At 66.3% G+C, this 113,209-nt stretch carries 98 protein-coding genes, 1 tRNA gene and 1 pseudogene (2 of these 100 cut by a window edge); 54 read left to right on the top strand and 46 right to left on the bottom strand.

Features of this window, described 5'->3' with window-relative positions; translation table 11 throughout:
- From DFP85_RS06255 to DFP85_RS06225, 7 genes are all read right to left on the bottom strand, one after another.
- On the bottom strand, positions 1 to 139 hold the 5' end (the start) of the coding sequence (locus tag DFP85_RS06255; protein WP_133635441.1) for an AEC family transporter. The gene continues 737 nt to the left of window position 1, outside the view; only the first 139 of its 876 coding nucleotides appear in the window; the start codon lies at positions 137 to 139; its stop codon lies beyond the left edge, outside the window.
- A 142-nt stretch (positions 140 to 281) separates the two neighbouring features.
- Positions 282 to 2,414 carry a TonB-dependent receptor domain-containing protein gene (locus DFP85_RS06250; RefSeq protein ID WP_133635440.1) on the bottom strand — a complete coding sequence of 711 codons (2,133 nt, stop codon included), beginning with the start codon at positions 2,412 to 2,414 and terminating at the stop codon, positions 282 to 284.
- Between the two features lie 132 nt (positions 2,415 to 2,546).
- Positions 2,547 to 3,440, bottom strand: a complete 894-nt coding sequence (locus DFP85_RS06245) for a LysR family transcriptional regulator (RefSeq protein ID WP_133635439.1) — start codon at positions 3,438 to 3,440, stop codon at positions 2,547 to 2,549.
- 164 nt (positions 3,441 to 3,604) lie between these two features.
- Complete coding sequence (locus tag DFP85_RS06240) at positions 3,605 to 4,177, bottom strand: PRC-barrel domain-containing protein (RefSeq protein WP_133635438.1); 573 nt, start codon at positions 4,175 to 4,177, stop codon at positions 3,605 to 3,607.
- A gap of 117 nt (positions 4,178 to 4,294) precedes the next feature.
- The gene (gene fhuB / locus DFP85_RS06235; protein WP_133635437.1) at positions 4,295 to 6,271 is read right to left on the bottom strand and encodes a Fe(3+)-hydroxamate ABC transporter permease FhuB; all 1,977 of its coding nucleotides are present in this window, start codon (positions 6,269 to 6,271) and stop codon (positions 4,295 to 4,297) included.
- On the bottom strand, positions 6,261 to 7,145 hold the full coding sequence (locus DFP85_RS06230; protein ID WP_133635436.1) for an ABC transporter substrate-binding protein: 885 nt from the start codon (positions 7,143 to 7,145) through the stop codon (positions 6,261 to 6,263). The genes fhuB and DFP85_RS06230 overlap by 11 nt, the downstream gene beginning before the upstream one ends.
- Positions 7,138 to 7,908, bottom strand: a complete 771-nt coding sequence (locus DFP85_RS06225) for an ABC transporter ATP-binding protein (RefSeq protein ID WP_133635435.1) — start codon at positions 7,906 to 7,908, stop codon at positions 7,138 to 7,140. Before DFP85_RS06225 ends, DFP85_RS06230 begins: the two co-directional genes overlap by 8 nt.
- Positions 7,909 to 8,056: 148 nt before the next feature.
- Between DFP85_RS06225 and DFP85_RS06220 the strand changes: the two genes are divergently transcribed.
- Complete coding sequence (locus DFP85_RS06220; protein ID WP_133635434.1) at positions 8,057 to 9,862, top strand: ABC transporter ATP-binding protein; 1,806 nt, start codon at positions 8,057 to 8,059, stop codon at positions 9,860 to 9,862.
- A gap of 113 nt (positions 9,863 to 9,975) precedes the next feature.
- The gene (locus tag DFP85_RS06215; protein WP_166644608.1) at positions 9,976 to 12,180 is read left to right on the top strand and encodes a TonB-dependent siderophore receptor; all 2,205 of its coding nucleotides are present in this window, start codon (positions 9,976 to 9,978) and stop codon (positions 12,178 to 12,180) included.
- 75 nt (positions 12,181 to 12,255) lie between these two features.
- Here DFP85_RS06215 and fhuF read toward each other — a convergent pair whose 3' ends face one another.
- The 6 genes from fhuF to DFP85_RS06185 form a co-directional block, all read right to left on the bottom strand.
- A complete protein-coding gene (gene fhuF, locus DFP85_RS06210; protein WP_133635432.1) occupies positions 12,256 to 12,999 on the bottom strand; it encodes a siderophore-iron reductase FhuF in 744 nt (247 codons plus the stop codon).
- A 54-nt stretch (positions 13,000 to 13,053) separates the two neighbouring features.
- On the bottom strand, positions 13,054 to 13,578 hold the full coding sequence (locus DFP85_RS06205; RefSeq protein WP_133635431.1) for an RNA polymerase sigma factor: 525 nt from the start codon (positions 13,576 to 13,578) through the stop codon (positions 13,054 to 13,056).
- A gap of 107 nt (positions 13,579 to 13,685) precedes the next feature.
- Positions 13,686 to 16,148, bottom strand: a complete 2,463-nt coding sequence (locus tag DFP85_RS06200) for a GNAT family N-acetyltransferase (protein WP_133635430.1) — start codon at positions 16,146 to 16,148, stop codon at positions 13,686 to 13,688.
- 2 nt (positions 16,149 to 16,150) lie between these two features.
- A complete protein-coding gene (locus DFP85_RS06195; protein ID WP_133635429.1) occupies positions 16,151 to 17,323 on the bottom strand; it encodes an MFS transporter in 1,173 nt (390 codons plus the stop codon).
- Positions 17,320 to 18,648 carry a lysine N(6)-hydroxylase/L-ornithine N(5)-oxygenase family protein gene (locus tag DFP85_RS06190; protein ID WP_133635428.1) on the bottom strand — a complete coding sequence of 443 codons (1,329 nt, stop codon included), beginning with the start codon at positions 18,646 to 18,648 and terminating at the stop codon, positions 17,320 to 17,322. Before DFP85_RS06190 ends, DFP85_RS06195 begins: the two co-directional genes overlap by 4 nt.
- Before the next feature lie 18 nt (positions 18,649 to 18,666).
- Positions 18,667 to 20,214, bottom strand: coding sequence for a pyridoxal phosphate-dependent decarboxylase family protein (locus DFP85_RS06185; protein WP_133635427.1), 1,548 nt, complete (start codon positions 20,212 to 20,214; stop codon positions 18,667 to 18,669).
- Between the two features lie 295 nt (positions 20,215 to 20,509).
- On the opposite strand from DFP85_RS06185, the gene DFP85_RS06180 reads away from it, so the two are divergent.
- On the top strand, positions 20,510 to 21,553 hold the full coding sequence (locus tag DFP85_RS06180) for a hypothetical protein (protein ID WP_133635426.1): 1,044 nt from the start codon (positions 20,510 to 20,512) through the stop codon (positions 21,551 to 21,553).
- Between the two features lie 12 nt (positions 21,554 to 21,565).
- Here DFP85_RS06180 and DFP85_RS06175 read toward each other — a convergent pair whose 3' ends face one another.
- Positions 21,566 to 22,168 (bottom strand): hypothetical protein, encoded by a 603-nt coding sequence (locus DFP85_RS06175; RefSeq protein ID WP_243737218.1) that lies wholly within the window; start codon positions 22,166 to 22,168, stop codon positions 21,566 to 21,568.
- 155 nt (positions 22,169 to 22,323) lie between these two features.
- Here DFP85_RS06175 and DFP85_RS06170 point away from each other — a divergent pair.
- Positions 22,324 to 22,400: transfer RNA gene (locus DFP85_RS06170), tRNA-Ile, on the top strand.
- A gap of 28 nt (positions 22,401 to 22,428) precedes the next feature.
- Here the strand turns inward: DFP85_RS06170 and DFP85_RS06165 are convergent.
- Positions 22,429 to 23,220 (bottom strand): tyrosine-type recombinase/integrase, encoded by a 792-nt coding sequence (locus DFP85_RS06165; protein ID WP_166644607.1) that lies wholly within the window; start codon positions 23,218 to 23,220, stop codon positions 22,429 to 22,431.
- 614 nt (positions 23,221 to 23,834) lie between these two features.
- On the opposite strand from DFP85_RS06165, the gene aptA reads away from it, so the two are divergent.
- The 5 genes from aptA (at position 23,835) to DFP85_RS06145 (ending at position 29,060) form a co-directional block, all read left to right on the top strand.
- Entirely contained in the window at positions 23,835 to 25,190 is a 1,356-nt protein-coding gene (aptA, locus tag DFP85_RS06160; protein ID WP_133635424.1) for an omega-aminotransferase AptA, read from the top strand.
- Between the two features lie 34 nt (positions 25,191 to 25,224).
- Positions 25,225 to 26,712: a CoA-acylating methylmalonate-semialdehyde dehydrogenase gene (locus DFP85_RS06155; protein WP_133635423.1), complete on the top strand. Its 1,488-nt coding sequence runs from the start codon at positions 25,225 to 25,227 to the stop codon at positions 26,710 to 26,712.
- Positions 26,713 to 26,789: 77 nt separating this feature from the next.
- The gene (locus DFP85_RS18885; RefSeq protein ID WP_166644606.1) at positions 26,790 to 26,927 is read left to right on the top strand and encodes a hypothetical protein; all 138 of its coding nucleotides are present in this window, start codon (positions 26,790 to 26,792) and stop codon (positions 26,925 to 26,927) included.
- 46 nt (positions 26,928 to 26,973) lie between these two features.
- Positions 26,974 to 28,539, top strand: coding sequence for a sodium/proline symporter (locus DFP85_RS06150; RefSeq protein WP_133635422.1), 1,566 nt, complete (start codon positions 26,974 to 26,976; stop codon positions 28,537 to 28,539).
- Positions 28,539 to 29,060, top strand: coding sequence for a hypothetical protein (locus DFP85_RS06145; RefSeq protein WP_133635421.1), 522 nt, complete (start codon positions 28,539 to 28,541; stop codon positions 29,058 to 29,060). Before DFP85_RS06150 ends, DFP85_RS06145 begins: the two co-directional genes overlap by 1 nt.
- A gap of 24 nt (positions 29,061 to 29,084) precedes the next feature.
- Here DFP85_RS06145 and DFP85_RS19280 read toward each other — a convergent pair.
- Positions 29,085 to 29,201 (bottom strand): annotated as a pseudogene (locus tag DFP85_RS19280) (integrase core domain-containing protein); the annotation flags it as partial.
- Between the two features lie 196 nt (positions 29,202 to 29,397).
- Positions 29,398 to 30,318, bottom strand: coding sequence for a LysR family transcriptional regulator (locus DFP85_RS06135; protein ID WP_133635419.1), 921 nt, complete (start codon positions 30,316 to 30,318; stop codon positions 29,398 to 29,400).
- A gap of 94 nt (positions 30,319 to 30,412) precedes the next feature.
- On the opposite strand from DFP85_RS06135, the gene DFP85_RS06130 reads away from it, so the two are divergent.
- The 11 genes from DFP85_RS06130 to DFP85_RS06080 all read left to right on the top strand — a co-directional run bounded on the left by DFP85_RS06130 (position 30,413) and on the right by DFP85_RS06080 (position 45,091).
- Positions 30,413 to 31,324, top strand: coding sequence for a 3-hydroxyacyl-CoA dehydrogenase NAD-binding domain-containing protein (locus DFP85_RS06130; RefSeq protein ID WP_133635418.1), 912 nt, complete (start codon positions 30,413 to 30,415; stop codon positions 31,322 to 31,324).
- Positions 31,325 to 31,442: 118 nt separating this feature from the next.
- On the top strand, positions 31,443 to 32,426 hold the full coding sequence (locus tag DFP85_RS06125) for a TAXI family TRAP transporter solute-binding subunit (protein ID WP_133635417.1): 984 nt from the start codon (positions 31,443 to 31,445) through the stop codon (positions 32,424 to 32,426).
- A gap of 44 nt (positions 32,427 to 32,470) precedes the next feature.
- Positions 32,471 to 34,387: a TRAP transporter permease gene (locus tag DFP85_RS06120; RefSeq protein ID WP_133635416.1), complete on the top strand. Its 1,917-nt coding sequence runs from the start codon at positions 32,471 to 32,473 to the stop codon at positions 34,385 to 34,387.
- A gap of 18 nt (positions 34,388 to 34,405) precedes the next feature.
- On the top strand, positions 34,406 to 34,954 hold the full coding sequence (locus DFP85_RS06115) for a carboxymuconolactone decarboxylase family protein (RefSeq protein WP_133635415.1): 549 nt from the start codon (positions 34,406 to 34,408) through the stop codon (positions 34,952 to 34,954).
- Positions 34,955 to 35,556: 602 nt separating this feature from the next.
- Entirely contained in the window at positions 35,557 to 37,059 is a 1,503-nt protein-coding gene (locus DFP85_RS06110; protein WP_133635414.1) for an SLC13 family permease, read from the top strand.
- A 263-nt stretch (positions 37,060 to 37,322) separates the two neighbouring features.
- Positions 37,323 to 37,967, top strand: a complete 645-nt coding sequence (locus tag DFP85_RS06105; protein ID WP_208108458.1) for a HEPN domain-containing protein — start codon at positions 37,323 to 37,325, stop codon at positions 37,965 to 37,967.
- Between the two features lie 417 nt (positions 37,968 to 38,384).
- Positions 38,385 to 39,899 (top strand): Na+/H+ antiporter NhaC, encoded by a 1,515-nt coding sequence (gene nhaC / locus DFP85_RS06100; protein ID WP_133635413.1) that lies wholly within the window; start codon positions 38,385 to 38,387, stop codon positions 39,897 to 39,899.
- A gap of 1,144 nt (positions 39,900 to 41,043) precedes the next feature.
- Positions 41,044 to 43,434 (top strand): DNA/RNA helicase domain-containing protein, encoded by a 2,391-nt coding sequence (locus DFP85_RS06095; RefSeq protein ID WP_133635412.1) that lies wholly within the window; start codon positions 41,044 to 41,046, stop codon positions 43,432 to 43,434.
- 107 nt (positions 43,435 to 43,541) lie between these two features.
- Positions 43,542 to 43,898, top strand: a complete 357-nt coding sequence (locus DFP85_RS06090; RefSeq protein ID WP_133635411.1) for a nucleotide pyrophosphohydrolase — start codon at positions 43,542 to 43,544, stop codon at positions 43,896 to 43,898.
- 4 nt (positions 43,899 to 43,902) lie between these two features.
- On the top strand, positions 43,903 to 44,559 hold the full coding sequence (locus DFP85_RS06085) for an SOS response-associated peptidase (RefSeq protein WP_133635410.1): 657 nt from the start codon (positions 43,903 to 43,905) through the stop codon (positions 44,557 to 44,559).
- A gap of 79 nt (positions 44,560 to 44,638) precedes the next feature.
- A complete protein-coding gene (locus DFP85_RS06080; protein ID WP_133635409.1) occupies positions 44,639 to 45,091 on the top strand; it encodes an META domain-containing protein in 453 nt (150 codons plus the stop codon).
- 200 nt (positions 45,092 to 45,291) lie between these two features.
- Here the strand turns inward: DFP85_RS06080 and DFP85_RS06075 are convergent, their stop codons facing one another.
- Complete coding sequence (locus DFP85_RS06075) at positions 45,292 to 46,251, bottom strand: GlxA family transcriptional regulator (protein ID WP_133635408.1); 960 nt, start codon at positions 46,249 to 46,251, stop codon at positions 45,292 to 45,294.
- A 77-nt stretch (positions 46,252 to 46,328) separates the two neighbouring features.
- On the opposite strand from DFP85_RS06075, the gene DFP85_RS06070 reads away from it, so the two are divergent.
- Positions 46,329 to 46,889, top strand: a complete 561-nt coding sequence (locus tag DFP85_RS06070; RefSeq protein WP_133635407.1) for a cysteine hydrolase family protein — start codon at positions 46,329 to 46,331, stop codon at positions 46,887 to 46,889.
- A 66-nt stretch (positions 46,890 to 46,955) separates the two neighbouring features.
- On the opposite strand, the gene DFP85_RS06065 is transcribed toward DFP85_RS06070, so the two are convergent.
- Positions 46,956 to 47,645 (bottom strand): pirin family protein, encoded by a 690-nt coding sequence (locus DFP85_RS06065; protein WP_133635406.1) that lies wholly within the window; start codon positions 47,643 to 47,645, stop codon positions 46,956 to 46,958.
- A 442-nt stretch (positions 47,646 to 48,087) separates the two neighbouring features.
- Here DFP85_RS06065 and DFP85_RS06060 point away from each other — a divergent pair, with 442 nt between their 5' ends.
- Both DFP85_RS06060 and DFP85_RS06055 read left to right on the top strand, forming a co-directional pair.
- On the top strand, positions 48,088 to 48,546 hold the full coding sequence (locus DFP85_RS06060; protein ID WP_133635405.1) for an SRPBCC family protein: 459 nt from the start codon (positions 48,088 to 48,090) through the stop codon (positions 48,544 to 48,546).
- A gap of 34 nt (positions 48,547 to 48,580) precedes the next feature.
- Complete coding sequence (locus DFP85_RS06055; protein WP_133635404.1) at positions 48,581 to 49,036, top strand: PAS domain-containing protein; 456 nt, start codon at positions 48,581 to 48,583, stop codon at positions 49,034 to 49,036.
- A gap of 193 nt (positions 49,037 to 49,229) precedes the next feature.
- Here the strand turns inward: DFP85_RS06055 and DFP85_RS18880 are convergent, their stop codons facing one another.
- Positions 49,230 to 49,397 (bottom strand): hypothetical protein, encoded by a 168-nt coding sequence (locus tag DFP85_RS18880; protein WP_166644605.1) that lies wholly within the window; start codon positions 49,395 to 49,397, stop codon positions 49,230 to 49,232.
- A gap of 155 nt (positions 49,398 to 49,552) precedes the next feature.
- Here DFP85_RS18880 and DFP85_RS06050 point away from each other — a divergent pair, with 155 nt between their 5' ends.
- On the top strand, positions 49,553 to 50,455 hold the full coding sequence (locus DFP85_RS06050; protein WP_133635403.1) for a LysR family transcriptional regulator: 903 nt from the start codon (positions 49,553 to 49,555) through the stop codon (positions 50,453 to 50,455).
- A 41-nt stretch (positions 50,456 to 50,496) separates the two neighbouring features.
- On the opposite strand, the gene DFP85_RS06045 is transcribed toward DFP85_RS06050, so the two are convergent.
- Entirely contained in the window at positions 50,497 to 50,814 is a 318-nt protein-coding gene (locus tag DFP85_RS06045) for a monooxygenase (protein WP_133635402.1), read from the bottom strand.
- Positions 50,815 to 51,099: 285 nt separating this feature from the next.
- Here DFP85_RS06045 and DFP85_RS06040 point away from each other — a divergent pair, with 285 nt between their 5' ends.
- Positions 51,100 to 52,269 (top strand): alpha-hydroxy acid oxidase, encoded by a 1,170-nt coding sequence (locus DFP85_RS06040; protein WP_133635401.1) that lies wholly within the window; start codon positions 51,100 to 51,102, stop codon positions 52,267 to 52,269.
- Positions 52,270 to 52,334: 65 nt separating this feature from the next.
- On the opposite strand, the gene DFP85_RS06035 is transcribed toward DFP85_RS06040, so the two are convergent.
- Together DFP85_RS06035 and DFP85_RS06030 are read right to left on the bottom strand one after the other, a co-directional pair.
- Entirely contained in the window at positions 52,335 to 52,808 is a 474-nt protein-coding gene (locus DFP85_RS06035) for a DUF427 domain-containing protein (RefSeq protein ID WP_133635400.1), read from the bottom strand.
- A 203-nt stretch (positions 52,809 to 53,011) separates the two neighbouring features.
- A complete protein-coding gene (locus tag DFP85_RS06030) occupies positions 53,012 to 55,630 on the bottom strand; it encodes an EAL domain-containing protein (RefSeq protein WP_243737217.1) in 2,619 nt (872 codons plus the stop codon).
- A 280-nt stretch (positions 55,631 to 55,910) separates the two neighbouring features.
- Between DFP85_RS06030 and DFP85_RS06025 the strand changes: the two genes are divergently transcribed.
- Positions 55,911 to 56,399: a molybdopterin-dependent oxidoreductase gene (locus DFP85_RS06025; RefSeq protein WP_133635399.1), complete on the top strand. Its 489-nt coding sequence runs from the start codon at positions 55,911 to 55,913 to the stop codon at positions 56,397 to 56,399.
- Positions 56,369 to 57,616 (top strand): GGDEF domain-containing protein, encoded by a 1,248-nt coding sequence (locus DFP85_RS06020; protein ID WP_133635398.1) that lies wholly within the window; start codon positions 56,369 to 56,371, stop codon positions 57,614 to 57,616. Before DFP85_RS06025 ends, DFP85_RS06020 begins: the two co-directional genes overlap by 31 nt.
- A gap of 60 nt (positions 57,617 to 57,676) precedes the next feature.
- On the opposite strand, the gene sstT is transcribed toward DFP85_RS06020, so the two are convergent.
- From sstT to DFP85_RS05990, 6 genes are all read right to left on the bottom strand, one after another.
- Positions 57,677 to 58,900 (bottom strand): serine/threonine transporter SstT, encoded by a 1,224-nt coding sequence (gene sstT, locus DFP85_RS06015; RefSeq protein WP_133635397.1) that lies wholly within the window; start codon positions 58,898 to 58,900, stop codon positions 57,677 to 57,679.
- A 580-nt stretch (positions 58,901 to 59,480) separates the two neighbouring features.
- On the bottom strand, positions 59,481 to 60,200 hold the full coding sequence (locus DFP85_RS06010) for a phosphatase PAP2 family protein (RefSeq protein ID WP_133635396.1): 720 nt from the start codon (positions 60,198 to 60,200) through the stop codon (positions 59,481 to 59,483).
- Between the two features lie 105 nt (positions 60,201 to 60,305).
- Positions 60,306 to 60,500 (bottom strand): hypothetical protein, encoded by a 195-nt coding sequence (locus DFP85_RS06005; RefSeq protein ID WP_133635395.1) that lies wholly within the window; start codon positions 60,498 to 60,500, stop codon positions 60,306 to 60,308.
- A 172-nt stretch (positions 60,501 to 60,672) separates the two neighbouring features.
- Entirely contained in the window at positions 60,673 to 62,409 is a 1,737-nt protein-coding gene (locus tag DFP85_RS06000; RefSeq protein ID WP_133635394.1) for an isocitrate/isopropylmalate family dehydrogenase, read from the bottom strand.
- Between the two features lie 106 nt (positions 62,410 to 62,515).
- Positions 62,516 to 63,769 carry a threonine ammonia-lyase gene (locus DFP85_RS05995; protein ID WP_133635393.1) on the bottom strand — a complete coding sequence of 418 codons (1,254 nt, stop codon included), beginning with the start codon at positions 63,767 to 63,769 and terminating at the stop codon, positions 62,516 to 62,518.
- A gap of 37 nt (positions 63,770 to 63,806) precedes the next feature.
- Complete coding sequence (locus tag DFP85_RS05990) at positions 63,807 to 64,385, bottom strand: gamma-glutamylcyclotransferase (protein ID WP_133635392.1); 579 nt, start codon at positions 64,383 to 64,385, stop codon at positions 63,807 to 63,809.
- A gap of 6 nt (positions 64,386 to 64,391) precedes the next feature.
- On the opposite strand from DFP85_RS05990, the gene DFP85_RS05985 reads away from it, so the two are divergent.
- Both DFP85_RS05985 and DFP85_RS05980 read left to right on the top strand, forming a co-directional pair.
- Positions 64,392 to 65,033: a phosphatidylglycerophosphatase A family protein gene (locus DFP85_RS05985; RefSeq protein WP_341776968.1), complete on the top strand. Its 642-nt coding sequence runs from the start codon at positions 64,392 to 64,394 to the stop codon at positions 65,031 to 65,033.
- A gap of 127 nt (positions 65,034 to 65,160) precedes the next feature.
- Positions 65,161 to 65,724 (top strand): type 1 glutamine amidotransferase domain-containing protein, encoded by a 564-nt coding sequence (locus DFP85_RS05980; protein ID WP_133635391.1) that lies wholly within the window; start codon positions 65,161 to 65,163, stop codon positions 65,722 to 65,724.
- A 71-nt stretch (positions 65,725 to 65,795) separates the two neighbouring features.
- Here DFP85_RS05980 and DFP85_RS05975 read toward each other — a convergent pair whose 3' ends face one another.
- On the bottom strand, positions 65,796 to 67,778 hold the full coding sequence (locus tag DFP85_RS05975; protein WP_133635390.1) for an alkaline phosphatase D family protein: 1,983 nt from the start codon (positions 67,776 to 67,778) through the stop codon (positions 65,796 to 65,798).
- Positions 67,779 to 67,898: 120 nt separating this feature from the next.
- On the opposite strand from DFP85_RS05975, the gene DFP85_RS05970 reads away from it, so the two are divergent.
- From DFP85_RS05970 to DFP85_RS05945, 6 genes are all read left to right on the top strand, one after another.
- A complete protein-coding gene (locus tag DFP85_RS05970; protein ID WP_133635389.1) occupies positions 67,899 to 68,465 on the top strand; it encodes an NnrU family protein in 567 nt (188 codons plus the stop codon).
- A 156-nt stretch (positions 68,466 to 68,621) separates the two neighbouring features.
- Positions 68,622 to 69,737, top strand: a complete 1,116-nt coding sequence (locus tag DFP85_RS05965; protein ID WP_133635388.1) for a substrate-binding domain-containing protein — start codon at positions 68,622 to 68,624, stop codon at positions 69,735 to 69,737.
- A 26-nt stretch (positions 69,738 to 69,763) separates the two neighbouring features.
- Positions 69,764 to 70,912 (top strand): ABC transporter ATP-binding protein, encoded by a 1,149-nt coding sequence (locus DFP85_RS05960; protein WP_133635387.1) that lies wholly within the window; start codon positions 69,764 to 69,766, stop codon positions 70,910 to 70,912.
- Positions 70,905 to 71,792, top strand: a complete 888-nt coding sequence (locus DFP85_RS05955) for an ABC transporter permease (RefSeq protein ID WP_133635386.1) — start codon at positions 70,905 to 70,907, stop codon at positions 71,790 to 71,792. The genes DFP85_RS05960 and DFP85_RS05955 overlap by 8 nt, the downstream gene beginning before the upstream one ends.
- 65 nt (positions 71,793 to 71,857) lie before the next feature.
- Positions 71,858 to 72,646: an ABC transporter permease gene (locus DFP85_RS05950; protein WP_424955081.1), complete on the top strand. Its 789-nt coding sequence runs from the start codon at positions 71,858 to 71,860 to the stop codon at positions 72,644 to 72,646.
- Between the two features lie 38 nt (positions 72,647 to 72,684).
- Positions 72,685 to 73,602 carry a cation diffusion facilitator family transporter gene (locus DFP85_RS05945; protein WP_133635384.1) on the top strand — a complete coding sequence of 306 codons (918 nt, stop codon included), beginning with the start codon at positions 72,685 to 72,687 and terminating at the stop codon, positions 73,600 to 73,602.
- Positions 73,603 to 73,608: 6 nt separating this feature from the next.
- Here DFP85_RS05945 and DFP85_RS05940 read toward each other — a convergent pair whose 3' ends face one another.
- Genes DFP85_RS05940 through DFP85_RS05930 form a run of 3 tightly spaced genes read right to left on the bottom strand, consistent with a single transcriptional unit; the run spans position 73,609 to position 75,982 of the window.
- Positions 73,609 to 74,961 (bottom strand): sensor histidine kinase, encoded by a 1,353-nt coding sequence (locus tag DFP85_RS05940; RefSeq protein WP_133635383.1) that lies wholly within the window; start codon positions 74,959 to 74,961, stop codon positions 73,609 to 73,611.
- Positions 74,958 to 75,629, bottom strand: coding sequence for a response regulator transcription factor (locus DFP85_RS05935; RefSeq protein ID WP_133635382.1), 672 nt, complete (start codon positions 75,627 to 75,629; stop codon positions 74,958 to 74,960). The genes DFP85_RS05940 and DFP85_RS05935 overlap by 4 nt, the downstream gene beginning before the upstream one ends.
- Positions 75,626 to 75,982, bottom strand: coding sequence for a PepSY domain-containing protein (locus DFP85_RS05930; protein WP_133635381.1), 357 nt, complete (start codon positions 75,980 to 75,982; stop codon positions 75,626 to 75,628). The genes DFP85_RS05935 and DFP85_RS05930 overlap by 4 nt, the downstream gene beginning before the upstream one ends.
- A 110-nt stretch (positions 75,983 to 76,092) precedes the next feature.
- Here DFP85_RS05930 and DFP85_RS05925 point away from each other — a divergent pair, with 110 nt between their 5' ends.
- Positions 76,093 to 76,560, top strand: a complete 468-nt coding sequence (locus DFP85_RS05925; protein WP_133635380.1) for a PepSY domain-containing protein — start codon at positions 76,093 to 76,095, stop codon at positions 76,558 to 76,560.
- Positions 76,561 to 76,656: 96 nt separating this feature from the next.
- Here the strand turns inward: DFP85_RS05925 and DFP85_RS05920 are convergent, their stop codons facing one another.
- The 3 genes from DFP85_RS05920 to DFP85_RS05910 all read right to left on the bottom strand — a co-directional run bounded on the left by DFP85_RS05920 (position 76,657) and on the right by DFP85_RS05910 (position 80,122).
- Positions 76,657 to 78,312: an FMN-binding glutamate synthase family protein gene (locus DFP85_RS05920; RefSeq protein WP_133635379.1), complete on the bottom strand. Its 1,656-nt coding sequence runs from the start codon at positions 78,310 to 78,312 to the stop codon at positions 76,657 to 76,659.
- 87 nt (positions 78,313 to 78,399) lie between these two features.
- The gene (locus DFP85_RS05915) at positions 78,400 to 79,191 is read right to left on the bottom strand and encodes a TSUP family transporter (protein WP_133635378.1); all 792 of its coding nucleotides are present in this window, start codon (positions 79,189 to 79,191) and stop codon (positions 78,400 to 78,402) included.
- Positions 79,192 to 79,219: 28 nt separating this feature from the next.
- A complete protein-coding gene (locus tag DFP85_RS05910) occupies positions 79,220 to 80,122 on the bottom strand; it encodes a LysR family transcriptional regulator (RefSeq protein ID WP_133635377.1) in 903 nt (300 codons plus the stop codon).
- A gap of 178 nt (positions 80,123 to 80,300) precedes the next feature.
- Between DFP85_RS05910 and DFP85_RS05905 the strand changes: the two genes are divergently transcribed.
- The 9 genes from DFP85_RS05905 (at position 80,301) to DFP85_RS05865 (ending at position 90,886) form a co-directional block, all read left to right on the top strand.
- A complete protein-coding gene (locus DFP85_RS05905) occupies positions 80,301 to 81,812 on the top strand; it encodes a CoA-acylating methylmalonate-semialdehyde dehydrogenase (protein ID WP_133635376.1) in 1,512 nt (503 codons plus the stop codon).
- Between the two features lie 101 nt (positions 81,813 to 81,913).
- Entirely contained in the window at positions 81,914 to 83,572 is a 1,659-nt protein-coding gene (locus tag DFP85_RS05900) for a GMC family oxidoreductase (RefSeq protein ID WP_133635375.1), read from the top strand.
- A gap of 393 nt (positions 83,573 to 83,965) precedes the next feature.
- Positions 83,966 to 84,172: a cold-shock protein gene (locus DFP85_RS05895; protein ID WP_040185674.1), complete on the top strand. Its 207-nt coding sequence runs from the start codon at positions 83,966 to 83,968 to the stop codon at positions 84,170 to 84,172.
- 188 nt (positions 84,173 to 84,360) lie between these two features.
- Positions 84,361 to 86,130 carry an SLC13 family permease gene (locus DFP85_RS05890; protein WP_133635374.1) on the top strand — a complete coding sequence of 590 codons (1,770 nt, stop codon included), beginning with the start codon at positions 84,361 to 84,363 and terminating at the stop codon, positions 86,128 to 86,130.
- 79 nt (positions 86,131 to 86,209) lie between these two features.
- Positions 86,210 to 86,878 (top strand): alpha/beta hydrolase, encoded by a 669-nt coding sequence (locus DFP85_RS05885; protein ID WP_133635373.1) that lies wholly within the window; start codon positions 86,210 to 86,212, stop codon positions 86,876 to 86,878.
- Between the two features lie 34 nt (positions 86,879 to 86,912).
- A complete protein-coding gene (locus DFP85_RS05880; RefSeq protein WP_133635372.1) occupies positions 86,913 to 87,845 on the top strand; it encodes a prenyltransferase in 933 nt (310 codons plus the stop codon).
- 86 nt (positions 87,846 to 87,931) lie between these two features.
- On the top strand, positions 87,932 to 89,134 hold the full coding sequence (gene trpB, locus DFP85_RS05875) for a tryptophan synthase subunit beta (RefSeq protein ID WP_133635371.1): 1,203 nt from the start codon (positions 87,932 to 87,934) through the stop codon (positions 89,132 to 89,134).
- A 148-nt stretch (positions 89,135 to 89,282) separates the two neighbouring features.
- Positions 89,283 to 90,590 (top strand): sensor domain-containing diguanylate cyclase, encoded by a 1,308-nt coding sequence (locus tag DFP85_RS05870; RefSeq protein WP_166644604.1) that lies wholly within the window; start codon positions 89,283 to 89,285, stop codon positions 90,588 to 90,590.
- A 77-nt stretch (positions 90,591 to 90,667) separates the two neighbouring features.
- Positions 90,668 to 90,886, top strand: a complete 219-nt coding sequence (locus DFP85_RS05865; protein ID WP_133635369.1) for a hypothetical protein — start codon at positions 90,668 to 90,670, stop codon at positions 90,884 to 90,886.
- Positions 90,887 to 90,951: 65 nt separating this feature from the next.
- On the opposite strand, the gene DFP85_RS05860 is transcribed toward DFP85_RS05865, so the two are convergent.
- Complete coding sequence (locus DFP85_RS05860; RefSeq protein WP_133635368.1) at positions 90,952 to 92,364, bottom strand: PhoH family protein; 1,413 nt, start codon at positions 92,362 to 92,364, stop codon at positions 90,952 to 90,954.
- Positions 92,365 to 92,590: 226 nt separating this feature from the next.
- The gene (locus DFP85_RS05855; RefSeq protein ID WP_133635367.1) at positions 92,591 to 93,625 is read right to left on the bottom strand and encodes a patatin-like phospholipase family protein; all 1,035 of its coding nucleotides are present in this window, start codon (positions 93,623 to 93,625) and stop codon (positions 92,591 to 92,593) included.
- Between the two features lie 285 nt (positions 93,626 to 93,910).
- Between DFP85_RS05855 and DFP85_RS05850 the strand changes: the two genes are divergently transcribed.
- The 6 genes from DFP85_RS05850 to DFP85_RS05830 all read left to right on the top strand — a co-directional run bounded on the left by DFP85_RS05850 (position 93,911) and on the right by DFP85_RS05830 (position 99,967).
- A complete protein-coding gene (locus tag DFP85_RS05850; protein WP_133635366.1) occupies positions 93,911 to 95,326 on the top strand; it encodes an amidase in 1,416 nt (471 codons plus the stop codon).
- 45 nt (positions 95,327 to 95,371) lie between these two features.
- A complete protein-coding gene (locus DFP85_RS05845) occupies positions 95,372 to 95,773 on the top strand; it encodes an ectoine synthase (protein ID WP_133635365.1) in 402 nt (133 codons plus the stop codon).
- A gap of 1,019 nt (positions 95,774 to 96,792) precedes the next feature.
- Entirely contained in the window at positions 96,793 to 97,959 is a 1,167-nt protein-coding gene (locus tag DFP85_RS18875; RefSeq protein WP_166644603.1) for a hypothetical protein, read from the top strand.
- A gap of 108 nt (positions 97,960 to 98,067) precedes the next feature.
- Positions 98,068 to 98,496 (top strand): hypothetical protein, encoded by a 429-nt coding sequence (locus DFP85_RS05840; protein WP_133635364.1) that lies wholly within the window; start codon positions 98,068 to 98,070, stop codon positions 98,494 to 98,496.
- Between the two features lie 49 nt (positions 98,497 to 98,545).
- Positions 98,546 to 99,250, top strand: a complete 705-nt coding sequence (locus DFP85_RS05835) for a C39 family peptidase (RefSeq protein ID WP_133635363.1) — start codon at positions 98,546 to 98,548, stop codon at positions 99,248 to 99,250.
- Between the two features lie 15 nt (positions 99,251 to 99,265).
- Complete coding sequence (locus DFP85_RS05830; RefSeq protein WP_166644602.1) at positions 99,266 to 99,967, top strand: hypothetical protein; 702 nt, start codon at positions 99,266 to 99,268, stop codon at positions 99,965 to 99,967.
- Positions 99,968 to 100,114: 147 nt separating this feature from the next.
- On the opposite strand, the gene DFP85_RS05825 is transcribed toward DFP85_RS05830, so the two are convergent.
- From DFP85_RS05825 to DFP85_RS05805, 5 genes are all read right to left on the bottom strand, one after another.
- Positions 100,115 to 101,206, bottom strand: coding sequence for a transporter (locus DFP85_RS05825; RefSeq protein ID WP_243737216.1), 1,092 nt, complete (start codon positions 101,204 to 101,206; stop codon positions 100,115 to 100,117).
- 118 nt (positions 101,207 to 101,324) lie between these two features.
- Entirely contained in the window at positions 101,325 to 102,740 is a 1,416-nt protein-coding gene (locus DFP85_RS05820) for a sigma-54 dependent transcriptional regulator (RefSeq protein WP_243737215.1), read from the bottom strand.
- A 455-nt stretch (positions 102,741 to 103,195) separates the two neighbouring features.
- Positions 103,196 to 103,681 (bottom strand): peroxiredoxin, encoded by a 486-nt coding sequence (locus DFP85_RS05815; RefSeq protein WP_133635361.1) that lies wholly within the window; start codon positions 103,679 to 103,681, stop codon positions 103,196 to 103,198.
- A gap of 49 nt (positions 103,682 to 103,730) precedes the next feature.
- Positions 103,731 to 104,417: an SDR family oxidoreductase gene (locus tag DFP85_RS05810; protein WP_133635360.1), complete on the bottom strand. Its 687-nt coding sequence runs from the start codon at positions 104,415 to 104,417 to the stop codon at positions 103,731 to 103,733.
- A gap of 322 nt (positions 104,418 to 104,739) precedes the next feature.
- Entirely contained in the window at positions 104,740 to 105,474 is a 735-nt protein-coding gene (locus tag DFP85_RS05805) for a murein L,D-transpeptidase catalytic domain family protein (RefSeq protein WP_133635359.1), read from the bottom strand.
- A 168-nt stretch (positions 105,475 to 105,642) separates the two neighbouring features.
- On the opposite strand from DFP85_RS05805, the gene DFP85_RS05800 reads away from it, so the two are divergent.
- A complete protein-coding gene (locus DFP85_RS05800) occupies positions 105,643 to 107,262 on the top strand; it encodes a L,D-transpeptidase family protein (protein WP_133635358.1) in 1,620 nt (539 codons plus the stop codon).
- A gap of 46 nt (positions 107,263 to 107,308) precedes the next feature.
- Here DFP85_RS05800 and DFP85_RS05795 read toward each other — a convergent pair whose 3' ends face one another.
- The 3 genes from DFP85_RS05795 to DFP85_RS05785 form a co-directional block, all read right to left on the bottom strand.
- Positions 107,309 to 109,162, bottom strand: a complete 1,854-nt coding sequence (locus DFP85_RS05795) for an ABC transporter ATP-binding protein (protein ID WP_133635357.1) — start codon at positions 109,160 to 109,162, stop codon at positions 107,309 to 107,311.
- A 110-nt stretch (positions 109,163 to 109,272) separates the two neighbouring features.
- Entirely contained in the window at positions 109,273 to 111,006 is a 1,734-nt protein-coding gene (locus DFP85_RS05790; RefSeq protein WP_133635356.1) for a peptidoglycan DD-metalloendopeptidase family protein, read from the bottom strand.
- Between the two features lie 239 nt (positions 111,007 to 111,245).
- Complete coding sequence (locus DFP85_RS05785; RefSeq protein WP_133635355.1) at positions 111,246 to 112,094, bottom strand: pirin family protein; 849 nt, start codon at positions 112,092 to 112,094, stop codon at positions 111,246 to 111,248.
- A gap of 98 nt (positions 112,095 to 112,192) precedes the next feature.
- Here DFP85_RS05785 and DFP85_RS05780 point away from each other — a divergent pair, with 98 nt between their 5' ends.
- Together DFP85_RS05780 and DFP85_RS05775 are read left to right on the top strand one after the other, a co-directional pair.
- A complete protein-coding gene (locus DFP85_RS05780; protein ID WP_133635354.1) occupies positions 112,193 to 113,107 on the top strand; it encodes a LysR family transcriptional regulator in 915 nt (304 codons plus the stop codon).
- Positions 113,108 to 113,207: 100 nt separating this feature from the next.
- On the top strand, positions 113,208 to 113,209 hold a 2-nt sliver of the coding sequence (locus tag DFP85_RS05775) for a glutathione S-transferase family protein (protein WP_133635353.1). 1,003 nt of this gene lie beyond the right edge of the window; a 2-nt sliver of its 1,005-nt coding sequence is all that appears in the window; the start codon is cut by the window's right edge — 2 of its three bases fall inside, at positions 113,208 to 113,209; the stop codon falls past the right edge of the window.

The following is a 113,209-nucleotide window of genomic DNA, read 5'->3' as shown; positions in this document are numbered from 1 at the left end:
CCAGGGCCGGGGTACCGATGTTGAACACCAGCCGGGTGACGAAGGCCACCGGGAAGTCGTGGCCGAGGCGCACCCAGAGGAAGCCGAGCCCCGCGCCGGTGAGCACGGGCGCCATCACGGCGAAGAGTTCGGCGAGCATGGGTGGCATCCTTGCGTGGCGGTGGGAGGAGGCCGCGTATTGTCGTGAATGCAGGCCCCTCCAGGCAACTCCGGCGTGCCGCCGGCACGAAAAGGCCCCGGCACGGGCCGGGGCCAAGGATCGAAACGCCAGCCTCTTCAGATTAGAACGCGTAACGGGCGGAGAGCCAGAGCCGTCGACCCGCTTCGCTGTTGGCGTAGACGTTGCCGTAGCTCGCCCCGTCGTCGTAGGCGCGATAGTCGACGAAGTCCTTGTCGAAGAGGTTGTAGAGCGTCACGCTGACCCTGAAGCGCTCCGAGACGTCATAGCGGCCGCCCAGGTGGACGAGCGTATAGGCCTTGAAGTCGCCCAGGTCATCGAAGGCGGGGGCCCCGCGTACCCGCTCGCGATTGCGGTAGCGCTCGCTGCGATACTCCGCGGAGAGCCAGGTGGCGAGCCTGTCGCTTGCCTGCCAGCGCAGGGTGGCGTTGACGGCGTGCTCCGGGGTGTCGGTCAGCGGCTCCCCTTGCTGCTCGCCGCTCTTCTGCTCGCTGTCGGTAAAGGTGTAGTTGGCACTCAGGTTCCAGGCCGGCGCCAGCGGGAGGCGGGTGGCCAGCTCGATGCCCCGGGTCTCGGCCTCGTCGATATTGATGTCCTGGGCGTAGGTGCCGTCCGGGATTCGCGGGTCGCCGCTGACGACGATGTCCGGTCCGGCGGCGATCTTGTCGTCGAAGCGGTTATGGAACAGCGTGGCGCTGGCCATGAAGCCCTGGCCGCTGTCGTAGTGGGCGGCGAGCTCGCTGCTGGTGTTGGTCTCCGGCTCGAGGTCGGGGTTGCCGATGGTCAGGATGGTGCCCTGACCGGTCACGCCGTTGATACCAGCGTGCAGGTCGTTGAGGGTGGGGGTCCGGTAGCCGCGGCTGACCCCGCCCTTGAACGTCCAGGCGTCGCTGGCGCTCCACACCAGGTAGCCGCGTGGGCTGAACTGGCTGCCGAAGGCGTCGTGGTGGTCGTAGCGCCCGCCCAGGGTCAGCGCCCACTCCTCGGCCAGCCACCACTCGTCCTCGGCGAACAGCGCCCAGGTGGTCTGCGAGAACGCCTCGGTGGCCAGACCGTCGGTCAGCTCGGAATCCATCCACTGGCCTCCGATCGTCGCCATATGGTCGCCCAGCGGCATCACGACCTTGCTGTCCAGCACGGTGTTGGTGGTCTCGAGCTCGCGCGCCTCGCCGCCGACGATGCCCGGGAAGTCGGCATAGGGCTGCCCAATGGTGCCGGGGATGGTGCGTCCCACCGTTTCGGTGGTGTTGCGCATCAGGCTCGACTCCAGGGTGCCGGCGGCGAACTGGCCGGTATGGCCGATGGCCAGCTGGTCGCGTTCGAAGCGGAGCTCGTCGGCATAACCGTTGGCCACGCCCGGATCGGGCTCGCAGCTGCGGGTAAGCCCGTCCAGGGTGCCCAGCTGACAGTCGCCGTTGGCGTAGCGCTGGCGGCTGGTCTCGCCGTCCAGCCACAGCTCGTGCGTATCGTCGGGTGTCAGGGTGAGCCTGGCGCCCAGGCTGTAGATGTCCCCCTCGACGGGGCTCGGCCCGCGCTGGCTGACCGGGACCTCGGTACCGTCTGCCTCGGTGTAGGTCAGGGTCGATTCGTCGCGCTCATGGAAGCGGCCGCGCACCTGCAGCCCCAGGGCCTCCTCGACCAGCGGGCCACTGGCATAGAGGCTGGTCTCGCGGCTGTCGCCGTATTCGTCATGCTGGTTGAGGGTGGTCTCGGCCTGCAACGAGCCGCTCCACTCGCGTCCCACCTTGCGGGTGATGATATTGATCACCCCGCCCATGGCGTCGGAGCCGTAGAGGGTCGACATCGGGCCGCGGATCACCTCGATGCACTCGATGCTCGACACCGGCGGGAAGAAGCTGGTGGCGGTCTCGCCGAAGCCGTTGGGCGTCACGCTGCCGGCGGTGTTCTGGCGCCGGCCGTCGATCAGCACCAGGGTGTAGTCGCTGGGCATGCCGCGGATGCTGATGTTGCGCCCGCCGGTCTTGCCCACCTGGCCGCCCACGTCGACCCCCTCGACGCCGCGCAGGGCATCGGCGAGGCTGGAGACGCGCTTCTCCTCCAGTTCCTGGCGTGAAATCACCGAGATGCTGGCCGGGGCCTCGGCCATGGCCTGCTCGAAGCCGGCGGCGGAGACCACGATATCGTCCAGCTGTTGCTGGGCCAGGGCGGAGAGGCTGGTGCCGCCGGTGGCCAGGGCGATGGCGCCGGCCAGGGCGGTGCGAGGTCTAGGGAACATGGGGTCACCCGTGATGATCGATGCTTTGAATAAAAGTGATTATCAATTGCGGGTGAGATTCTATGAGGATGGTGCCCCGCCCTCCAGTGCTGCGCGACGAACATGGCGTTGCATGGGCTGCAACGCCCGCGGCTACCAGCCCGCGGGCAGGGCGTCGCGCAGGAAGGCGAGCAGGGCGGTGACCTTGCGGGGCTGGTGGCCATGGGGATGGAGCAGGGTGACCGGCCGCGGAGGCGCCGCCCACTCCGGCAGGCAGCGCCGCAGCTGGCCGGGATGGGCGGCCTCGCGCCGGGCAGCGAACCAGTCGGGCATCACGCCGAAGCCATGCCCTCGGGCGATGGCATCCGCCTGCAGCACCGGCTGGTCGACCCGCAGGCGCGAGGGCGGTGGCTGGACGACATGGGGCCCATGGCGCGGGTGGCGAAGAGACAGCCCCTGGGCGGTCTCGCCCAGCAGGTCGATCCAGGCGTGGCCCGCCAGTTCCTCGGGGTGGTGTGGGGTGCCGCGCCGTGCCAGGTAGTCCGGATGGGCGTAGAGGCCGCACTCCAGCAGGGCCAGGGTCTGCTGGCGCAGGCCGGTCTCCGGCACCTCGCCCAGCCAGACGCGGATCGCCTGGCTTCCCGGCGAGACGCTCAGGCGGCGTGGCGTCTCCAGGCTGACGGTGATCCCGGGGTGGCGGCGCATGAAGGCGTCGATGACGCCGGCGATCCAGAGGCGCGCCAGGGCGTCATGGACCTCCAGCACCAGCTCGCCGCTGATCTCCTCGCGCAGCGCGTCCAGGGCATGGCGTCCCTGGTCCGCCAGCGCGAGGATTCGCCGGCCGTAGTCGTGGAAGAGCAGGCCCGCCTCGGTCGGGATCAGGCGGTTGGACTGGCGGCGCAGCAGCGGCTGACCCAGCTGCTGCTCCAGCTGGCTGATGCGCCGGCTCAGGGTCGACTTGGAGATCCCCAGCTGGCGGGCGCTATGGGTCAGGTGGCCGGAGTGCATCACCGCGCAGAAGGCGGCCAGTTCATCGAGGTCATGCATGGGCGGGAAGGGCGGTTCATGGCGAGGCGGTCTGCCATTATCGCATGAAACATGGCTAATATGAAAATGGTTATCGTTAGTGATGAGTGGCGCTACCCGTGTGCCGTCCAGCAAGAAGCCCGGCCAGATGGCCGGGCTTCGCGGGCAAAGGGGCGAGTGAGCCGTCACTCGGCGGAGCGGTCGGCGGCCTCCTGGGTCCGTTCGCCGACGTTCTCCAGGGCCTCGCCGATGCGGTCCAGGGCCCGTGATGCCCCTTCCTGGGTGGATTCCCAGGCGCTGGCGGCGCCCTCCTTGGTGTCCTCCCAGGCCTGCTGGGCCCCTTCCCGGGCGTTCTGCCACCAGTCGTTGGTGTACTGCGGCTGCTGGCTGATCTGCTCCTCGCTCATGTCGACATTCACCCGGTACTCGATCTCCTCCAGGCTGTTGCCGTTCTGGGTCTCGACGGTGAACTTACCGGTCTCGATGACGAAATGCTGTTCGCCCTTGAAGTCGAAGAGGTTGCCGGTGTCGATGACCAGGGCGCGGACCTGCATGTCGTTGTCGAGCAGGATGTCCTCGACCTCGCCGATCTGTTCGCTGCCGGAAGTGGCATACACACTGGCATCGACCAGTTCGTCGGCCGAGTAGAGGCCCTGGGGCTGGGCCAGGGCACTGCCGGTGACGGCCAGGCCGCCGGCGAGCAGCGCCCCGAGGGTGGCCTGCCTGATGGTGTGATTCAGCGGTTTGCGTTGGGCCATGCGTTCACTCCTTGTGGTCCGTGAGGGTCCATGTGATCGATGGCGCCTGTCGACGCCTCACCCGGTTAGTGTGGCCAGTGGCCGCCGAGTTCAATGGTGCCTCCCGAGTCCGCCCGGTCAGCGGCGCCGGAGGCCCCACATGAAGTAGGCGCCGCCCAGCAGCGAGGCCACCAGGCCGGCGGGGATCTCGGCGGGGAACAGCAGCTGGCGGCCCAGCCAGTCCGCCAGCACCATCAGCAGGGCGCCGATCAGCGCGGCCCCCAGCAGGTGGGCGCGGCCCCGGGAGAAACCCGCCAGCCGGGCCATATGGGGAGCCAGCAGGCCGACGAAGGAGAGCGGGCCCACCACCAGGGTGGCGCAGGCGGTCAGCAGCGCGACCAGCAGCAGCAACGCCAGCCGGGCCCGCTCGACCCTGACTCCCAGGGCCGCGGCCGTGGCCGCCCCCAGCGGCAGGATATCCAGCCAGCGGGCGAAGGGGCGTGCCGCCAAGGCCAGCACCACGGCGAGGCCCGCCACCACTGTCGCGCCGACGGGGTCGACGTAGTAGGTGGAGCCCGAGAGCCAGGCGATCACCTGCTGGCCGCGTGGGTCGCCGCCGGCCAGCACGATGGCGCGCACGGCGTCGAACAGCGCGGTGATCGCCACGCCGCTGAGCAGCAGCCGTTCGGGCACGAAGCCGCTGCGCCGGTTGAGCACGACCAGCACCGCCAGGCTGGCCAGCGCCCCCAGGGTGCCGGCGGCGACCAGGATCAGGTTGCCGGGGGCGGGCAGCAGGAAGAGCGCCGCGATCAGGGCGATGGCGCTGCCGCCGCTGATGCCCAGCACCTCGGGGCTGGCCATGGGGTTGGCGGTGAGGCGCTGGATCAGGGTGCCGGCGATGGCCAGCATCACCCCGCTGCCCGCGGCGGCCAGCAGCCGTGGCCAGCGCCACGCCAGCACCGCCTCCTCAACAGTGGCGAACCAGCCGCCGGCCGCCTGGCCCAGCAGCAGCGCGAGCAGGAGGGCGGCAAGAAGGCCCAGGGCCAGCCCCGCGGCCAGGCGCCCGGGGGCGGGGTGGCGCGGGGCCAGGGCCGTGGCGTTGGCGGGCGGGCGGCCGGCCTCCAGGCGCAGCCGGGGGATCAGCCACAGCAGCAGCGGTGCCCCCAGGGCGGCCGTGGTGGCCCCGGTGGGAAGCAGGGTGGGCAGGGTGCCGGCGAAGCGCTGCAGCAGCAGGTCGGTGGTGGCCAGCAGCAGGGCGCCGAGCAGCGTCGACCAGACGAGCCGCGCCCCCAGGCGGCGCGCCCCGGCCAGGCGCACGATATTGGGCGCGGCCAGGCCGATGAAGCCGACCACCCCGACCACGCTGACCACGCAGCCGGTGAGGAAGACCGCCAGCCCCAGCCCTGCCAGGCGCAGGTGCCTCAGCGAGACGCCGAGGCTCCTGGCGCTGGCGTCGTCGAGTTCGAGCACCGTCAACGGTCGCAGCAGCAGCCAGGCTGCCAGGGCGCCCAGCAGCAGCCGCGGGGCCAAAAAGGCGGCGTCATGCCAGCCGTGCTGGGAAAGCGACCCCGCGCCCCAGATCAGCAGCCCCTTGAGGGTCTCCTGGTGGAAGAGCAGCAGCACCATGCCCAGCGCCCCGGCGTAGAGGTTGACCACCAGGCCGGCGAGGACCACCACCGCGGGGGAGAGGCCGCGGCGCCAGGTCAGGGCGACGACCAGCGCCATGGCACCGGCGCCGCCGGCCAGGGCCACCCATTCACGCCCGGCCAGCAGTAGGCCGGGGGCGAGCAGGGTGGCGGCCATCAGCGCCAGGTTGGCGCCACTGGCCACCCCCAGGGTGGTGGGGGCGGCCAGGGGGTTGCGCAGCACCTGCTGCATCAGCACCCCGGCGAGAGCCAGGCCGCCGCCGGCCAGAAGCGCCATGGCGAGGCGCGGCCACCAGCTGTAGTGGCGCACCAGCGCCTCGGCGCTTGCCGGCGTCACGGTCATCAGCGCGCGCAGGCCATCGAACAGCCCCTCCTCGGCGAGCGACCCCAGCACCAGGGCCAGCAGCGCCAGGCCCGGCAGCAGGCAGACCAGGGCAGGGGCGTGGCGGCGAGCGGCCTCAGTCGTCATGGGGTGCCTCCTCCAGGGCGGCGACCAGGTGCTCGGCGAAGCGTTGCGCCGAGGGCAGGGCGCCGAAGCTCCATACCGGGGGCAGGGTGATCAGGCTGTCATCGCGCACGCTGGGCTGCTGCTGCCAGAGGCCGCTGTCGGCCAGCGCGGCCTCGACGCCCACCGGGTAGGGTTCGACCACCACCAGGCGGGCCTCCAGCCCCACCAGCTGCTCCAGGCCCACCAGCGAGAAGCCCCAGGCGTTGGTCTCGCCGCGCCAGGCGTTCTCCAGCCCCAGGCGGGCCATCACGGCCTGGTAGAGGCCGCCCTCGCCGAACACCCGGACATGGCGCTCGTCCATGAACTGCACCACCAGCAGCGGCGCCACCCGCGCGGGTAGCCGCTGCCGCAGGGCCGCGAGGCGCGTCTCCGTCTCGGCGATCAGCCGCTCGGCGGCCGCCTCCCTCGACGCCAGGCGACCGACCTTGCGGGTCAGCTCAAGCAGTTGGGGCCAGGTCTCGCGGCCCGGGGAGTAGAACGGCAGGGTCGTGACCGGGGCGATGCGCGACAGCCGCGGCGCCAGGTTGGCGAACATCGGCGAGATCAGGATGCGCTCGGGTGCCAGGCTCGCCAGCAGCTCCAGGTTGGGCTGGCTGCGCAGGCCGAGATCGACGGTGGCCTCGGGCAGGCGCGGGGCGCCGACCCAGGCCTGGTAGGCATCGACCTGAGCGACGCCGGCCGGCGTGACGCCCAGCGCCACCAGGGTCTCGGCCTGGGTCCAGTCGAGGGTGGCGACGGCCGGCTGGGCCTGGGCGCGAGGCATCGGCGCCAGTGCCAGGACCAGCAGCAGCGCAGGGACGAGGCCGCGGAGCAGCCGGGCGGGCACGTCAGGCATGGACCAGGGCGACGGGATGGTGGCCGGTGGGATGCGCCATCACCCGCATGGGGATGCCGTAGATCGCCTCCAGGGTCGCCTCGTCCATCAGCTCGGCCGGGGTGCCCCGGGTTAGCACGCGCCCGCGGTGCAGGGCGACCAGGTGGTCGCAGTAGCGCGCCGCCATGTTGACGTCGTGGAGCACGATGACCACGCCGAGCCCCAGGGTCTGGCTGAGCGTGCGGATCAGCGCCAGCACCTCCACCTGGTGGGCAATGTCCAGCGCGGCCAGCGGCTCGTCGAGCAGCAGGAAGTCGCTGCCCTGGGCCAGCAGCATGGCCAGCCAGACCCGCTGGCGTTCGCCGCCAGAGAGGGTGTCGACCAGGCGGTCGGCGAAGGCCTCGGTGTGGGTCGCGGCGATGGCTCGGTCGATGGCCGCCTCGTCCTCGCGGGTATGCCGGCCCAGCAGGCCGCGCCAGGGGTAGCGGCCCATGCCCACCAGCTCGCGACCAAGCAGGTTCTCGGTGGCGGGCAGCTGCTGGGGCAGGTAGGCCACCCGACGGGCGAACTCGCGATGGCCCCAGCGGGCCAGGGGGCGCCCGGCGAAGTGCAGCTCGCCGTGGCTTGGCGGCTGCTGGCGGGCCAGCAGCTTGAGCAGGGTCGACTTGCCCGAGCCATTGTGGCCGATCAGGCCATGCACCCGGCCGCCCTCCAGGGTCAGGTCGGTGGCGGCGAGCAGCGGCCGGTCGGCGATGGCGAAACCGGCTCCGCGCAGTTCGAACATGCAGGACGCTCCTTGGGCGGGCCCCGGGCGGGGCGGGCGATGGGCGCTACCATACCTTCGGTGATAATGGTTATCAATAAGATCTGTTTCGGGCCGGCCGCCTTCCCGGTATGCTGTGGCGTTTCACCCTCCAGGACCCCCGATCCACATGCCTGACGCCACCACCTCCAGCTTCCTGGCCCTGGCGCGCCTGCTGCGCTATGCCCGCGGCTATCGCCGCCGGATCATCGCCGCCAGCGCCTGCTCGGTCATCAACAAGCTGTTCGACATCGCCCCGGAGATCCTCATCGGCGTGGCCATCGACGTGGTGGTCAACCAGGAGCAGAGCTTCGTGGCCGGGCTCGGCTTCGAGTCCGCCCGTGAGCAGATCCTGGTCCTCGGCGCGCTGACCTTCTTCATCTGGGCCGGCGAGTCGCTGTTCGAGTACCTCTTCCAGGTGCTGTGGCGCAACCTCGCCCAGCGGCTGCAGGCCGACCTGCGCCAGGACGCCTACGAGCATGCCCAGCGGCTCGACATGGGCTTCTTCGAGTCGCGCAGTTCCGGCCAGCTGGTGGCCACCATGAACGACGACGTCAACCAGCTCGAGCGCTTCCTGGACGGCGGCGCCAATGCCATGATCCAGGTCGGCGTCACCGTGGTGGCGGTGGGGGCGGTGTTCTTCGTGCTCTCGCCGTTGATCGCGCTGCTCGCCTTCACGCCGATCCCGCTGATCGTGTGGGGCGCCTTCTACTTCCAGCGCAAGGCCGGGCCACTCTACGCCGAGGTGCGCGAGCGGGTCGGCGACCTCTCGAGCCGGCTCTCCAACAACCTGGCCGGTATCGCCACCATCAAGAGCTTCACCGCCGAGGCCCGCGAGGCCGAGCGGCTGCGCCAGGCCAGCGAGGCCTACGTGGAGGCCAATAGGCGGGCCATCCGCATCAGCTCGGCCTTCATCCCGGTGATCCGCATGGCGATCCTGGCTGGCTTCCTGGCGACCTTCACCGTGGGCGGGATGATGGCCCTGCGGGGCGATCTCAACGTCGGTGCCTATGGCGTGCTGGTGTTCCTCACCCAGCGGCTGCTGTGGCCGCTGACCGGCCTGGCCCAGGTGATCGACCTCTTCGAGCGCGCCATGGCCAGCACGCGGCGCATCCTCGACCTGCTGGCCACGCCGATCCATGTGCGCGACGATGGCGGGCGGGCGCTGGCCGAGCCGGTGCGCGGCGAGGTGGCCTTCGCCGACGTGAACTTCCGCTATCCGGGCAGCGGCGAGGGGGTCAGCGAGGTCAGCCTGGACGTGCCGGCGGGCCATACCCTGGCGCTGGTCGGCGCCACCGGCTCGGGCAAGTCGACCCTGATCAAGCTGCTGCTGCGCTTCCACGACCCCCAGGCGGGGGAGATCCGCATCGACGGCCAGCCGATCCGCGAACTCGAGCTGGCCTCGCTGCGACGGGCCATCGGCCTGGTCAGCCAGGACGTCTACCTGTTCGAGGGCCCGGTGCGCGACAACATCGCCTACGGCAAGCCGGATGCCCCGGAGGCCGACATCATCGCCGCGGCACAGACCGCTGAGGCCTGGGAGTTCATCCAGGCGCTGCCCCAGGGGCTCGATACCCCGGTGGGGGAGCGCGGCGTGCGCCTCTCCGGCGGCCAGCGCCAGCGCCTCTCGCTGGCCCGGGCGCTGCTCAAGGACCCGCCGATCCTGGTGCTCGACGAGGCCACCAGCGCCGTGGACAACGAGACCGAGGCGGCCATCCAGCGCTCGCTGAAGCGCATCGCCCACCAGCGCACCGTGATCATGATCGCCCACCGGCTCTCGACCATCGTCCATGCCGACCAGATCGCCGTGGTCCACGGCGGGCGGGTGGTGGAGCGCGGCACCCATGCGGAGCTGCTGGCGCGCAACGGGCGCTATGCGGCCCAGTGGCGGGTGCAGACCGGCGAGGTCGAGGCGGCGGACGCCTCCCTGGCGTGACGACATCGGGGCCGGCATGGCCCCTTGGCATGAGCGGGATGAACCATCGTTGTTAAGCGTGATGCGAATCATTATCATAAATATTCGAATCCATGACACGAGGCTCGTCCCCCATGCCGTTCCCATCCCGCCGCCGCGGCGCCATCCACCCGCTGACCCGTGCCATCCGTGGCTGCCTGGGCCTGACCGCCGCCGGCAGCCTGCTGCTCTCCCCGGTTGCCCTGGCCCAGCAGGGAACGACCGCCCCGGAGGCGGCCACCGACCTGGAGACCCTGACCGTCGAGGCCGAGGCCCTGTCGGTGATCACCGAGGGCACGGAGCGTTACCGGGTGCCGCTCACCAGCACCGCGACGAGGCTCGACCTGACGCCCCGCGAGACCCCCCAGTCTGTCTCGACCGTGACCCGCGCCCAGATCGACGACTTCAACCTCGACAGCACCAATGATGTCCTGGAGAGCACCCCCGGGGTCACGGTGGAGCGCCTCGAGACGGACCGCACCTACTACACGGCACGGGGCTTCGAGATCTCCAACTTCCAGGTCGACGGGGTGCGCGTGCCGATGCCCTACAACAACGTGCATGGCGACATGGACACCGCGATCTACGACCGGGTGGAGGTGGTGCGCGGCGCCACCGGGCTGATGTCCGGCTCGGGCAATCCCGCGGCGACGGTCAACTTCGTGCGCAAGCGGCCCACCTATGTGCCCCAGGCCTCGGTCTCGGCGAGCGTCGGCTCCTGGGACCAGCGGCGCCTGGAGGCCGATGTCGCCGGGCCACTGGACGACGCGGGGCGCGTCCGCGGGCGCCTGGTGGCGGCGGGGATGGAGAGCGACTCCTACCTGGACCGGCTGAGCCGCGAGCGGGGGCTGCTCTACGGCGTGCTGGAGGCCGATGTCACCGACAGCACCCTGGTGACCCTCGGCCACACCTGGCAGCAGAACAATACCGACGGCAACATGTGGGGCTCGCTGCCGCTCTATGACTCTGCCGGCAACCCCACCGACTACGACGTCGAGACCTCCTCGGCACCCGACTGGTCCTACTGGGACGTGGAGACCCACCGCAGCTTCCTCGAGGTGCAGCAGGCACTCGGCGAGCGCTGGGCGCTGAAGGGCACGCTCACCCACCTCGACATGCTCTCCGACACCCAGCTGTTCTACATCTACGGCACGCCCGATGCCGCCACCGGGCGCATTTCGGACGACCAGCTGACCCTCAGCCGCTACGACCGCCACCTGGAGCAGTGGGTGGCCGACCTGCATGCCAAGGGCGACGTCGATGCTTTCGGGCGCAGCCACCAGCTGGTGGTGGGCACGGACTGGAGCCAGAGCCGCAACCAGCAGCGCTCTCTCGATCCGACGACGAGCTTCGATGCCGGCGGCCAGGGGCTGCCGCCGCTGGACGACTGGAACGGCCGCTACCCCGAACCCGATGCCTGGGTGGCATCCGATGGGAATGGCGGCGATGCCACGGTCAAGGAGCGCAGCGTCTATGGGGCGGCCAAGCTGGACCTCGCCGAGCGCTGGACCGCGGTCGCCGGTGCCCGGCTGAGCTGGGCCGATACCACCGGCGAGCAGTACGGGGTCTCCCAGGCGAGCGACCACGACCGGGTGCTGACGCCCTACGCCGGCCTGATCTACGACATCACCGACCGGGCGTCCCTCTACGCCAGCTACACCGAGATCTTCCAGCCCCAGACCGCGATCGACCGCAACGGCGACTACCTCGACCCCGTCGACGGGGTGAGCCAGGAGGTCGGCCTCAAGGCCGAACTGTTCGACGGCGGCGCCGATGCCTCGCTGGCGCTGTTCCGCACCGAGCAGGACAACGTGGCCCAGCCCGCAGGCACCCGGCCGGACGGCACCGCCTTCTTCACGGGCGGCGACGGCATCACCAGCGAGGGCGTGGAGGCCACACTCGCCGGCGAGCTCACCCCGGGCTGGCAGGCCAGCGTCGGCTATACCTACCTGGAGGTCGAGGACGCCGAGGGTGAGGCCACCAATACCTATATCCCGCGCCATCTGGTGCGCGCCACCACCAGCTACCGGCCGGCCGCCCTGGATGCTCTCAAGGTGGGGGCGCGGCTGCGCTGGCAGGACGATATCGAGCGCGACCGTGACCTCGCCGAGGGCAAGACCCGCCAGGAGGCCTATGCCCTGGTCGACCTGATGGCGAGCTACGACTTCAGCGACAGCCTGACCGGTTCGCTGAACCTCAACAACGTCACCGACGAGACGTACCTGACCAGCCTCAAGTGGGACCAGGCCTTCCACGGCGCGCCGCGCCATGTCATGGCCAACCTGACCTGGCGCTACTGAGCCACGGCACGGCGAGCCCATGTCACAAAGGGCCCATCCCGGCGACGGGGTGGGCCCTTCTGCATTATGGGGCGATCATGTCGTCTCGATGGCACGAGCCCTGTGACGGCAGGCGAGCGGGCAGTTGCCGCAGACGCCCAACTCGTCGATCAGGTAGCGGATGCAGCACAAGCGACGCACCCGCCGCGGGCTTCCGTCATTGCGCTCGACGTAGCTCACCGGACGATAGAGCGGGTTGCGTCGGCCGTCGGGCAGGGTACGGCTCTCCATCAGCGCCCGGGCGGGCTCGCTCACGTCCGGGGCGGCCATGGGGTGGTCGGCCAGGGCGCCGGCGAAGTATTCGAAGTAGTTGCCGGCGTTGCTCCAGAACACCTTGGTCGAGGCCCCGCTGGCCGCGGCCAGGGCCTCGACCAGTGGCGTCAGGTGGCCGTCGAGCAGAGTGGCGAAACGGGGGTAGGGATCGAGCTCGGCCAGGGGGCAGCCGGCATGCCGCAGGGCCAGGCCGGTGGTCTGCCCCTCGGGGGACTGCTCGAGGTGCAGCGCGTCCAGCCCCAGCGGCAGGTCGCGCTCGAGCAGCAGGTTGGCGGCCAGGCCATGGGCCGCCAGGCTGCTGAAGTGCCACTTGGACCACAGCGAGGCCACTGCCCGGCGGTCGCCCTGATCGTACTGGTCGCCGAAGCGCGTGAGCAGCGCGTCGAGGTAGGACGGGTCGAGCAGCTCTCGGGCGGGCAGAGTGTCGGTGCCGGGCGTCGCCGACACCCGGGGTGGCGCCAGGCCTTCGAGGGGCCCGATATAGAGCGATGACAGCGCTTGATTCATGGGGCCTCCACCGGGGGGACTGTGATGCGATGATAGATTGAATGGGAATCGTTATCAAAAATTGCGGTGCTGGGTCGGAGACTCGGTCAGCCGCTCTCGGCAACCGGCGATGGCCTGGGTGATATAGCGACCGGCCATGCGTTCCGAGACCCCCAGCCGGCGGCCGATCTCGGCCTGGGTGATGCCCTCGATGCGGTGCCAGATGAGTGCCTGCCGCTGACGGTGTGGCAGGGACTCCAGAGCGGCATGGAGGGCTCTTCGGCACAGTGCCCGATCGGTCTCGCGCTCGGGGCAGGCGCGGGGGCACGCTAGGCAGAGCTCGGGCGCGTCGAGGGGCTGGCAGGTGGGGCGCGAACGGCACCGGCGGTGATGGTCGATGATCAGGTTGCGGGCGATACGAAACAGGTAGGCCCGGGGTTCCACGAGCCGTCCTGGCTCGGGGTGCTGGCCGAGGCGCAGGAAGACCTCCTGGCAGAGGTCCTCGGCGAGGTGGGGGCACGGCAGCTGGCGCCGCAGGTAGCCAGCGAGGTCCGTGGCGTGACGCTGGAAGAGGGCATCGAGGTCGAGTTGGGCTGTCATGCGAACTCCGTCCTGGGAACCGGAGTTGCGCATTATATAACAATGAGAATCATTATCAAAAGAGATGGCCAGGCGCCGCCCGAACGCCACCTGGCCAGCCCTCCCTGTCAGGCCAGGGCGCCCTCGCTCGCCCCGGTCTCCACTGGCGCCGGCCGGTGAACGGCAATGGGATTGACCAAGGTGCCGGCGAACTGGAGGTTCTTCGCCGGGTCGGCCAGGTCGATCATCTGCTGGTGGTCGTTGAGCTGCAGCCGGTTCAGGCAGGAACGGGTGAACTCCGGGGCGAAGAGGTCGTGCCGGGCGAACTCGTCGGCGAACTCGGGATGGTCCTGCTGGTAGTCGATGACGCAGCGGGCCACCCGTTCCCAGAAGTCCCGCTCGGTGATGTCGCCCTGTTCGACCAGGAGCGGGGCCATGAAGCGCAGGAAGCAGTCGAAGACGTCGGTGAAGATCGACAGCACCTTGAGCGGCTCGGGTACCTCGACGGCGATGCGCGAGATCGCCTCGGGCAGCGCCACCTCGGTGTTCATGATGCCGATCTCCTCGGCGATGTCCTTCATGATAGCGCGCACCGGCACGCCGTCCTGGAGCTGCAGGATCAGGTTCTCGCCGTGGGGCATGAACACCAGGTCGTAGGCGTAGAAGCAGTGCAGCAGCGGGCGGAAGTAGACCCGCAGGTAGCGGTCCAGCCATTCGCGTGTGGCGAGCCCCGAGGATGCGATGAGCCGCGGCAGCAGGGCGCGCTCGTCGGCGTCCACGTGGAGCAGCGCGGTCATGGTCATCAGCCGCTGGCCGTCCTGCTGGTAACGCACAGGGCTCTCCCGCCACAGGCAGGCCAGCATCTTCTTGTAGGCGCTGTAGCGGTCGAATGCCGGTTCGATGGCGTCGCGGCGAAAGCCGATGGCCGCCTCCTCGCGCAGCACCGTGAAGCCCTGGGCGGCGAGCTCCGGGTCGCCGTCGACCAGGGCCTTGATCCAGTCGTTGATGGCCGGGGTGGCGCGCATGTAGTTGGGCGAGAGGCCGCGCATGAAGCCCATGTTGAGGATCGACAGGGCCGTCTTTACGTAGCGCCGGCTCGGCTGGCTGGTATTGAACCAGGTGCGGATCGACTGCTGGGCGCGGTATTGATCAAAGCCATAGCCCAGGCAGACGATGCGGTTTCGGGCCACCTCGGCGGCGAAGGTGATGGCCAGCTTGTGGAACCATTGCCAGGGATGGGCGGGCATCAGCAGGTAGTCCGCGGGGTCGAGGCCGCGGGCCTCGAGCCGGCGGTGGAAGTCGGCCAGCGTCGCCTCGCCCAGCTCGTCGCGCAGCAGGGCCGCGTAGTCCAGGCCCTCGATGGCGCTGAAGTGGGCGTCCTCGCGGTGTACGGCCAGCCACACCAGGGTGATGGGGGCGGCGGCCTCCGGGGCATAGGCGTGATAGTCCACGGCGTCGAAGCCCATGCGGCCGTTGTTGGCCACGAACACCGGGTGGCCCTCGGTCATGGCGGCCTCCAGGGTCTGGAAGTCGGCGTCGACCAGGCCATCGGCGTCGGGGCGGGTGCCGGCGAGCTTGTAGGCGCCGCCGAACAGGGTGCTGGCGACCTCCTCCAGGTAGACCGGCAGCATCTCGTCGCCGATGCCCAGGGGCCGGCGGAACTCGAGGATGAAGTGTTGGGCGTCGAGCTCCGCCGGGGCGCCCTCGATGCGCTTCTCCAGGGAGTCGAGGTCGATCACCCAGTGATCCAGGGCCAGGCGACGGGCACGGAAGCAGTATTCGGCCGCCTCGTCCGGGGCGGCCAGGCGGTAGTCGCCGTGGACGTCGGCGTCGACGGCGGTTGTGTCGACATTCAGGGCCTCGGGCGCCAGCAGCTTCTCATGGCTGAACTCGGCGATCGCCTTGCGGATCAGCCAGCGGTTGGCCCGGGCCCAGAGCGCGGGGGTCAGGTGGGCGGCGGCGCGGGCCGGGTCGGCGGCCAGGGCCGGGTCCAGGCGCGGGTTCTCGGCGCTCACCGCCGAGGCGAAGGCCGCCCGGTCGCAGAAGGCCAGGTGGGCGGTCTTCTCGGGGAGCTCGACCTCGCGGTCGTAGACGAAGCCGACCCGGCGGTTGAGCGGATGGATCTTGCGGTTGTCGACGTCCGGCTCCACGACCACCCGCCGCGTGCCGGCATCCTCGAACATGAAGGCCAGGATGGTGGTGATCACCTGGGCGCTGAAGCCGGGCAGCGGCGTCTCGGTCGGGGCCACCAGGAAGTGCATGCCGCGATCGCCCTCGGCCACCTCGTAGTGCTCGCCGATGGTGTCGTGGCGCGGGTCGTAGCACTCCACCAGGAAGGCCGGCTCACCGTCGAACAGCCCCAGGTAGCCCTGGGCGTGCTCGCTCTCCTGGAGGTCGCGGTAGAAGGCCTGGACGCGCTCCGGCGAGTGGCCCTGCATGCCCCAGAAGTGCGCCCGGGGTGCGCTGACCCAGGCATGGATCCGCGCCAGGTCCTCGGGCAGGTGCAGCGGGCGCAGGCTGAAGGTGCCCAGGCCCTGGGCGTGGCGGGAATAGGTAATGCGGGTGGTCGGAGTCGGCTGGAAGAGGTTCATGGTCAGGTCCTTGCAGAAAGGGGTTCGGTAGGCCGCGCCGGGGTCGCCTCGGCGCGGGCCAGCAGCAGGCGATGGGCCAGGGCGCAGAGGACGAAGCCCAGCGCGGCGACGAGGAAGGGGCTGGCCAGGCCCTGGGCGTCGACCAGGCGGCCGGCGCCCCAGGAGGCGACGAGCATGCCTAGTCCCTGGAAGACGTGGATCTTGCTGAAGTCGCTGGCGTAGCGTGCCGGCGTGCTCAACTGGAAGATGCGCACTTCCAGGCGCACGGTGACACGGAACAGCGTCCAGCCGAACAGCAGCCGGCCGGCCAGGATGGCGGCGATCTCGCCGCTGGCCTGCAGCAGCAGGCCGGTGAGGCCGATGGCCAGTGGCGCCGCGATGGCCTGGCCGCTCGGGCGGCGGCCCAGCAGGTCGAGGGCCAGCAGGGCCACGGCCACCCCGCCGGGAATGGCGAAGACCGCGCCGGCCAGCACCTCGCCGGGCAGGCCCGAGGCCAGCTCCCAGTAGCGGGCGAAGAAGGGCCGGGCCAGGTAGGCGCTGAAGGTGAACAGGAGCATCACCACGCCCAGGCGGAGGATGGCGCCGCTGGTGCCCGGGGCCGGCGGGGTGGCGTGGGCCGCGTGGGGCGCCCGGCCGCGCTTCAGCAGCAGCAGGCAGACCGCTACCTGGAGGGCATCGCTGCCCGCCATCACCCGGAACACCTGGGCCGCCTGCCAGTGCTCCAGCACCAGGCCGCCGATCACGGCGCCGAGGATGCCGCCGGCATGCACCACCACCGAGAGCAGCCCGATCAGGCTGGCGTGACGATCCTGGGGCTCGAAGTGCATCAGGTAGGGGTAGACCAGCAGGTAGCTGGCCTTGGCCACCAGCATGGCCATCGACAGGCCCCAGAACCACGGCAGCGAGGTGACCACCGCGCAGGACAGGCTCAGGCACCCCGCCGCCACCTGGGTGCCGATCAGCAGCCGCAGGGTGCCGACCCGGCGCGCCAGGCGCGCCCAGGCGGGCAGCGCAAGCATCACCACCAGGCAGCTCATCGCCAGGTAGCCGCCGACGTGGGACGGATCGCTCACGCCGAAGCGCTCGGCGAAGAACTGCGGGTAGAAGGGCAGCAGCATGGCGTCGCTGACCACCGCCACGGCGGTCACGGCCACCAGCCAGGGGGTCGGGCTCATGCGGGCTTCGCGTCCAGGGGGTCGAAGACGGCCTCGCTGGGGGCACCGAAGCGCTGGTAGGCGATGCGCTCCTCGATGGGGTAGACCTCCCGGCCGGTCAGGGCGCGGATGATGCAGGCGTTGCGGTAGGGGCCCATGCCCAGGTCCGGCGCCACCAGGCTGTGGGTGTGCAGCTCGGCGTTCTGCACGAAGATCTCGCCGCGCCCGCCGTCGATGTCGTAGAAGCGGCCCACCGCGTAGCGCCCGGCCTCGTCGAAGGCGATGCGTGAGCTGATCGGGGCGAGGAAGTCCGGCATGTGGTAGCGGTAGCCGGTGGCCATGATCAGCGCCGGGGTGCGGTGGCGGAAGTGGCGCTCTTGTTCCTTGTGCCACAGGGTCAGCTCGTATTCGCCCTGCGCGGCGTCATGGCGGCAGGTCTCGAGGCTGGTGTTGGTGAGCAGCTCGGAGCGTACCTCGCCGCCCAGCTCCTTGGCGTAGCGCAGGTCGTAGATGGCGTCGATCAGCTCCAGGTTGATGCCCTTGTAGAGGCTCTTCTGCTGATGCATCAGGGTGTTGCGCGTGGCCTCGGGCAGGGCGTGGAAGTAGTCGATGTAGTCCGGCGAGGTCATCTCCAGGGTCAGCTTGCCGTACTCCAGTGGGAAGAAGCGCGGCGAGCGGGTGATCCAGTCGAGCCGGTAGCCGAAGCGGTCGATGTCGGCGAGCAGGTCGTGGTAGATCTCGGCCGCACTCTGGCCGCTGCCGACCAGGGTGATGGCCTCCTGGCGCTGCAGCTCGGCCTTGTGCGCCAGGTACTCGCTGGAGTGCAGCGGTCGCGGGTCCAGGTCCCGGCAGCCCTCCGGGAGGAAAGGCGTGGTGCCGGTGCCGAGCACCAGGTGCCGGGCCAGGTGGACCCGGGTCTCGCCGCTTCCGGTGTCGCGGCAGCTCACCCGGTAGACGCCCTCGGCCTCGTCGAAGTCGATGCGGGTCACCTCGGTGCCGAAGCGGAGGGTGTCGAGCTGCTCGACGGCCCACTGGCAGTAGCGGTTGTACTCGTTGCGCAGCAGGAAGAAGTTCTCGCGGATGTAGAAGTTGTAGAGCCGGCCCTGCTGCTTCAGGTAGTTGAGCACGCTGAAGCGGCTGGTGGGGTCGGCCATGGTGACCAGGTCCGACATGAAGGGCGTCTGCAGGGTGGCGTCCTCCAGCAGCATGCCGGGGTGCCAGTCGAAGCCGTCGCGGCGCTCGAGGAAGAGGCCGTCGAGCTCCTCGACGGGGTCGGTCAGGCAGGCCAGGCCCAGGTTGAAGGGGCCGAGGCCGATGGCGATAAAGTCGTGCACTGTCTGTTGCATAGTGGGATCTCGCTAGTGTCAGGAAGCGGCGGCGCGGGCCGGGGCCTGGGCATCGCACCAGTCGCGGCCGTGGTGGACGATGCGCTCGACGATGGCGGTGAGATCCTCGAGTCGGGTGTCCGGGTTGAGCAGGGTGAACTTGAGGTAGCGCTTCCCGTCGACCCTGGTGGCGGCGATCACCGCCTCGCCGCTGCGTGACAGCGCCGTGCGCACGTAGGCGTTGAGGTCGTCGAGTTCGGCGTCGTCCAGGCCCGCCGGGCGGAAGCGGAACACCAGCGTGCTCATGGGCGGGTCGAGCAGCACCTCGAACGCCGGATGGCGGGCCAGCTCGGCGTGGGCCTCGCCGGCCAGGTCGATGACCCGCTCGAACATCTCGCCCAGGGAGTCGGCGCCCATGATGCGCAGGGTCAGCCACAGCTTGAGGGCATCGAAGCGCTTGGTGGTCTGCAGGCTCTTGTTGACCTGGTCGGGGGTGCCGGCCTCGGCCTGGCACAGCGGGTTGAGGTAGTCGGCGTGGTAAGTGACGTGGCGCAGGTCACGGCGCCGCCGGACCAGGAAGGCGCTGCAGCTCACCGGCTGGAAGAAGGTCTTGTGGTAGTCGACGGTGACCGAGTCGGCGTGCTCGATGCCGGCCAGGCGGTGGCGATAGCGCCGCGAGCACAGCAGGCCCCCGCCGTAGGCGGCGTCCACGTGCAGCCAGATGCCGTGCTCCCGGCACAGCGCGGCAATTTCCTCGAGGGGGTCGATGCTGCCGAAGTCGGTGGTGCCGGCGGTGGCGACCACGGCGATAGGGATCAGGTCCATCGCCAGGCACTCCTCCAGGCGCGCCTTGAGGGCCGCGGGCGCCATGCGATAGTGAGCGTCGCAGGCCACCGGCATTACCGCCTGGTAGCCCAGGCCCAGGATCGCCGCCGACTTCTGCAGGCTGAAGTGGCTGACCTCGGAGCCGAGGATGCGCAGCCGGCGAAAGTCCGCGGGCAGGCCTTCGTGCTTGTTGCCGCCGTGATCCGCGAGGGAGGCGCCGTGGTGGTCTCGGGCGATCATCAGCGCCATCAGGTTCGACTGGGTGCCGCCGCTGGTGAAGACGCCGTCGGCGTCCTCGCCCAGGCCGATGCGGTCCGCGGTCCATTCGATCAGCGACTGCTCGATGAAGGTGCCGCCAGCGCTCTGGTCGAAGGTGTCCAGCGAGGAGTTGATCGGCGAGAGGATCGCCTCGGCGAGGATACCGGGCAGCACGATGGGGCAGTTGAGGTGCGCCACGTAGCGGGGATGGTGGAAATAGACGGCGTCGTCCAGGTAGACCCGCTCCAGTTCCTCCAGGGCGGGGCGCAGCTCGCCGAGGGGAGCGTCCAGGTCGATGGCCTCGAAGAGCCTCTTGAGCTCCTCGGGGCGTGCCCCGGTGAAGGGGCGGTCCACGTCGGCCACCTTGCGCCGGACCAGGTCGACGCAGCGCGTCGCCTGCTGCCAGTAAGCCTCGGCGTGGCGGGCACTGAACAGCTGGTCGGTCGCCAGGGGGATCGGTGGGGCCCCCAGGGTGGTGCCTCTTTCCTTGAGCCGTGTTGTCATGGTGTCACCTTGTTCGTTCGTCGCTGCCGTTGCCGAGGTGGCCGCGGCATCTCGGGGAGGCCGTGCGCTGCGGTGTAAGCCCTGCAGGACACGCGGCGGGGATCGATGAAAATACGAACCATTATCATTTTATGGATGTGGCTCGAGGGATAACGAAGGCGGACGGCGGTTCTGAACTCAGAAGATGAGTTTTTTCCGCGAGCGGGTGGGGGAGGGGGAAATCGCTAGCGCAGTGCTCGCGGAGCGACGGGACACTGTATTAGCCTGAGCGGGCAATCCACGACGGAGGTTTCCCATGGTTCATGCCAGGATCCTGCAGCAGGGAACCATCCACTGCTTTCCCGCCGGCCTCAAGGATGCCAAGGGGCGGCTGGTCAACGCCGAGGTCTCGGCGGTGGCCTACGATGGCGAGCGACTGCTGATGGCCAGCGACAAGCCGATCCCCGGTGAGTCGCGCTCGGCGGTGTTTGCCGTGCCCCTCGGGGGTGAGGGGCCCGACGACAGCCGGCTGACCTACTTCACCCAGCCGCTGGTCAAGCAGGCCGAGAAGTACGAGGACTTCGCGCTGACCGCCGATGGCCGCCACGTGCTGGCGACCACCGGCTTCGATCGCATCGACGACGAGAGCCACGCCCTCAACGACTACAACCACCTGCTGATCTGGCCGCTGGGCGAGCCGGACCGGGTTCAGGTGGTGGACCCCGACCCGCGCGATGGCGTGGCGGGCTCGCTGGAACTGCGCGACAAGCTGAACGCCGCCATCGGCTTTCCCTACTACAAGATCGAGGGGCTCGCCGCGATCCCCGGCGAGCGCGGCGACGGCCTGCTGCTGTTCGGCGTGCGCGAGCAGGGCCAGGCCCATGACGACTTCGCCTACGTGAGCCGGGTGGTGGGGGCCCACTACGAGATCAGCGAGAGCGGCAACCTGGTGTTCCTCGATGCGCTGCGCGAGCACTATGCCTTCGACCCGGGCGAGCATCCCGAGGTCCGCTACGACTGCGGCCTCTCGAGCCTGGAGTACGACCCCTACCACGCGCGGCTCTACCTGCTGAACAGCTTCGAGGTGGAGGAGGCCGGCGAGGAGCGCATCGGCGGCTACCTGTGGGAGATCGGCCTGGCGGATTTCCGGGCCGGCCGGCGCCCGACCCTGGTGACCACCCCGGCGGGCCTGCCGCTGGAGTTCGAGCACAAGGCCGAGGGCCTGGCGGTGCTGGACCATGATCGCCTGTTCGTCGCCTACGACAACGACCGCCACCTGGGCCTGGGCAGCGTCGACGAGCGCGACGAGCGCCACGCCTGCGAGGCGCCCTACACGGTGCTCGGGATCACCGCGAACTGACCTTTCGCTGCCTCAGCGCCGCAGCAGCACGGCGTCGAGAAGGACCGGCACCTCGTCGCCGATCTGCTCGTAGCCGAGCAACAGCAGCACCGAGCGCAGTGCCGGGTTGGCCATCAGCTCGCGGCCATCCAGCGCCACGCGCTCGGCGTTGGTGACCCGCACCCGGCCTGGCGCCTCGCGGGTGAAGCGAACCGCCAGCGGCTCGCTGTGGGTGGTGCCGCCGGATTGCACCGAGAGCTCGAGCACCTCCACCAGCGACTCGCCCACGGCCAGGGCCTCCAGGCGCTGGGGCGGGAAACGCGTGGTCACGGTGGCCAGGGGCTGTTCGGTGAGGCCGGAGAGCCAGGGGGGCAGCGACCCCATGCGCTCGACCACGTCGCTCTGGGCCAGCCGCAGGGGCAGGCGCAGGGTGCCGTCCGCCTCGGCGGTGCCGGCGAGGCGACGCACCTCGTGCTGGTGGGCAATGGGGCCAGCCGGGGCGATCTGCACCACAGTGGCGGCTACCCGCGAGCGTTCGGGGTCCAGCTCCCAGGCGGCGCTCGCCGGCGGGGCCAGCAGCAGCGCCAGCAGGGCAGTACCCAGCGCAGGGAAACGGCAAGGGGGGAGGTGACGCACCGGTCGATCTCCAGAAGGGCAGGCCACTTGCAGACCACGGCCGGGGGAGGAAGTGCCGCGACGGGAGATTCGGCCAGCCAGGGACGGGCGGCTATGGCCACCTTCATCGCCATTCGCTATCATACTGCGGCGCCGCTCGGCGCCATCCGCTGCACGGGCCTATAGCTCAGTTGGTTAGAGCAGGGGACTCATAATCCCTTGGTCGCTGGTTCGAGTCCAGCTGGGCCCACCAATGAAATCAAGTGGTTATGTGACAAAGGCTAGGTTTGCACTAATGTGTGGTTGCTGATCCGCGGCAGCTTCGCCACCACGCTTTCCCACCTTGCCGGGTCGGCATGAGCATAGCGGCTGGTCACCGTCAGTGACGAATGACCGAGCAGGTCCCTGATGCTCGTCAATGCATCCCCCTTGCTCGCCAGCAGCGAAGCATAGCAGTGACGCAAATCGTGAAAACGAATGTCAGGGCGACCAATCTTCTCCCTCGCTTTCTCGAACGCGCCACGCACTCTGTCGCCTGTCGTGTCAAACGGCAAAGCTTTTACTAGCGGTAGGGCCTCCTCCGTCAAAGGAATGACCCTTGGCTTCCCACTCTTCGTCTGATTGGGCCTGAGCACGATGCGGCCGTTGTAGACGTTCCCTGTTTCCAGTGCCATCAGCTCCCCACGCCTCATGCCCGTCAGCATCGCCAGCAAGATCACCTTGCGTTCGATCCTGTAGCGCTCTGGGACTGCTTCCAGCAGATCGGCAAGCTCCAGCTCTGTCAGGTAGACATGACGCTCGTTCTTGGGTGAGGGCTTGCGCAGCTTGCCGTCCAGCGGCAGGTCGAGCCAGTCCCATTCGCGGTACGACAGCGAGAGGACTCGTTTGACGACCTGAATACGATTGTTGATGGTCGACTGCGCCAGTCCCTTCTCCTTTAGAGCCTTCTGCATCCTGCGTGCAGCGTCCAGCAACTCTTGGCCGATGATCACCTCGGGAGCATGCTCATCCGTCCACCTGGCCACCAGCAGGATGTGCTGCTTCTGGGAGCGAACATCGTATTCGCTGACCATGCGTTGCAGCCCCTCGGAGAAGGTGAAGTTGGACCCGGTTTGGTGGACAACCATTGGCCTCGCGGCTTCGCCGCCAGGCCGACTCCAATCCCGCACGGCTGACGCCATGCTGCTGCCGTGCCGACTTCACTGCTCGCGCCGCCCCTAGAACATGCCGCGCCCAACCCCCGGCCAGAAGGTCGTCTCGCGGCCACCTCGCTGCAGAGCGGAAACGGCCGCACTTCGCGCCGCCATGGGGCGTCTCCTGTCTTGGTGCTTGCCCAGCGCAATGCTGACCCTGTGTACGATCCGTTCCGGCCTTTACCGCTTGTGCCTTACGGCGGTAGTCACCTCGACACACGCCTGGCCCAGTCCGGACGGTAGCTCGCCATGTCATCCGGCGTGCGCTGTCCAGCAACTGACGGCGTGAGACCCCCGCTGCATACCGTGCCAGCTGTGGCCCTCTTTCCTGGCCAAAAGCCTCTATCCGTGGCGTGGATTCCTCCAAACTGAAACACGTTTTACGATACGTTCGGTTTTTCTCACGCGAACGACAGTAAATCATGATTTTTCTTGACTAGCGGGAGAGCCACTCTGCTGGCGTTGTTAGCAAAAACTTCAACAAGGACAACGCCATGAATTCAGCCTCATTCGGGCATGCGGCCTCCGCAGCGCCGGTTCGCGAGACGGCCCTCAACCGCCACTACTGGATGCCGTTCAGCGCCAACCGGGACTTTCACGCCCATCCGCGGGTGATCACCGGCGCTGAGGGACGCTACTTCATCGACGAACATGGTCGTCGGCTGTTCGACTCGCTCTCTGGGCTGTGGACCTGCGGTGCCGGCCACAACCGCGAGGAGATCCAGCAGGCCGTGGCTCGCCAGCTGGGCAGCCTGGACTTCGCGCCGGGCTTCCAGGTGGCACATCCGCTGGCTTTCCAACTGGCCGAGAGGATTTCACGTCTCACGCCCGCCGGCCTGGACCATGTGTTCTTCACCGACTCCGGCTCCGAGTCGGCGGATACCGCGGTGAAGATGGCCAAAGCCTACTGGCGGGCCAAGGGACGACCGGAGAAGACCCGCCTGATCGGTCGTGCCAAGGGCTATCACGGCGTCAACGTGGGCGGCACCAGCCTCGGCGGCATCGGCGGCAATCGTAAGCACTACGGCCAGCTGATGGACGTCACCCATCTGCCGCACACCTTGCAGCCGCATCTCGCCTTCACCCGGGGTCAGGCCGAGAGTGGAGCCGAGCTTGCCGATGCGTTGCTCGACCAGATCGCGCTGCACGACGCCTCAAATATCGCGGCGGTCATCGTCGAGCCAATGTCCGGCTCCGCCGGGGTGATCGTGCCGCCCAAGGGTTACCTGGAGCGCCTGCGCCAGATCTGCAGTGCTCACGACATCCTGCTGATCTTCGACGAGGTGATCACCGCCTTCGGGCGCAGCGGGGCGCGCACGGGTGCCGAGGCCTTCGGGGTGGTGCCCGACATGATGACCGTGGCCAAGCAGCTCACCAACGGCGCGGTGCCCATGGGCGCGGTGATTGCCTCCGGCGAGATCTACGACACCTTCATGCACGCCGATGGCCCGCTGCACGCCATCGAGTTTCCCCATGGCTACACCTACAGCGCTCACCCGGTGGCCTGTGCCGCGGGCCTGGCGGCGCTTGACCTGTTCGAGCGCGAGGACTTCCCGGCTCAGGTTCGCGCCATTGCTCCCGCCTTCGAGGCCAAGCTGCATGCTCTCAAGGGGCGCCCCCACGTGGTGGATATACGCAACCACGGCCTGGCCGGGGCAATCCAGCTCGCCCCGCGGGATGGCGACCCCACGGTACGCCCGCGCGATGCCCACCTGGCGCTGTGGGAGGCGGGATTCTACGTGCGTTACGGCGGCGACACCCTGCAGTTTGGCCCTCCCTTCGGCACGACCGAGACCGAACTGGAGCGGCTCTTCGATGCGGTGGCCGAGGTGCTCGACCACCTCGCCTGACCCCTGACAACCGAATCCAACCTGGAGACATGACATGGAACAACTCTCACACCTGATCAATGGCGAGGCGGTGGGCAGCGAGCGCACCCTGCCGGTGACCAACCCCTCGACCGGCGCCGTCGCTCGTCAGGTCGCCGACGCCGATGCCGCCACCACCCGACAGGCAGTGGCTGCGGCGCAGGCCGCATTCCCTGCCTGGCGCGACACCCCGCCCGCCAAGCGCGCCCAGGTGATGTATCGCTTCAAGCAGCTGCTGGAAACCAATGCCGAGCGCATCGTGCAACTGGTCAGCGAAGAGCACGGCAAGACCGTGGAAGACGCCATGGGCGAGCTCAAGCGTGGCATCGAGAACGTGGAGTATGCGTGCGGCGTGCCCGAACTGCTCAAGGGCGAGTATTCCCACAACACCGGGCCGGGCATCGATGCCTGGTCCAACCACCAGCCGCTGGGCGTGGTGGCCGGCATCACGCCGTTCAACTTCCCCGCGATGGTGCCGCTGTGGATGTACCCGATGGCCATCGCCTGCGGCAACACCTTCGTGCTCAAGCCTTCCGAGAAGGATCCTGCGGCGGCCATGGCCGTGGCCGAGCTGCTGATGGAAGCCGGCCTGCCCAAGGGAGTGATGAACGTGGTGCATGGCGGGCGCGAAGCCGTCGAGACTCTGCTGGAGGCACCGGAGGTCAAGGCCATTTCCTTTGTGGGCTCGACGCCGGTGGCGGAAGCGATCTATGCCCGCGGCTGTGCCAACGGAAAACGCGTGCAGGCACTGGGCGGGGCCAAGAACCACGCCGTGGTGCTGCCGGATGCCGATCTCGACAATGCGGCCAACACCCTGATGGGGGCCGCCTATGGCAGTGCCGGTGAGCGTTGCATGGCCATCTCCGTGGCGGTGTGCGTTGGCGACAGCACCGCCAATCGCCTGGTCGAGTCGCTCAAGGGCAAGATCGACGAGCTGAAGATCGGCGCCGGCAATACGAAAGGGCTCGACATGGGGCCGCTGGTCACCGCCGAGCATCGCGACAAGGTGCTGGGCTATATCGAGGACGGTGTGGCCGCAGGGGCATCACTGGTGGCTGACGGTCGTGGCCTGAAAGTACCAGGCTTCGAGGACGGTTACTTCGTCGGTGGCTGCCTGTTCGATCACGTGACACCGCAGATGCGGATCTATCAGGAAGAGATCTTCGGGCCGGTGCTGTGCGTGGTTCGCGTCAACAGCCTCGACGACGCCATGCAGCTGATCAACGACCACGAATACGGCAATGGCACCTGCCTGTTCACGCGGGATGGCGAGGCCGCTCGCCGCTTCACCGATGGCATCGAGGTCGGCATGGTCGGCGTGAACGTGCCACTGCCGGTGCCCGTGGCCTACCACAGCTTCGGTGGCTGGAAGCGTTCGCTGTTCGGGGACCTGCATGCCTACGGGCCCGACGCAGTGCGCTTCTACACCCGCCGCAAGGCGGTGTCCCAGCGCTGGCCGTCGTCGTACGAGACAACCCAGGCCGAGTTCAACTTCCCTTCCTGAAGGGAAAGCCGGGCAGGGTGGTCGCACCCTGCCTTTCCGAGTCTTCGCCAACAACACGACAACCAAGGAGAAGCGCGATGTTTGGATTGCCCACTGCCACTACCTGGCTCGTGATCGGGGTGCCCATCTTCTGGGTGCTCTACACGCTTGGCTTTCTCTGGGTGACCCGGGACTGGCCGGGCCTCAAGCGTGACGAGTCCAACAGCCGCGGATAAGGCGCGTCGTTTCTGATCCGACAATGACAATACAAGGAGACAAGTCATGGATCCCACAGTGCTGCTGTTCTTGGGCCTGTACTTTCTGGCCATGATCGCGGTCGGGGTGATCGCCATGCGCCGCGGCGGGGCCAGTTCCATGGAAGGCTACTACCTGAGTGGTCGCAACGTGGGGCCGCTGGTCACGGCCATGACCATGCAGTCCACATCGATGAGTGGCTACATGTTCCTGGGGGCCGGCTCCCTCGGCTACACCCAGGGCTACTACGGCTTCTGGTATGCCGCGGGCGATATCGGCGGCGGGGTGGTCAACCTCTCCGTTCTCGGTCGCCGCATGCGGAAGCTTTCCCAGATCATGGGCGCGCTGACCTCGATCGAGTACCTGGAGAAGCGCTATCCCAGCAAGTGGATTCGGCTGTTCTCGGCCATTCTCTCCGTGGTGTTGCTGGGGGCTTACGTGCTGGCCCAGTTCATCGCCGGTGGCAAGGGCCTTGAGCTCGTCACGGGCTTGCCCTACGAAGTCGCGCTGAGTATCGCGGTGCTGGTTATCCTCGCCTACACCCTGATGGGGGGCTACGGGGCGGTCGCTTACACCGACCTGGTGCAGAGTTTCGTGATGCTGGTGGGGATCGTCTGGATCCTGGCCGCCACGCTGCAGCACGTGGGGGGCTTCACAGCGGCCAACGAGGCCATCGGGAACCTGGATCCCACCATGCTCTCCGTATGGGGCAAGGATCTGGCCTACGAGGGGCAATGGGGCATCGTGATCGGGGCGGTGTTGATCTTCTCCATCGGTTACATGGGCTGGCCGCACGTGGTGACGCGTCACATGGCGATGCGTAACCCCTTCCATGCCCGGCGGGCCGGTGTCTACTCCACACTTTGGAACCTGGTCTTCGTCAGCGCCCCGTATATCCTGGGTGTGCTGGCCATTCTGGTGCTGCCCGACCTGGACGACCCGGAGCAGGCGATCTTCGCGCTGGCCCAGAACCTGCTGCCGTCCGCGATCGTCGGCATCGTCATGGCCGCCATCATGGCCGCCATCATGTCCACGGCGGATTCCATCCTGCTGCAGACCGGCAGCATCGCGGCGCGCGACCTCTATGAACGGTTCATCAATCCGGACATGGAGGAAAAGCAGATGGTGCGCGTATCGCAGATCATCGTGTTGGCCGTGGGGCTGGTGTGTGGCTTCATCGCGCTGTTCGAGCCGCCTGCGGTATTCGCGGTGGTGGTGTTCACGACGTCCGTGCTGGGTAGCGCCTTCCTGCCGGCGTACGTGGCGGCGGTATGGTGGAAGAAGGCCAACACGCCCGGGGCACTGTCGTCCATTATCGTGGGCAGCAGCGTGGCCTTCGTCTGGCAGTACTTCGGCCTCGATGGCGTGACCGAGATCCACCCCATGCTGGCGGGCGTGGTGCTGTCGTCCCTGACCATGGTCGTGGTCAGTCTGGCGACCCAGGCGACTCACCCGGTGCCGACGCACATCCTGCAGGCCATCGACGAGACGGCAGAGCTTCGGCCACTGCCGAACCGCATGAAATCGCAGCAGGACTTCTCGCTGTCCCACGAGGCCTATAGCCTGAAGCTCTCATCCAGTGGGGGAGCGTAATGGCAGGCAGCGAACAGATCACTGCCGTAACCGAGGAGAAGGAGGCCTGGCTGGATGCCAGGCTTCCCCTCGAGCGGCTGGCAGAGCGAGTGCAGCAGATCGACAAGGGCTTTTCGATCCAGGATGTCAAACCCATCGGTTTTCCCTATCTGCTGTGCTCTTTCGGCTGGGAATACCGCAAGTTCCTGCACCAGCGCCGCGAGATCATGCACTGTTGCGTGGATCGCTGCCAGGGCGTGAGCACGACCATCGAGTCGGTAGTGCTGGGGGAGGCGCTGGAGGGAGCCTATCTGCCAGCACCGGTGCTGGACGACGCATCGCTTGAGCGCCACGCCAAGCGCCACGTGATGCAGTCACGTCGACACGGGCTAAAACGCCGCGACTCCGCCGAGGTGGTCATCGAGAAGGTACTGCATCTGCGCAAACCGCTATGGGAGGTCAGTACCCACCATCCGCAGTACGGGGATCATTCGCTGCTGCTGGATGGTGTCACCGGTGGCCACCTTTTCTTGAATTATTGAGGTTCTGAACCGTACCGGGATTCCCGGAGGGTGGTAATCCAAACTGGCATGCGGCCGATGCCAGTTGTATTGGTGCAGCCAGGCCGGCAGCCGCGGGCCTCGTTGTTCCGAGCTCTCGTAGGTCAGCGCATAGGTTCTCTCGCATCTATGGTTATTCGCCAGTGGTGATCGCATTCCTAGTGAGTGCGGACTCCTCCCAACGGCACCTGCTGCGTGGTGCGAGTTGCAGAGTAAAGGCAGCGAAGCTACTCCGATGAGGAAAGGCGGGGGGCTGTTCTGCTCAACTTCTGACGAAATATTTCAGGTGGTCCATGGTTGTGTTGATTGCTTACCGAAGTCACTGCAGCAATGGCGCGCTTTCCCATTTGGCGAGCTTCACGTGCTCTCGTATCTTGCTCAGCATTGCCTCGGCAGCGGCGGAAAGCGGGGTACGTGTGGGCGTGATGATACCGAGCTGACGAGGCACGCGAGGAGACACCAGCGGTCTCCAGCCCAGTCCCTCCTTAGAAATCTGCAGGAAGCTCAATGAAGGAAGGGCCGATACACCGAGTCCTTCTGCCACCATGCGCCCGACTGTTCCGATCTGGCTGACCTCGCAGAATAGGTCCATTTCGCGGCCCAAGTCGCCAAGTACCCGCTCGATGGCCTGGCGTGTACTCGACATCTTGTAAAGATCGATGATCGGATAGGCCAGTAGCTCATGCCAGCTCACCTCTTCCTGGCGCAACAGAGGGTGACCGGTCGGGCAGACGGCCACGAAGTGGTCCTCGATCAGCGGCTCGAACTGCATTGTCTCGCTATTGCGTGGCTGAACGGAAAGCCCAATGTCAGCGCGTCCCTCGCTGACCAGCTCATCGATCTGGCTAGCCAGCAGATCATGCACGCTAATCTCGAGGTTCGGGTATTGCTGTTTGAAATCGGCCAGCACTGCGGGCAAGAAGCCAGCTGCCAGCGTCGGCAGTGCCGCTAGTGAGACCCTGCCAACCTGCTTGTTGAACAGCCTCGAGAGGTCGTCCAGGGCTGAGTCCCAGTCACTGACGAGCCGCATCGCCACCGGCAGGAAGCGCTTTCCTTCCGGGGTCAGCTGGATTCCTTTGCGTGAACGGTTGAACAAGGGCCCACCCACCACACTCTCGAGTTTCTTGATGGAGATGCTCAAGGCCGGCTGGGAGAGGTGCAGGTTCTCAGAGGCCTCGACGAAACTCCCGCTGGTGGAGATTTCGATGAAGGCCTTGAGCTGTTTGATGGAAATTCCCATAAAAAAAATAAAACCAAGCTTCGATTATTTAAATTTGAAAAATACTACCAGCTGACGTCATAGTAAAGGAACATAACAACAACAGGATCACGCCATGACCATCAGGCTCAGCCAGGACACGCCTCTTGCCATCGTCGGCTGCGGCACCATAGGGTCCAGCTGGGCGGCCTATTTCCTGTCTCGGCGGCTTCCTGTCGTGGTATACAACCATGGCGATCTCACTCATCAGTCCGTGCTTGACAGGATTGCAGCGTACTTCCCCAGCCTCGGTAGCCCGGTCCGCGAGCCTCGCATATGCAATGACCTTGAGGAGGCCGTGGCTGGTGCTCCGTTGATCCTCGAATGCGCCCCGGAGGATCTGACTCTCAAGCGCCGCTTGATCGCGGATCTGCAAGACTACGCCGACTCCGAGGCAATCATTGCCAGCAATACCTCATCCCTGACCCATTCCGATCTTGCCGCAGACACTGCCCGACCCGGAAAAGTAGTGATAGCCCACCCCTACAATCCACCGCATCTCGTGCCATTGGTTGAGATTTTCGGTGTCGATGCTGTGACCTGCGATACCGTCAAGGCGTTTTTCGCCAGCCATGGCAAGTCACCGGTGGTGCTCAAAAAGGAAATGGTCGGCCACTTGGCCAACCGTCTTAGCTCTGCGCTGTGGCGCGAAGCGCTCTACCTGCTTCAGGAGGGAGTTGCCACTGTCGAGGACATCGACAAGGCGGTCACCGATGGACCCGGATTGAGATGGGCCATCAACGGTCCCTTTCTGACCTACCACCTGGGGGGTGGCAGTGGAGGTATCCAGCAGTACCTGGCCAATCTCGGTGACAGCCAGATCTACCGATGGAAATCCTTGGGTGCCCCAGAGGTGGATGAGGCGTTGGTGGAGCACGTCATCGAGGGTGTTGAGGCAGCCTATGGCGCCGAAGGTCTCGAAAAGCATTCCCAGCGACGTGATCGTCAATTGACGTCGCTTCTCCAGTCTCGACGAACCGTCGACTAAACAAGGACAGCACCGTGACTCGGTGAAAGGGACCTGCCGTCCATGTGGCGGTATCACTCCTCCCTTGCCTTTCGAAGGCCAGGGCAAGCAGAAGAAGCACAGCCAAGAGAGAAATCACATGATGAAGACAACAACAAGCTCAATGACCTTTCTCAAAGGGTCGGGACTCGCTGGCATTACCGCAATCGCACTGGCCTTCGGGTCCACCGCACAGGCACAGCCAGATACTCTGAGCTGGCTCAGTGGCTCACCTGGTGGTACGTGGTATCCCATTTCCGCAGGCATTGCAGAAATCTTCAGCAGCGAAGGTACGCGCACCAATGCCGAGGTTGGTGCGGGCCTAGCGAACGTCTCCCGGATCAGTGCCGGTCAGGCTGATCTCGGTGTCACTACTTCCACCGTGCCCCCCGTGGCCCAAGCGGGGGACGAGCCCTTCAATGAACCCATCAACAACGTGCGTGCTCTGGCTGCACTGTTTCCGAGCTATCAGCATGTCGGAGTCACCAGGGATTCAGGCATCGAATCGGTAGAGGAACTGGTCGGCGTCAGTGTTAACTGTATGGCTCTCGGTAACTCGACCCAGGCCGCCTTTGTCGATCGGCTCAAGGCAGCGGGCATCAGTGAGGATGATGTCGACTGCGCTCGTGGAAGCCACAGCTTTGCCTCGGATGCCATCAAGGATGGCAACCTGGAAGGTTTTACCCTGCTGTCGGGTTATCCTAACGGCACCTTCACCGAACTCTTCCACACCATTGACATGAAACTGCTGCCGCTTCCCGAGGACCAGTTCCAGCGCATCAGCGAAATCAACCCGGGATACGCCTATTCCGCCATACCGGCGGGAAGCTATCCGGGACAGGACGTCGATATCCCTACCGTAACCTCCGACCTGATCCTGTTTTCCCATGAGGACATGTCCGAGGATGATGCCTACTGGATCGTCAAGACCATGCTTGACAACCTCGAACGCATCCGTGGAGTGCATGCCGCCATGTCACCGGTGACCGGGGAATACATGGCGAATATCTCCGGCATCGAACTGCATCCCGGCGCTGTGCGTGCCTACGAGGAAGCCGGCGTCGAGATTAACAACAACTACTGACCGAGCGTCGCCAACCGCCAGGGCAAGTCCATGAGGCCGAGACAATGACTATCTCGCACGATACGTTCCGTTCAGGGTTGAAGCATGCGGTCGCGGCATTGGCCGTCGCCATGTCCTTCTACCACATCATGACGGCCTTCTTCGGGACGCCCATCTCTGAAGTGCACTTGCCTGTGCACCTCGGGTTTGCCCTGGTGATCATATTCTGGACCTACCGCAAGCCGGCATCGGGGGCTGTTGGGGTCCTGTTCGTTGTACGTGACCTGCTGCTTACCGCCATGGCGGTAGGCGGCTGTGCCTATCTCGCGCTGAATTCCGCTGAACTGCAGCAGCGCATGCTCTACTTCGACCCGCTCACCACCCCTCAGCTCCTGAGCGGCTCTGTTCTGGTGTTTACCGTTCTTGAGGCGGCAAGACGCGTTGTCGGCTGGCCCCTCGTGATCCTGGGAGCAACTGCCATTGTCTATGCGCTGTGGGGCAACTACCTTCCTTCTGTCCTGTGGCATCGTGGCTACAGTTTTGATGCTGTCATCGAGACGACCTACCTGACCCAGGATGGTCTCTGGACCACGCCACTGCGTGTCACTGCCACCTACGTGTTCCTCTTCGTGTTATTTGGTGCGTTTCTGGTTTCGTCCGGGGCCGGCACCTTCTTCACCGATCTTGCCCGGAGCCTGACCGGTCGGTTCACTGGCGGCGCGGCTAAGACCGCTGTCGTCTCCAGTGCTCTGATGGGGTCACTGTCTGGGAGCTCTGCCGGCAATGTCGTGGTCACCGGCTCATTCACGATACCGACCATGAAGAAGGCCGGGTTTCCTCCGCGTTTCGCCGCGGGCGTGGAAGCCGTCTCCTCGTCGGGTGGACAGTTCATGCCGCCGGTGATGGGATCCGCAGCCTTCATCATGGCCGAATTCATCGGGATGCCTTACCTCGAGATCGCCAGGGCCGCCATCATTCCTGCGCTGCTCTACTTCATTTCTGTTATCGCGATGGTCCACTTCGAGGCCAAGCGGCTTGAGCTTGCCCCGGAGGTCGCAGATGAGCGCGCCTTCCAGGTGCTCAAGCAGCGTGGTTACCTGCTGATTCCGGTGATAGTCATGCTCATCGTGCTATCCAGCGGGTATACGCCAACTTTGGCAGCCCTGTATGCCCTTGGCTCCTTGGTGCTGGCACAGGTGGTGTTCGAGAAGGAATCCCGTTCTCTGCTGTTCAAGAACTGCCTACAGGCCATGAACGATGCCCCCCGCATCATTGGGCAGATCACTATCGCCAGCGCAGTCGGGGGGATCATCGTGGGAGTTGTCACCCAGACGGGTCTCGGCCTGCGAATGAGTTCGATCGTGCTGGGTATCTCCCAAGGGAGCCTACCTCTACTGCTGGTATTGACCATGCTGTGTGGGGTAATCCTGGGGATGGGCATGCCGACGCCGGCGGCCTATATCATTCTTGCTGTTCTTCTGGCGCCAGGACTCGTCGAGTTCGGAGTACCGGTGCTGGCCGCCCACCTGTTCGTCATGTACTGCGCAGGGGTCTCCGCCATAACGCCTCCAGTTGCGCTGGCTTCCTATGCCGCAGCGGCCATTGCCAACTCCGACCCCTGGCGAACCAGCCTGACCGCCCTCAAGCTCGGGCTGGCAAGCTTTATCGTGCCCTTCATGTTCGTTTTTGCGCCTTCCATTCTCGGTATCGGTTCAGGAATGCAGATGACCCTCAATTCCCTGGCAGCCACTGTTGGAGTCATCGCCCTGTCTGCCTCACTCATCGGCTGGCTCTGGATACAGATGAATTTATATCTGAGGGTGCTGCTTTTTGCCGCGGCACTGATGCTGATTATGCCTGGGGCATTGGCTGACGCGATGGGGGGAATGATGATCGCCGTGATTGCCAGCTACTGCTTTGTGGTGAGCCGGCAACAGGGTCGAGCAGGCAGAGCAAGGCGAACCGTAGAACAAGACTTGTAAAAACTTTGGAGTATCGACATGCAGTCAAGGATTGTGTTGCCGTCTGCTAATGACATGGATGAGAGGCAAAATGCCATTTTCCAGTCAGTGCTCGCGACCCGGGGTAATGCCGATGGTCCTTTCCTGGCCTGGCTACATAGCCCTGGTTTGGCGGAGCCTGCACAGCAGTTGGGTGCATTCTGCCGCTATGACACCCAACTCGGCACCATCGAGAGTGAGCTGCTGATTCTCTGCGTGGCTGCGCACTTCCAGTGCCTCGGTGAGCAGCAGATTCATGAGCCAATCGCGATAGAAGCAGGGTTGTCGAAAGATGAGGTTGCTCAAATACGGGATAAGAGGATAGTAAGTTTCAAGTCTTCCAGAATGGCAATTTTGCAGAAATTCGCCTATCAACTTCTTGATGAAAAACGAGTCGATGATGAAACATTTGAGGCCATGCAGGATGCTCTTGGCACTCAAAGTCTCGTGGAAGTGGTGGGTATCATAGGCTATTACTCGTTCGTTGCCATGACACTCAATGCATTCGACATGAGGCTCGCATCGACCGAGTCGGTTACGACAACCTGAGATGGCCAAGCGGCTTCGCCGCCAGGCCAACCCTGGCCCGCACGGCTGACGCCATGCTGGTACCGTGCCGACTTCACCGCTCGCGCCGCCCTTGGGGCACACCGCGCCCAACCCCTTGCCCGGCGTGTCCCGGGCGGCACGTCGCTGGTGCCGTGCACGTAGAGACTTGCTCCCCCAGCCCCGCTCGCGGCCTTGCCTGCGCTTGCTCGCCATACCCCCGGCCAACAAGGCGCAGCCTGGCCACGTCGCTGCCGAGGTGGAAACGGCCGCGCTCCGTGCCGCCATCCGGGCGTCAGCGGCGCTGGAGCAACCTCGCACACCGCCCCCGGCTGACGCCGGCGGCTTCAGTGTCATCCATTGGTCGTACGCTACCCAAGGTGGCAAAGATGGTTAACCCTTAGCCTGCGACTTAATTGCGTGAGTTCAATTCGTGGGGGCTAACCCTGACGTGGCTAACCGACTGATTCTTCGCGGATTCAGTGGTGCGCGTCGGTGGATTACAGTGCCCTGCTGAGTATGCGCGCCAACCCGATAGGTATTGGAAGCCCGTTTCCCCAGCCGTGACACTCGCCTGCACTGTTATTCCCTTGCAGGTGACTACCATGTCGAACGCCACCGGGGCGGCCGAACAGCTGCCCTACACTGAAGCCGCCGCCTTCAAGCCGGTATCGCTCGTGCTGGGCCTGATCATCGGCCTGGGCGTGTTCTTCCTGCTGCCCGAATCGCTGGCCCTCAATGCACGCGTCGTGGCAGCCATCGCTATGCTGATGGCCACCTGGTGGATGACCGAGGCGATTCCCATCCCGGCCACCTCGCTGCTGCCGCTGGTGCTGTTTCCCTTCTTCGACATCGCCTCGGTCGGGGCGACAGCCTCGCCCTATGCGCACAGCATCGTCTTCCTGGTGCTGGGCGGGGTGCTGCTGGGGCTGGCGACCCAGCGCTGGAACTTGCATCGGCGCTTCGCGCTGCTGACCGTGCTCACGGTGGGCACCAAGCCGGCACAGATCGTCTTCGGCCTGATGGCCGCCAGTTGGTTCATCACCATGTGGGTCAGCAATACCGCTACGGCGGTGATCATGGTGCCGATCGGCGGCTCGATCATCGCCTTGGTGAAGTCGCTCGGTAACGGCGATGACACCCCCAAATTCTCGGCCGCGGTACTGCTGGGCATCGCCTACGCGATCACCATCGGTTCCATGGCCACCCTGATCGGCCAGCCACCCATGGCGCTGATGCGCGCCTACATGGAGGACACCCATGGTCTGTCCATCGGCTTCGGCCACTGGATGCTGATGGGCGTGCCGTTCTCCACCACCATGCTGGTCCTGGCGTGGTTCGTACTCAACAAGGTCGTGTTCCGCGCCGAGGTCGAGGACATCCGGGGTGGGCGCGCCATGATCGAGACCGAACTCAAGGCCATGGGGCGGCTGTCGCCGGAAGAGGGACGCGTGCTGATGGTCTTCGCCGGGGCGGTGTTCTGCTGGGTCTTCCTGCCGCTGATCGCGAGGATTCCCGCGGTGCAGGCCGCGCTGCCCTGGCTGTCCAACATCAACGACACCAGCGTGGCGATCCTGGCGGCGATCCTGATGTTCGTGATTCCTGCATCGAAGGGGCAGGGCGCTCTGCTGGAGTGGACGGCCACCCGCGACGTGCCCTGGGGCGTGCTGATCCTGTTCGGTGGTGGGCTGACGCTGTCCGCTCAGTTCACGGCCACCGGGCTGAGCGTCTGGATCGGCGAGAGCGTCTCGGGGATGTCTGGCCTCCCCCCGATCCTGATCCTTGCGTTCACCGCCATTGTGATCATCCTTCTGACCGAGCTGACCAGCAACACCGCCACGGCGGCGGCCTTCTTCCCGATCATGGGGGCCATTGCCGTCGGGCTGGGTATCGAGCCCTTCCTGATGACCATCGTGGTGACCTTCGCCGTCAGCTGTGCCTTCATGCTGCCGGTGGCGACACCTTCCAACGCCGTTGCCTTCGCCACGGGGGATCTGCCGATCAAGAACATGATCCGCGCTGGCATCTGGCTCAACGTGATCGGCCTGCTGGTGATCATCGTGGCCCTCTACACCATCGTTCCGCTGGTGTTCGACGTCTCGTTCTGATCCGTCACGCATTGACCAACGATGCCGCTCCAAGGAGCGGCATCGTCGTGTCTGGGGGAGGTTCGCGGGGCTTGCGGCCGACTCCGTCACTAAGGGGGCCTTCGCCCAGATCAGCTGCGCAACGCGCGCTCTACCTCGGTAAATGGCGGATCATCGGCCAGGAAGCCGCTTTGTGTTGGTCATCGGCACCTAGCGTGCCCCGCCTGCAGTCTGATGCCTTCTGACCCATACTGGGGGCACCACGATCTCAGGGAGGAGAGCCGATGTTGACCCATGCCCAGCTAAAGGCACGACAGCGGGACGAGCGCCACGCCCATGCGGAAGGTATCGCCCTGCGCATCCACCGGGCGCTGAGTTGGCTGGCTCGCGCCGAGTTGTGCGACGACGAGGATGGCCGCTTCATCTTCCTGTGGATTGCCTTCAATGCCGCCTATGCCAACGACCTGGGCGAGATGCAAGTGACCCAGGGCCGGCTGCTGGGGAAGTTCCTGAAGCGCCTCGACGCCCTGGACGATCAAGGCCGCCTCCACCAGTTGGTCTGGAGTCGTTATCCCGGGGCGATCCGCATCCTGCTCGACAACCGCTATGTCTTCCAGCCCTTCTGGGATCACCAGAATGGCCAGGCCGGCAGCGAGGACTGGGAGGCCAAGTTCACGAGTGCCAAGCGTGCGGCCCATGCATCGCTGGCCAGCCAGGATACTGGCACGGTGCTGAGCATCGTCTTCCAGCGGCTCTACACGCTCCGCAACCAATTGATCCACGGCGGTGCCACCTGGGGCAGTTCGGTCAATCGGGAGCAACTGCGCGACGCCAACAACATCATGGGCGATGCGGTGCCGGTGATCATCGAAATCCTGCTGGACAACACGGACAAGCTTTGGGGCGACGCCTGTTATCCGGTGCGCTGATGGGTCATAGGCCACCAGTCAGACATCACGAGATACCCTTAGTGTTCACAAGTCAGGCGGGCGCGAAGAGCAGCCGTGCCTTGCTGCTGTTTCAGGGGGCTGATGGGTCTCCAGCGCCGCTCATATACAACTCTGCATCCATCTAAAGACAGTTGCCTGTCTCGGGCTTCATGGATTCCCGAGCCCCGAAGGCTTAACGCCTTCCCTGCCTCAATTTTGCCAGCAATCAATCTTCTACCAAAGGATAATCGTAAGATGTCCTGCAATGGTTAATAGGCCGCGTGCTGGCTTTGTTCAATGATTATGTCGCATATGTTCAATCTTCTCGTCCAACTCTTGGTGTGTGATGACCGATGGTGGGGCCAGCACGATGCTGTCGGCTTGCCCCGACAAGAATAACCACTCGGAGAAGTCGAGATGTTGGACAAGACCAAGCCCCGGATTGGGCTGCAATTGGCTGTGCTGCCAATTCTTTTGACCTTCATTGTTCTCGGTATCCAACTGTTCGTGTTCGATACCTTCACGCCACATGTCCCCCTGATCATGGGGATCGGTATTGCGGCCTTGGTCGGTCGCTGGAATGGGACCTCCTGGAAGGACATGGAGGAAGGCATGCTGCACGTGGTTAGTGTCGGCCTGCCTGCTATCGGCATCCTGATCCTTGTGGGGATGCTGACCGGCGTGTGGATCGCCAGCGGTACGGTGCCGACGCTGATCTACTTCGGTCTCGAATTGATCAGCCCGCAGTTATTCCTGGCGGCTGCCGCACTGATGTGCGCCGTGGTATCGGTGTCACTCGGCACTTCCTGGGGAACAGTTGGTACGGTTGGTTTGGCCCTGATGGGGATAGGGGCAGGTTTCGATATCCCGGTGTACTGGACTGCAGGTGCCGTAGTGTCGGGGGCCTTCTTCGGTGACAAGGTGTCTCCGCTCTCGGACACTACTAACCTAGCTCCAGCCGTCACCGGCGTGGACCTCTTCGAACATATCCGCAACCTTGTTCCGACCACTCTGCCGGCCATGCTGATCGCAGTGGTGATCTATCTGGTGGCTGGCTTCAGTCTGGTGGGTGACGAGTCTGCCTCTCTCGCCAGGATTGCCTCCATCAACAACGGGCTGACAGAACACTTCATGCTGTCCTGGTGGACGGTGCTGCCAGTGGCGCTGGTCATCGGTCTGGCGGTCATGCGCATGCCGGCGATGCCGGTACTGTTCACTGGTGTTCTCTTGGGCGGGCTGGCCGCCTTGGTCTTCCAGGGTGAAAATATAAAGAATATCTTTGTCTACGCTTTCTCCGGTTATGAGATTGCGACGGGGGTGGCCGCAATCGATGGTCTGCTCAATCGCGGTGGCATCCAGTCCATGACCTGGGTCATCACGCTGCTTCTGATTGCGCTTTCCTTCGGTGGAATTCTTGAGAGTACCGGGTCCATGCGGGCGATACTCGATGCAGTCGTGAAGCGCATCAGAAGCTTTGGGTCCCTGCAGACGTCAGCGATCGGCAGTTCGATAGTGACGAATGTCGTAGCCGGCGACCCCTACCTCTCGATCGCGTTGACGGGCCGCATGTTCGGGCCGGCCTATCGCGGCATGGGGTACTCGATGCTCAACCTCTCCCGCGCCACAGAAGAAGGGGGAACACTGGTCTCTCCCCTGGTACCGTGGAACGCCGGTGGGGCCGTGGTCATCACTTCCCTGGGGCTTGGGGTCTACAGCGGTTCGCCCATTGATCTGCTCTATATTCCTCTAGCCTTTGCCTGCTGGCTCTCGCCGCTGATCGGTATTCTCTACGCGTGGACCGGATGGTTCTCTCCGCTCGCCAACGATGAGGAGAAGAAAGTCTGGGAAGCCCAGGGCGAGGAGGTCATGGAGTTCGACTCTTGGGGGGATGAAATCGTGCGTTTCAACAGGGACGTCTATCGCGTGAACTGAGACGCTTGTCCAGGTACCAAGCGTTCTTCCCATGACCGGCGTCCACATGGATGCCGGTCTCGGTTTGATAAAACACACCGCGTACGGAGGCAGCCGGATTGCCGTGCTCCTCGCCGGCAGCTATTGCCGCGGCTGCCAACGCGACTATGCTGCCAGAAATGTGGCGAGTAGGCTGCGACCAAGATTAGTGTAGAGGAACTCGTCCGCCGGGCCTGGCAGTTCCGCGAACAGGGGCATTCGTTACGGCATATCGCGCAGATGATGGCCATAGCTCTCCTCGAGGACTACATCACCTCTTGATCCCGGAAACCCCCGCCGGCTCATTCCTCGCTCGCGGGCGGGCTGCTCCGGGCTACGGTCCTTATGGTTGGCTTCGCCACCCTGAGCATCCCTGGCGCTCTTGCGCTCCGCGTGCCGACGGCGCCGCCTGTTCTTTCCTCACACGCTTGGCCTCTGCGGGGCCGGCTGCCCCCAGCCGTGCCGTCTGACGCCCGCACGGCTGAGCCCTTCACCTACCGTAAAGACGTGCTGGAGCGGCTCCTGTTTCACAAGGACAGCCAACTTCACGAACCCTTGCCGCAGTACTGGCAAACTCGCCTAACCATGCGCCGGCGGTGCTCGACGGAGGCTTACGTTGGTTGCTGATTGGTTGCTGCTTGCGAGGAATCGGTGTGGCTAGTGTAAGCAGTGGAAATTTTCAACTATCTGATTTTAAAAGATAACCGCATGGCAGGCGCGGTCCTCAATATTAGCAAAATTGCACTCATAATCCCTTGGTCGCTGGTTCGAGTCCAGCTGGGCCCACCATCCTCATCCTGCCAGACCTCGCTTGCTTCCCGCCTTTCCCGGGAGAAATCTTGCTGTCCGCGTTGCAAACCGCGGTTGGGCTGTTATGGTCAAGGTTTGTCTAATGTTTCGGCCAAAAGCGGGGCGCCCACCAGAATCACTCCGACGATTTTTTCGTGACTAAAGACTATAGGTTTCCCGCGATACCAGCGGTATCCCGACAGTGATCGCATTGTGGCTCTGTTTCCGGTTCTCGTCGTCATCAAAACATGCTGTTTCAGCTTACGGCGTGCATATTTGTTAAATACATCTACGCGAAATTCTGAGCGGCTGATTCGAAAAGGGACTTTACACGGACATGCTGGTCTATAATGCCACCAAGCAGCAGTTTATCGACGATGTGCGAGCCAACGTCATCACCGACGCCATCGAGAACGAGGTGGCACGCAGACTGAACCGCAACTCGCCGCGCAGTGAGGTGACGTCGTGGGAGAACTCCCTGCGCTTCATGATGAGCGCGCTGCTGGACGAAGCGATTCCCGCGTCGGCCGGGGTGGCCATCGAATACAACATTCCGCTGACCAATCGCCGCGTGGACTTCATCCTGACCGGCAAGAACCGCCAGCGGGATGATGCGGCGGTCATCGTGGAACTGAAACAGTGGCAGTCCGTCGAGGTAACGAAGAAGGACGCCATCGTGCGTACCCAGCTGGGCGGCGGCGTACGCGAGACCAACCATCCTTCGTATCAGGCATGGTCCTATGGCGCGCTGATCGAGGACTACAACGAGACGGTACGCTCCGAGTCGATCCGCCTGGTGCCTTGCGCCTACCTGCACAACATGAAGCAGGGAGACGCCATCAATGATCCCTTCTACGAGCACCACACGCGCCGTGCGCCGGTCTTCATCTCGCAGGATGCCTTGAAGCTCTCTGAGTTTCTGAGCCAGCACATCAAGTACGGCGACAGCAACGACATCATGTATCGCATCGAGCACGGTGTGATCAAGCCGAGCAAGAACCTGGCGGATGCACTGGCATCGATGATGCAGGGCAACGCCGAGTTCCTGATGATCGACGAGCAGAAGCTGGTCTATGAAACCGCGCTTGACCTCGCTCACCGTGCAGGTAGCGGCAACAAGCAGTGCCTGATCGTCAAGGGCGGGCCGGGCACCGGCAAGTCGGTGGTGGCCATCAACCTGCTGGTGGAGCTGACGAAGCGCGAGATGATGACGCAATACGTCTCGCGCAACTCGGCCCCTCGTGAGGTCTTCAAGAAGAAGCTGACCGGAACGCGCAAGAAGACCCACATCGACAACCTGTTCAAGGGCTCGGGCAGCTACGTCAACGCGGAGCCGGACACCTTCCATGCGTTGATCGTCGATGAGGCGCACCGCCTGAACGAGAAGTCGGGCATGTATCAGAACCTGGGCGAGAGCCAGATCAAGGAGGTGATCGCCGCGTCACGCTTCTCGCTCTTCTTCATCGATGAGGCGCAGCGTGTGACGCTGAAGGACGTGGGGACGGTCGAGGAGATCAGGCGGCGGGCAGCGGAGTGCGGCGCCGATGTCCACGAACTTGAGCTGGCGTCGCAGTTTCGCTGCAACGGCTCGGACGGCTATCTGGCATGGCTCGATCACGCCCTTCAGATTCGCACCACGGCCAACACCGACCTGGAGGACATCGACTACGACTTCCAGGTGTTCGATGACCCGAGTGCTTTGCGCCGGGCGATTCTCAAGAAGAACCGCAAGGCCAACAAGGCACGCATGGTGGCAGGCTACTGCTGGCCCTGGGCGAGCAAGAAAGACAAGCAGGCCATGGACATCGTGTTTCCCGAACATGACTTCGCGGCCCAGTGGAACCTCGATGATGACGGCATGCTGTGGGCGATCGCCGATGGATCAGCAGAGCAGGTCGGCTGCATCCACACCTGCCAAGGGCTCGAGTTCGACTACGTCGGCGTCATCATCGGGGACGACTTCGTGATTCGTGACGGCCGCGTGGTGACAGACGCGGGGAAGCGGGCGGGGCAGGACCGTTCGGTGCATGGCTACAAGAAGATGCTCAGGGAGCAGCCCGAGCACGCCCGTGCCCTGGCCGACCAGATCATCAAGAACACCTATCGCACCTTGATGACGAGGGGCCAGAAGGGCTGTTATGTCTATGCCACGGACCCCGAGACCCGCGAGTACTTCGCGGCCTTTGCTCGAGCTCAAGCAGCGACCGAGCGACTGGAGGCGTCTGAGGATGCCGAGACGCTGGATGGCTTGCACCTTCCCATCGTGAAGCGTGACCAGGCCGTGCCGTTCGAGCGCCATGTGCCCGTGTACGATTTGAGCATCGCCGCCGGCGAGTTCAGCGAGATGCAGATCGCCGAAGCCGAGCACTGGGTCGAGTTGCCGGACTTCATGCGAGTGAGCCCCGACCTGTTCGTCAGCCGAGTGGTGGGGGAGTCGATGAATCGGCGCATTCCCAACGGCGCCTGGTGCCTGTTCCGTGCCAACCCTGGCGGCACACGGCAAGGCAAGGTCGTCGTGGTGCAGCATCGTGCCATCGAGGACCCGGACCATGGCGGTAGCTTTACGGTGAAGCAGTATCAGAGCGAGAAGGTAGAGGAGTATGGCGAGTTCGTGAACCAGCGCATCGTGCTCAAGCCCCAGACCAACGCCTTCGGCTACAAGGACATCGTGCTCGAGGACGAGCTGGAGGACCTGAAGGTCATCGGCGAATTCCTCTCCGTGCTGTGAGCGAGTGGGCGGCCGGATGGTCACCTACGCCGATGCTGGCTGGATAGCGAGCAGCAGAGCAGGCATGCTCACCGCTATCCGATACCGCAGAACCAGGTGCCACCTAGATGTCAGACCCGTTCAAGCAGCTTCGCGATGCCATGGACCAGTTCGCCACCGAGCGCGACTGGGACCAGTTCCACTCGCCCAAGAACCTGGCCATGGCGCTGACGGTGGAGGCAGCAGAGCTGCAGGAGTGCTTCCAGTGGCTGACCGAGGCGCAGTCCAGGGAGCTCGATGAGCAGCAGCTGGCCGCTGTGAGCGACGAAATTGCCGATGTTCAGCTCTATCTGATCCGGCTGGCGGGCAAGCTGGACGTGGATATCGAAGCGGCATGCCGGGCGAAGGTGGAGAAGAATGCGGAGAAATATCCCGCCGACCAAGTGAAGGGAAGTGCGAAAAAGTACACGCACTATCAGGATTAATGTGATGTGCGGCCGTTTCGCCCTCTACAGCGACTCCCCCAGCCTGGCAGCCTCCCTCAAGCTGCAGCTGGTCGAGAGTGAACTGACCCCTCACTACAACGTCGCGCCTGGTACCTGGATTTCGGCGGTGCGCCGGCATGACGACAGCAGCCAGCTTAGCCTCGATGCGCTCTGGTGGGGCTACCGGCCCCACTGGGCCGACGACAAGGCGCCTCAGCCCATCAACGCCACCGTCGAGAAGATCGCTACCTCCCCCTACTTCCGCGGGGCTTTCTCCCATCACCGCTGCCTGGTGCCGGCAGACGGCTGGTACGAGTGGGAGGTCGTGGACGGTCGCAAGCAGCCCCACTACCTGACCCGCCGCGACGGCGAGCCGCTGTGGTTCGGCGGTATCTGGGCGGAGCGCCCGGACGGCAAGCCCGGCTGCGCGATCCTCACCGAGCCCGCCCGCGGCGTCGCCAAGGCGATCCACCCGCGGATGCCGCTGATCCTGGATCAGCAGAGCCTGGAACCCTGGCTCGATCCCGAGCTGACCGACCGCGAGACAATTCGCCATCGGGTCCACCACCTCCCGCACGATCTGCTGACCCACTGGCCGGTGAGCACCCGAGTCAACAAGCCGGTGGAGGACGATCCGGCGTTGATCGAGGTGGCGAGCTGAAGCCCAGCGTTGGCTCGAGCAGGTTCAGAGATGCACCTTACGATGCAAGATCTACACAAATGGCAATGGAGTGACCTCGATGAAACATGAGTATTCGCTTGTGGCGCTGCTGGTCGGCACGCTGGCCCTGGCCGGTTGTACCGGGCTTGATGCGACCTCCGGCGGCGCCACCGTCAACGAGCCCCTGGAGAATACCTACTGGAAGCTGGTGACGGTGGGCGAGCGCAAGGCAGTGGTCATTGAGGAGGCACGCGAGGCGCATCTGGTGCTTCATGCCGAGGACGCACGCCTTGCAGGCTCCACCGGCTGCAACCGCATGATGGGCGAGTATGAGCGTGATGGCGACCGGTTACGCTTCGGCCAGGTTGCCACCACCATGATGGCCTGTCCTGGCGAAGTGATGGCACTCGAGCGCGATTTTCTTGATGCCCTCGACGACATCGCCAGCTGGCAGGTCGAGGGCGAAACCTTGACCCTCGTGGATGGTGAGGGCGAGGCACGTGCCCGCTTCGAGGCGGTACATCTCTACTGAGTCACCGTCTGCCACCGGGCTGCCGGAAGTTCTCGATACCCAACTCGAGGAGTGGGAGGACCGACTCGAGGAGGGTGAGGTGCCTCGTTTCGGAGACCTGACGCTCCTGGAGAGTCTCGCCCGCAAGGTCCTGGCGGCGCTGCGCAAGAAAGGCCTGATTGCCTCTGCCTGAGCTTCGGCCGAGTTGCGACCGCGCTGGTTCAGCGAGAGTGGGCGGCGCCGAATCGGGCGCGATGCTGTCCAGGCGTTAGCCCCGTGTGCTTGATGAACATCTTTCGAAAGGCGCTGGTGTCTTCGTAACCCACGGCCAGAGCGACCTGTTCCACGCTGTCCCGGCGGTTCTCCAGCAGCTCCCTGGCGCGCTGCAGCCGCAGCTGCTGCAGGTACTCTCCGGGGCCGAGCCCGGTGGCCTGGCGGAAGCGGCGCATCAAGGTACGTTCGCCGAGTCCCGCGGTGGCGGCCATCTCGGCGGTGGTCTGGCGACTGGTGAAGTGTGCTTGCAGGTGGTGCTGGAGCCGCAGGATTGCCCGGTCGCCGTGGGCCATCTCAGGCGTGAAGGCGCGGTAGTAGCGCTGCTGACGCTCGCCGGTGTCGATGACCAGAAAGCGCCCCAGCGCCTGCACCACGGAGGGCGGTACGTGGCGCGCGACCAGGTGCAGGCCGAGGTCCATCCAGGCCATGACGCCGCCGGCCGTGACCAGGTCGGCCTCAGATATCAGCAGCGCATCGGTATTCAGGGTGAGATGGGGGTAGTGGGTCCGGAGCGCCGTCTCGAGCTGCCAGTGGGTGGTGGCCCGCCGCCCGTCGAGCAGGTCGGCCTGGGCGAGCAGGAAGGCGCCAGCACAGACAGAGCACACCACCGTGCCTGCGGCGTGCCACTCCCGCAGCGTCCGGCAGAGTTCGGGCTGGGCGTTCAGGTAGGCATCACCTTCTAGTATGGGCGGCACGATGGCGATCTCGGGGGGCGCGATGTGCGTGCTGCCGGCCGGCACCAGCTCCACGGCAAAGGCCACCTCGGGAGCTGGCTGCAGCTCCTGCAGGATGCGGTTGGCGGTGCCGAAGAGGTCCTGCAGCCCGTAGACGGCCGATTGGGCGCTGCCCGGCAGGGTCGGGATCGCGATCCGGATGCGGCGGGGCCGCTTGTCACTTCTTGCCTGCATTGTGTCACTCCTGCCACCCGACCCCATGGCCAGGGCCTGCCATGATGCTGGCTCCAGCCTCCAAGGAGAAGCACATCATGAGCCACATCGCCCTGATCATCGTGGATCTGCAGAACGACTACTTCCCCGCCGGCAAGTGGCCGCTGGTGGATATCGAGCAGACCGCCGACAACGCTGCCGGCGTGCTCGCCCACTTCCGTGAGCAGTCGCTGCCCATCGTGCATATCCATCACGAGTTCCCCACCGAGGAGGCGCCGTTCTTCGTGCCGGGCAGCGAGGGAGCGCGCATCCACGCCTCCATGACGCCGCAGGAATCCGCCAGCGAAGCGGTGATCCTCAAGAACAACGTCAACGCCTTCCTGGGCACCAGGCTGCACGAGCACCTGCAGGAGCAGGGCATCGAGCAGTTGGTGGTCGTCGGGGCCATGAGCCACATGTGCATCGATGCCGCGACCCGGGCCGCCTCCGACCTGGGCTATGGGGTCACGGTGCTGCAGGACGCCTGCGCGACCCACGACCAGGCGTTCAATGGCGTGACGGTGCCGGCCGCGCAGGTGCACGCGGCCTTCATGGCCGGGCTCGGCTTCGCCTATGCCGAGGTCACCGATACCGCCGCCTGGCTCACGCAGCAGGGGTGATAACCATGGGGGCGGTAACGGGACATGCACCTCCGTTACCGCCCCCATTTCCACGCCGAATACCGTTCAGGCCAGGTCGAAGAGCAGGATCTCCGAGGCCTCAACACCAACCGCCTCGATGGTCTCTCCCGGCTGAAAGGCGGCGGCATCGCCGGCCGAGAGCCGCTGTCCGTTGATCTCGGCCTCGCCGCGTACTACGTGCAGCCAGGCGTGGCGCACCGCAGGCGTAGGCGCTCGCTCGCCGGCATCGAAAAGCCCGGCGTAGAGGTTGACGTCCTGGTTCACGCTCACCGAGCCGTCGCGCCCCTCCTGGGATACCACCAGCCGCCACTGCCCCTGGCGCTGCTCCGCGGGAAAGGCCTTCTGCTCGTAGTCGGGGGCGATGCCTCGCTCTTTCGGCTCGATCCAGATCTGCAGGAAGTGCAGCTCACGGTCGGGGGTGTTGTTGAACTCGCTGTGCAGCACGCCGGTGCCGGCCGACATGCGTTGCACATCGCCAGGGCGCATGACCGCGCCGTTGCCCATGCTGTCCCGGTGGGCCATCTCGCCTTCCAGCACATAGGAGAGGATCTCCATGTCCCGGTGGGGATGGGTGCCGAAGCCTTGGCCGCCCTGTACGCGATCCTCGTTGATCACCCGCAGCTTACGAAAGCCCATGTGATTCGGGTCGACGTAATCGGCAAACGAAAAGGTGTGACGAGACTTCAGCCAGCCGTGATCGGCGTAGCCGCGCTCGTTGGCGTGACGAATGATCATCGAAGTTTCCTCTATTGGGGGCAGCATGGCGGTGCTTCCAAGGTACCCCACCTTCATGGCATCAGCCACTGTCCCGCTACGTCAACGGCGCGCTTGAGCCCTGCGCGGCGTTCATGCACGCCGCGAGACAGTCGTATGCAGATCTGTTGATGTGGCGATGTCGAATCCTCCGCCCAGGGGGGGCGGGATGGAAACCATCGTGCGCTCGCGTGATGCCAACTGCTTGATCGGGATGAAGAGTGTGAGCGTTATCCTGGGCGCCGGGCAGGCACCTGAGGGAGTGCCCCGGCACTGGCTCGGAAAAATGATCCGTGGATCGCCAAAATACTGCTATCGTCAAGCTTGGCCGTGTTGGCAGCGAGGCTCGATGACGTTTCTCTTACGCCTATGCCCGTAGCGTTGCGAACTCTCGTAAACCGTCTTCATGGGAAGCGCCTGAACGATGGTAAAGTCCCAGTCCAGTACCCTGATTCGTTGCCCGGTGCCTGATGTGTATGGCTTCGTGGTGACCGACTTTGTCCGCAACTATCCGCGGTGGTCGCCTGAGGTCCAGAAGCTGACGCCCCTGAGCAATGGGCCGCTGGCCGTCGGCTGGACGGCCCGGCAGGTGAGAATCGACCAGGGGCGCCGTTCCGAGGCTGATTTCAGGGTGATCGCGCTCGAGCCTCAGCGCCGCGTCTGTTTCAAGGGCATCAAGGATCCGTTCGAGATCAACTATTTCTTCGAACCGCAGCAGGACCAAACACGGCTGACCTTCAGTTTCGAGCTGGCGCGACTGAATTTTGCCATGCGGCCATTCGAGAAGCTCATTCGCGTGGCAGTCAAGGATGGAACGGAACGCGTCGTGCGCGACTTGAGGGCCCTGGTCGAACGGGAGCTCGGTCAGACAAGGACGGATTAATTCACCTGCATAGCGCCCTCGGCCTGGAGACACCATGCTATTCATTCCCGACAAAGACACCGGCATCATTCCGCATGTCCTGACTCAGATCCTGGACACCTGCGTGAATGGCGTGACCCTCTCCGATCCGGATCAGCCGGACTCTCCGATTGTCTATGCCAACACCATCTTTGAACAGCTGACGGGCTACAGCCAGGAGGAAATCCTGGGGCGAAACTGTCGATTCCTTCAGGGTGAGGATCGCGATCAGCCGGCACTCGATGAGATCCGTGCCGCACTCGAGGCGCATTCCCCCGTCGAGGTGACGCTGCGCAACTATCGCAAGGATGGGACACTGTTTCACAACCGGTTGTCGATTCAGCCGCTGCGTGATGCCTCGGGTCGCTTAATCTACTACCTCGGTGTGCAATACGATGTCAGTGAGCTCGTCAATGCCAGGGCCGAGATCGAGCGTCTTGAAAACTTGTTGAAAGCGTCTTCAGAGGAGTGATCTTCCTCCGGTTGAGGTGCCCCTTTCGCTCTTGACGCTCCCGGATCGGACGAGTTTCGATCTCGAGGCCGGTAGTGACGCGCTAGCTGTTTCTCGTTGGTTGATTCCTGACTGTCCATGATGGACAACTTCCTTTCGCCCGATGGTCCGCCGAGCCTCTTGCTAGCCGGGGCCCGGCGGCGACCTGCTCGCCTCAATGTGTACGGTGATGGATGCGCTGCCGCCAGGCCTGCAGCCGGTTCTCGATGGACGCCATCAGCCCGAGTGGCGGCATGGCCGGCATGCAGAACCTCGGCATGGGCGGACGAGTGGCGCGCTCCTTGCTGGCGTCGAACTTGCGAGTAGAGTCGAGATGACGCATGGCGGTGCCTCCTCTGGCCGACCGCCAAAGAGGCGGTCAATGGGTCGGGTAAGAGGGCATGTGTAGCGACCTCGTGGACAGCATGGTTGATGGTCTTTGTTGAATCCAACGAAAAGGATTACATTGAGCTTTCAGAAATTCTGAAAGGTGTAGCCATGCCGTTCTCTTCCCCGACGGTGCATGCAGGACCGCTGCCGCTGCTGGATCTCGAGGTGCTGCGGACCTTCGTGGCGATTGCCGAACGCGGCAGCTTCACCCGTGCCGCGCGCGAGGTATCCCGCACGCCCTCTGCGCTGAGCATGCAGATCAAGCGGCTGGAAGAAACCCTGGGGCAGAGGCTGTTCGTGCGCGAGGCGCGCCAGGTGCGGCTGACCCGGGAGGGCGAGGTGCTGCTGGGCTATGCGCGGCGACTGCTCAAGCTCAACGAGGAGGCGGTGACGCGCTTCCTCGCTCCCCCGATGGAGGGCACGGTGCGCTTCGGCACCCCTGACGACCAGGGCGCGCGCATCCTGCCCGAGGTGCTGGCGCAGTTCGCTCGCACGCACCCGGCGGTGCAGGTCGATGTGATCGTCGATGGCAGCGTGAGCATGCAACGCCAGCTGGAGGCTGGCGAGCTTGACCTCGTCCTGATGACCGCCGGAACCCCGGGGCAGATGGCGGCCGAGGGCGAGGTCGTGCATAGCGAGCCGCTGGTGTGGGCCGGTCGCGACGGTGGCGTGGCGGCCTGGCGCTCGCCGCTGCCCGTGGCCCTGGCGAGTCAGGGGTGGCCTTGGCGTGGCAGGGCGTTGTCGGCCCTCGACGCGATCGGCCGGGCGTATCGCATCGCCTACACCAGCGAGCACTGGGCCGGCCAGGAGGCCGCGATGCTCGCCGATATCGCCGTGGCACCCTTTCCAATGAGCCTGGTGAAGTCGCCACTGCGTCAACTACCCCGCGAGGTCGGGTTGCCCGACCTGGGTGAGTACCATGTCGTGCTGGTACGCCGTGAGGGGGCGGGGGAGGCCAGCGAAGCGCTGGCCGGCCAGGTGATCAGGGCGTTTCGCGAGCTGCACCGCTAGCGTGCCCGGTGCTCGGCTGGTCCGTGGCCGAGCGTTCCGGATCAGCTCCCGGCGAGTGCCAGCGGCCCGCCGTTGATCCGCGAGAGCGCCTCGTTGGTCTCGAGGATCTGTGCCTCGATACCGGTCACTCCCATACCCTCCAGCCGGGCGGTGTGCATCTGGCGGTAGGCCTCGGCGTCCTGCCGGGTGGCGAACAGGTAGACGCCGCCGGCCAGCTGGCGCTCGGCGTCCTCGGTCCAGATCTTCCATAGCAGGCCGGGTTCCGCGTTGATGGACTCGGCAAGCGGGGCGAGGGCATCGGCCATCTCGTCGCCGAAGGGGCCGGGGAAGGGGAAGTGCACCTGCAGTATCACGGCCATGGGGCCTCCTGGTTGAACGTGGCGGGAAAACATCGGCGTGGCAGGCGTCCGTGCGACGGGCCGGCCATCGTCATGTGCATGCCGTCCATTCTGACAGATCAATGCGCGGGGGTGATGGTGCGGCCGACTCTCGCGGCGGGATGCGCCGCAGGTGGTACAGTGACCCGACCCGGGGTTTGACACACGCCGCTGCGGCGGGTCTGCCGGGTCGCACGGCCGGTCGAAGCTCGTCGGCTCGCATGGCGAATCGACCGCGACGGCAACCCCCTTTGTTCAGGAGAGCGCATGCCTGTCTATACCAATATCGAAGACCTGCGACGTCACTACGCCCGCCGCACCCCGAAGATGTTCTACGACTACGCCGAATCCGGCAGCTGGACGGAGCAGACGTTTCGGGAAAACAGCAGTGACTTCCAGCACATCCACCTCAAGCAGCGGGTGGCCGTCGACATGTCCGGGCGCACCACGCAAAGCCAGATGATCGGCGAGGAGGTGGCCATGCCGGTGGCGCTGGCACCGGTGGGGCTCACGGGCATGCAGTCTGCCGATGGCGAGATCAAGGCGGCACGGGCGGCCGAGGCGTTCGGCGTGCCGTTCACGCTCTCGACCATGTCGATCTGCTCGATCGAGGACGTGGCCGAGCACACCACCCGGCCGTTCTGGTTTCAGGTCTACACCTTGAAGGACGACGACTTCATGCGTCGCCTGTTCGATCGCGCCAAGGCCGCCCAGTGTTCCGCGGTTGTCGTCACGGTCGATCTGCAGGTGCTGGGCCAGCGCCACAAGGACATCAAGAACGGGCTATCCGCTCCCCCCAAGCTGACCGCGCGCTCGATCGCCAACATGGCGACCAAGATCCCCTGGGGGCTGGAAATGCTGGGCACCAAGCGCCGCTCGTTCGGCAATATCGTCGGCCATGCCAAGGGGGTGAGCGATCCGTCGTCACTCTCCACCTGGACGGCGGAAGCGTTCGATGTGTCACTGGATTGGCAGCGTATCGCCCAGTTCAAGAAATGGTGGGGCGGGAAGCTGATCGTCAAGGGCATCATGACCCCGGAGGATGCACGGCGCGCGGTGGAGGTCGGGGTCGATGCGATCATCGTCTCCAACCACGGGGGGCGCCAGCTGGACGGGGCCGTCAGCTCCATCCGCATGCTTCCATCGATCATCGAGGCGGTGGGCGACCAGGTGGAGGTCCACTTCGATTCGGGCATTCGCTCCGGCCAGGATGCGCTGAAGGCGCTGGCGCTGGGGGCCAAGGGCACCTATATCGGCCGCGCCTTCACTTACGGCCTGGGTGCCGCCGGAGAGGCGGGCGTGACCAAGGCACTCGAGATCATCCACAAGGAGCTGGATACGACCATGGCTCTGTGTGGCGAGACCGATGTCAAGAACCTGGGGACGCACAACCTCTACGTGCCGCAGGGCTTTGCCGATCCCACCGTCAAGCTCTGACAGCGACCGGACGGGGCGAGCGTGGCCCGCTCGGGTGAATGGCCCAAGCGCTGCACGCGGCGGGATCACCAGTGGCGCGTTCCGGACGCGCCCTTGATCTGGCCCCTGAGGTTGGGTGTGACCCAGCCGCCATAGAAATCCCCCGGCTGGGGAAGCACCTCGATGTCCCCGACCAGGCAGCGCTGCATGCGGGCCGCGTAGAAGGCCAGGTAGCCGGCAATCGGCGCAAAGGGCCCGCTGGGGTGTTCGTAACACCAGGCGGCGCGTCGCACTAGGTGTCGCTCGCCTTCCACGTCAAAATAGCGGGCGACCCCCTTCCATTCACAAACGCTGCTGCCGGTGACCGTGCGCAACACGTCCGCTACGTCGTCGGGCGGGAAATAGTAGCTTGGGGCGTGATGGGTTTCGAGAACGCGATAGCCCCGCGTTGTCTGGGCAATCTGCCTGTCATCCAGATAGATCGTCAGCGGCTCGGTTACCGGTTCCAGTCGCGGAGGGCGCGGATACGCCTGCACATTCTCGATCGGCAATGATGTCATGATCGGCCTCAAGGAAACGGGTCAGCACGTAGGCATTGAAGACAATGTGAGCAAGCCCGGTCACCACGGAAAATCCAAGCCGCTTCTTGAGCCGCGGCTGGCCACAACAGTGCCCTTGCCACCGCGGCCTGCCAGCCTTCGACCCGACGCCGCGCCATGAATTCGCATGCCCGGTGATACGGGGGCCTTCGCCTGCGTCTCCGTCAGCGATCAGTATCACCTGCCATGTCGTTGTTTCGGCATGGAGGCTGAGCGGTAGAAGAGCAGGGGAGGTCGAGCATCTCCTCGGGAACCGGCCGGCCAAACAGGAAGCCCTGAAAGCCCGTGCACCCTCGGGCCCTGACCCACTCGAACTGGGCATCGGTTTCCACGCCTTCGGCGATCACCGCCAGTCCCAGGTTCTCGGCGAGTGTCAGGGTGGTCTCGACGATGGCGGCGTCGGCCGGGCTATGCATAACGCCCGAGGTGAAGCTGCGGTCGATCTTCAGCTCATCCAGCGGTAGCTGTTTCAGGTAGTTCAACGACGAGTAGCCGGTGCCGAAATCGTCGAGGGCCAGCCGGATACCGCTCCGGCGCAGCTCGGCAAGGGTCGCCTTGACCTGCTCCGGGTTGTTCATCAGCAGCGATTCGGTGACCTCGAGCACCAGGCGTCGGGGATCGGCCCCCGTTCTCTCCAGCACTTCCTTCACCCGTGCGGTGAAGTCGCGTTGACGGAATTGCTCCGTGCTGACGTTGACGGCGATCGTCAGGGTGTCACGGCCGGGAATGTCGGCCCACTCGACCAGCTTGTGGCACGCGGTTTCCAGCACCCAATGGCCGATGGGAAGGATCAACCCGCTCTGCTCGGCCAGGGGAATGAAGTCCGCCGGCGACACCAGCCCCCTTTCGGGGTGCTGCCAGCGCAATAACGCCTCGAGTCCGATGGGGCGCTGCTGCCGGTCGACCTTCAGCTGGTAGTACAGCAGCAGTTCCTGACGCTCCAGGGCGCGCTGCAGGTCGCTCTCGAGCCGGGCGCGCGCCTTGACCCTGGCATGCATCTCGGGATTGAAGAAGCGCAGGGCGTTGCCGTTGGCGCCCTTCGCCTGCCCCAGGGCGATGTCGGCCTGCTGCATGCAGCGGCCGGCGTCGACGTCGTTGCCGGTCAGGATCGTCAGGCCGATGCTGGCCGTCACCGTCGGGTCGTCCTCGTGGTCGCGGGCGTGGCGAATGGTCTCCAGCAGGTCCATGGCGACCCTCTCGGCTCGCTGGGCGGCAGACTCCAGGGGCGGCGCGAGATCCTCGATGAGCAGCGCGAACTCGTCCCCGCCCAGGTGGGCAAGGGTGTTGACGTCATCGGTGTACGCGGCCAGGCGAGTCGCCATCCGCTGCAGCAGTCGATCCCCGGTCAGGTGGCTATGCAGGTCGTTGACGAGCTTGAACTGGTCCAGGTCAATCAGCAGCAGGGCGGCAAAGCGCTCGGTGCGATGCACGCCCCGAATGGCCTGGCCGAGACGCTCCATCAGCAGACGGCGGTTGGGTAGGTCCGTGAGAGCGTCATGGAAGGCCATGCGGTGGTTCTGTTCGAGGATCTCGCGATAGTCGGTCAGGTCGGTGGCGATGCCGCAGAGCGAGGTGATGCGTCCCGCGGTGTCCCGCAGGGGCAGCTTGGTGGAGAGAAAGACCCGTTGCTCGCCGCTCGTGGCCAGGACGTTGTGCTCCTCCTGACGGATTTTCCGGCCCTCGTCGAAGACGCTGAGATCATCGGCACGCAGGCGCGCGGCCGTCTCGGCATCGTAAAACGCCTCGTCGCGACACCCGAGGATCGCCTCGGCCGGCCGCCCCAGGAGGTCGCAGACTCGCTGGTTGACATAGGCGTAGCGCAACTCTGGCGTCTTGATGAAGATGCAGGCTTCCACGCTGTCGAGAATGCTGGCCAGGCGCTGCTCGCTGCTGGCAAGTTCTCGGGTGCGCTCGGCAACGCGTCGTCGCAGGAGCAGGTTGCCGCCCAGGGCCAGTGCCAGGACGCCACCCAGGAACGACAGCCCCCACCAGAAGGCTCGCGGAACCTGCATGCCCTCCTCGCGGCGCACGCCCCAGCGCTCGAGGATGGCAAAGTAGGGCGAGTCGGGGTCGGCCTTCCATGCCGCGAGTCTGGCATCGATTCGCTCGAGCAGCTCGACCTGCGCACCGGGCAGTGCCGCGTAGTGGAGTCGGACAGGCTGGAACATGATCGGCGTGGCCGATACGTCCTGCTCGGGGAGTTGCCAGTCGCCAAAGTGCCGATTGACGATCACGGCATCGGCGAGCCCGCGGCGCACCGCGTCGAAGGCGGCTTGCTGGGTTTCGAACCCCTGAAGGTCGATATCGATGTCGAAGCCGGTGGCCAGCTGCTGCAGGTAGCGTTCCTGGATCGAGCCGTCCAGCACCGCCACTCGGTGGCGATCGAGGTCGACAACGGATTCGAGACGCTGGCCGGCCGCCTGATAGACCTGTGACCAGCTGCGCAGGGCCGGTTCGCGGTGGAAGTCGAGGCGGGTGGCACGATCGGTGCTCCAGGCGACATCGGGCAGCAGGTCAATCTCTCCCTGGTGGAGGCCTGCCAGGCAGTCGTGCCAGTGGCAGCTGACCACCTCGATGTCCCAGTTTTCCTCTCCTGCCATGGCTTGCAGCAGCTCGCCGAGGATGCCGCTTGGCGCCTGGTTCTCGTCCAGCATCAGCTTGGGCGGGTTGTGATAGATACCGACCCGCAGCGTCTCGTTTGCCTGGGCCAGTCCACAGAGCAAGGTGGCGCAGAGCATCACGGGGCTGAATCGCCAGCAACGCGGGAATCCAGGAAGGGGCATCCTTTCTCCAGTCCGGGGGCGTGTTGTAGTGTCTTTCCGTTATAGCAGAAATGACTGCTGCACCCCGAGGCATATTCCATCTGCAGCGCCCCTGACGACGTCTCCAGCAAGGCCTGGTTAAGGTCTGGTTAATCAGGCGTTGGTGGGTTAGTGTCGCAAAATGTGGACACCGGACGGGGCTTTGGCGATAGTCGCGTCCCATCCGGATCGCGTTCCCGGCCAGGCGAGCCGCCTGAGACGGTTGCCATCCTATATCGTCCATCCCGTCACGGGAGTTCCCATGCGTGTTGCTTCCTTTCCTGGTCGTGTCTGGTGCCTGGCCGGCTGGTTGCTGCTGGCCGTTGCCGTTGCCGCTTCTGCCTCCGCCGACGGCCCGGTGCTGACCCTGACCGAGGGCACCGAGTCCCGCGAGCTGACCCTCGAGCAGATCGAGGCACCCGGCCTCCAGGCGGTGGAGATGCGCCATCCGGAAGGGCCCGAGGGAACCTTTTCCGGGGTCTGGCTGGATGACTTCCTCGCCGCCCAGGGCCTCGAGGAAGCACGCCGCGTCAGGTTCATCGCCCTGGACGGCTACACGACCTTCCTCACCCCGGCGCAGCGACGGGAGAAGCGCTACCTGCTGGTCACGCGCCTCGATGGCGAGCCCGTCGGCGAGGCGTCGCTGGGCCCCTTGATGCTGGTGGTGCCCGAGGACGCCGCGGCCGCGCGGGAGGGCAGCGTGCCGATGACGCGCTGGATATGGGCGATCAGCGAGATCAGCGCGAGATGAGGGCGGCCTCCTCCCGAGGCCTGGGGATGCGCCTGGTGCTGGCGTTCAGCCTGATCGCCATGCTCTGCGCCCTGGCGATCGCCTACTACGTCACCCAGGCGCGCCAGCAGGTGGGGGCCGACTACACGGCGCTGGTCACCGATGTCGTCAGGGCCCAGCAGGACCCCGCCGCCATGCGCATGACCCTGGACAGCCTGGTCGACCGCCCGGACCACATCCACCTGGAGCAGATCCACGAGCTGCTGTGGCGCATTCCCCGGCGCATCGAGGGCATCCGGCTGCAGCTGCGCCGCAGCGAGCTCGCGCCCGCCAGCTATGACGCACTGCTCGAGGAGCTGACCCATGTGGAGTCACGGCTGCCCGCCCTGGAGGCCGCCATCGACGCCGCCGCCGAGGAGGGGCTCGACGCGCGGGGCGGCGAGGCCATCCTGGCCCTGGGCCTGGACATCGAGGAGGGGCTGGCCTGGGCCTACAGCGAACTCAACGAACTGCTGCACCGGGCCTCGGCCGAGCAGCGCCAGCTGATGGAGCGCCTGGCGCTGGCTGTTGCGGTACTGCTGCTCCTGCTGCTGGTGGCGATCGCCGCGGTGATGCGCATGCTGTTCCATCTGCATCGCCAGCGCGAGACCATGCGCCTGCAGAGCCGGACCGATGACCTGACTAGCCTCGGCAACCGCCGTTGGCTGCGCGAGGCGGCGGGGGAGGCGTTCGAGCGGCGCCGACGCCACGGTTCACCGCTGAGCCTGATGCTGCTGGACCTGGACCACTTCAAGCGGATCAACGACGCCTACGGCCACCCGATCGGCGACGCGGTGCTGGTCGACTTTGCCCACATCCTGGAGCGGCAGGTGCGGCGGGTCGACAGGGTGGCGCGCATGGGGGGCGAGGAGTTCGCGATCCTGATGCCCGACAGCGACCTCGTGGGCGCCGAGGCCCTGGCCGAGCGGATCCTGCGTGCGACCCGGGCGATGCCGCTGCCCGGGCCGGCCGCCGAACACCGGCTGACGGTGAGCATCGGGGTGGTCGAGGCCGAAGAGGAGAGGAGCTTCGACCGCCTCTACAGTCGCGCCGACCAGCTGCTGTACCGGGCCAAGGCGGATGGTCGAGACCGGGCCGTGGCCGGCCACCCGGCGCCCCCTCCCGCTAGCGGTGGGGTGCCTGGCCATCTTGACGCGGGCATCGCGCAGCACGCCTGCGAGGGCGACTCCCGCCGCTGACCCGCTGTACGACGTACTGCGCCGGCCCCGTCTTCTTGTCGAGGGGCCGGCGCAGTTGCATCAGGCCTGGCGGCGCTCCTCGCCGCGGCAGGCGGCCGCGGTGAACAGCACGTCCGTGGAGGAATTCAGCGCCGTCTCGGTGGCGTCCTGCACCACGCTGATCACGAAGCCGATCGCCACCACCTGCATGGCCACCTCGGTGGAGATGCCGAAGAGGCTGGCGGCCATGGGAATCAGCAGCAGCGAGCCGCCGGCCACGCCGGAGACCCCGCAGGCTGCCAGCGCGGAGACGACGCACAGCAGCAGGGCAGTGGGGAAGTCGACGCTGATGCCCAGGGTATGGGCGGCGGCCAGGGTGATCACCGAGATGGTGATGGCCGCCCCGGCCATGTTGACGGTGGCGCCCAGCGGGATCGAGATGGCGTAGGTGTCGGCATCCAGCTTCAGGCGCTTGCACAGCTCCAGGTTGACCGGGATGTTGGCCGCGGAGCTGCGCGTGAAGAAGGCGGTGATGGCGCTGCCGCGCAGGCAGGTGAAGACCAGCGGATAGGGGTTCCGGCGGGTCTGCCAGTAGACGATCAGCGGGTTGGTGACCAGCGCCACGAACAGCATGCAGCCGACGATCACCGCCAGCAGGCGGCCGTAGTCGAGCAGGGCGCCCAGGCCGGATTCCGCCAGGGTGGCGGCCACCAGGCCGAAGATGCCCAGCGGCGCGAAGCGGATCACGATCCTGACGATGTTCGATACCGCCTCGGAAATGTCGCCGAGCAGGGTGCGGGTGGCCTCGCTGGCCTGGCGCAGCATCAGCCCCAGGCCGATCGCCCAGGCGAGGATGGCGATGAAGTTGGCCTCCATCAGCGCGGTGACCGGGTTGCTGACGGCGTTGAGCAGCAGGTCGCGGAGGATCTCCACGATGCTGCCCGGCGGGTTGCCGCTGACCTCGGGCATCTCCAGCGCCAGGGTGGTGGGGAAGGCGAAGCTCGCCACCACGGCCACCAGCGCGGCGACCAGGGTGCCGATCACGTAGAGCACCAGCACCGAACGGATATGGGTCGGCTGGCCCTGGCGATGACCGGCGATGGCCGCCGCCACCAGCACGAACACCAGGATCGGCGCGACCGCCTTGAGGGCGGAGATGAACAGCTGGCCGAGCAGCGAGACCGACTCGGCAGAGGCCGGCGAGAGGGTGGCGAGCAGGATACCGCAGGCGATACCGATGGCGATCTGGGGGATCAGCCCCAGGCGGAGCAGCGGGCGGCTGAGGGCGTGCACGGTGGCGAACATGGAGGGTCTCTCGGGGTTGTCATGGGCGGGCAGGCGCCACCTGCGGGGCGCTCGACGGTCGAGCCGAGGGCGCGGGTGGGCGCCGGGTCGAGCCGAGGGCGCGGGTGGGCGCCGGGTCGAGCCGGACGAGTCGCCCCGGGCGGGTAGCCCGAGGCAGGGGCGTCTGCGGTGCGCGCGGGATTCTAGCAATGTTCGCGACCAGGTTGGATGGTTTTTCTGCCTTTTAGACCAAAGGTAGAGAGCATTGCTGTTTTCATGGCATGAGTCAGCATGCCGCCCGGGTGATGAACAGGGGTGAGCGGGTCGAGAAGGCCCGATCGCGGAGACGGGCCGAGAGCGCGAGAGGTCGCCAGGGGCGGCGCCGGTGCTCGATGCGCTATGATCAGGCAGGAACGCACGTTCAGGCGGGAAGGTGGCGGTCTCCGGTAGGCCGGAGCGACGCATGACGAGGACGAGAGGCGATGGACAGGAAACAGGGGAAGAAGGGCACCACCGGCAAGCTGATCGGCCTGGGGATCCTGCTGCTGGTGGCGCTGACGCTGCAGAACTGCGGGGTGATCTAGGCCCGGCGCTCCGTGGTCTAACCCGGCGGCTGCATCCAGCGCATCGCGAGCCAGCACAGCGCCGCCCAGGCAGCCCCGGCCGTCCATCCGGCAAGGACATCCGTGGGCCAATGCACCCCGAGGTAGACACGGCTGATGCCCACCAGCAGCGTGAGCAGCATCGCCAGCGCTAGGATGTAGGCCTTGAGCTTCAGTTCGGGCTGTACGCGGATGAGCAGGGCGGCGAGGGTGAGGTAGGTCACCGCAGACATCATCGCATGGCCGCTGGGAAAACTGGCGGTGTAGGCGATGGCCTCATGGGGAACCAGGTCGGGCCGGGGTCGATCGAATCCTGCCTTCATCAGGGTGCTCAGCAGGATGCCGCCGGGTACCGCGACGGAAGCAAAGAGTGCCGCGCGGTAGTGCCGGGCGAGCAGCAGGTAGCCCAGGGCCCCGAGCGAGACCAGTACCAGCACACCGACACCGCCGAGCGCGGTAAAGTCCCGCCCCAGCTCCTCTACCCAGCCCGGACCGATCGGGTCGGCATGGTCGGCCGGGTTGCGCAGGGAGAGCAGCAGGGTCTCGTCGATGCTCAGGGTCTCACCCTCGACGACCTCCTCGGCCAGTTCGACGAACCCCCAGACCCCGCCGAACAGCATCAGGACGGACAGTAGCGCCCCGAGCTCGTAGCGAGCGAGCCGAGCCAGCGTGGAAAGGTGTTGGCGTCCTATCCGCTCGGTCTTTCCGACGTGCTTCATGGCACCCCACCGTGGTGAATTCGACAGTGAACGGAGGGCTGGCTTGCAAGAGCCGGCCCAGAGGAATCCACCGTCGAGGCCACTCGGGTGATCGTCATGAGGGGCCTACGCCTCGAGTTCTGCCAGCGCCGCCGCGATGGCCTCCTCGTACTGGCCTTCGGTGATCCCCCACTCGCTAATCACGCCCTCGTCAGGCTGCTTCTTGGCCGCGGCACGCAGCTGCTCCGCCGTTTTCTCCTCGAGGCAGTGCTTGGCGAAGGCCTTGGTCTGAGGGTCGTTGATATGGTTGATCAGCAGCATGTCCCTTTCCTCATCGTTGTGCGTCCATGACACTACCGGGGCTCTCCCGGCGCGAGCCGTCCGGCGCGAAGCTCCCCAGGGCGCTTGCCCGCCGTGACGGTGATACCAGCTTACCTTCCCGCATGGTGATGACAATGTCGCCACCGCTCGGGGAGGTCACCGCGCCGCCACCTCAGCCCAGGCGGCTTGCCACGGCGTCGAGGAAACCCTGCATGTCGACGATGGTCTCCGAAGCGGGGTCGGTGGTCTTGCCCTTGAGGTCGCCGGTGATGATGCCGTCGGCGACGGTGTCGATCAGCGCGGCCTTGAGGCGGGTGGCATAGTCGACCAGCGGCGCGTTGTCCTCGCGTTCGCCGAGGGTCTCCAGGGCATTGGCCACGGCGAAGATCAGCGCCGAGGAGTTGAAGTGCGCCTCCTTGCCGTCGCTCTCCAGGTACTTCAGGTAGAGGTCGTGGGCGGTACCGTGGGGCGCCTCGAAGAGCATGGTGCCGCTTTTGCTCTCGATGATCGAACTGGCCGTGGCCAGGCTGCCGCCCAGCGCCGCGGAGATGTCCGAGAAGATGTCGCCGTCAAGGTTCTGCGCCGGGTAGAGGGCATTGCGCGGCGGGTCGGTGATCATCTTGATGAGCTGGCTGGAGGGCCGCATGATCATGAACGACGGCGGCGGGGTGTCGGCCTTCGCCAGTTCGCGGCGCACGTCGGTGATGGCAGTACTGAAGACATCGTCGTACTCCATGTACTCGCGCTTGAGGCCGAAGTAGACCTCCTTGTCCTTGCGCGAGGCGTCGCGGAACACCTGGGTGACCCAGTCCTTGATCGCCTCGTGGTCGTTGGACATCAGCAGGATGGGGTCGCCCTGCTTGACGTGGCGGGCGTGCTTCTCGTCGCCGTCGATGACCACCTTGAGGATGCCGTCCTCCGTGGCGGGGGCGTTGTAGCTGCCGTACTGGTCGCCACCGCCGGCACTCATCCGTGACAGCGAGACGTGGGCCTTGCGGGTGGGAATGCCGTGCACCTTGAGCTGCTCGACCAGCTTGTAGAGCTTGCGGCCGGTGGTGTTGTCCGGCACGCCCCACAGGGCGCGCTCCGGCGGGTTGGCGACGATGCGCGCGGCCTGGGCGTCGATCAGCTCGTAGTGGTAGGCGAGCCCCAGCGCCTCGACCTGCGCGCGGTAGTGACTCTCGTAGATGCCCTCGATGGCGGCCCGCATCACGCCGTCATACCCGGCGATCACGGTGTCTTTCAGGCCCAGGTAGATGTCGCGCTTCTCGTCGATGGCGCGCTGGAAGAAGCGGTGCGCCCAGGCCTTGATCTCGTCGATGTCGTTGGTGGCGAGCAGCCAGGGGTCGCCCTTCTTGACCTCGCGGCGGTGCAGCTCCACCGGGTCGCCGCTGGCGCCCACGAACAGCAGCTTGACGATGCCGGTGGCGCGGGAGAGCTCGTTGAAGCTGTCCTTGCTGCCGCCGGTCGCCATGGTGTCGACCTCGATGTCGCGCCCCACCCACTCGGGCTTCTTGAACTGCAGGTTGCGGAACTGGATGTCCTCGCGGGTGATGTTGCCGCCGATGCCCTTGCGGATGGCACCGTTGGGCGACTTGGTGGCCAGCGGGTGCAGGCTGGTGCCGTCGAGCTCGGGATGGGCAGCCAGCAGCTCACCCAGCTGGGCGCGGTTCACCGTCATGCCGGCATTCTTCACCCCTACGCCATGCTGCTTGAGGGCCTCGATGGCCTCGATGACCGCCTGGCCGTTGGTGACCAGGCGGTTCTCCGCGGTCAGGTCGATCTCGACCAGGTCCACGTCAAGGCGTGACGTCACGAAGGTATCGAGGATCCTCTCGAAGGCCACCTGGGCCATCTCGTCGCCATGCAGGATGACCAGGGGGGCTGACACGTTGATCTTGCTGCTCATCACTCTATCCCTTGTTGCGATGATGGAAACCGGTGCGATGATCGAATGCGCACAGGGTACGCCTGCCGCCGGCCCTGCGCCATGCGCCATGCGCCCAAGGTGCCGGTCAGTGCCCCTCTGGGTCGCCTGCCCAGCGCTCGTCCGGGTGCACCTCGTTGGCGGGCAGCACCGGGTCGTAGCCCTCGGCGCGCAGAGCGGCGATCACCTCGCGGGTGTGGTCGCTGCCCAGGGTCTCGAGGGTCGCCTCGACCTCGGTGGCACGCAGCGAGAGGTCGGTGAAGGTGCGCTGGTGGGCGATCTGGATGACATTGGCGCGCTGCTCGGCGAGCAGGCGGGTGAGCTCGGCCAGCGAGCCGGGCACGTCGGGGATACCGACCCGCACCCGCACGATACGCCCGGAGCGCACCAGGCCACGCTGGATCACCGAGGAGAGCGCCAGCATGTCGATGTTGCCGCCACACAGCACCAGCCCCACCCTGCGGCCGCGGTAGCGTGCCGGGTCGGTGAGCAGGGCGGCGAGCCCCGCGGCGCCGGCGCCCTCGGCCACGCTCTTCTCGATCTCCAGCAGCATCAGGATGGCGCGCTCGATCTCGGGCTCGTCCACCAGCACGATGTCGCTGACCAGCTCGCGCACGATCTCCCGGGTCAGCTCGCCGGGCTGCTTCACGGCGATGCCCTCGGCCAGGGTGGCCAGGCCGCAGTGGACCTCCTCACCGGCCAGCGCCTGCTTCATGGCCGGGAAGCGCTTGGTCTGCACGCCGATCACCTCGATATCGGGCTTCAGCGCCTTGGCCGCCACCGCGTTGCCGCTGATCAGGCCGCCGCCGCCGATGGGGATCACCAGGCAGTCGAGGTCGGGGGCCTCCTCGAGCATCTCCAGGGCGATGGTGCCCTGCCCGGCGATGATCCGCTCGTCGTCGTAGGGGTGCACGAAGACCAGGTGGCGCTCCTCGGCCAGGCGCCGGGCATAGGCTCCGGCCTCATCGACCCCGTTGCCCTCCAGGTGCACCTCGGCGCCGAAGTTGCGGGTGTTGCGCACCTTGAGGTTGGGGGTGTGGCGGGGCATGACGATGGTGGCGTGGATGCCCAGCCGCCTGGCGTGATAGGCCACCGCCTGGGCGTGGTTGCCCGCCGACATGGCGATCACGCCCCGGGCGCGCTCCTCTGGGCTGAGTGAAAGCAGGTGGTTGAGGGCGCCGCGCTCCTTGAAGGAGGCGGTGAACTGGTGGTTCTCGAACTTGATGTAGAGCTCGCAGCCGGTGAGCTGCGAGAGGGTGGTGGAGTGCAGGCAGGGGGTGCGCTCCACGCTCCCCTGGAGGCGGGCGGCGGCCTGTCGGACGTCGTCGAGGGTCACGCTCATGGGAGGGTCTTCTCCGTTGTCGAGGTGGTGGCGGGCATCAGGCACCTGCCGGGTGGGGCAGGCGCTCTGCCAGGGCGAACACGTGGGGATCCTCCACGCCGAGTTCGCGCAGGGCCTGGGCCAGGTTGACCAGGTAGTCGCGGTTGGGGCCGCTGGGGCCGTGGGCCACGGCGATCTGCTCGGCGATGGCCTCCAGCGGTGCGTCGCCGAGGAAGGCGGCGTTGTCCTCGGTGGCGAGGTACACCAGCCCCTCGGCGCTCTGGGGCGGTGCGGCATCCTCGAAGTGCAGCCGGGTGACCTCGCGCAGGTAGCCGTTCTTCTCGCGCACGTCGAGCGGGCCGAGCACCTCGGGGGTGATGCGGTAGGCCATGCCGTGGCAGGTCGCGCCGGGCTCGCGCACCAGGGTGACCACCCGGCCCGGCGCCTCGGGGGTGCCGCGGTGATCGTGGGAGCCCTGCCAGAAGCGGCGCACCCAGCCATGGATATGGGCCGGGCGGCGCTCGAGGAAGGGGAAGTCGGCCTTCCAGATCAGTGAGCCATAGCCGAACAGCCAGATCTGGTCGTGGCCGTCGAAGTGGGTCATCTGCCGGTTGCGGTGGGTCGTGTCGAGGGTCATCCCTGAATGATGCGTCGACCGGCGGCGAATGTCGAAGGCTGGCGGCGGGTGCTGGTCGATTCCGCCATCGACCTTCGTCGGGCCGCCGGGTATCTTGGCCGCTGCTCGGCCGATACCGGCCGCAGGCGGGGCGCCAGGGGGTTGCCCCGCGCCATCCATCGCGCAGGGGGCAAGGACATGGAGTATGCACTGATGTGGCTGGCCACCGGCCTCGGCACGGGGCTCTCGCCCTGGGCCTCGGGCACGGTCGGCTCGCTGCTGGGGCTGCCGCTTGCCTGGTGGCTGCTGGGCCGTACCCGCCGCCTGCAGCTCGCCCTGGTGGCGGCGCTGCTGCTGGCGGCGATGCCGGTTTGCCACCTGGCCGCGGAGGAACTGGGCCTCAAGGACGACGGGCGCATCGTGCTCGACGAGATCGTCGCCTTCCCGGTGGCAGTGCTGGGCCAGTCGGCGGCGCGCCATCCCGCGGCCCTGGCCGGGGCCTTCGTGGTCTACCGGGTCTTCGATGCCACCAAGCCGCCGCCGGTCTCGTACGCCGAGGCGGTGCCTGGCGGCGCAGGCATCGTGCTCGATGACAGCGTGGCGGCGGCCATGAGCTGGCTGGTGGTGGCCGGCGGCCTGATGCTGTGGCGGCGTCGCCGGCCCGCCTGATACAGGCGGACGCATTTCGTTACGTCACCAGGGGTTGTGCTCGCGGGCCACTACCCCGAGGTCGTGGGGTGTCGCAGCTGGCCCGTCCGTGTGGGTCAGCCGATTATCCGCCAACAAGGAGGTCATCATGAGCCAACAGGTCGACGGCAAGCGTGTCGCCATCCTGGCCACCCACGGTTTCGAGGAGTCGGAACTGGCTGTACCCAAGGCCAAGCTCGATGCCCAGGGCATCACGGTCGACGTGGTCTCGCCCGAGACCCGAGGCATTCGTGCCTGGGCCGAGAGCGACTGGGGCGAGACCTATGAGGTCGACAAGTCCCTCGATGAGGCCAACTCCACCGACTACCACGCCCTGGTGCTGCCCGGCGGGCTGTTCAATCCGGATGCCCTGCGCCAGGATGAGCGAGCCCTGGCCCTGGTGAGGCATTTCTTCGAGGCCGGCAAGCCGGTAGGCGCCATCTGCCATGCGCCCTGGATCCTGATCAACGCCGAGGTCGTCGAAGGGCGTACCTTGACCTCCTATCCCTCGGTGAGGAAGGATCTCGAGAATGCCGGGGCGCACTGGGTCGACGAGCGGGTCGTGGTCGACAACGGCCTGGTCACCAGTCGCACGCCGAAGGACCTGGATGCCTTCTGCCATACGCTGGTCGAGGAGATCCACGAGGGGCGTCATGCCGGTCAGACGGCCTGAGGCAGCTGCCCCGTGACGCGGCGAGGTCACGGGCCCCGGCCAATGTGAGCGCCTCGCGTCGTGCTGTCGGGCTACGGTGCTCGCGGTCCGGCGGACGACTTGCCGGAGCGTCGGTCGCCCGAGGCCCCCGGCGGCGGAAACACCACGTCGAAGCCGCGGGCGTCAAGCTGGCGGATGTCGCTCGGACGTCCCTGGTCGTCGAGCTCCACCAGGCCGATGCCGGTGCCGTTCCAGAGCCGCTCACCGGCCCTGGCGCGGTCCGGGTCCCGTGGCGTGATCATCATTCGCCGGCGCTTTGTGAACCAGTTGAGCGGCGAGCGGGGGGCGTAGAGCCAGCGGTTCAGGCGATCGAACCAGTCGAGCAGGGTGTCGGGAAAGGCGTTCTTGATGCCGCTGGAGGTGATCTGCCAGATCCTCGGTCCCTCGCGGCGCTGGCGGATGTGGATGTCGTAGGCGAAGGAATAGTGCACGTCGCCGGAGAGGATCACATAGTGCCCCGGGGTGCGCGAATGGCGGAAGATGTTGAGCATCACGCTGGCCGCGCCACGATGGGCCATCCAGTTCTCGGCGTCGACCAGCAGGGGCTTGCCGGCCAGGGTGAAGAGCCGCTGGATGGTCTCGATGAGCTTGACGCCGAACATCGGGGCCGGCGAGACGATCACCACCGATGTCGTCCCGAGGATCTGCTGCTGCAGTTCCGACAGCGCTTCCCAGTCCATGAGGCCGGAGGGGCGCTTCGGGCTGCGTTCGCTGCGCCAGCGCCGGGTGCGGGTGTCCAGCACCAGAAGCTTCGGCTCGCCCTCGACCTCCACCTCCCAGCCCTGGAAGCGCAGCAGCCGTTCGATGACGGCGTCCTGCTCCTCGGCGGGCAGCCAGCCCTCGCGGCTGGCTGCCAGGTCGAGCAGTTCGGCGGTCTCGCCCAGCGGCCCGGCCAGGCGGTCCGGGTCGTTGCCCCAGCCCTGGCAGAGCAGGTAGGCGAGCAGGGCGTTGCCGATGATCCGCCGCGAGAAGGGGTGCCCGTAGGCGGTGCGCTCCCAGTCCGCGGTGAGGTTCCAGTCGTCGGTGATGTCGTGGTCGTCGAAGATCATCAGCGAGGGCAGGTGGGCCATCACCCGGGCGGCGGCGGGCAGCCCGTCGGCGAAGCGCTCGATGACCGCCCGTTCCTCGCCGAAGCGCGCCGCGTGCGTCTCGTCCAGCGTCGGCTCGGAGATCTCGACCAGCCGCCAGGGCACCGGCGACCAGGCCAGCAGGTACATGGCGATGACCTCGGCGAAACTCATCAGGTGGTTGTGGGCATTGGCCGAGGTGAAGACCGGCTTGCGTACCCCGCCGAAGAAGCGCTCGCGCAGGTCCTCGCTGCTTTCGATATCCGGCAGCAGCGCCTCGCGTCGGTAGTAGGTGGCGGCGTCCGTGTAGAGGGCCTGGCTGTCGGCCACGGTGGCCCCCTCCAGGGTCTCGTCGAACAGGCCAAGGCGGCGGATCAGCGCGTGGACGGCCACCAGCATCGGGCCGGCGACGTCGTCGGCATAGACCTGGTCGCCGGTCATCAGCAGCCAGGCGGGCCAGGCCTCGGGGGTCTCCCGGCGCTCGGCCAGCCAGGCATCGGCACGCACCAGGCCGTCGGGGCCATCGTGGTGGGGCCGGCGGCAAGAGCCATGCAGCAGGCGGCGGTGGCTGTCGGCCAGCACGAAGGCGGGATGCGTGGTGCCCTCGTGCAGCAGGTGGGGCGCCCAGTCGGCGATGCTACGCTCGCCCCCGTCCTCGCCCCCGTCCGGGGCGATCTTCAGGTCGTAGTCGATGCGCACGCCGCGGGGCAGGGGCGTGTCGAGGGGCGCGTCGATCAGGTGCAGCCAGGCATGCCGGCCCAGCGGCAGCCGCTGCAGACGGCGCGCGTTGAGCGTCAGGCGGCGCGGCGGGTGTCCAGCAGGGTGCAGCATCAGGCCGAGCTCGAGGGGCCGCGAGCCCACCAGCCAGATCACCAGGCGCTCCGCGCTCAGGCGCCGCAGGAGGGGGCCGGCGAGGACCTCGGGCAGGGGGGTGGTGTCTCGTGACATGGCAATCCTTTGCGTCGCGGGTGCCGTGGCGGTCGACGGCACTGGTCGTGAACAGGTCAACAGACTAGGCTGGCGGCGGTTTCGTTCCACTTTGCCCTTTCCCTGATGGAGACTTCCACCATGACCGTGATGCTGCTCGGCCTGTTGATCTTTCTCGGCGTGCACTCGGTGCGCATCCTGGCCGACGACTGGCGAAGCGCCCAGATCCAGCGAATCGGCGAGCTGCCCTGGAAGGCGGCCTATTCGGTGGTCTCGATCATCGGCCTGGCGCTGGCGATCTGGGGCTACGGCCAGATGCGCCTGGATCCGGTGTGGGTCTGGCAGCCCCCGGTGGGCCTGCGCCATGCCGTCTCGCTGCTGATGATCCCCGCCTTCGTGCTGCTGGTGGCGGCCTATGTGCCGGGCAACCACCTCAAGGCCAGGCTGGGTCATCCGATGATCCTGGCAGTGAAGCTCTGGGCCTTCGCCCACCTGCTGGCCAACGGCCGGCTGGGCGACATCGTCTTCTTCGGGGCCTTCCTGGTATGGGCCGTGTTCGACTTCCGCGCGGCCCGTCGTCGTCCCCGGCCGGAGAGCGCCGCCCCGGGCATGGCCGGCACCGTCGCCACCGTGGTGATCGGCCTGGTGGCCTACTACCTCTTCGCCTTCCACCTGCACGCCTGGGTCACCGGCGTGCCGGTGATGTGACCCCGGCGCGGCGACGGGGCCCTCCTCCCGGCTGGGCCTTTCCCTATATGGTGCTACGCTGATTGAGTCGACGCTGAACCGTCATCGGCGGGTCATGGCGTCGTCACCTCGCCGCGCGATAACGGGGTGCGTCCCAGCCACCATGGAGAGCTCGTCATGTCGTTCACACGTCGCCGTTTCCTCAAGGGCAGCCTGGCCGCCGGGGCCGTGGCCAGCGTGCCGTCCTTCTACGTCAACACGCTGCTGGCCCAGGAGCAGACCCTGCGCATCTACGCCTGGGCGGGCTACTTCAACGACCGGATGCTGGCGGACTTCACCGAGAAGACCGGCATCAAGGCCACCTTCACGCCCTACGGCACCAACGACGAGCTGATGAACTCGCTGCGCGCCAGCGACGGCAGCGGCTTCGACGTGATCATGCCCACCGTGGACCGTGTCCCCGGCTATCTCGACTACGACCTGATCCAGCCGCTGGACACGTCGCGCATCGACTGGAGCGGCGCCCTGGACAGCGCCATCGAGGGCTCCGAGACCGGCGGCGTGGTCGACGGCAAGCGTTACTTCGCGCCCAGCGACTGGGGTACCGAGGCGATCACCTGGCACCGCCGCTTCGCCGACGTCGACCGTGCCAACCTGAGCTACGCCGACCTGTGGAATCCGGAGCATGGCCAGGGCGTCACCGTGCGCGGCCACTCGGCGCTGGTCGGCATCGGCCTGTGGCTGGAGCGCGAGGGCCGGCTGCCGCACCCGCTGCTCGACTCCTACCAGAGCGAGGAGGCGATGCGTGCCAACTTCGACGTCATCCTGGAGGAGGCGGTCAAGCACAAGTCCATGCTGGTGCAGTTCTGGAACACCGAGAACGAGGCCCAGGCCGCCTTCCGCACCAACGGCGCGATCATCGGACAGACCTGGGACTCCACGGCCTTCCGCCTGCAGCAGGAGGGCGAGGAGATCGCCTACGGCGCGCCCAGGGAAGGCGCCCTGGCGTGGATGGAGGGCTTCGTGATTCCCCGCAACGCCCGGAACCCGGATGCCGTCTACGAGCTGATCAACTGGTACTACACCCCCGAGGCGGGCGCCATGTTCGTCGAGGCCACCGGCTACAACTCCACCTCCAAGGGCGCCACCGAGCTCTTGCCCGAGGCGACCCGCAACTTCTTCACCGAGTCCTACACCGAGGAGGACCTGGCCAACCTCTGGTGGTGGCCGATCCAGGAACCCTGGTACGTGGCGCTGCGCAACGAGTACCAGGATCGCTACCTCTCCGCCTGACGGACATGCCCGACCGCGAGGTGACCATGGACGGCAGTGTCCGCCTGGAGGAAGTGGTGATGCGCTTCGGCGACTTCACCGCCATCGACACGACGACGCTCGAGATCGGCTCGGGGGAGTTCTTCAGCTTCCTCGGCCCTTCGGGCTGCGGCAAGACCACCCTGCTCAACATGATCAGCGGCTTCCTGACCCCCAGCGAGGGGCAGGTGCTGATCGGCGGCGAGCCCATGGGTGGGGTGCCGGTGAACCGCCGTCCCACGGCGATGATCTTCCAGAACCTGGCGCTCTTCCCGCTGATGACGGTGTACGAGAACATCGAGTTCGGCCTGGAGGTGCGCGGGGTCGACCGCAAGGCGCGCCGCGAGGCCTCCGAGCGGCTGCTGGCGCTGGTGGCCCTGGAGGGCAGCGGGCCGAAGCGCATCGGCGAGCTCTCCGGGGGCCAGAAGCAGCGGGTGGCCATCGCCCGGGCGCTGGCCGTGGAGCCGCGGGTTCTGCTGCTCGACGAGCCGCTCTCGGCGCTGGATCTCAAGCTGCGCCAGCACATGCGTGCCGAGCTCAAGGCGATCCAGCGCAAGACCGGCATCACCTTCATCTACATCACCCACGACCAGGGCGAGGCGTTGACCATGTCCGACCGGGTGGCAGTGATGTCGGCGGGCCGCATCCAGCAGGTGGCCGACCCGGTGACCCTCTACCGTTCGCCGGCCACCGGCTTCGTGGCGGCCTTCGTCGGCGAGAACAACCGGCTTCAGACGACGCTGATCGAGCGCCAGGGCGAGCGGGTGCGCCTGGACGGCGGAGCGCTGGGCGAACTGGCCGGCCGAGTCACGGCGGAGTCCCAGCTGCAGCGCGGCGACCCGGCGGCGCTCTACATCCGCCCCGAGCACCTGCGCCCGGTCGAGGAGGGGAGCGCCGGGCCGACACTCGCGGCCACCCTCGAGGCGGTGCACTTCGAGGGTGCCTGGGTGGTACTGGAGGCGCGCCTGGACGCCTCCGGCGAACTGCTCAGGGTGCAGCTGGGCCACGAGATCTCCCGGCAGTACACCGATGCCCTGGTCGCGGGGCGTCGCATGAGGTTCGGCTATGATCCCGACGATGCGGTGGTGCTGCCCGAGGATGGCAGCCCGCGGGTCGACGAGGCGACCGGCGAGGTGGTGGAGGCCGGCCATGTTTAGGCAGCTCGCTGCGCGTTTCGGCGGCCCGCTGGCCATGGCGATCCTCGGCCTGCTGGGTATCTGGTTGATCGTGATGGTCACCCTGCCGCAGCTGCAGATGATCGACTACTCGCTGCGTCCCAACCTGCTGCCGGCCCAGCGCGGCGGCCTACAGGACGGCTGGACGCTGACCAACTATGCCACCCTGTTCGCCAACGACATCCACCGGGCGATCTTCTTCAAGACACTGTGGTCCAGCGTGCTGGTGACCCTGCTGACGCTTGCCGTGAGCTATCCGCTGGCCTGGTACCTGGCCAAGGTGGCCACCCCGCGGCAGGCGGCGCTGTGCATCCTGTTGCTGATCATTCCCTTCTGGATCAACGAGATCCTGCGTACCTACTCGTGGTTCATCATTCTCGCCTTCCGCGGGCCGCTCAACGAGGTGCTGATGATGCTGGGGCTGATCGACCGGCCGATCCGCTTCCTCAGCGGTGACGCCGGGGTGATGGTGGGCATGGTCTACGCCTATATCCTGTTCATGGTGTTCCCGGTCTACAACGCCATCGAGAGCCTCGACGACAACCAGGTGCGGGCCGCGAGGGACCTGGGGGCGGGGACGCTGCGCACCCATCGGCGCATCGTTATCCCCCACGCCAAGCCGGGAATCGCCACCGGCTGCATCATGACCTTCATGCTGGCGGCGGGCAGCTACGCGGTGCCGGCGCTGCTCGGCTCGCCGGGCAGCCGCTGGTTCACCCAGATCATCTACAACTGGTTCTTCGAGGGCGGCAACTGGAACCAGGGGGCGGCCTACGCCTTCCTGCTGCTGGTGCTGTGCATCGGCTTCATGTCGCTGGTCATGAAGGTGTTCAAGGTAGGCCTGGGGGACATCGCCAAGTGATGGACTGGGCCAAATGAGGATCTGGGCCAAGTGACGGGGGGCCGTGCGTGAGCTCACAGCGACTGATGACCCTGGGCCTGCGTTTCTACGTGGTGGTGTTCTTAGCCTACCTCTTCCTGCCGCTGCTGGTGATGGCGGCGGCCACCTTCAACGACAGCCGCTTCCCCACCGTGACCCCCTGGGACGGCACCACCCTGAAGTGGTTCGGCGAGCTCGCCGCCGACGGCGGCATGTGGCAGGCACTGGGCAACAGCGCCATCGTCGCCGTCGGGGTGCTCTGCCTGGCGGTGCCCATCGGCATCGCCACCGCGCTGTTCCTCAATACGGTGCAGAGCCGCGCCAAGCCCTTCCTCTATGCGCTGATCCTCTCGCCACTGCTCACCCCGGGCGTGATCATCGGCATCTCGACGCTGATCTTCTGGCGCCAGCTCGGGGTCGGCGGCGGCATCTTCCTCACCGTGCTCGGCCAGGCCACCTTCATCGCCGCCTACGTGATGCTGATGGTCACCGCGCGGCTGCAGCGCTTCGACCGCACCATGGAGCGCGCCGCCCTGGACCTGGGCGCCAGCCAGTGGCAGATGTTCCGGCGCATCCTGCTGCCCTACCTGAAGCCGGCAATCCTCTCGGCGGCGGTGATCGCCTTCCTGCAGTCCTTCGAGAACTACAACACCTCGCTGTTCGTGGTGGGCTATGACACCACCCTGACGGTCTACATCGCCTCCAAGGTGCGTACCGGCCTCACGCCGGCAGTCAACGCCCTGGGGCTGATCCTGATACTCGTCACCGTGCTGCTGGCCGTGGCCTACGAGCTCAAGCGGCGCCGCGAAGCCGCTCGCCTCGTGAAGGGGGTGTGACCCCTGCGGTATGCTGGGAGCCTGGCAAGGGAGGGCTCATGGCTCACGATCACGACCATTCGCATCACGCCGGGCAGGACAGCCAGCGCCGGCTGGCCTGGGCGATCCTGCTCACCGGTGGCTTCATGGTCGCCGAGGTGGTGGGGGGTATCCTTTCCGGCTCGCTGGCGCTGCTGGCCGATGCCGGCCACATGCTCACCGACACCGCTGCCCTGGCGCTGGCCTGGTTCGCCGCGCGCATCAGCCGCCGCCCGGCGGACGAGAAGCGCAGCTTCGGCTACCACCGGGTGCAGATCCTGGCCGCCTTCGTCAATGGCCTGACGCTGATCGCCATCGTGGTGTGGATCCTCATCGAGGCGATCCGCCGGCTGCTCTCGCCGGTTGAGGTGATGGGCACCCCCATGCTGGCGATCGCCGCCCTGGGGCTTGTGGTCAACCTGGTGGTGTTCGCCATCCTGCACGCCGGCGACCGCGACAACCTCAACATCCGCGGGGCTGCCCTGCACGTGCTGGGGGACCTGCTGGGCTCGGTGGCCGCCATCGTCGCGGCCCTGGTGATACTCGCTACCGGCTGGATGCCCATCGACCCGCTGCTCTCGATGCTGGTGGCGCTGCTGATCCTGCGCAGCGCCTGGAAGCTGACCCGGGAGTCCGGCCATATCCTGCTGGAGGGCGCCCCGGACGAGCTGGACGCGGCGACCCTGCGCCGCGAGATTCCCGAGCAGCTCGAGGCAGTCTGCAACGTGCACCACGTGCATGTCTGGTCGCTGACCCCGGGACGCCACCTGGTCTCGCTGCATGCGGCCATCGAGGAGGGCGAGGATCGCCAGGCCGCCCTGGTGGCGATCCGCAGCCTGCTGGTGGAGCGCTATGGCCTGGACCATGCCACCATCCAGCTGGAGAGTCGGCACCAGTGTGCCGACGAGCCCGAGGAAGGCGCAGGCCACCAGGGCTGAGCCGGGTCATTCGGCGGGCTGGAAGGGGCGGTCGGGGAGCCAGACGCGCACCGCCAGGCCGCCGAGGCGCGCGCGGGCGAGCTCCAGCCGGCCGCCATTGAGCTTCACCAGGTCGGCCACGATGGCCAGGCCCAGGCCGTTGCCCGGTCGCTGCTCGTCGAGCCGGGCGCCACGGGCCAGAGCGGCCTGGCGCTGGGCCTCGTCCATGCCCGGCCCGTCGTCCTCGACCTCCAGCCAGCTCCCCCCGGCATCGCTGCCGCCGCGTATCTCGACCCGGCCCTCGGCCCAGCGCAGGGCGTTGTCCAGCAGGTTGCCGACCAGCTCCTGCAGGTCCTGGGCCTCCATGCGCACGCGCATCCCGGCCGGCAGGTCGTGGCGGAGGGTGATGCCGCGTCGTTCGGCGAGGCGGCCAAGCCCCGCGAGGATGGGGTTGAGCACCTCACTTGCGGCGACCCGCGGGGCCAGGCCGGCGTCCCCAGCCGCCGAGGCGCGGGCCAGGTGGTGGCGAACCGCGGCATCGATGCGCGCCAGTTCGTCACGGATGCGCGTGCGCCGCGGCTCCTCGATGCCGTCGGCCAGGGTGGTCAGCACGCTCACCGGGGTTTTCAGCGCGTGGGCCAGGTTGCCCGCGGCGTGGCGCGCATGGGTCATCAGTCGCCGGTCGCGGTCCAGCACCCCGTTCATGGCCCGGGCCAGGCGCGCGAGCTCCGGCGACAGGCGGGTATCGAGGCGCTCGGCCTCGCCGCTCTCCACCTGCTGCAGGTCGGCCTGTACCCGGCGCAGCGGGGCCAGGCCCCAGCGCACCTGCAGGGCCAGGGTGGCCAGCAGCAGCAGCCCCAGGCCGACCAGGAAGAGCGTGACCAGCCGGGTGAAGCGGGCGAGCTCCGCGTCCAGCGCTTCCCGGGAGACGGCCACGCTGACGTGCAGCGGACCGTCCAGGGGGGCCAGGCGGATATCGCGCTCGATGACGCGCAGCGGGGTCCCGCGCGGGCCTGCCAGGTCACGAATCATCACCTGGCGGTGGGAGCGCACCGGCAGGCGCTGGTCCCAGAGCGAGCGCGAGGTCAGCACCCGCTCGCCGCCGTCGCTGATCTGCCAGTACCAGCCGGAGAGGGCCTGCTCGAAGCGCGGGTCGCCCAGCGAGCGCTCATGCACCAGCCGCTGCTCCGTCGGCTCCCAGGCGAGGCCGGCGACCACCACGTTGAGCAGGGCCTCCAGGCGCTCGTCGAAGGCGCCCGTCGCGGTGGTGCGGAAGTAGTGGGAGAGTCCCGCGCCGGCCAGCGGCAGGGCGATCACCAGGGTCAGCAGGGTCGCCAGCAGCAGGCGACTGGCCAGCGACAGCCGCCGCAGCCGACTCATGACGCCTCGTCACCCCCGGCCAGGCGATACCCCTGGCCACGGTGGGTCTGGATGCGCGCGGCACCGAGCTTGCGGCGCAGCCGGCTGATCTGGACATCGATGACGTTGGAGTCCGGCTCGTGGTCGCGGTCGTAGACGTGCTCGGCCAGCTCGCTGCGGCCCACCACGCGGGGCGCGGCATGGGCCAGGTAGGCCAGCAGGCGCGACTCCTGGGCGGTCAGGCTCACCGGGCGGCCGGCCAGGGTGACGCTGCCGCTGTGGGTGTCGAAGGCGAGTTCGCCGATCCTCAGCACCGGGTGGGCATGGCCGTGGCTGCGCCGCACCAGGGCGCGCAGCCGGAACAGCACCTCGGCGGTCTCGAAGGGCTTGGTGACGTAGTCATCGGCGCCGGCCGAGAAACCGGCGGCCTTGTCGGCCCAGCGGGTGCGCGCGGTGAGCACCAGCACCGGCGTGTCGATGGCGTCCTCGCGCCACTGGGCGAGCCAGCGGCTGCCGTCGCCGTCGGGCAGCCCCAGGTCGAGGATCACCGCGTCGTAGGCCTCGGTGCGCACCAGGAAGTCCGCCTCGCCGCCGGTGGTGGCGGTCTCCAGCAGCACGCCCGCGTCACCCAGCGCCTCTTCCAGCGCCTCGGCGAGTGCCCGGTCATCCTCCACCAGCAGCACCTTCATTCCGCGCCATCCTCGCGTCGCATCCCGTTGATGTTCACCCCCTCCATGCCGATCAGCTCGCCACTGGCGGCATCGAACTCGAACTCCACCACCTGGCCCTGGGGGCCGAGCATCTCGACCTCGTAGAGCATCCGGCCATCGTCACGCTCGAGTTCCACCTCGAGTACCTGGCCCGCGTAGCGGGCCTCCAGCCAGTCGAGGATCTCGGGCAGGGGCACGACCCTGCCTTCGCGCACCGCCTGGTGGAGGTCGCGCCACGCCTCGTCCGCCGGCGCGGGGAAGGCGGCCAGCAGGGCGAGGAGGGCGGCCAGCACCGGCAGGCGCAGGCGGGACAGCAGGCGTCGATTCATCATGGCCACAGGGTGCCAGGCCGAACATGAACAGAGCATGAACGCTGGCGTCACCTTGGGGCAAGGTCGCATGGCTTGTAATGGCCTGGCACCCACAGAACGAGGAATGACCCATGCAACGCAAGATGATCCTGACCGCCTCCCTGGCCGCCCTGCTGGGCGCCACCACCCTGGCCCAGGCCGCGGATGATCACCTGGCCACCGAGCGCATCGACGAGGTGCTGGCCCAGGCCGGCGATTTCGGCTTCCAGACCTATGAGGAGATCGAGGTCAAGAGTCGAGATCGCGTGGAGGTCGAGGGCTGGCTCGACGACGAGTGGCAGGCCGAGGTGCGCTTCGACCTGGCCAGCGGCGAGAGCCTCAAGGAGGAGCGCAAGCGTCGCGACGACGGCGCCTGGGGCCTCTCCGAGGCCGAGGTGCGCGACGCCATGGCGCTGGCCGTGGCCGAGGGCATGGCCGAGTTCGAGGAGCTCCAGGTCGACCGCGATGGCCGCGTCGAGGTCGAGGGGGTTGACGCCGACGGCCGCGAGCTCGAGGTCAGGAGCCGGGGCGGCGAGCTGCTCGAGGTGGAGCACGACTGACCCGCTGCCGGGGCGTCCCCCGGCCACTGATTCAGTCGCTGAGAAGAGGGCCCGGCACATGATGTGTCGGGTCCTCTGTCTTGTGCCAAGGGCAGGCTAATAGAGCTTGCTGTTCCTCAGCCTGGCGACCGTCTCGGGTGGGGCAAAGCTGTCGGCGTTGGCGCTCTCCCAGTAGTCGCGGAACACCGGATGGCGGTCGGCACCGCCGGCCAGCAGTTCCCCCGGGGTCAGGCGGTCGTGGAGCTCGGCGAAGCTTTTTACCTCGTGGCGCGAACCCCTGTGCAGAACATGCTCCGGGCCCAACTGGGCGGGATGCAACAGGCCTGCCGCCCCCAGCATCTCGGCCAGGGCCGCGAGGGTGTTGGCGTGGAAGCTTGCCACCCGGTGTGCCTTGGTCGGCACATCCAGGCGGCTGCCGCGCAGGGGGTCCTGGGTGGCCACGCCGCTGGGGCAGCGGTCGTTGTGACAACTCAGGGACTGGATACAGCCCAGCGCGAACATGAAGCCGCGGGCCGCATTGCACCAGTCGGCGCCCAGCGCCATGGCCCGGGCGATGTCGAAGGCGCTGATCATCTTGCCGGCCGCGGCGATATGTACCCGGTCTCGCAGGCCGGCACCCACCAGGGTGTTGTGCACCAGCTGTAGCGCCTCGGCCAGCGGCATGCCCAGGCGATTGATGAACTCCAGCGGGGCGGCGCCGGTGCCACCCTCGCCGCCATCCACCACCACGAAGTCAGGGTGCTCGCCAGTCTCGAGCATTGCCTTGACGATGGCAAACCACTCCCAGGGATGCCCGATGGCAAGCTTGATGCCCACCGGCTTGCCGTCGGCCAGATCGCGCAGTTCGACAATGAAGGCGATCATCTCCCGCGGGGTGGAGAAGGCCAAATGGGCAGCGGGGGAGATGACGTCTTCGCCCTGGGGGACGCCCCGGGTAGTGGCGATCTCCGGCGTCACCTTGGCGGCGGGGAGGATACCGCCGTGGCCCGGCTTGGCCCCCTGAGAAAGCTTGATCTCGATCATCTTCACCGCTTCCTGGCAGGCGTTGATGCGGAAGCGTTCGGGGTCGAAGCGGCCCGATTCGTCGCGACAGCCGAAATAGCCCGAGCCGATCTCCCAGACCAGGTCTCCGCCGCGACGATGGTAAGGCGAGATCGCCCCCTCGCCGGTGTCGTGGTAGAAGCCACCTTCTCGGGCGCCGTCGTTGAGGGCACTGATGGCGTTGGCGGAGAGCGCTCCGAAGCTCATTGCCGAGATATTGAACACGCTGGCCGAGTAGGGGCGGGGGCGGTCTGCCCCCACGGTGATGCGGAAGTCCGCCTTTTCTGGATGAATCGGCGCCAGTGAATGGCTTATCCATTCGTAGCCTGGCCGATTCATGTCGTCAAGCGAGCCGAAGGGCTTCTTGTCACTGATCCCCTTGGCGCGCTGATAGACCAGGCGACGCTGTTCTCGGGAGAAGGGCACCTGCTCGGTGTCGGCCTGAATGAAATACTGGCGAATCTCGGGGCCGAAGGACTCCAGGTTGTAGCGCAGATGGGCCAGGATCGGGTAGTTGCGGCTGACCGTGCGGCTTCGCTGCAGCAGGTCATAGGTGCCCAGGGCGGCGAGCAGGCCGAAGGCGAGCACCCCCCAGGCCCATCGTGGCGAGGAGATGAGCAGGCCGGCCACGCTGAGGGCCAGGCCCAGCAGGCTGAACCCATAGGCGCTGAAGCGCAGTGGTAGCGAGGCGAAGCGTGGCAGGCGAGTCATGACGCACTCCTTGGGGGAATGGGGGCTCATTGCATGGGGGCGCAGGTTTCCTGTCAACGCGCTCGTAAACAGCAGCGTGACGTCGGTTCAGCTGGCGCCGCCGATGGTGCTGAGAAGCCCCATCACGCTGACCAGGATCAGCACCCCACCGAGCACCCGGAAGTAGAGGTTGGTGTGACTGGCGAGCATGTGCCGGTGGGCGCGCTCGCCCAGCAGGTGGCCGACCAGGGCGCAGGGCAGCAGCCACAGGTGGTGGATGAGCTGCAGGTCGACGCCGGCGATCACGAAGGAGACCATCTTGATCAGCACCAGGATGAACCACAGCACGAAGAGGGTATCGCGCAGCTGGCGGGCGGCGACGTGGGTGGCGAAGACTGCGACGATCAGCGGGGCGCCGATCAGCGAGGTGCCGCTGACATAGCCGCCCAGCGCCAGCAGCACTGCGTCCACTACCCGGTTGCGGCTGCGAAAGGGTTTGTCGAGCAGGTAGCCGACCGCATAGACCATCACGATCACGAAGATGATGCTAGTCAGGACGTTGCCCGGCAGGGTCAGCAGGCCGACCACCCCGATCAGCTTGGGGATGATCATCACCTTCATCGCCTTGAGCAGGTAGCGCCAGTCGATGTTGCTCTCGGCTGGCGTCTGGCCGCCGTTGTCGGCCACCAGCTGCCGGTGGCCGCGCCAGGCGATCCAGCTGGAGAAGATCATCAGATGCACGGCGATGATCGGCAGGAAAACCAGCGGCTCGTCGAGCACCAGCAGCAGGAAGGGCAGTGACAGCACGGCGCCGCCGAAGCCCAGGCTGGTACGCACGAACCCGCTCCAGACGAAGATGAGCCCGATCAGGACGAGCTGGGGGATCTCGAGGTCGGCCATCAGGGCGCTCCTTTCCCGTGGGGTGGTGTCATGGTGCCAGCGCCCCCCAGACGCCGCTGAGCACCTCCAGCGCCTCAGTGATCACCGCCTCCTCGCCGCGGTCACGGCGCCAGACGAAGCTGAGCGCGCAGGGCAGGCGCATGCCCTCGGCGACCACCAGGCCGCGCTCCTGGCGCTCGGCCATGGCCAGGGCGTCGCGGGCCAGGCTGAGGCCCACGCCGGCGCGCACCAGGTCGAGCATGCAGGCTTCCTGGTCCACCTGGGCCACGCCGTTGGGCACGATCCCCAGCGGGTCGAGCACGCCGTGCAGGAGGCGGTGGTGGGCGGACTCCTCGGGCGTGGTGATCCACGGCAGGGTGGCGAGCCGGGGCCAGTCGGCGCCGGCCAGGCGGCTGCCCCAGCCGGCCGGGGCGATCACGTGGTAATCGAAGTGGGTGAGCTCGCAGTGGGCGATCTCCGCAATACCCGGCCCCTCGCCGGGCGGCGCCAGGAAGAAGCCGACGTCCAGCTCGCCGCGCCGCACCCACCCCAGCACGGTGCCGCTCATGCCGTGGTGCAGCTCGGTCTCGAGCTGCGGGGCGCGCTCCACCAGGCGACGCAGGAAGGCCCCCAGGCGGATGAACTCCGGATCCACGATGGTGCCAATCTTCAGCCGGCCTCGCAGCGTGCTGTGCAGGGCCCGGGCGTTCTGCTCGAAGGCGGCCATGGCTGCCAGTGCCTTCTCGGCGGCGGGCAGCAGCGCGCGACCGTCGGCGCTGAGCTCCAGCCCCTGGGGGCGGCGCTGGAACAGCGTGAGGCCGAGGCCCGCCTGGAACTGCTTGAGCTTCAGGCTCACCGCGGGCTGGGTCAGGTGCAGGCGCTCGGCGGCGCGGGAGACGCTGCCTTCCCGGGCCACGGTGACGAAGGCACGCAGGGTCTGGAGGTCCTGCACGATGTCGCCTCCTCGTCGTGGAGTGATATCAGCCAAACTTATACGCTGGTTTTGAATTACTCAATTGATCCTGGGGACGATCGGACTAGTCTAGGTGCCAATGGGTTACTTCGGTCACTCCCCATCCCCGACAACGGACGTCCCTCCCCGATTCCGACAACGACGAGACGAGGCCGCCATGAGCACCGCCAGCATCCAGCATTATATCAACGGGCAAATGTCAGCAGGCGAGTCCGGCCAGCACCAGGCCGTGACCAACCCGGCCACCGGCCAGGTGACCGGCCAGGTGGCCCTGGCCTCCCAGGCCGATGTGGCCACGGCCGTGGACGCCGCCCAGGCCGCCTTCCCGGCCTGGGCCGATACCCCGCCGATCCGCCGCGCCCGGGTGATGTTCAAGTTCCTCCAACTGCTCAACGAGCACAAGGATGAGCTGGCGCGGGCGATCACCCTGGAGCATGGCAAGGTGTTCACCGATGCCCAGGGAGAAGTGGCGCGCGGCATCGACATCGTCGAGTTCGCCTGCGGCATCCCGCAGCTGCTCAAGGGCGACTATACCGAGCAGGTCAGCACCGGCATCGACAACTGGACCCTGCGCCAGCCGCTGGGCGTGGTCGCCGGCGTCACCCCTTTCAACTTCCCGGCCATGGTGCCGATGTGGATGTTCCCGGTGGCCATCGCCTGCGGCAACAGCTTCATCCTCAAGCCGAGCCCCTTGGACCCCAGCGCCTCGCTGCTGATTGCCGACCTGCTCAAGCAGGCGGGGCTGCCGGATGGTGTCTTCAACGTGGTGCAGGGCGACAAGGAGAGCGTCGAGGCGCTCCTCGACCACCCCGATGTCAAGGCGCTCTCCTTCGTCGGCTCCACGCCGATCGCCAACCTGATCTACGAGCGGGGTGCCCGCCACGGCAAGCGCGTCCAGGCCCTGGGCGGCGCCAAGAACCACATGGTGGTGATGCCCGATGCCGACCTCGACAAGGCCGTGGATGCGCTGATCGGCGCCGCCTACGGCAGTGCCGGCGAGCGCTGCATGGCGATCAGCGTGGCGGTGCTGGTGGGCGACGTGGCCGACGAGCTGGTGCCGCGCCTGGCCGAGCGGGCGCGCAGCCTGAATGTCAAGAACGGCCTGGAGCTGGATGCCGAGATGGGGCCCATCGTCACCGCCCAGGCTCACCAGCGCATCACCGGCTATATCGAAAAGGGTGTGAGCGAGGGGGCCGAGCTGGTCGTCGACGGCCGTGACTTCGATGCCAGCGGTACCGGCGACGATTGCGCCGAGGGCTTCTGGATGGGCGGCTCGCTGTTCGACCACGTCACCCCGGAGATGACCATCTACAAGGAGGAGATCTTCGGCCCGGTGCTGGCCTGCGTGCGGGTGCCCGACATCGCCACCGCCATCCAGCTGATCAACGACCACGAGTTCGGCAACGGCGTGAGCTGCTTCACCGAGAGCGGCAGCGTGGCCCGCGAGTTCGGGCGTCGCATCCAGGTCGGCATGGTGGGGATCAACGTGCCGATCCCGGTGCCCATGGCCTGGCACGGCTTCGGTGGCTGGAAGCGCTCGCTGTTCGGCGACACCCACGCCTACGGCGAGGAGGGCGTGCGCTTCTACACCAAGCAGAAGTCGATCATGCAGCGCTGGTCGGACTCCATACATGGTGGCTCCGAGTTCGCCATGCCGACGCATAAATAAGACTGACTACCATCGCGCGGGCGAGAGGCGCCGTCGACAGCGTTGCGAGGGGGCGCTGTCGACGGGGAAGTCTCGAGCCTATTGCGACTTGAGTGCACGCCATGGCTGAACAAGAATTCGACTATATCGTGGTGGGCGCCGGCACCGCCGGCTGCCTGCTGGCCAACCGCCTGAGCGCCGACCCGGCCAACCGGGTGCTGCTGATCGAGGCGGGCGGTCGCGACAACTACCACTGGATCCATATCCCGGTGGGTTACCTCTACTGCATCAACAACCCGCGCACCGACTGGTGCTTCCGCACCGAGGCCGACCCCGGCCTCAACGGCCGGTCGCTGATCTATCCCCGCGGCAAGACCCTGGGCGGCTGCTCCAGCATCAACGGCATGCTCTATATCCGCGGCCAGTCGCGCGACTACGACGGCTGGGCCGAGGCCACCGGCGACGACGCCTGGCGCTGGGAGAACTGCCTGCCCGACTTCATGAAGCACGAGGACCACCATCGCCTGGATGCCGGCGGCGATGCCGATGCTGCCCACCGCGACTACCATGGCCACGGCGGCGAGTGGCGGGTGGAGAAGCAGCGCCTCAAGTGGCAGGTGCTCGACGACTTCGCCACCGCGGCCGTGGAGGCCGGCATCCCACGGACCCGCGACTTCAACCGCGGCGACAACGAGGGGGTCGACTACTTCGAGGTCAACCAGCGTTCGGGCTGGCGCTGGAACACCTCCAAGGCCTTCCTGCGCGGGGCCGAGAAGCGCGACAATCTGACCCTGTGGCACTCCACCCAGGTGCTGGGGCTCGAGCTGGGGCGAGGAGGCGAGGCCGGGGGCGGCCAGCCGCGTTGCACCGGCGTGCGCGTCGAGCGCGGCGGGAAGGCGATCACGGTACAGGCCGGTCGCGAGGTGATCCTCTCCGCCGGCGCCATCGGCTCGCCCCAGCTGCTGCAGCTCTCCGGCATCGGCCCGGGCGACCTGCTGCGCGAGCACGACATCCCGGTGGTCCATGACCTGCCGGGGGTCGGCGAGAACCTCCAGGACCACCTGCAGATCCGTTCGGTGTATCGGGTGAAGGGCGCCAGGACCCTCAACACCATGGCCAACTCGCTGGTCGGCAAGGCGGGCATCGGGCTCGAGTACCTGCTCAAGCGCTCAGGTCCCATGAGCATGGCGCCCTCGCAGCTGTGTGCCTTCACGCGCAGCTCCGACGAGTACGCGCACCCCAATATCGAGTACCACGTCCAGCCGCTGAGCCTGGAGGCCTTCGGCCAGCCGCTGCACGACTTCCCCGCGATCACGGCGAGCGTGTGCAACCTCAACCCGACCAGCCGCGGCACGGTGCGCATCAAGAGCGCCGACCCGCGCCAGGCCCCGGCCATCGCCCCCAACTACCTGAGCACCCCCGAGGATCGCAAGGTGGCGGCCGACTCGCTGCGGGTCACGCGGCGCATCGCCGAGCAGCCGGCCTTCGCGAGGTATTCGCCCGAGGAGGTCAAGCCTGGCCTCGAGTACCAGAGCGACGACGACCTGGCCCGCCTGGCGGGGGATATCGGCACCACCATCTTCCACCCGGTGGGCACCACCCGGATGGGGCGCGACGACGACCCCATGGCGGTGGTGGACGCTCGCCTGCGGGTGCGCGGGGTGGCGGGGCTGCGCGTGGTGGATGCAGGCGTCATGCCTACCATTACCAGCGGCAATACCAACTCGCCGACGCTGATGATCGCCGAGAAGGCCGCGGGCTGGATCCTCGGCGGAGCGTAACGGGCGCTTTCCCTCTCGTGTCACGACAATGGCAGGCCTTGGCCTGCCATTGTCGTGACGGCGCAGGTGTTGCCGATGCGGGTTCCCTTGCCGTCGATGGCGCCAGGGTGATGCGCTCGGACGTAGCGGTGATCCGGCCTGCCGGGTCGGGCGTGTCCAGGCGCTTTCTGGTGGGCGGTCACATGGGCGGCAATATTCCTGTCATCCACGGCAAATAGTGTTTGACCTGCGCCCGGCAACGGCGCACTATGCCCGCAGTTGGTTAGCAAGTGGAACATCGCAGGTGGTCATCGAAAGCTCATGGCGTCGATTTCCCGGTGAAAGTTTCTTGTTTTACCCACTGCAACTCGGGTATTTCCCGGCACAATCTAACGCTATTCGAGGAATTCGATAATGGCTACCGGTACCGTCAAGTGGTTCAACGACACCAAGGGCTTCGGCTTCATTTCTCCGGACGACAACGGTGACGACCTGTTCGCTCACTTCTCCGAGATCAAGGCAGAAGGCTTCAAGTCCCTGCAGGACGGCCAGAAGGTTTCCTTCGACGTCACCCAGGGCAAGAAAGGCCTCCAGGCTTCCAACATCCAGGTCATCGGCTGAACGTCGACCGACTTAGATGTGACTGCCGCACGGCAGGTGAGAAAGGCCCGCGAAAGCGGGCCTTTCTCGTTGTGGGGCCACTGGCTCTAATATTCCAATTAAGTATAGTAAGATTTCTAAAAATAACTTTTTAGAATAACTGGCGGCGGTCACAATGGGCTCTTTCCCCTTTGTCACCGGACCTCTCCATGCCGCTGGATGCCTGGCTCTCTCTCGCCGTCGTCACCGCCGTCTTCCCGCTGATGGCCTTCTCGCGCGTGGGTCCCGACATCGTGCTGCTCGGTGCGGTGATCCTGCTGCTGACCCTGGGGGTGATCGACCCCGGCCAGGCGCTGGCGGGCTTCTCCAGCACGGGCCTGTTTACCGTGGCCTTCATGTATGTGCTGGTCACCAGCATTCGTGAGACCGGCGGCATCGACCTGATCATCCGCCATGTGCTGGGGCGCCCCCGCAGCGAGCGGCGAGCCTTGGTACGCCTGCTGCTGCCGGTGGCCTCGTTGAGCGGCTTTCTCAACAACACTCCCGTGGTGGCGACCTTCATTCCGGCCGTGCTGAGCTGGAGCCGGCGCGTCTCCGTGCCGGCGCATCGCCTGCTGATGCCGCTCAGCTTCGCCTCGATCCTCGGCGGCACCATCACCCTGTTCGGCACCAGCACCAACCTGGTCGTGCATGGCCTGCTGATCGATCGCGACCCGTCCCTGGCCATGGGGCTATTCGACATCGCCTGGGTGGGCGTGCCGGTGGCGGTGGTGGGCCTGGCCTACCTGGTCCTGCTGGGGCCGCGGCTGCTGCCGGCAAGGCGCGGGGCGGAGGCGGCCTTCGAGAACCCCCGCGAGTTCACCATCGAGATGGAGGTGGACGCCGGCGGCCCGCTGGTCGATCGCACGGTGGAGGAGGCCGGGTTGCGCCACCTCCAGGAGCTGTTCCTGGTGGAGATCGAGCGTGAGGGCAACATCGTCAGCGTGGTGGGGCCGGGCGAGCGACTCAAGGGTGGCGACCGGCTGGTGTTCGCCGGCACCAGCGAGGGGGCCGTGGAACTGCAGCAGATCCGCGGCCTGGTGCCGACCCGGCAGGGCGCGTCGAGCCTCGAGAAGGACTTCAAGGAGCGCCGCCTGGTGGAGGCGGTGGTCTCCGACCAGTGCCAGTTCATCGGCCGGCGCATTCGCGACGGCCACTTCCGGACCCTCTATGGTGCCGCCGTGCTGGCGGTGTGCCGCGGCGGCGAGCGGGTCGCCGGCAACCTCGGCCAGATCCGCCTGCAGCCCGCCGACGTCCTGCTGCTGGAGGCGCGCCCGCCCTTCATCGAGCGGCATCGCCAGTCGCGCGACTTCCTGCTGATCAGCAAGGTCAACGGCTCGGCCCGCCCGGTCCACGAGAAGGCCGGGCTGGCCTGGGGCATCCTGGCCGGCGTGGTGCTGCTGGCGACCCTGGGCGTGATGAGCATGATGAACGCCGCCATGCTGGGCGCGGCCCTGGCGCTGGGTACCGGCTGCTGCACGGTGGGGGCGGCCAAGCGGGGGCTGGATACCCAGGTGCTGCTGACCATCGCCGCCTCCTTCGGGCTCGGTGCGGCGCTGGAAAGCTCGGGGGCAGCGGCCAGCCTGGCCGACCTGGCCCTGGGGCTCGCCGACGGCAATCCCTGGCTGCTGCTGGTCGCGGTCTATGTGCTGGTGACCCTGCTGACCTCCCTGGTCACCAACAACGCTGCCGCGGTGATCACCTTCCCGGTGGTCATGGCCAGCGCCGAGAACCTTGGCGTGAGCCCCATGCCCTATGTGGTCGTGGTGATGTTCGCCGCCTCGGCCAGCTTTCTGACGCCCATCGGCTACCAGACCAACCTGATGGTCTTCGGCCCCGGTGGCTACCGCTTCGGTGACTTCCTGCGCCTCGGCGGGCTCCTGAACCTGCTGACCGCCGCGGTGGCCCTGGCGCTGATCCCGCTGATCTGGCCCTTCTGAGCGCGGTCGCCGCCGGGCGGCGTTTGCGGTAGGGTATCGACCTTTGACCGATCCCCTGAGCGGCCCTGGAGACGATCCCATGAATCACCCCGGCGAACTGATCATCGAGCCGAGAAACGGCAAGCCCGCGGACGCCTGCGTCTTCATCCTCCATGGCCTGGGCGCCGACGGCCATGACTTCGAACCGCTGGTGCCGGCGCTGCCCCTGCCCGACGATGCCGGCGTGCGCTTCATCCTGCCCCATGCGCCACGCCTGCCGGTGACCATCAACGGCGGCATGGTCATGCCGGCCTGGTACGACATCAAGGAGATGAGCCTCGACCGCCAGATCGACGAGCCCCAGCTGATGACCTCCGCCGAGCGCATCCAGGCCTTGGTGCGGGAACAGATCGAGCACGGCATCGACAGCCGTCGCATCATCCTGGCGGGCTTCTCCCAGGGCGGGGCGGTGGCCTACCAGGCGGCCCTCTCCTTCGAGGCACCGCTGGGTGGCCTGCTGGCCCTCTCTACCTACTTCGCCACGGCCGACAGCATCACGCTCTCCGAGGCCAACCGTGGCCTGCCCATCGAGGTGCATCACGGCAGCTTCGATCCGGTGGTCCCCGAGTCGCTGGGCAAGGCGGGCTACCAGAAGGTCGAATCGCTGGGCTATCCGGCGCATTATCGCCGCTATCCCATGGCCCACGCGCTCTGTCCGCAGCAGATCGGTGATATCGGGCGCTGGCTCGCTGAGCGGCTCACCCGCTGAAGCGGGTCGCCCGCCCCTTGACCGCGAGTGCGCCATGACGGCCACCACGTCCCCGACCGCCGGGCTGCTCGCCTGCTGGCGCAGTGCGCGCCCGAACTTCCTGGTGCTCTCGCCGCTCTGTGCGGGTCTGGCGGTGACCACCGCCTGGCAGGATGGCCACGCCCCGGAAGGGCACGCGATCCTGCTGGTACTGCTCGCCGCCCTGCTGGCCCACGCCGCGGTGAACCTCTTCAACGAGCATCACGACTTCGTCAGCGGCCTGGATGCCACCACCGTTCGCACGCCCTTCTCGGGTGGCAGCGGCTCGCTGCCCCGGCACCCCGCGGTGGCGGAGGCAGTGCGGCGCGCCGCCTTCGCCTGCCTGGCCGGGGTGGTGGCGATCGGCGCCTGGTGCCTGTGGCGTTCGGGTCCGCTCATGCTGCTCTACGGGCTGCTCGGCATGGCGCTGGTGGTGGCCTATACCGGCTGGCTGACCCGTCGCCCCTGGCTCTGCCTGGCGGCGCCGGGAATCGGCTTCGGCACCCTGATGGTGGTGGGCGCGAACCAGGCGCTCACCGGGGCCTTTTCCGCCACGGCGCTGGCCGCCTCGCTGGTGCCGACGCTGATGGTCAGTGCGCTGCTGCTGGCCAACCAGCTGCCGGATATCGAGCCTGACCGCCGGGCCGGGCGCCACCACCTGGCCATCGTGCTGGGGCCGAAGCGCGCGGCGCGCCTGGTGGCGCTCCTGGTGCTCGCCGCCTTCGTGGTGGTCCCGCTGGCCTGGCTGGGTGGCTGGCTGCCCGGCCGGGCCATGCTGATGTGGCTGGCCGCCCCCGCGGCGCTGCGACTGGCGGTGGGGCTCTGGCGCCTGCCCGCCGAGGTGTCGCCCGGCGACCCCGCGCCGCTGCTGCCGTGGCTGGGCCTCAACGTCGCCCTGCTGCTGGGCAGCCTGGCACTGCTCAACCTCGGGCTCTGGATGGCGGCCTGAGGCTTCGGCGAAGGTCGCCTCGACAGCGTCGGTAGGGCGGGGCAGGATGGCCTGTCGTTATTCCGCATGCCGTCAGGACCGAGACCATGAGCACTTCCCCCTTCGCCAACCTCCCCGATGCCCAGGGCTACTTCGGCCGTTTCGGCGGCCAGCTGATCCCGCCCGAGCTCAAGGCGGTGATGGACGAGATCGACGCCGCCTACGAGGAGATCCGCGTCCGCGAGGATTTCCGCACCGAGCTGGATGGCCTCTTCGCCGACTATGTGGGCCGGCACAGCCCGATCTTCCAAGCCCGGCGGCTCTCCGAGCAGCTGGGCGGCGCCCAGATCCACCTCAAGCGGGAGGACCTCAACCACACCGGCGCTCACAAGATCAATCACTGCCTGGGCGAGGCGCTGCTGGCCAAGTTCATGGGCAAGACCAAGGTGATCGCCGAGACCGGCGCCGGCCAGCACGGCGTGGCCCTGGCCACCGCCTGCGCCCTGGTGGGCATCCCCTGCGAGATCCACATGGGGCAGGTGGACATCGAGAAGGAGCATCCCAACGTCACCAAGATGAAGATCCTGGGGGCCACCCTGATTCCGGTGACCCGCGGCACGGCGACCCTCAAGGATGCCGTGGACAGCGCCTTCGAGGAGTATCTTAAGGATCCGCAGCACTTCATCTACGCCATCGGCTCGGTGGTGGGGCCACACCCCTTCCCCAAGATGGTGCGCGACTTCCAGTCGATCATCGGTCGCGAGGCCCGCGAGCAGTTCCTGGGGCGCCACGGCCGCCTGCCGGACCATGTCGCCGCCTGCGTCGGGGGCGGCTCCAACGCCATCGGCATGTTCACCGCCTTCCTCGAGGACGAGGGCGTGCATCTGGTGGGCGTGGAGCCCGCCGGCGAGGGCCTCGACACCCAGCGCCACTCGGCGACCCTGACCCTGGGCAGGCCCGGTGAGATCCACGGCATGGCCTGCTATGTGCTGGAGGACGAGGCAGGCAACCCCATGCCGGTGCACTCCATCGCCTCGGGGCTCGACTATCCGGGCGTGGGGCCCCAGCACAGCTACCTCAAGGAGCTGGGTCGGGTGGACTACCAGAGCGCCAGTGACGACGAGTGCCTGGAGGCCTTCCTGACACTGTCGCGGGTCGAGGGCATCATCCCGGCGCTGGAGAGTGCCCACGCCGTGGCCTGGGCCATGCGCGTGGCGCCGGCGCTGCCGGCCGACCAGCATATCCTGGTCAACCTCTCGGGCCGCGGCGACAAGGACGCCGACTACGTGGCGGATCGGCTCAAACTCTAGTCGGACGTGGGCAGTTTTCGCTGTGCCATCTGCCATCCTGGGGTAGGGTAGGGGGATGGGGGCAGGAGGCCTCCCTTCCGAAACCGATGCGGGGATCCCCAGGGTGCGGGGCATGGCAATAATCAGGGACAAGTGGCGAACATGGAGATTGCACAGGGGGCAGCAGCCGCCGCTGGCCGAGGCGCTGCTGGACTGCTTCCCGGGCGTTGTCGTGCACACCGATGCCCACGGCGTCATCCTGCGCGTCAATCCGGGCTTCGAGGAGCATAGCGGTCATCCGGCCGATGCCCTGGTCGGTCGCCGCATCACCTGTCTGGACGTGGACCCGCTGCACGGCGACATCAGCCATGCGCTCGCCCACTGTGTCGCGCGCCGCCGTCCCTGGCGGGGCGTGCTGATGTGTCGCCGGGCCGACGGCCGGCTGATCCACCAGGATGGTGTCTTCCAGCCCCTTGAGGGGGGCCGGGGTGAGCCTCTTCGGCTGCTGGTGACCCTCCACGACATCACGGAATTGCGTCAGAAGGCGCTGCACGATCATGCCCTGCTGGAGCGTCTCCAGGGGACCCTGTCGCGGCTCCCGGGGGTGGTCTTCCAGCTCCGCCAGGATGCCCGGGGTGGGCTCGACTTCCTCTATCTCGGCGACGGGCTCCGCGCGCTGGCGGGTCTGTCACCGCGCTCGGTGATGGAGCGCGCCGATACGCTGCTGGAGCGGATCCAGGCCGAGGACCGGGCCGCCCTGACCACCTCCCTGGCCCAGTCGGCGGTGAGCCAGGAACCCTGGTGGCTGGAGTTTCGCCTCGAGACGGCCGACGGCGTCTGCTGGATCGAGGGCCGGGCCAGCCCCTCGCGCCGGCGTGACGGCACCACCCTGTGGGACGGCCTGCTGATCGACATCACCCCGCGCAAGCAGGAGGAGCAGCGCACCCAGCGCCTGGTCAGCACCGACATGCTCACCGGGGCGCTCAATCGCCGGGCCTTCTTCGACTTCGGCGAGGCGGTCCGCGCCCATGCCGCCCGCCAGGGCCGCTCGGTGCCCCTGGCGATGCTCGATATCGACCACTTCAAGCGCCTCAACGACACCCATGGCCATGCCGTCGGAGACCTGGCCCTGCAGGCCTTCGCCATGACTTGTCGTGACAGCCTGCGTCCCTATGACCTCTTCGCCCGCATCGGCGGCGAGGAATTTGCCGTCATGCTGGTGGACAGCTCGCCCGAGGAGGCCTGGGGGGTGCTCGACCGCCTGCGCGCCGCGGTGGAGGCGATCGAGCTCGAGGTGGCGGACACCACGCTGCGGATCACGGTGAGCCTGGGGCTGGCGGTGCTGCCACCGGAGGGCAGCGTGGATCTGGCACTCTCCCAGGCCGACCAGGCGCTCTACCGGGCCAAGCATGAGGGACGCAACCGACTGGCCGAATCGCCGGGCTACCCCCGGAGCCGCGAGGATACCCCGCGATGAGGGGCGGGCGGCTGGCGAATCGCGCTCGATAACGGCAGGATGGGCACCATCCACACCGCAACACGAGGAGCATTGCCATGTCCCTGTCGGAAGACTTTCGCCTGCCGGTCGCCTGTCCGAGCTGCGGCAGCCACCTGATGCGGGTCTCCCAGGTGAAGAACCCCGATGACCAGGTGCACTGCGCCTCCTGCCACCGCTTCATCTGCCTCTGGCACGAGGCCCAGACCGTCCTCAAGAAGGGCCCCGGCAGCGAGAGCGAGGCGCTGATCGAGAAGGCCGTCAACCGCGGCTCCTGACGCCACAAGGCAAGCCGGGAAGGAGCGAAGGGCCGGGGCGTGAGGCACCGGCCCTTAGACGTCTGCTAGAGCAGTTCTTCGCCGGCCAGTGCGAGACGCGAGCGCTCCACGCTCTTGAGGGTCACATGGCCGGCATGGGGCCAGTCGCGGAAGTGCTGGACCACCGCCGCCATGCCGCAGGTGTTGGCGGTCAGGTACGGTGTGTCGATCTGGCCGACGTTGCCCAGGCAGACGATCTTGGTGTTGCGCCCGGCCCGGGTGATCAGGGACTTGAGCTGCTTGGGAGTGAAGTTCTGTGCCTCGTCGATGATCAGGAAGGTGTCGTTCAGGGTGCGCCCGCGCATGAAGCCGGGGGCGCGAATCTGCACCCGTGAGCCGAGCAGCTGGCGGGTGGCGTCCTGATTCCAGGTGCTGCTGCCGTCATGCTCGTCGCGCAGCAGGTTGTCCATGTTGTCGTGGAAGGCCCCCATCCACGGCGACATCTTCTCCTCCTCGGTGCCCGGCAGGAAGCCGATATCCTCGCTCATGGATATCGGCGCTCGGGTGAAGACGATGCGCTCGAAACGCTTGGTGTCCAGGGTCTGCTGGAAGGCCGCGGCCAGAGTCATGAAGGTCTTGCCGGTGCCCGCGCTGCCGGCGATGGTCACCAGGTCGATGTCGTCATCCATCAGCAGGTTGAGGGTGAAATTCTGTCGGCTGTCGTGGGCGTGCACCCCCCAGACGCTGGTGCCGTGACGGTAGTTGGTGAGCAGCTCTAGGTGGGCGTGTTTCGGCCCCACCTCGCGCACGATGGCCTCGAAGCTGGCACCGTTGTCGCTGTCGGAGACAAGCATGCCGAGGTGCCATTCCCGGGGGATGTCGCCGGCCAGGCGGTAGACGACCCTGTGCTCCTGGCGCTCGACCTTGACGTCCACCGCCAGGCTGTCCCAGAGCCCGCTGCCGTCGTGGCCGGCATCGGGGTAGATGCGGGCGCCATCGATCATGGCGTCGCTGTCGTCGAAGGCGCGATCGGTGAGGTAGTCCTCCACCGGGACGCCCAGCGCGGCCGCCTTGACCCGCAGGTTGATGTCCTTGGTGACCAGGATCACCGAGGCGTCCTGTCGCTCGTCGCGCAGTCGGCAGGTCTCGGCCAACAGGCGGTTGTCGGGGCTCTCCTCCAGCGGATCCAGCGCTTTCAGGTCGGTGTAGCAGAGCAGGCGCAGTCGGCCCTCGGGGCCGGTGAGGCGGGGGATGGGAATGCCGTCGCGGATCTGGTCGATATCGACGTTGGCGGTGAGGTCGGACAGGGTGCGGCTGACCTGGCGGGCGGTGCGGGCGATCTCGCGAATGCCGTTCTTGTGCTTGTCGAGCTCCTCGAGCACGGTCATGGGAATGACCACTTCGTGCTCGTCGAACTGGTAGAGGGCGGCGGGGTCGTGGATCAGGACATTGGTGTCCAGCACGTAGAGCCGGGTGGCCTTCTTGTCGATGCGTACCATCGGCGCAGTTCTCCTTGTCGTCATAGTGTCGACACTGCCGGCGCTCGATGTCAGCGATATGACAGGAGCCCCGCGGTGTCGTCCCGCTCGATGCGACGCTCACCTCCTTTGCTGTGGCCCTGCCTGGTTGGATATCTGTGGGACGGCGAGGTGCCCTCCTGTTCCGAGCATGGACGGTGTCCGTCCATGCTGCAATGCAATATTACGGTGGACCCTCAACGCTGACTCAGCGAGTCGCCTCGACCTCCTGGAAGATGCGTTCCACGTCTAGGGTGGAGCGCTGGCCCAGGTCGTCGAAGTGCTCCGCGAGCCAGGCCTCGGTGGTCTCGCGCCCCAGCTCATGCAGGTGGCAGAGGAAGGCCCACTCGGCGTTGAGCTTGCTGGAGACGGAGAGGTGCGACAGGGGCTCGTCGCCGCTGAGGTGGTGGAGCCGGGCCTGCCCGTAGCAGCCGATGTCGATGTCATGCTCGCCGAGCAGCTTCTGCAGCATCACGATCGTGCGCACCTCCTTGATCAGGGCGGCATTGAAGGTGATCTCGTTGAGGCGGTTCAGGATGTCCGCGGCGCTGGTCGGTAGCTCCTGGCGATGCATGGGGGTGATCTGTACCACCAGGATGTCCCCCGCCGTGCAGTCGTGCAGCAACGGCGAGAGCGAGGGATTGCCCATGTAGCCGCCATCCCAGTAGGCCTCGCCGTCGATCTCCACCGCCTGGAAGACGGTGGGCAGACAGGCCGAGGCCATGACCGCATCGAGGCTCATCTCCTCGCGGGAGAAGATCCGCTGCTTGCCGCTGCGCACGTTGGTGGCGGTGACGAAGAGCTTGAGGTCCTCGCAGGCTCGAACCCGCTCGAAGTCGACCCGTTCGGCGACGATATCGCGCAACGGATTGAAGTTTAAGGGATTGAAATGATATGGAGAGACCAGCCGGCTCATCAGGTCCAGCGCGATGTAGCCCGGGGAGTAGTCGAGGCTCCAGTTCCCGGTCAGCACGTCCAGCGGGGTGCGGCGCACGGGGCTCGCCATGCCCGCCCGGCTGACCGCTCGCCAGAAGTCACGCAGGGCCACGCGGGCGGTGGATTCGTCGCCGCGGGTCAGGGCATCGGCCATCACCACGCCGTTCATGGCGCCGGCACTGGTCCCGCTGATGCCCTCGATCTCGATGCGCTCGTCCTCGAGCAGGCGGTCCATCACCCCCCAGGTGAAGGCGCCGTGGGCGCCCCCGCCCTGCAGGGCCAGGTCGATCCGTCGTCTCTCGCTCATCTTCGCTCCTCGGCACGGTTGGCTGCTGCAGTGCACCAACTCCAGCATAACGGCCGAGCCGGATGAGGACCATCAGCCACGCGAGAGCCTGGTGTTAGCATGGCTCTCCCTCCTCGTCAGGGACGTTATGCGAAGTCGACGACTTCCGGATAGGCATCTGGCCCACAGTGAGCCCGCCTATTCCAGCGAGTTCCGTGAAAAGTACGTGCTGTGCTTGGAACAGGGGTTCGGCCTGCTCTAAGGTGGGCAAATCGTCACCGCCGCGACCATCGGAGGGAAACCGGCATGAGCGAGACGGATCTGGGCATGATGGATGCACAAGGCCTCGTGGCACTCTTCAGGTCACGCGAAGCCTCGCCACTGGAGGCCACGCGGGCCGCCCTCGAGCGCATCGAGCGCTTCAATGACCAGGTGAATGCCTATGTCCACGTGGATCAGGAAGGCGCAGAGTCTGCCGCCATGGCCTCGGCTCGGCGCTGGGGGCAGGGCAGGCCCTTGAGCCCGATCGATGGCGTGCCGGTGTCGCTGAAGGACCTCACCGAGGTGGCCGGCATGCCGTGTCGCGAGGGGTCGTTGACCGTACCGGATTCTCGCTGCGAGCAGGATGCTCCCCCCGCCCGGATGTTGCGGGAAGCGGGGGCCGTTATCCTTGGCAAGACCAACACCCCCGAGTTCGGGTGGAAGGCAGTCACCGACAATCGGGTATTCGGCGCCACCCACAACCCCTGGGATACGCGGTTGACCCCTGGAGGCTCATCCGGGGGCGCCGCCGTGGCTGCCGCGCTCAACATGGGGGTACTCCATCAGGGAGGAGACTCCGGTGGCTCGATCCGGATTCCGGCGGCCTTCACCGGGGTCTTCGGCTTCAAGCCCACCTTCGGGTGGACGCCGCAGTGGCCTCCGGCCAAGGAGCCGACCCTCTCGCACCTCGGCCCCCTGACCCGCAACGTGCGCGATGCCGTCAGCATGCTCAATGTCATCGGCCGCTATGACTACCGGGATCCCTATGCCACGCGGGGCCAGCCGGAGAACTGGGGGCAGGACCTCGACCTGGGATTGCATGGCCTGCGTATCGCCTACTCGCCGGACCTCGGCTATGCCCAGGTTGATAGGCAAGTCGCCGACCGGGTGGCCGAGGCGGCGCGCAAGTTGGAAACCCTGGGAGCCGAGGTGGTGGAAATCCATCCCGGCTTCGAGTCCCCCCTGGATATCTTCAAGAAGCTCTGGTTCACGGCCTCGCTGGAACAGTGGTCACAGCTCGATGATCGTATGCGAGATAAGCTCGATCCCGGGCTGGTGGCCAATGCGCGTGAAGCCGAACAATGGAGCGCCGTGGATCTGTTTCGGTCGCTGGTGGAAAGGGCGCGACTCACCGAACGTCTCGAGCATTTCAATCAGGAGTACCACCTGTTGATGACGCCGACCGTGTCTATTTCGCCGTTCGAGGTCAACCAGGAGGTTCCCCCCGGGAGTGGAATGAAGGACTGGGAGGAGTGGGCGCCATTTTCCTATCCCTTCAACCTCAGCCAGCAACCCGCGGCCTCGGTGCCCTGCGGCTTCACCGATACCGGGCTGCCGGTGGGGTTCCAGCTGGCGGGTGGCAAGTACGATGACACTCGGGTACTACGCGTCTGTCATGCCTTCATGGAGGCATATCCGCCCCGTTTCCCGACCATTCCGGACCCCTCCCAGCAAGCCTGAGGGCTTGTCATCAGTCGACTTTAATCGTTCAAGGAGCGAGCGGACATGATCGTTCGAACCCATGAGGACGCCGAAGACAGTGCCATCAACGAGGAGAAGTTCATCAGCCGTCGCTATACGCTTCGCGCCGACGGGATGGGCCACTCCGTCCACGAGACCTATATCAAGCCGGGATGCGAGCTGCGCATGTGGTATCGCAACCACCGGGAGACGGTGCTCTGCCTGGAAGGCGAGGGTAGCATCGAAGACCTGACCGAGGGTGGAAAGTGGGAGCTGAAACCGGGCGTCCTCTATGCCCTGGACAAGCACCAGCAGCATGTCCTCAGCAGCGAGAAGGGGATGACCGTGCTTTGCGTCTTCACGCCGGCCCTGGTCGGCCCCGAGGATCATGACGAGCAGGGCAGCTATCCCCTGTATGACGATGATGGGTCCATCCTCAAGCGCTAGTTGCGGTCATTCGCCCAAGGCCGGAAGGCGCACGGCTGACATCGCGGAGTGTCCCGGGGTGATGTCGGCAGGAATTCCGGCCGATATCATCACCCTTTCGCCCTCGAACCGGCCGCCCGTTGCGTAGCTTCACGCACTCTTGGTCTTGGCACTGGACCAGTGAGACTCGAGGCTGCTGCCCACGGTATACACCTTGGCCTTGAGTCCCACGCCGATGACCCGCCTATCCTCCGCGGCGATACCCTTACGTTAGGTCAGGCTCACCTCAACGCTCTCGTGCCACATCGAGCTGCGCTGCAGGTCGTGCAGTTCCCACGCACGAGACCTTGCCGACGGCGGGGTCGCGACGTGTTATGTATCCGCATCATCCTGCTGCTGGGTCAGGGCGAGTCGGTGGTTCGCCCTATACGCAGCGGCAAGGATCTATTCGGTGGCACGGGAAAGAAACGGCTCGCGCGGCTCCCTGACGGGCCTGGGCTCGCAGTGGTCCTGTGTGAACCGCTCAACGCGCTTGAGAGAACAGCGAGCCCGATTTGAGCCACACTGGACCGCCGGCACGAGCCCCTATGGTCTACCAGATCATCTTCGGCCTCGAGACGTTGAGGGTCTCGTCACTGGACGGCAGGTTTCTGGCCAGTCGGCCAATTATCGGATGAGTTTGTTTCGATACTTGACTGTAACGCCGGCGAGTCACTTCACGAGCTGTCGTTAGTTGCTTGTTTCTGAAGAGAATGCACTGTGCTTCAGGCTTTCTTGTCGATTCGGTGTTTCATCAATGAAGCACTAACCGTTCAGTTACAAAGTGGCGTGGCAATGTCTTCCCTGATCGGGAAGTGGCCGGTATTTATAAATTTTCCTCTTTTACAGTCAATTACAACCAGCGGTTTCTCAACTGGCATGGATCATGCTCATGGGTTGGTGACTGCGAGCAGGATGCGTCATTCAAGGGTCCGGAATCGGTTAGGGACGATGGCGCGAGTTCGCAGGCTGCAGCAGACACAACAAATGGAGACATGATCATGAAAAAGTATCTCGTAGTAGCGGGTACCCCTCTGCTGGCCATGGTAATGGCCATCTCCACGGCTCATGCCAACCCGAGCGTTGGTGCTGCCGATGATGGTGTGGATCAGGATGTGACCTCGACGGCCACCGCTACCGGCGGCTCCAGTGGCAATGCCAATGGCGGCGCCGGTTTCGGGCTTGGGCTTGCCGGTGGTGGTACCGGCGGCAGTGCCAATGGCGGAGATGATGACTCCGATGACTTCTTCGGTGGCGGCGGTGGTGCCGGTGGTAACGGTGGCGCCGGCACCGGTGGCTATGCTGCCGGGTCTGGCGCTGGTGGCATGGGAGGCTCCACTGGCCGTGGCGGTGACGCCTGGGCCATGAGCGAGTCCTACAACACCTCCACCAGCGTCGTTTCCATCCAGGAGTTGAGCTCCACCGTGATTGGTTCCGGCATCAACATCAATGGCGCTAGAGGCGCTGCTGGTGCTGATGGTGGCACCGGAGGTAGCTCCATTGCCGCCAACGTCGGCATCGGTGTTGGTGGTGAAGGTGGTACTGGCTCCGGCGGTGACGGTGGTGGCGCTGGTGCCTCGACCGGTACCGATGCATCAGGTGGCAATGCTGGTGGCACTGGCATGGGACTCGGTCTTGGCCTGGGTTCCGGCCAGGGTGGGGATGCTGGTGCAGCCGCTGGCTCCAGCTCGGGTGCCGTTGCGGATAATGACGATGCCGGTGACGGTGGCTTCATGGCCTCCGGTGGCTCGCAGGAGGCTGACTCCGATTCAGGTGCCGGCGCTACCGCAAGTTCCGGGACCGGTGGAGCAGGGTCCGGCTCAGGCAGCGCCTCTGGCACTGGCAGTGGCACCGCCACGGCAGGCGCCGGGGGTGCTGGTGGAGATGCCGGTGCCATCGCCGGGAACGGCGGCAACGGCAATGGCGGTGGCGGTGGCGGTGGCAGTGCCACCACCGGTGACGCCTATGCCTACGCCGGCAATGGCGGAGCAGGCGGCAACGGTGGCAACGGCGGCGCAGCCAGCCTGGCGACCGGTGCGGCCAACGTGTCCGTCGCGGCCGGAGTGTTCGGTGGCATCAATAACATGAACGTGTCCACCGGTCTCTACAACTCCCAGGTGTCCGGCACCAACGTCGCGGCTCACAGCAACGTGAGCATCGGCAACTGATGATCTAGAGCGCATGACGCGCTCGCGTGAGCCGGGAGCTGGTGGGGGCAACTCCACCGGCTCCCTTGGTGAACTGTCCCTTTGGACAAGATACCGGGAGTCAAGGCCATGAAGGTGTCATCAGTCAGTTCAGTTCGTTCCGCTCAGCCTCGCCCTCTTCAGTCGTTGATCGCGATCACGTTCTCCTTGGTGCTGCTGACCCTCGGGACGTCACAGAGCCAGGCAGAGGAGCGCAACTTTCCCCAGGCGGAAGGCTTTGCTGCAATGGAAGGCATGGACCTGGCGGAAATGGATCAAGCCAGAGCCAGGGAGGGTGAAGCGATCGTCAACCTCACTACGGTAAAAAGCGTTCAGAACCTGAAGGCCTCGGTGACGGATACCTCCTTCGATATCGGTGGGGACATGGTCTCGGGCAACATCAGTTTTGCCCCCGATGCGCTGGGCAGCTATAGCGGTACGGGAATCTTCAGTGCCGTAACAGGCAACGGGAATTCCATCAATAATGCGGTGGGCATCAGTGTCTTTATCGCCAACTGAGCCTCCATCGGGTTCGGATACCCGATTTCCAACCAGGGGAAGACTTGCCATGAAACTCACGAGGCAACTCTGCTACGGCATGGCATCACTCGTTCTCATGGGGAGCACTGTAGTCGCCCATGCCGGCCAGGTGGCCATTGCCAATCGTTTCGGCAGCTTTCAGGTCGAGGCCAAGAGCCTGCAGGAGAAGGGCTGGGACAGGGTGATACGGCAGCAGTACGACTTCAGCTGTGGCTCCGCATCCGTCGCGACCCTGCTGACCTTCCACTATCAGCGTGAGACTACCGAGGCAGAGGTCTTCGAGAGCATGATCCGCGCCGGGGATGCCGAACAGATCCAGCGCCATGGCTTTTCCATGCTGGACATGAAGCGTTACCTGGATGCCCAGGGGCTCAATGCCGATGGATTCAAGATCAGCCTGGATGACTTCATTCGAATCGGAGTGCCGGCCATTACCATGGTGGACACCGGGGGGTACAAGCATTTCGTCGTCGTCAAGGGCATCGATGCCGAAAATATCCTGGTGGGTGATCCCGCGGCGGGCACCCAGGTGGTGCCGAGGGAGCACTTCGAGTCGCTGTGGAACGGAACGGTACTGGGGGCACGCGAGGAGATCGAGATTGCCCGTAACCACTTCAACCATGAGCAGGATTGGGTCGTACGCCCCGATTCACCGCTGGCGAGAGGCGTGAACCGCTCCAGCATCGGTGCCAGCCTGCTGACCCTGCCTGCCAGGAATGAGATGGGCCGGTAATGAGGAGATATGAAGATGCCATCCCTAGCGAGAAGAATGCGTAGGCAGAGCGGGATGCGATGGGTCGGGGCTCTGCTCGTGTTGGTGGCGGCCGGAACCCAGGCGGCCTCGGTGTCTGAATCTGATGCACTGATCGATGGCCAATGGGTGCAGTCCGTGAGCACACAGGCATCAGGTAGGCCTTATCCGGAAGTGCCGTTAACGTCTTCGACGAGGGATGAGTTCCATCGCGGAACCGTCATCGCCGAGGCGGAACTCGATCAGATGCGGGCGGGTTTCAATATCGGCGGGCTCGACGTGGATTTCGGTGCCAGGCTGCAGACGATGATCGACAACAGTATCGAGCTGGTGTCGGTGGTGAACTTCACGAAGGCGGGAACGGATATCGTCTCCCAGACTTTCCGTGATCCCTCCATGTCAGCCAGTCAGGTGGGGCCCGGTACGGGGTTTTCCGTGACCGACATGACGCCCGGTGGTGTCGATCTCTCGGGTCTGGCGGAGTTTTCCGGCGTTACCCTGAGTGATACCAAGGGTTTCACGGCGGCCCTGCACAACATCACGCGCAACGCCATCGTCAGTGGCGTGGTGAGCAACGCCTCCGGGCGAGATATCCAGCAACGGATCGATATCGACATTCGGCTCAACAATATCGGGGCATTGAAAGCAGCCAAGCAGCGGGCAGCCATTGTCGACTCTTTCTCGGGCATCCTCCGCTGAAAGCTATCATTCGTCCTTCAAACTAGTTGCGTCGAATGAGAAAAGTTTCTGTCTCGTATGAGGGTATGGCAGAACATGATGAAGGTAGGAAGGTGAAATGTGAGGACGGCTGCCGTAATGGGCAGCCGTCCTGGTTTATGGGCTTGGTTAGAAGACGTCCATGCCGATGGGCATGCGAAGGGTCAGGGTCGTGTCCGGAGCATCCTCGGTGATGCCGAGCTCCAGGCCCAGGTTGACGGAGACATCAGGGTTCATCTGGTAGGACCATCCGAGCAGCAGGGAACCGACGTTCAAGGTCTGGGAATTGACTTCCGTACTGCTGCCCGTAGTGTTGTTGACATATTCGGTCGTGGTCTTGCCGATGAAGTCGTTCTTGTAGCCCAGCGTGAAGGAGGTCTTCGGATTGATCGAATAGGCCATGCCGAAGCTCAATCGCACGGCATCCCCGGGATCCACATCTCGGATGAAAAGATCTTCATCATCCTGGGTAACTTGCTGGTTGACATCATCCTCTAGGTGGAAGACATAGCCCAGGTTAGCAAAGTAGACGGCCGGCGCGGAGGGGAGCAGCATGGTGATGCTGGGTTCGATGGAGTGGAAGCCAGTGCCGGTGGAGAGTTCAAGTGGCGTACCGGCGCTGTTGCGACGGATATCGAAGGGCCCTTCGCCAGTGGTGCTCTTGTAGCGCAGGTTACCGATGAAGTAGGGCATGCCATCCAGGCCACGATTGAACTGGTAGTGAGCGGCCAGTTCGATATCGCCCAGCGCATCGTTGGATAACTCGCGATCCAGGGTGAAGTCGGGGTCGACTTCGGAGACCGTGACCCGGTTCGACTCGTCACGATAGACATAGGGCACCTTCATCTCGAGTTCCAGGCGGTCGGTGAAGCCCAGCCGGCCGGTCAGCGAGGCCGTATAGTTGTCCCGGTCGACATCCTGTGCCGTGAATACCCCGATTAGTAGGGTACTCAATACTTCCACGCCCTCGAATGTCATGCGGTTGATGCTCTCGTGGGAGTACTGGAACTCCGGCTCCAGTACCAGCCTGCCCTTGGGCGTCAGCACACCGCCATATTCGGCGATGGACTGTATCTCTGGTCGGGCTTCCTGCTCCTCGGGCTCCTGGCCGACCGGTTGGATCTGCGTATCCTGTGCCGACTGCTGGGCCAGAACGGGCGTGCAGCCGATCACCGATAGCATGCCGGTCGTGTAGAGGATCTTCTTGGCTCTTGAGCTCATGGTTCCCTTCCTGTTCTTCTTGCTTGAGTAGTGCCTCGTCCGCCCCGGAGAGGCATGTACCTGTTCAACCTCTTGATATGAATGGGGCTGATCAGTAGGCCGCTGCGCGCCCCATCCATCATGTTGAGGTTAGTTGAACGAATCCGGATGTCGATGGATCAACCGTCTTTCCATCAACCGAACCTCCACTCTTGTCGATGCTGTGCTTCTCGAGGAGTCGGTAGAGGGTGACTCGTGAAACGCCCAGCTCCCGCGCTGCATGCAGCACCTTGTGCTTGTTGCGTGCCAGGGCGGCCCGGATGGCGTCGGACTCTGCCATGTCGCGTACCTGCTGCAGGGTATCGGCATCTCGGGAAAGGCTTTGGCGTCGTTCCAGACCCATGTCGGAGGGCGTGATGAGCCGATGTTCACACATGACCATGGAGCGCCGGACCCGGTTGACCAGTTCGCGTATGTTCCCCGGCCAAGGGTGCTGCCGCATGACCACCGCACAGTCATGGCTGAACCCGTGAACCCGAGAAGGCTTTTCCGCGGAGAACTTCTGGAAGAAGAAGCGGGCAAGCGGCTCGATGTCTTCCGGATGCTCCCTCAGCGCCGGTGTCCTGACTTGAAGCACGTTGAGCCGGTGATACAGGTCCTCGCGGAACTCACCTCGTTCCACGGCCTTCTCGAGGTCGACGTGGGTGGCGGCCAGGACTCTGACATCGACGGGAATCTCCTGGAGTCCACCGACGCGGAATACCTTGAGATTTTCCAGGAAACGAAGCAGGTTGACCTGCATGTCCAGGGGCAGGTCCCCGATCTCGTCGAGAAAGAGCGTGCCTCCCTGCGAGCTCTCGATGATGCCTATCTTGCGTTGGTTTGCGCCGGTGAAGGCTCCTTTCTCATGGCCGAAGAGTTCGGACTGGATGAGGCCGGAAGGTAGGGCCCCACAGTTGACGACGTTGAAGGGGCCATGACACCTGGATGAATGGGCGTGGATGGCACGGGCCGTGAGTTCCTTGCCCGTACCGGACTCCCCGGTAATCAGCACGGGCGCCTCGGCAGCGGCGACCTTGTGGATGGTTCGGTAGAGCTGTTGCATGACCGGGCTCTCGCCGACCATGTGGTAGTCGTCGTCCGGACAGGAAAGCGTCGAGATGGGGTGCGCTTCATGGAGGCTCGCCATGCCCAGTGCACTCTCCAGCAGGATATCGAGTCGTCTCGCATCGGGGGGGGTGGCCTGGTAGGCATAGCAGGCGCCGTAGACCAGGTCACGAGCCTTGTCGTGCTGCAACAGATCCCGCTCGATGATCGCCACCCACTGGACCTGTGACAAGCCGGGCCTGGTATCGACCTCCAGGGGAAGCGAGGATGTAGAAGCGTCGATGGCGGCCAACCCGACCCTGACGGCCTCCCTGTTCAATAACTCAAGCGCGTCCTGCGTATTATCGGCATGGTGGATCGACCATCCATAATCTGATAGCTGCTTAAGCGTGTCCTGAAGAGCGGTAATGTTCCCTACTGTCATGAGTTGCCTGGATGGCTCCATCATCTCGTTCCCTCATGGTTGCGGGCAACCATTGCTGATGGTGATCAGGCCCTGCGAAAGGCGAGTCCAACCCACGGGGTTTGGCCCGCGTGTCTGATGTGCTGCTTACCCCACTGGCAGCAGTCCTTCTACTGGCCTCCTGGCCGGAAGATGGACTGATCCCTAGCCCCGAGCACCAAGGCATCTTGGAGCCGGGAGCGACGCGGTAAGTGTTGGTCGGCACTGAACGATTGTAAAGTCATGTTACAGACCGGGTGGATGCCCCATGGAAAGTATGAGTCTTCTCAGCTTTTCCGGAAAACTTTCGATTAAACAGAGGGCTGCATTCATTTTTTGGTGGCTCAGGGGGAGGAGTTGCTGACAGGCATACCAGGAAAATGGTACTCGAACGTCAGGACCCGGCTGCTGTAACGGGCGGAAAGCAGCCAGGCCATGAGGCAGGTGGCAGGGGAGGAAATCTAGCCAAGCCTGTCGAGGATCGTCTCGGCACTGCTCTTGTCCACCACGCCCTTCTCGGTATCGACACCGAGATACTCCACCACGCCGTCATAGGCGATCAAGGCATAGCGGTGGCTGCGGATGCCCATGCCACCGGCCGTGGCATCCTTGTCCATGCCGATGGCATGGGTGAATTCGGCATTGCCGTCGGCGAGCATGGTGATCGCCTCGGCATTCTGGTCCTTCTGCCAGGCGCCCATCACGAAGGCGTCGTTCACCGAGAGGCAGGCGAGGGCATCGGCCCCCCTGGCGAGGATGTCATCGGCGCGCACCACGAAGCCCGGCATGTGGGTGTTGGAGCAGCCGGGGGTGAAGGCGCCGGGCACGGCGAAGAGCACCACGCGCCGGTCGGCGAAGAACTCGCCGGTCGATTGGTCCTGTGGCCCATCGGGGCCATTGGTCTTGAGGGTGATGTCCGGAATCCTGTCGCCAATCGAGAGTGTCATGGGGTAGGCCTCTGGTTGGGGTATGCGTTATTCGTGGCTGAAGGGCGGGTCATTCCAGCGGCGGCGTGGGACGAATCAGGATCTCGTTGACATCCACGTGCTCCGGCTGCCCCAGGGCATAGGTCACCGCATTGGCGATGTCGCGGTCTTCAAGGGCGTGCTCCGGGGGTTCGTCGAAGAACGGGGTGTTGACCATCCCGGGCTCGATCAGGGTCACGCGGATGCCGCTGCCGCGTAGCTCCTCGCGCAGGTTGTAGCCGATCCCGCTGACCGCCCACTTGGTGGCGCCATACATGGAGCCGGGAATGGTGGCACGGCCGGCGGCCGAACCGGTCAGCAGCACGTGACCACGGCTGCGACGCAGTGCCGGCAGGGTGGCCTGCAGGGTCAGGCCGACGCCGTAGATGTTGGTCAGGATCATCTCGCGCCAGGCCTCGTGGTCGGCGCCACTGAAGCCTCCCGGCGAGCCGCCGCGCCCCGCGTTGGCGAATACGGCATCGATGCGACCGAAGCGTTCCATGGCCTGCTCGACCATGGCCTGCTGGTCATCCATGGAGGTGACGTCACAGCCGATGGCGAGCACGTTCTCCGGGCCCAGCTCCTCGGCCAGGGTCGTGAGCTTCTCCCGGGAGCGGGCGGCCAGTACCAGCTTGTAGCCTTCCCGCGAGGCGGCCCTGGCCGTGGCGGCGCCGATCCCGCTCGACGCCCCGGTAATCAGTAATACGCGATGCTGCATCGTCCTCTCCTGTGCCGGTGACCCGTGAATTTCCAGCATGGCTCAGTCCGCGACATGGCTGCAATCCTGGCGCTCAACGCAACACTGGCTCCCCGGCATGGCAGTCGCCATCGAGGATATCGGGCGCCGTTTGCTGTTCCCTCGGACTTGATGGAGGGCGCCATGCCAAAGGGTCCATCCTGAGCATGGCAGATAAATCAAAGTCAGGAGCTTACGAGCAGGAACGACGTGAGGTGCAGTGGTCGCTGCGGCGAGAGGGCAGGAGAGGGCCAGTGTGCCCTGCCATGGTGCCGCCGGCGGTGGCACCATGGCAGGACGCGGGTCAGTTCAGGGCCAGTTGCGCCTCGTCACGGTCACAGTGGAAGAAGTCCGAGCTCGCCAGCCATTCCGGGTCGGGGTAGTAGGTGAAGAGGTACTGGTCCTCCTTGATGCTGTCGATCAGCGGCGCCGCGACCTCCTGGCGAACCGCCGGGCAGCCATGGCTGCGGCCGAGGCGGCCGGTCTGCTCGATGAAGGCCTCGCTGACGTAGTCGGCGCCATGGATGACGATGGCGCGCTCGTAGGCCAGGTGGTTGACGCCGGGCTCGAGGCCCTCCAGGCGCAGCGAGTAGCCGTTGCGGCCCTGGTAGCTGTTCATGGTGCGGAACAAGCCGATGCTGGACTGGTGGCTTTCCGGGACGTTGGAGAAGGTCTCGGCCATGGCATTGCCCGAGCCCTGGCCGTGGGAGACCAGTTCCTCGAACAGCAGCTGGCGGCGCTGCAGGTCGAAGACCCAGAGGCGCGGCTCGGTGGAGGGCTGCGAGAAGTCGATGACCGCCAGGCGCTCGGCGTCGGGGTCGGCGCAGGAGAGCGCGCGGGCCGCGAGGCGCAGGACCCGAGGATCGGCGTCGGGTGCCAGCCGGGTCAGGGTCTGGTCAAGTGGAAGCTGGCGCAGCGTATCCGGCTTGTAGGCCTGGGCCAGGAAGTCGTCGCCGGCCAGGCTAGGCGGCGTGCCCAGTAGCAGCGCGCTGCACAGGGCAATGCCGGGGAGCCATCGGTTCGGGAAGGAGATAGGCATTCGGAAAACCTGTCGTGTGGCATGCTGGGTCCGGTCGTCGGCCATTCCCGACGGCGGGGCGATCAGGCGAAAGTGGAGCCGGCTTCCCTGCGCCTCCCTGTCGGACACTATTATGACCAAGGGAAACATGATGACCAGACCCCATTCTCAACGCAGGAGCCAGGCCACATGCCCTCAGCCAAAGGATTGACGCCACTGATTCTCGTGGTAGGGATGCTGTTCTCGATGAGTGGCTGGGCCTTCGCCGAGGAGGGGGAGGCCACCGTGGCCGATGCCCTCGCCGAGCGGCTAGCCGAGGAGGAGGAGGGTGGCCTGCGGGACTTCTACGCCGCGCGCGAGGGGCGACCCGCCTGGCAGGAGGCAGAGACCATTACCGGCTTTGCCGCGGCCCTGCGCAGCCTGGAGGCCGATGGCCTGACACCGCAGGACTACCGGCCGGATGCGCTGGTGGCGGGACACCGCCAGGTGCAGGCCGAGGGGCAGACGCCGGCCGCCCGGGCGCGCTTCGACCTGCAGGCCAGCCGCGTCCTGCTGGCGGCCCTGCGCCATCTCCAGCGCGGCAAGGTGGATCCCCATCGCATCGACCCGGACTGGGAGGTGCCCATCGACGCGCCGCCCCTTGACCTGGCCTCGGTGTCGCGGGCGGTGGATGCCCAGCGCTTCGAGCAGGCCTTCGCCCTGGCACGTCCCTCGGCGGCCCCCTACGAGCGCCTGCGCGCGGGACTGGCCCGCTACCGCCATATCGAGCGGCAGGGCGGCTGGCCAAGGCTGCCGCAACGACAGCAGTCGCTGCGCCCGGGGGACCTCCACGACGATGTGCCGCTGCTGCGTGAGCGCCTTGCGATCATCGGCGAGCTGGAGGTGATGGTGGCCGACCTCTTTGCCGGGGTCGACTCGGGCGATGCGGAGCCGCGCCGCTACGACGATGTCCTGGTGGAAGCCGTGAAGCGGTTCCAGCGCCGCCACCTGCTCGAGGTGGACGGCATCGTCGGTCCCCGCACCCGGGAGGCCCTGAACGTGCCGGTGGGGGAGCGCATCGACCAGATCCGCGTCAACCTGGAGCGTGCCCGCTGGCTGCTCCAGGGGCTGCCGGACTCCTTCGTGCTGGTGGACATCGCCGGCTACCGGATCAGCTACTTCCGCCCCGACGGTGGGGTGTGGCGCTCGCGCATCGTGGTGGGACGCCCCTATCGCCGCACCCCCTCGCTGCGCTCGGCGATCACCCACCTGACACTCAACCCCACCTGGACGGTGCCGCCGACCATCCTGCGCGAGGACGTGCTGCCCAAGGTGCGCCGCGATCTCGGCTACCTGTGGCGAGAGGATCTCATGGTGCTGGGGCCCTCCGGCCAGCGTCTCGACCCCCGCGAGGTCGACTGGTCACGGCCCGGCAACATCATGCTTCGCCAGCGGCCCGGCCCGCAGAATGCCCTGGGCCGCGTCGTGCTGCGCTTCCCCAACAACCACCTCGTCTACCTGCACGACACCCCCGCCCAAGGCCTCTTCGCCAGCGAGCAGCGGGCCTTCAGCTCCGGCTGCATCCGCGTGCAGGGGGTGCTCGAATTGGCCCAGCATCTCTTCGACGATACCGGCACCCCCGCCCATGTGGCCTCGCTGGTCGCCGAGGGCGCGACCCGCAACATCCATCTCGAGCGTCCCGTGCCGGTGATCCTGCACTACTGGACGGTGCACCCGGGCGAGGATGGCGAGCTGGTCTTCCGGCCGGACGTCTATCGGCTCGACGCCACCCTGCTCTCGGCCCTGGACCGGCCCTGGACCGGCCTCTGAGCGGGTAGCGGGGCCGCTGTCGTGACCGGGTGGCGCCACGTCCGGCTCAGCGGTAGCCCCTGGCCTGGAGCCGGAACAGTCGGGCATAGCGGCCGTTGGCGGCCATCAGGCTCTCATGGTCACCCTGCTCGAGGATCTCGCCGCCGTCGATCACCAGGATCCAGTCGGCGGCGCGCACCGTCGAGAAGCGATGTGAGATCAGGATGGTCATGCGGTCGCGGCTGTGCTCGCGGAAGTCGGCATAGACGGCCGCCTCGGCCGCGGCGTCCATGGCCGCCGTCGGCTCGTCGAGCACCAGGATGTCGGCGCCCTCGCGCATGTAGGCCCGGGAGAGGGCGATCTTCTGCCACTGGCCCCCCGAGAGCTCCTGGCCGCCCTTGAACCAGCGCCCCAGCTGGGTGTGGTAGCCGCCGGGCATGCCGGCGATGAACTCGTCGGCCAGGCCTCGGCGGGCGGCCGCCTGCCAGCGGGCCTCGTCGGTGAAGGCGGCGACGTCCCCGGCCCCGAGGTTCTCGCCCACCTTCATCTGGTAGCGCACGAAGTCCTGGAAGATCACCCCGATGCGCCGGCGCAGCGCCTGGACCTCCCAGTCGCGAAGGTCACTGCCATCGAGCAGGATGCGCCCTTCGGTGGGCTCGTAGAGGCGGGTCAACAGCTTGATCAGGGTGGTCTTGCCCGAGCCGTTGGCCCCCACCAGGGCGAGGCTCCCGCCCGGGCGCAGGTGCAGCGAGATGCCCGAGAGGGCCGGCGACTCGGTGCCGGGATAGGTGAAGCCCACGCCCTCGAAGCGGATGCCGTCGCCGGGGCGCGCTCCAGCGGTAAGGGTGCCGCGCTCGGCGGGCACCGGCTGCTCCAGGTACTCGTAGAGGTTCGAGAGGTAGAGGTTGTCCTCGTACATGCCGCCGATCGCCGTGAGGCTCGCCGAGAGCGCCGCCTGGCCCTGCTTGAAGACCATCAGGTACATGGTCATCTCACCCAGGGTCAGCCTTCCGGTGACGGTCTCCGCCACCACCCAGGCGTAGGCGGCGTAGAAGGCCAGGGTGCCCAGCAGCCCGAGCAGGAAGCCCCAGGTCTCGCGGCGCAGCGTCAGGCGACGATCCTCGTCGTAGAGGGTCTCGAAGATGCTCCGGTAGCGCTCAAGCAGCAGCGGCTCCAGGCCGAACAGCTTGACCTCCTTGATGCTGTCCTCGCGGGCCAGCACCGTCTCCAGGTACATCTGCATGCGGGTCTGTGGCGAGCGCCAGCGGAACAGCCGGAAGGCATCGCCGGAGAACTTGGCCTCCGAGACGAACACCGGCAGGGCGCCGATCACCAGCACGAGCAGTGCCCAGGGCGAGAACTGCACCAGCAGCACGCCGAAACTGGCCAGCGAGATGGCGTTCTGGGCGAGGCCAAAGGTCTTGTTGACCAGGCCCAGCGGGCGCGTCGAGGCCTCGCGGCGGGCCCGGGTCAGCTTGTCATAGAACTCGGAGTCCTCGAACTGCTCGAGGGAGAGGGTGCCGGCCTTCTCGAGGATCATCACGTTGACCTTCTGGCCGAGCAGGGCGCGCAGCAGCGACTGCTGGGCCGAGAGGCCGCGCTGGGCCATGGCGATGATGGCGATCACCCCCGCCTCGGCCAGCACGTAGCGCAGCACCCCCCACCAGTCGACCTCGCCGGTCTCGGCATGGTGGGCCATGGCCGCCACCACCGAATCGACGATCAGCTGGCCGATCCAGGCCGCCACCGCGGGCAGTACGCCGGCGACCAGGGTGCAGAGCGCCAGCCCCAGGGTCAGGGGACGGGAGGTCTGCCAGACGAGGGCCAGGGCACGGTGGCTGTAGCGGAAGACACCGAGGAAGCTGGCCAGGCGACGCTCGGGCGGCGCGGCCGGCCGGGGGTGGGCATGGGGTGAGGACACGCCGAGGCTCTCCGATCCGTGGTGGCGCCAGTATACTCCGGCAGCAGGCGCCCCTGAACGACCGCGCCCCGCTCGAGGGCGGGGCGCGGATAGGCGGTGGAGGGCGGGGCTCAGCCCTCGTCGTCGGTCGCGGCCACCTCGCCGGTGCTGGCGACCACGGTGCCGGTCTCGCCGCTCTGCAGGGCGGCCAGCACGGGTTCTGCCTGGCGCTGGAAGGCGACCAGCCGCTCGCCCTGGAGGCTCTGGTTCTCGGGCAGCGCCACCTTCATGGCATTTACCTGGCTGTTGTTGACCAGGACCTCGTAGTGCAGGTGAGGGCCGGTGCTGCGCCCGGTGTTGCCGGACAGCGCAATGCGCTCGCCCATGGCGACGCGCTGGCCATTGCTGACCAGCGGCTTGGAAAGGTGCAGATAGCGGGTCTTGTAGCCGTTGTCGTGGCGGATCACCACGTAGCGGCCGGCCGCCGGATGGTTGCCGACCTTCTCCACGCGGCCATTGGCAGGGGCCTGGACGGCGGTGCCGATCGGCATGGCGAAGTCGGTGCCCTTGTGGGGGCTGATGCGGCCGGTGACCGGGTGCTTGCGGCGCGGGTTGAAGTGCGAGCTCAGCCGGTAGCGACCGTCGAAGGGGTAGCGGTTGAAGGCCGGGTCGAGGCTCTTGCCGTCCGGGGTGTAGAAGCGGTTGTCCTCAGGGTTGCGCACCAGGGTGAGGTCCATGCGCTCGCCTTCGTACTGTACCGCCAGCACCCGCGGGTCGAGGCTCTCGCCGTCGATGATGTCGGACTCCACCAGCACCTGAAAGCGATCGCCGCGACGGGTGTCGCGGCGGAAGTCGAGTTTCTTCTCCAGGACCCGGGAGAGTTCCGAGACCTCGGCGCTGGTCAGGCCGGTAGCCTTGGCCGAGCGTGCGAAGCTGCCGCTGATGCTGCCGGCGAAGAGGCGCTGGGTGGCCTCGCCGGCGCGTTCGATGGTGGCGACCTCGAAGCCGTCATCCTGGCGCTCGACCAGGAAGCCGTCCCGGGCGTTCTTCATCAGGCGCAGGGAGAGCAGGCGCCCTTGCTCGCCGAGCTGGTACTCGAAGTGGTTGCCCTGCCGCCAGTGGGTCAGGAGCCGCGGCTCGGGCAGGCGCTCCAGCAGGTTCATCACCTCGCTGTAGCCCATGCCGAGGTGCTTCTGCGCCATGATCGCGAAGGTGTCGCCCGCCTGGACCTCGTAGGTGTTCCATTCCGGCACAAAGGGCTCGCTGGCGGCGATCTCCTCCTCCAGCTGGATCGGTCCCTCGTCGAACAGCTCGAGCTCGTCCTCGGAGACCTCCTCGTAGGAGGTGGCATCGGCCACCAGCCCGCCGTCGTGATCGAGCATGCCGCCGGCGATGGTCCCGATGACCACGGCCATGTGCAGGGCGCCATCATCGAGGCTGGCAACGCCGTCCGTCAGTATGCCGGTTTCACCCTGCTGGGCGCCGAGGCGCTGGGCGGGCAGGGCAAGGGTCACGGGAATTTCGGGTTCGGCACGACTGGCCTTGGCCGAGGTGACGAAGTCGATATCGACGATCTCCGAGGCGGTGAGCTCGGATAGCGGGACATGGCTCCGAGTGGCGTCGAGGGCTCGGGTGGCCATCTCGATGGCGTCGGCGACCGGTGTTCGCTCGGTGCGCAGCGAAGGCAGGCCGGGGCTGGCATCGGCATCGAGGGGAACGAGGACGGTGTCGAGCGTCTGGCTCTCACGCTGGACATCTTCGAAGGAGGTGACGATCTTCTGTGCGCCCAGCACGGTGACCATGGTGGCAACGGGTAACAGCAACAGCTTGTGGGTGCGGGGCAGCGAATGGAGGATTCGCATCATGGGTAACGGGCCGTGACAGATGAAAAGGAAATAAATAAGTGGCATCAGAACCATACCCCATGATGTATGGGATGCCTAGTCTGTACGGACATACAGGAACGGCCTGCTATCCGCCTCCCACGTGGCGAGGAGGTATCGGAGCAGGGGGCGCGAACGCTGTTTGTTAAGTGGACATTGGACACGCCGGACCGGGGAATTTCAACCCCGGCCCGGATGAGATGTCATTCAGTGGGTGTAGATCAGCCAGTGAGGGTGCCGTCGCGGTAGTCCCTGAGCGCCTGCTCCAGCTCTTCGTGTGCGTTCATCACGAAGGGGCCGTAGTGGGCAATCGGCTCGCCATGGGGTTCGCCGGCCAGCAGCAGGGCCTCGGCGCCTTCTCGGCTGGTCAGTGCGAGCCGCTCGCCACTGCCGAGGCGGGCGAGCCGGCCCTGAGCCACCGGGCTGCCGGCGATCTCGAGGCTGCCCTTGAAGACGTATACCAGCAGCGTGCTGGCCTCGACGGCCAGCGTCAGTTCGCCCCCGGCCGCCAGCCGGGCATGGGCCACCGCGCCCTGGCCGGCCAGGGCCTCCAGGGGGCCCGTGACGCTCTCGCCGGCGGTGTCCTGCCAGCGCCCGCCCAGGGCGACGAGGCTGGCGTCCTGGCCGCTCAGCGTCGGCATCTCTGCGCTGCGCACGTCGCGGTAGGTCGCCGGGCTCAGCTTGTCCCGGGCCGACAGGTTCAGCCACAGCTGGAAGGCGTGGAGGCCCTGCTGGTCGGTCAGCGGCATCTCCGAGTGGATGATGCCGCGGCCGGTATGCATCCACTGGGCATCCCCGGCTTGGATGGTGCTCGAGTGGCCCAGGTGGTCCTCGTGGGTTAGCCCCCCGTGGATCACGTAGGTCAGGGTCTGGATGCCGCGGTGGGGATGGGGAGGGAAGCCGCCGATGTAGTCATCCGGCCGGTCGGAACCCAGTTCGTCGAGCATCAGGAAGGGGTCGAGCCCTCCGCCGAAGTCGTGGATGCGCTGGATCCTGACGCCGTCGCCGTCCTGGCTCGGCTGGCTGGTCACCAACTGATCAATCTGTCGGGTAGACGGGGTGGGTGCCATGGGGTATCTCCGATTCTGAAAGGTTTGACTGGCATTTTAGGTCGGATTTTTCGAAGATTAAGCGCAACGTTTCGCTCTATTGATTCGAGGAATTCGAAATGTCCCGTGTCACCCTGGCCCAATGGCAGATGCTGGCGGCCGTGGTCGACCATGGCGGCTTCGCCCGTGCCGCCGAGGCAATCCACAAGAGCCCCTCGACCCTGAACCACGCCGTGCACAAGCTCGAGGAACAGCTCGGGGTAGCGGTGATGGAGCCGGTGGGCCGGCAGGTGCGTCTTACCGAGGCCGGTGAGCTGCTGCTGCGCCGGGCCCGTCAGCTGCTCGAAAATGCCGCCTCGCTGGAGGATGTGGCGAGTCGCCTGGCCGAAGGACTCGAGGCGGAGGTGGTGCTGGCTGTCGACCAGATCTTCCCCCCCGAGGCCCTGGCCCGGGCGCTGGAGGCCTTCTCGGCGGCCTACCCCCATGTGCGCGTACAACTTCATGAGACGGTGCTCAACGGGGGCATCGAGATGCTCTATGACGGCAGCGCCGACCTGGTAGTCTCGGGCATCTCCGCCCAGGGCTTCCTGGGCGAGCCGCTGGTCAGGGTGCACTTCGTGGCCGTGGCCCATCCCGATCACCCGCTGCATCGCCTGGGGCGCCCGCTGGACCTGCGCGATCTGGAGCAGCACCGGCAGCTGGTGGTGCGCGACTCGGCCCTGCACCAGTCCATGGACGCCGGCTGGCTCAAGGCGGAGCAGCGCTGGACGGTGAGCCACCTGCAGACCTCCATCGACATGCTCGAGCGGGGCCTGGGCTTCGCCTGGATTCCCGAGACACGCCTGCGCCAGGCGCTGGCCGAGGGGCGCCTCGCGCGGTTGCCGCTGGCCGCCGGGGGCAGCCGCGAGTACCCGGTGCAGCTGATCCATCGCGACCGGGACCGGGCAGGGCCGGCGACCCATGCCATGGCCGAGGCACTGAAGGCGGCGGTGGCGGCCTGCTCGCCTGAAGAACCATTCGAAACCGTCGAATGATAAGACGCAAAACCTGCGCTTGAGCGTCGATGGTTTCGCCTTATGCTGGGTGCATCCTCGTTATCGAGCACTCGCTCACCGGCATGCAAGGAGATGACCCAT

Source organism: Halomonas ventosae (genome assembly GCF_004363555.1).
In the GTDB taxonomy this organism is placed as follows: Bacteria; Pseudomonadota; Gammaproteobacteria; order Pseudomonadales; family Halomonadaceae; genus Halomonas; species Halomonas ventosae.
This window is presented reverse-complemented; position numbering and strand designations above follow the sequence as displayed.

Excerpts from the sequence above, each read along its gene's own strand:
- DFP85_RS06180 (WP_133635426.1), top strand. The coding sequence starts at position 20,510 with ATGGTTCATGCCAGGATCCTGCAGCAGGGAACCATCCACTGCTTTCCC.
- DFP85_RS05805 (WP_133635359.1), bottom strand. The coding sequence starts at position 105,474 with ATGCCTATCTCCTTCCCGAACCGATGGCTCCCCGGCATTGCCCTGTGC.
- fhuB (WP_133635437.1), bottom strand. The coding sequence starts at position 6,271 with ATGACGACTGAGGCCGCTCGCCGCCACGCCCCTGCCCTGGTCTGCCTG.
- DFP85_RS05895 (WP_040185674.1), top strand. The coding sequence starts at position 83,966 with ATGGCTACCGGTACCGTCAAGTGGTTCAACGACACCAAGGGCTTCGGC.
- DFP85_RS06200 (WP_133635430.1), bottom strand. The coding sequence starts at position 16,148 with ATGAACCTCTTCCAGCCGACTCCGACCACCCGCATTACCTATTCCCGC.
- DFP85_RS05890 (WP_133635374.1), top strand. The coding sequence starts at position 84,361 with ATGCCGCTGGATGCCTGGCTCTCTCTCGCCGTCGTCACCGCCGTCTTC.
- DFP85_RS05790 (WP_133635356.1), bottom strand. The coding sequence starts at position 111,006 with ATGATGCGAATCCTCCATTCGCTGCCCCGCACCCACAAGCTGTTGCTG.
- DFP85_RS05945 (WP_133635384.1), top strand. The coding sequence starts at position 72,685 with ATGGCTCACGATCACGACCATTCGCATCACGCCGGGCAGGACAGCCAG.
- DFP85_RS06050 (WP_133635403.1), top strand. The coding sequence starts at position 49,553 with ATGCCGTTCTCTTCCCCGACGGTGCATGCAGGACCGCTGCCGCTGCTG.
- DFP85_RS05830 (WP_166644602.1), top strand. The coding sequence starts at position 99,266 with ATGCCATCCCTAGCGAGAAGAATGCGTAGGCAGAGCGGGATGCGATGG.
- DFP85_RS05815 (WP_133635361.1), bottom strand. The coding sequence starts at position 103,681 with ATGACACTCTCGATTGGCGACAGGATTCCGGACATCACCCTCAAGACC.
- DFP85_RS05855 (WP_133635367.1), bottom strand. The coding sequence starts at position 93,625 with ATGAGCGAGAGACGACGGATCGACCTGGCCCTGCAGGGCGGGGGCGCC.
- DFP85_RS05985 (WP_341776968.1), top strand. The coding sequence starts at position 64,392 with ATGATGCGTCGACCGGCGGCGAATGTCGAAGGCTGGCGGCGGGTGCTG.
- DFP85_RS06195 (WP_133635429.1), bottom strand. The coding sequence starts at position 17,323 with ATGAGCCCGACCCCCTGGCTGGTGGCCGTGACCGCCGTGGCGGTGGTC.
- DFP85_RS06070 (WP_133635407.1), top strand. The coding sequence starts at position 46,329 with ATGAGCCACATCGCCCTGATCATCGTGGATCTGCAGAACGACTACTTC.
- DFP85_RS06045 (WP_133635402.1), bottom strand. The coding sequence starts at position 50,814 with ATGGCCGTGATACTGCAGGTGCACTTCCCCTTCCCCGGCCCCTTCGGC.
- DFP85_RS06190 (WP_133635428.1), bottom strand. The coding sequence starts at position 18,648 with ATGCAACAGACAGTGCACGACTTTATCGCCATCGGCCTCGGCCCCTTC.
- DFP85_RS05955 (WP_133635386.1), top strand. The coding sequence starts at position 70,905 with ATGTTTAGGCAGCTCGCTGCGCGTTTCGGCGGCCCGCTGGCCATGGCG.
- DFP85_RS05935 (WP_133635382.1), bottom strand. The coding sequence starts at position 75,629 with ATGAAGGTGCTGCTGGTGGAGGATGACCGGGCACTCGCCGAGGCGCTG.
- DFP85_RS06205 (WP_133635431.1), bottom strand. The coding sequence starts at position 13,578 with ATGACAGCCCAACTCGACCTCGATGCCCTCTTCCAGCGTCACGCCACG.
- DFP85_RS05885 (WP_133635373.1), top strand. The coding sequence starts at position 86,210 with ATGAATCACCCCGGCGAACTGATCATCGAGCCGAGAAACGGCAAGCCC.
- DFP85_RS05940 (WP_133635383.1), bottom strand. The coding sequence starts at position 74,961 with ATGAGTCGGCTGCGGCGGCTGTCGCTGGCCAGTCGCCTGCTGCTGGCG.
- DFP85_RS06060 (WP_133635405.1), top strand. The coding sequence starts at position 48,088 with ATGGTAAAGTCCCAGTCCAGTACCCTGATTCGTTGCCCGGTGCCTGAT.
- DFP85_RS06130 (WP_133635418.1), top strand. The coding sequence starts at position 30,413 with ATGACCATCAGGCTCAGCCAGGACACGCCTCTTGCCATCGTCGGCTGC.
- DFP85_RS06095 (WP_133635412.1), top strand. The coding sequence starts at position 41,044 with ATGCTGGTCTATAATGCCACCAAGCAGCAGTTTATCGACGATGTGCGA.
- DFP85_RS06030 (WP_243737217.1), bottom strand. The coding sequence starts at position 55,630 with ATGCCCCTTCCTGGATTCCCGCGTTGCTGGCGATTCAGCCCCGTGATG.
- DFP85_RS06185 (WP_133635427.1), bottom strand. The coding sequence starts at position 20,214 with ATGACAACACGGCTCAAGGAAAGAGGCACCACCCTGGGGGCCCCACCG.
- DFP85_RS06155 (WP_133635423.1), top strand. The coding sequence starts at position 25,225 with ATGGAACAACTCTCACACCTGATCAATGGCGAGGCGGTGGGCAGCGAG.
- DFP85_RS06090 (WP_133635411.1), top strand. The coding sequence starts at position 43,542 with ATGTCAGACCCGTTCAAGCAGCTTCGCGATGCCATGGACCAGTTCGCC.
- DFP85_RS05785 (WP_133635355.1), bottom strand. The coding sequence starts at position 112,094 with ATGGCACCCACCCCGTCTACCCGACAGATTGATCAGTTGGTGACCAGC.
- DFP85_RS06250 (WP_133635440.1), bottom strand. The coding sequence starts at position 2,414 with ATGTTCCCTAGACCTCGCACCGCCCTGGCCGGCGCCATCGCCCTGGCC.
- DFP85_RS06150 (WP_133635422.1), top strand. The coding sequence starts at position 26,974 with ATGGATCCCACAGTGCTGCTGTTCTTGGGCCTGTACTTTCTGGCCATG.
- DFP85_RS06020 (WP_133635398.1), top strand. The coding sequence starts at position 56,369 with ATGGGCGATCAGCGAGATCAGCGCGAGATGAGGGCGGCCTCCTCCCGA.
- DFP85_RS05850 (WP_133635366.1), top strand. The coding sequence starts at position 93,911 with ATGAGCGAGACGGATCTGGGCATGATGGATGCACAAGGCCTCGTGGCA.
- trpB (WP_133635371.1), top strand. The coding sequence starts at position 87,932 with ATGAGCACTTCCCCCTTCGCCAACCTCCCCGATGCCCAGGGCTACTTC.
- DFP85_RS05800 (WP_133635358.1), top strand. The coding sequence starts at position 105,643 with ATGCCCTCAGCCAAAGGATTGACGCCACTGATTCTCGTGGTAGGGATG.
- DFP85_RS06065 (WP_133635406.1), bottom strand. The coding sequence starts at position 47,645 with ATGATCATTCGTCACGCCAACGAGCGCGGCTACGCCGATCACGGCTGG.
- DFP85_RS05930 (WP_133635381.1), bottom strand. The coding sequence starts at position 75,982 with ATGATGAATCGACGCCTGCTGTCCCGCCTGCGCCTGCCGGTGCTGGCC.
- DFP85_RS06230 (WP_133635436.1), bottom strand. The coding sequence starts at position 7,145 with ATGCCTGACGTGCCCGCCCGGCTGCTCCGCGGCCTCGTCCCTGCGCTG.
- DFP85_RS06225 (WP_133635435.1), bottom strand. The coding sequence starts at position 7,908 with ATGTTCGAACTGCGCGGAGCCGGTTTCGCCATCGCCGACCGGCCGCTG.
- DFP85_RS06035 (WP_133635400.1), bottom strand. The coding sequence starts at position 52,808 with ATGACATCATTGCCGATCGAGAATGTGCAGGCGTATCCGCGCCCTCCG.
- DFP85_RS06165 (WP_166644607.1), bottom strand. The coding sequence starts at position 23,220 with ATGGTCAGCGAATACGATGTTCGCTCCCAGAAGCAGCACATCCTGCTG.
- DFP85_RS06105 (WP_208108458.1), top strand. The coding sequence starts at position 37,323 with ATGTTGACCCATGCCCAGCTAAAGGCACGACAGCGGGACGAGCGCCAC.
- aptA (WP_133635424.1), top strand. The coding sequence starts at position 23,835 with ATGAATTCAGCCTCATTCGGGCATGCGGCCTCCGCAGCGCCGGTTCGC.
- DFP85_RS06025 (WP_133635399.1), top strand. The coding sequence starts at position 55,911 with ATGCGTGTTGCTTCCTTTCCTGGTCGTGTCTGGTGCCTGGCCGGCTGG.
- DFP85_RS06115 (WP_133635415.1), top strand. The coding sequence starts at position 34,406 with ATGCAGTCAAGGATTGTGTTGCCGTCTGCTAATGACATGGATGAGAGG.
- fhuF (WP_133635432.1), bottom strand. The coding sequence starts at position 12,999 with ATGAATCAAGCGCTGTCATCGCTCTATATCGGGCCCCTCGAAGGCCTG.
- DFP85_RS05950 (WP_424955081.1), top strand. The coding sequence starts at position 71,858 with ATGACCCTGGGCCTGCGTTTCTACGTGGTGGTGTTCTTAGCCTACCTC.
- DFP85_RS06040 (WP_133635401.1), top strand. The coding sequence starts at position 51,100 with ATGCCTGTCTATACCAATATCGAAGACCTGCGACGTCACTACGCCCGC.
- DFP85_RS06245 (WP_133635439.1), bottom strand. The coding sequence starts at position 3,440 with ATGCATGACCTCGATGAACTGGCCGCCTTCTGCGCGGTGATGCACTCC.
- DFP85_RS06240 (WP_133635438.1), bottom strand. The coding sequence starts at position 4,177 with ATGGCCCAACGCAAACCGCTGAATCACACCATCAGGCAGGCCACCCTC.
- DFP85_RS05845 (WP_133635365.1), top strand. The coding sequence starts at position 95,372 with ATGATCGTTCGAACCCATGAGGACGCCGAAGACAGTGCCATCAACGAG.
- DFP85_RS06005 (WP_133635395.1), bottom strand. The coding sequence starts at position 60,500 with ATGCTGCTGATCAACCATATCAACGACCCTCAGACCAAGGCCTTCGCC.
- sstT (WP_133635397.1), bottom strand. The coding sequence starts at position 58,900 with ATGTTCGCCACCGTGCACGCCCTCAGCCGCCCGCTGCTCCGCCTGGGG.
- DFP85_RS05900 (WP_133635375.1), top strand. The coding sequence starts at position 81,914 with ATGGCTGAACAAGAATTCGACTATATCGTGGTGGGCGCCGGCACCGCC.
- DFP85_RS05915 (WP_133635378.1), bottom strand. The coding sequence starts at position 79,191 with ATGGCCGACCTCGAGATCCCCCAGCTCGTCCTGATCGGGCTCATCTTC.
- DFP85_RS06080 (WP_133635409.1), top strand. The coding sequence starts at position 44,639 with ATGAAACATGAGTATTCGCTTGTGGCGCTGCTGGTCGGCACGCTGGCC.
- DFP85_RS05975 (WP_133635390.1), bottom strand. The coding sequence starts at position 67,778 with ATGTCACGAGACACCACCCCCCTGCCCGAGGTCCTCGCCGGCCCCCTC.
- DFP85_RS06125 (WP_133635417.1), top strand. The coding sequence starts at position 31,443 with ATGATGAAGACAACAACAAGCTCAATGACCTTTCTCAAAGGGTCGGGA.
- DFP85_RS18880 (WP_166644605.1), bottom strand. The coding sequence starts at position 49,397 with ATGCGTCATCTCGACTCTACTCGCAAGTTCGACGCCAGCAAGGAGCGC.
- DFP85_RS05995 (WP_133635393.1), bottom strand. The coding sequence starts at position 63,769 with ATGAGCGTGACCCTCGACGACGTCCGACAGGCCGCCGCCCGCCTCCAG.
- DFP85_RS18875 (WP_166644603.1), top strand. The coding sequence starts at position 96,793 with ATGAAAAAGTATCTCGTAGTAGCGGGTACCCCTCTGCTGGCCATGGTA.
- DFP85_RS05880 (WP_133635372.1), top strand. The coding sequence starts at position 86,913 with ATGACGGCCACCACGTCCCCGACCGCCGGGCTGCTCGCCTGCTGGCGC.
- DFP85_RS06085 (WP_133635410.1), top strand. The coding sequence starts at position 43,903 with ATGTGCGGCCGTTTCGCCCTCTACAGCGACTCCCCCAGCCTGGCAGCC.
- DFP85_RS06010 (WP_133635396.1), bottom strand. The coding sequence starts at position 60,200 with ATGAAGCACGTCGGAAAGACCGAGCGGATAGGACGCCAACACCTTTCC.
- DFP85_RS06145 (WP_133635421.1), top strand. The coding sequence starts at position 28,539 with ATGGCAGGCAGCGAACAGATCACTGCCGTAACCGAGGAGAAGGAGGCC.
- DFP85_RS05925 (WP_133635380.1), top strand. The coding sequence starts at position 76,093 with ATGCAACGCAAGATGATCCTGACCGCCTCCCTGGCCGCCCTGCTGGGC.
- DFP85_RS06215 (WP_166644608.1), top strand. The coding sequence starts at position 9,976 with ATGCCGTTCCCATCCCGCCGCCGCGGCGCCATCCACCCGCTGACCCGT.
- DFP85_RS06110 (WP_133635414.1), top strand. The coding sequence starts at position 35,557 with ATGTCGAACGCCACCGGGGCGGCCGAACAGCTGCCCTACACTGAAGCC.
- DFP85_RS05820 (WP_243737215.1), bottom strand. The coding sequence starts at position 102,740 with ATGATGGAGCCATCCAGGCAACTCATGACAGTAGGGAACATTACCGCT.
- DFP85_RS06075 (WP_133635408.1), bottom strand. The coding sequence starts at position 46,251 with ATGCAGGCAAGAAGTGACAAGCGGCCCCGCCGCATCCGGATCGCGATC.
- DFP85_RS05920 (WP_133635379.1), bottom strand. The coding sequence starts at position 78,312 with ATGACTCGCCTGCCACGCTTCGCCTCGCTACCACTGCGCTTCAGCGCC.
- DFP85_RS05980 (WP_133635391.1), top strand. The coding sequence starts at position 65,161 with ATGAGCCAACAGGTCGACGGCAAGCGTGTCGCCATCCTGGCCACCCAC.
- nhaC (WP_133635413.1), top strand. The coding sequence starts at position 38,385 with ATGTTGGACAAGACCAAGCCCCGGATTGGGCTGCAATTGGCTGTGCTG.
- DFP85_RS06120 (WP_133635416.1), top strand. The coding sequence starts at position 32,471 with ATGACTATCTCGCACGATACGTTCCGTTCAGGGTTGAAGCATGCGGTC.
- DFP85_RS06220 (WP_133635434.1), top strand. The coding sequence starts at position 8,057 with ATGCCTGACGCCACCACCTCCAGCTTCCTGGCCCTGGCGCGCCTGCTG.
- DFP85_RS05965 (WP_133635388.1), top strand. The coding sequence starts at position 68,622 with ATGTCGTTCACACGTCGCCGTTTCCTCAAGGGCAGCCTGGCCGCCGGG.
- DFP85_RS05780 (WP_133635354.1), top strand. The coding sequence starts at position 112,193 with ATGTCCCGTGTCACCCTGGCCCAATGGCAGATGCTGGCGGCCGTGGTC.
- DFP85_RS05835 (WP_133635363.1), top strand. The coding sequence starts at position 98,546 with ATGAAACTCACGAGGCAACTCTGCTACGGCATGGCATCACTCGTTCTC.
- DFP85_RS05840 (WP_133635364.1), top strand. The coding sequence starts at position 98,068 with ATGAAGGTGTCATCAGTCAGTTCAGTTCGTTCCGCTCAGCCTCGCCCT.
- DFP85_RS06135 (WP_133635419.1), bottom strand. The coding sequence starts at position 30,318 with ATGGGAATTTCCATCAAACAGCTCAAGGCCTTCATCGAAATCTCCACC.
- DFP85_RS06000 (WP_133635394.1), bottom strand. The coding sequence starts at position 62,409 with ATGAGCAGCAAGATCAACGTGTCAGCCCCCCTGGTCATCCTGCATGGC.
- DFP85_RS05865 (WP_133635369.1), top strand. The coding sequence starts at position 90,668 with ATGTCCCTGTCGGAAGACTTTCGCCTGCCGGTCGCCTGTCCGAGCTGC.
- DFP85_RS18885 (WP_166644606.1), top strand. The coding sequence starts at position 26,790 with ATGTTTGGATTGCCCACTGCCACTACCTGGCTCGTGATCGGGGTGCCC.
- DFP85_RS05860 (WP_133635368.1), bottom strand. The coding sequence starts at position 92,364 with ATGGTACGCATCGACAAGAAGGCCACCCGGCTCTACGTGCTGGACACC.
- DFP85_RS05825 (WP_243737216.1), bottom strand. The coding sequence starts at position 101,206 with ATGAGCTCAAGAGCCAAGAAGATCCTCTACACGACCGGCATGCTATCG.
- DFP85_RS05970 (WP_133635389.1), top strand. The coding sequence starts at position 67,899 with ATGACCGTGATGCTGCTCGGCCTGTTGATCTTTCTCGGCGTGCACTCG.
- DFP85_RS05960 (WP_133635387.1), top strand. The coding sequence starts at position 69,764 with ATGGACGGCAGTGTCCGCCTGGAGGAAGTGGTGATGCGCTTCGGCGAC.
- DFP85_RS05990 (WP_133635392.1), bottom strand. The coding sequence starts at position 64,385 with ATGACCCTCGACACGACCCACCGCAACCGGCAGATGACCCACTTCGAC.
- DFP85_RS05810 (WP_133635360.1), bottom strand. The coding sequence starts at position 104,417 with ATGCAGCATCGCGTATTACTGATTACCGGGGCGTCGAGCGGGATCGGC.
- DFP85_RS06055 (WP_133635404.1), top strand. The coding sequence starts at position 48,581 with ATGCTATTCATTCCCGACAAAGACACCGGCATCATTCCGCATGTCCTG.
- DFP85_RS05905 (WP_133635376.1), top strand. The coding sequence starts at position 80,301 with ATGAGCACCGCCAGCATCCAGCATTATATCAACGGGCAAATGTCAGCA.